96 protein-coding genes and 1 pseudogene (2 of these 97 cut by a window edge) are annotated in these 115,343 nt (G+C 38.7%); 31 read left to right on the top strand and 66 right to left on the bottom strand.

Features of this window, described 5'->3' with window-relative positions; all coding sequences use genetic code 11:
• Window positions 1-306, bottom strand: partial view of an MFS transporter gene (locus AOR04_RS20575; RefSeq protein ID WP_096794658.1) — the 5' end (the start) only. The gene continues 867 nt to the left of window position 1, outside the view; 306 of the gene's 1,173 nt are visible here — the first part of the coding sequence; the start codon lies at window positions 304-306; its stop codon lies beyond the left edge, outside the window.
• Window positions 307-422: 116 nt separating this feature from the next.
• Here AOR04_RS20575 and AOR04_RS20570 point away from each other — a divergent pair, with 116 nt between their 5' ends.
• On the top strand, window positions 423-1,310 hold the full coding sequence (locus tag AOR04_RS20570; RefSeq protein ID WP_096794536.1) for a LysR family transcriptional regulator: 888 nt from the start codon (window positions 423-425) through the stop codon (window positions 1,308-1,310).
• 32 nt (window positions 1,311-1,342) lie between these two features.
• Here AOR04_RS20570 and AOR04_RS20565 read toward each other — a convergent pair whose 3' ends face one another.
• Complete coding sequence (locus AOR04_RS20565) at window positions 1,343-1,639, bottom strand: hypothetical protein (RefSeq protein WP_096794535.1); 297 nt, start codon at window positions 1,637-1,639, stop codon at window positions 1,343-1,345.
• Window positions 1,640-1,822: 183 nt separating this feature from the next.
• A complete protein-coding gene (locus AOR04_RS20560; RefSeq protein WP_007378869.1) occupies window positions 1,823-2,092 on the bottom strand; it encodes a hypothetical protein in 270 nt (89 codons plus the stop codon).
• 239 nt (window positions 2,093-2,331) lie between these two features.
• On the opposite strand from AOR04_RS20560, the gene AOR04_RS20555 reads away from it, so the two are divergent.
• On the top strand, window positions 2,332-2,598 hold the full coding sequence (locus AOR04_RS20555; RefSeq protein WP_007378870.1) for a type B 50S ribosomal protein L31: 267 nt from the start codon (window positions 2,332-2,334) through the stop codon (window positions 2,596-2,598).
• Entirely contained in the window at window positions 2,598-2,732 is a 135-nt protein-coding gene (ykgO, locus tag AOR04_RS20550; protein WP_007378871.1) for a type B 50S ribosomal protein L36, read from the top strand. The genes AOR04_RS20555 and ykgO overlap by 1 nt, the downstream gene beginning before the upstream one ends.
• 63 nt (window positions 2,733-2,795) lie before the next feature.
• Here the strand turns inward: ykgO and AOR04_RS20545 are convergent, their stop codons facing one another.
• The 8 genes from AOR04_RS20545 to AOR04_RS20510 form a co-directional block, all read right to left on the bottom strand.
• Window positions 2,796-3,182: an OsmC family protein gene (locus tag AOR04_RS20545; RefSeq protein ID WP_096794534.1), complete on the bottom strand. Its 387-nt coding sequence runs from the start codon at window positions 3,180-3,182 to the stop codon at window positions 2,796-2,798.
• A 70-nt stretch (window positions 3,183-3,252) separates the two neighbouring features.
• A complete protein-coding gene (locus AOR04_RS20540) occupies window positions 3,253-3,642 on the bottom strand; it encodes a cytochrome b562 (protein WP_096794533.1) in 390 nt (129 codons plus the stop codon).
• A 135-nt stretch (window positions 3,643-3,777) separates the two neighbouring features.
• A complete protein-coding gene (locus AOR04_RS20535) occupies window positions 3,778-5,556 on the bottom strand; it encodes a sugar phosphorylase (RefSeq protein WP_033030120.1) in 1,779 nt (592 codons plus the stop codon).
• Window positions 5,557-5,595: 39 nt separating this feature from the next.
• Window positions 5,596-6,828 carry a glycosyl transferase gene (locus AOR04_RS20530; protein ID WP_096794532.1) on the bottom strand — a complete coding sequence of 411 codons (1,233 nt, stop codon included), beginning with the start codon at window positions 6,826-6,828 and terminating at the stop codon, window positions 5,596-5,598.
• A complete protein-coding gene (locus AOR04_RS20525; protein ID WP_096794531.1) occupies window positions 6,821-8,566 on the bottom strand; it encodes an HAD-IIB family hydrolase in 1,746 nt (581 codons plus the stop codon). The genes AOR04_RS20530 and AOR04_RS20525 overlap by 8 nt, the downstream gene beginning before the upstream one ends.
• A 145-nt stretch (window positions 8,567-8,711) precedes the next feature.
• A complete protein-coding gene (locus AOR04_RS20520) occupies window positions 8,712-9,950 on the bottom strand; it encodes a uracil-xanthine permease family protein (RefSeq protein ID WP_096794530.1) in 1,239 nt (412 codons plus the stop codon).
• A gap of 9 nt (window positions 9,951-9,959) precedes the next feature.
• Window positions 9,960-10,589, bottom strand: coding sequence for a uracil phosphoribosyltransferase (gene upp, locus AOR04_RS20515; RefSeq protein ID WP_007378878.1), 630 nt, complete (start codon window positions 10,587-10,589; stop codon window positions 9,960-9,962).
• Between the two features lie 146 nt (window positions 10,590-10,735).
• Window positions 10,736-11,692 (bottom strand): phosphotransferase, encoded by a 957-nt coding sequence (locus AOR04_RS20510; protein WP_096794529.1) that lies wholly within the window; start codon window positions 11,690-11,692, stop codon window positions 10,736-10,738.
• 569 nt (window positions 11,693-12,261) lie between these two features.
• Here AOR04_RS20510 and AOR04_RS20505 point away from each other — a divergent pair.
• Window positions 12,262-13,146 carry a hypothetical protein gene (locus AOR04_RS20505; RefSeq protein ID WP_096794528.1) on the top strand — a complete coding sequence of 295 codons (885 nt, stop codon included), beginning with the start codon at window positions 12,262-12,264 and terminating at the stop codon, window positions 13,144-13,146.
• 797 nt (window positions 13,147-13,943) lie between these two features.
• Here AOR04_RS20505 and AOR04_RS20495 read toward each other — a convergent pair.
• From AOR04_RS20495 to AOR04_RS20485, 3 genes are all read right to left on the bottom strand, one after another.
• On the bottom strand, window positions 13,944-14,918 hold the full coding sequence (locus AOR04_RS20495) for a transposase (protein ID WP_096794527.1): 975 nt from the start codon (window positions 14,916-14,918) through the stop codon (window positions 13,944-13,946).
• 234 nt (window positions 14,919-15,152) lie between these two features.
• A complete protein-coding gene (locus AOR04_RS20490) occupies window positions 15,153-15,383 on the bottom strand; it encodes a hypothetical protein (protein WP_157770573.1) in 231 nt (76 codons plus the stop codon).
• A gap of 120 nt (window positions 15,384-15,503) precedes the next feature.
• Window positions 15,504-16,589 (bottom strand): YecA family protein, encoded by a 1,086-nt coding sequence (locus AOR04_RS20485; protein ID WP_157770572.1) that lies wholly within the window; start codon window positions 16,587-16,589, stop codon window positions 15,504-15,506.
• 126 nt (window positions 16,590-16,715) lie between these two features.
• Between AOR04_RS20485 and AOR04_RS20480 the strand changes: the two genes are divergently transcribed.
• Entirely contained in the window at window positions 16,716-17,870 is a 1,155-nt protein-coding gene (locus tag AOR04_RS20480; RefSeq protein ID WP_033040661.1) for an IS110 family transposase, read from the top strand.
• Between the two features lie 407 nt (window positions 17,871-18,277).
• Here the strand turns inward: AOR04_RS20480 and AOR04_RS20475 are convergent, their stop codons facing one another.
• The 8 genes from AOR04_RS20475 to AOR04_RS20440 all read right to left on the bottom strand — a co-directional run bounded on the left by AOR04_RS20475 (window position 18,278) and on the right by AOR04_RS20440 (window position 23,324).
• Window positions 18,278-18,901 carry a hypothetical protein gene (locus tag AOR04_RS20475; protein ID WP_096794524.1) on the bottom strand — a complete coding sequence of 208 codons (624 nt, stop codon included), beginning with the start codon at window positions 18,899-18,901 and terminating at the stop codon, window positions 18,278-18,280.
• A gap of 117 nt (window positions 18,902-19,018) precedes the next feature.
• Entirely contained in the window at window positions 19,019-19,996 is a 978-nt protein-coding gene (gene kwaB / locus AOR04_RS20470) for an anti-phage protein KwaB (protein ID WP_096794523.1), read from the bottom strand.
• The gene (gene kwaA / locus AOR04_RS20465) at window positions 19,993-20,592 is read right to left on the bottom strand and encodes an anti-phage protein KwaA (RefSeq protein WP_232525547.1); all 600 of its coding nucleotides are present in this window, start codon (window positions 20,590-20,592) and stop codon (window positions 19,993-19,995) included. The genes kwaB and kwaA overlap by 4 nt, the downstream gene beginning before the upstream one ends.
• 87 nt (window positions 20,593-20,679) lie before the next feature.
• Window positions 20,680-21,126 (bottom strand): hypothetical protein, encoded by a 447-nt coding sequence (locus AOR04_RS20460; protein WP_096793620.1) that lies wholly within the window; start codon window positions 21,124-21,126, stop codon window positions 20,680-20,682.
• Between the two features lie 134 nt (window positions 21,127-21,260).
• A complete protein-coding gene (locus tag AOR04_RS20455) occupies window positions 21,261-21,887 on the bottom strand; it encodes a hypothetical protein (RefSeq protein ID WP_096794521.1) in 627 nt (208 codons plus the stop codon).
• Window positions 21,888-21,982: 95 nt separating this feature from the next.
• On the bottom strand, window positions 21,983-22,297 hold the full coding sequence (locus AOR04_RS20450) for a hypothetical protein (protein WP_157770571.1): 315 nt from the start codon (window positions 22,295-22,297) through the stop codon (window positions 21,983-21,985).
• A gap of 102 nt (window positions 22,298-22,399) precedes the next feature.
• Window positions 22,400-22,708: a hypothetical protein gene (locus AOR04_RS20445; RefSeq protein WP_096794519.1), complete on the bottom strand. Its 309-nt coding sequence runs from the start codon at window positions 22,706-22,708 to the stop codon at window positions 22,400-22,402.
• Between the two features lie 34 nt (window positions 22,709-22,742).
• Window positions 22,743-23,324: a hypothetical protein gene (locus tag AOR04_RS20440; protein ID WP_096794518.1), complete on the bottom strand. Its 582-nt coding sequence runs from the start codon at window positions 23,322-23,324 to the stop codon at window positions 22,743-22,745.
• 654 nt (window positions 23,325-23,978) lie between these two features.
• On the opposite strand from AOR04_RS20440, the gene AOR04_RS20435 reads away from it, so the two are divergent.
• On the top strand, window positions 23,979-24,947 hold the full coding sequence (locus AOR04_RS20435) for an integron integrase (protein ID WP_096794517.1): 969 nt from the start codon (window positions 23,979-23,981) through the stop codon (window positions 24,945-24,947).
• 181 nt (window positions 24,948-25,128) lie between these two features.
• On the opposite strand, the gene AOR04_RS20430 is transcribed toward AOR04_RS20435, so the two are convergent.
• The 5 genes from AOR04_RS20430 to AOR04_RS20410 form a co-directional block, all read right to left on the bottom strand.
• On the bottom strand, window positions 25,129-27,384 hold the full coding sequence (locus AOR04_RS20430; RefSeq protein WP_007375505.1) for an acyl-CoA dehydrogenase: 2,256 nt from the start codon (window positions 27,382-27,384) through the stop codon (window positions 25,129-25,131).
• Between the two features lie 490 nt (window positions 27,385-27,874).
• A complete protein-coding gene (locus AOR04_RS20425; protein WP_096794516.1) occupies window positions 27,875-28,903 on the bottom strand; it encodes a zinc-binding dehydrogenase in 1,029 nt (342 codons plus the stop codon).
• 10 nt (window positions 28,904-28,913) lie between these two features.
• Window positions 28,914-30,326: a TolC family protein gene (locus tag AOR04_RS20420; protein ID WP_096794515.1), complete on the bottom strand. Its 1,413-nt coding sequence runs from the start codon at window positions 30,324-30,326 to the stop codon at window positions 28,914-28,916.
• The gene (locus AOR04_RS20415; protein ID WP_096794514.1) at window positions 30,319-33,471 is read right to left on the bottom strand and encodes an efflux RND transporter permease subunit; all 3,153 of its coding nucleotides are present in this window, start codon (window positions 33,469-33,471) and stop codon (window positions 30,319-30,321) included. The genes AOR04_RS20420 and AOR04_RS20415 overlap by 8 nt, the downstream gene beginning before the upstream one ends.
• Before the next feature lie 9 nt (window positions 33,472-33,480).
• Entirely contained in the window at window positions 33,481-34,650 is a 1,170-nt protein-coding gene (locus tag AOR04_RS20410) for an efflux RND transporter periplasmic adaptor subunit (RefSeq protein ID WP_096794513.1), read from the bottom strand.
• A gap of 119 nt (window positions 34,651-34,769) precedes the next feature.
• Here AOR04_RS20410 and AOR04_RS20405 point away from each other — a divergent pair, with 119 nt between their 5' ends.
• Window positions 34,770-35,708, top strand: a complete 939-nt coding sequence (locus AOR04_RS20405; RefSeq protein WP_008134313.1) for a LysR family transcriptional regulator — start codon at window positions 34,770-34,772, stop codon at window positions 35,706-35,708.
• Window positions 35,709-35,738: 30 nt separating this feature from the next.
• Here the strand turns inward: AOR04_RS20405 and AOR04_RS20400 are convergent, their stop codons facing one another.
• The 7 genes from AOR04_RS20400 to AOR04_RS20370 form a co-directional block, all read right to left on the bottom strand.
• The gene (locus AOR04_RS20400) at window positions 35,739-36,737 is read right to left on the bottom strand and encodes a GGDEF domain-containing protein (RefSeq protein ID WP_096794512.1); all 999 of its coding nucleotides are present in this window, start codon (window positions 36,735-36,737) and stop codon (window positions 35,739-35,741) included.
• A 414-nt stretch (window positions 36,738-37,151) separates the two neighbouring features.
• Window positions 37,152-38,123 carry a GTP 3',8-cyclase MoaA gene (moaA, locus tag AOR04_RS20395; protein WP_096794511.1) on the bottom strand — a complete coding sequence of 324 codons (972 nt, stop codon included), beginning with the start codon at window positions 38,121-38,123 and terminating at the stop codon, window positions 37,152-37,154.
• Window positions 38,124-38,218: 95 nt separating this feature from the next.
• Window positions 38,219-40,510: a xanthine dehydrogenase family protein molybdopterin-binding subunit gene (locus tag AOR04_RS20390; RefSeq protein ID WP_096794510.1), complete on the bottom strand. Its 2,292-nt coding sequence runs from the start codon at window positions 40,508-40,510 to the stop codon at window positions 38,219-38,221.
• A 12-nt stretch (window positions 40,511-40,522) separates the two neighbouring features.
• Window positions 40,523-41,011, bottom strand: coding sequence for a (2Fe-2S)-binding protein (locus AOR04_RS20385; protein WP_007375515.1), 489 nt, complete (start codon window positions 41,009-41,011; stop codon window positions 40,523-40,525).
• 102 nt (window positions 41,012-41,113) lie between these two features.
• On the bottom strand, window positions 41,114-41,728 hold the full coding sequence (locus tag AOR04_RS20380) for a nucleotidyltransferase family protein (RefSeq protein ID WP_096794509.1): 615 nt from the start codon (window positions 41,726-41,728) through the stop codon (window positions 41,114-41,116).
• Window positions 41,722-42,750, bottom strand: a complete 1,029-nt coding sequence (locus tag AOR04_RS20375) for an XdhC family protein (RefSeq protein ID WP_096794508.1) — start codon at window positions 42,748-42,750, stop codon at window positions 41,722-41,724. Before AOR04_RS20375 ends, AOR04_RS20380 begins: the two co-directional genes overlap by 7 nt.
• Before the next feature lie 161 nt (window positions 42,751-42,911).
• The gene (locus AOR04_RS20370) at window positions 42,912-43,775 is read right to left on the bottom strand and encodes a DUF6279 family lipoprotein (protein WP_008134327.1); all 864 of its coding nucleotides are present in this window, start codon (window positions 43,773-43,775) and stop codon (window positions 42,912-42,914) included.
• A gap of 577 nt (window positions 43,776-44,352) precedes the next feature.
• Here AOR04_RS20370 and AOR04_RS20365 point away from each other — a divergent pair.
• Window positions 44,353-45,078, top strand: coding sequence for a tetratricopeptide repeat protein (locus AOR04_RS20365; protein WP_007375520.1), 726 nt, complete (start codon window positions 44,353-44,355; stop codon window positions 45,076-45,078).
• Between the two features lie 62 nt (window positions 45,079-45,140).
• On the opposite strand, the gene AOR04_RS20360 is transcribed toward AOR04_RS20365, so the two are convergent.
• From AOR04_RS20360 to dnaK, 11 genes are all read right to left on the bottom strand, one after another.
• A complete protein-coding gene (locus AOR04_RS20360) occupies window positions 45,141-46,559 on the bottom strand; it encodes a coniferyl aldehyde dehydrogenase (RefSeq protein ID WP_096794507.1) in 1,419 nt (472 codons plus the stop codon).
• 180 nt (window positions 46,560-46,739) lie between these two features.
• Window positions 46,740-48,209, bottom strand: coding sequence for an SLC13 family permease (locus tag AOR04_RS20355; RefSeq protein ID WP_007375522.1), 1,470 nt, complete (start codon window positions 48,207-48,209; stop codon window positions 46,740-46,742).
• 9 nt (window positions 48,210-48,218) lie between these two features.
• Window positions 48,219-49,175: a porin gene (locus AOR04_RS20350; protein ID WP_096794506.1), complete on the bottom strand. Its 957-nt coding sequence runs from the start codon at window positions 49,173-49,175 to the stop codon at window positions 48,219-48,221.
• Between the two features lie 176 nt (window positions 49,176-49,351).
• Window positions 49,352-50,716: a sigma-54-dependent transcriptional regulator gene (locus tag AOR04_RS20345; protein WP_096794505.1), complete on the bottom strand. Its 1,365-nt coding sequence runs from the start codon at window positions 50,714-50,716 to the stop codon at window positions 49,352-49,354.
• Window positions 50,709-52,439, bottom strand: a complete 1,731-nt coding sequence (locus tag AOR04_RS20340; protein ID WP_096794504.1) for a sensor histidine kinase — start codon at window positions 52,437-52,439, stop codon at window positions 50,709-50,711. The genes AOR04_RS20345 and AOR04_RS20340 overlap by 8 nt, the downstream gene beginning before the upstream one ends.
• A 375-nt stretch (window positions 52,440-52,814) precedes the next feature.
• On the bottom strand, window positions 52,815-53,078 hold the full coding sequence (locus tag AOR04_RS20335) for a CBU_0592 family membrane protein (RefSeq protein ID WP_007375526.1): 264 nt from the start codon (window positions 53,076-53,078) through the stop codon (window positions 52,815-52,817).
• Window positions 53,079-53,228: 150 nt separating this feature from the next.
• On the bottom strand, window positions 53,229-53,480 hold the full coding sequence (locus AOR04_RS21970) for a hypothetical protein (protein WP_096794503.1): 252 nt from the start codon (window positions 53,478-53,480) through the stop codon (window positions 53,229-53,231).
• 42 nt (window positions 53,481-53,522) lie between these two features.
• Window positions 53,523-53,927: a DUF1761 domain-containing protein gene (locus AOR04_RS20325; RefSeq protein WP_033029847.1), complete on the bottom strand. Its 405-nt coding sequence runs from the start codon at window positions 53,925-53,927 to the stop codon at window positions 53,523-53,525.
• Window positions 53,928-54,050: 123 nt separating this feature from the next.
• Window positions 54,051-54,512 carry a Cys-tRNA(Pro) deacylase gene (gene ybaK / locus AOR04_RS20320; protein WP_007375529.1) on the bottom strand — a complete coding sequence of 154 codons (462 nt, stop codon included), beginning with the start codon at window positions 54,510-54,512 and terminating at the stop codon, window positions 54,051-54,053.
• 99 nt (window positions 54,513-54,611) lie between these two features.
• On the bottom strand, window positions 54,612-55,751 hold the full coding sequence (dnaJ, locus tag AOR04_RS20315) for a molecular chaperone DnaJ (protein ID WP_007375530.1): 1,140 nt from the start codon (window positions 55,749-55,751) through the stop codon (window positions 54,612-54,614).
• A gap of 200 nt (window positions 55,752-55,951) precedes the next feature.
• Window positions 55,952-57,868 (bottom strand): molecular chaperone DnaK, encoded by a 1,917-nt coding sequence (gene dnaK, locus AOR04_RS20310; RefSeq protein ID WP_007375531.1) that lies wholly within the window; start codon window positions 57,866-57,868, stop codon window positions 55,952-55,954.
• A gap of 241 nt (window positions 57,869-58,109) precedes the next feature.
• Between dnaK and AOR04_RS20305 the strand changes: the two genes are divergently transcribed.
• From AOR04_RS20305 to AOR04_RS20280, 5 genes are all read left to right on the top strand, one after another.
• Window positions 58,110-58,925: a thioesterase family protein gene (locus AOR04_RS20305; RefSeq protein WP_008134340.1), complete on the top strand. Its 816-nt coding sequence runs from the start codon at window positions 58,110-58,112 to the stop codon at window positions 58,923-58,925.
• A 184-nt stretch (window positions 58,926-59,109) separates the two neighbouring features.
• Window positions 59,110-60,276 carry a paraquat-inducible protein A gene (locus AOR04_RS20300; RefSeq protein ID WP_232525546.1) on the top strand — a complete coding sequence of 389 codons (1,167 nt, stop codon included), beginning with the start codon at window positions 59,110-59,112 and terminating at the stop codon, window positions 60,274-60,276.
• The gene (gene pqiB / locus AOR04_RS20295; protein WP_096794502.1) at window positions 60,273-61,928 is read left to right on the top strand and encodes an intermembrane transport protein PqiB; all 1,656 of its coding nucleotides are present in this window, start codon (window positions 60,273-60,275) and stop codon (window positions 61,926-61,928) included. The genes AOR04_RS20300 and pqiB overlap by 4 nt, the downstream gene beginning before the upstream one ends.
• Entirely contained in the window at window positions 61,928-62,536 is a 609-nt protein-coding gene (locus AOR04_RS20290) for a PqiC family protein (protein ID WP_096794501.1), read from the top strand. The genes pqiB and AOR04_RS20290 overlap by 1 nt, the downstream gene beginning before the upstream one ends.
• A gap of 463 nt (window positions 62,537-62,999) precedes the next feature.
• The gene (locus AOR04_RS20280; RefSeq protein WP_096794500.1) at window positions 63,000-64,382 is read left to right on the top strand and encodes a Na+/H+ antiporter NhaC family protein; all 1,383 of its coding nucleotides are present in this window, start codon (window positions 63,000-63,002) and stop codon (window positions 64,380-64,382) included.
• Between the two features lie 67 nt (window positions 64,383-64,449).
• On the opposite strand, the gene AOR04_RS20275 is transcribed toward AOR04_RS20280, so the two are convergent.
• Complete coding sequence (locus AOR04_RS20275) at window positions 64,450-67,332, bottom strand: insulinase family protein (RefSeq protein ID WP_096794499.1); 2,883 nt, start codon at window positions 67,330-67,332, stop codon at window positions 64,450-64,452.
• A gap of 240 nt (window positions 67,333-67,572) precedes the next feature.
• On the opposite strand from AOR04_RS20275, the gene AOR04_RS20270 reads away from it, so the two are divergent.
• Complete coding sequence (locus AOR04_RS20270) at window positions 67,573-67,989, top strand: MAPEG family protein (RefSeq protein WP_033038149.1); 417 nt, start codon at window positions 67,573-67,575, stop codon at window positions 67,987-67,989.
• 67 nt (window positions 67,990-68,056) lie between these two features.
• Here the strand turns inward: AOR04_RS20270 and AOR04_RS20265 are convergent, their stop codons facing one another.
• Window positions 68,057-68,797: a peptidylprolyl isomerase gene (locus AOR04_RS20265; RefSeq protein ID WP_096794498.1), complete on the bottom strand. Its 741-nt coding sequence runs from the start codon at window positions 68,795-68,797 to the stop codon at window positions 68,057-68,059.
• A gap of 249 nt (window positions 68,798-69,046) precedes the next feature.
• Between AOR04_RS20265 and AOR04_RS20260 the strand changes: the two genes are divergently transcribed.
• Together AOR04_RS20260 and ushA are read left to right on the top strand one after the other, a co-directional pair.
• Window positions 69,047-69,232 (top strand): hypothetical protein, encoded by a 186-nt coding sequence (locus tag AOR04_RS20260; RefSeq protein WP_096794497.1) that lies wholly within the window; start codon window positions 69,047-69,049, stop codon window positions 69,230-69,232.
• Window positions 69,233-69,319: 87 nt separating this feature from the next.
• Window positions 69,320-70,939 (top strand): bifunctional UDP-sugar hydrolase/5'-nucleotidase UshA, encoded by a 1,620-nt coding sequence (gene ushA / locus AOR04_RS20255; RefSeq protein ID WP_096794496.1) that lies wholly within the window; start codon window positions 69,320-69,322, stop codon window positions 70,937-70,939.
• 29 nt (window positions 70,940-70,968) lie between these two features.
• On the opposite strand, the gene AOR04_RS20250 is transcribed toward ushA, so the two are convergent.
• Together AOR04_RS20250 and AOR04_RS20245 are read right to left on the bottom strand one after the other, a co-directional pair.
• Window positions 70,969-71,913, bottom strand: a complete 945-nt coding sequence (locus AOR04_RS20250) for a hypothetical protein (RefSeq protein ID WP_096794495.1) — start codon at window positions 71,911-71,913, stop codon at window positions 70,969-70,971.
• On the bottom strand, window positions 71,906-72,802 hold the full coding sequence (locus AOR04_RS20245) for a hypothetical protein (RefSeq protein WP_198403032.1): 897 nt from the start codon (window positions 72,800-72,802) through the stop codon (window positions 71,906-71,908). The genes AOR04_RS20250 and AOR04_RS20245 overlap by 8 nt, the downstream gene beginning before the upstream one ends.
• 221 nt (window positions 72,803-73,023) lie before the next feature.
• On the opposite strand from AOR04_RS20245, the gene AOR04_RS20240 reads away from it, so the two are divergent.
• The 3 genes and pseudogenes from AOR04_RS20240 (at window position 73,024) to AOR04_RS20230 (ending at window position 80,573) form a co-directional block, all read left to right on the top strand.
• Entirely contained in the window at window positions 73,024-73,878 is an 855-nt protein-coding gene (locus tag AOR04_RS20240) for a S1/P1 nuclease (protein WP_096794493.1), read from the top strand.
• 43 nt (window positions 73,879-73,921) lie between these two features.
• Window positions 73,922-77,118, top strand: a pseudogene (locus tag AOR04_RS20235) (TonB-dependent receptor).
• 335 nt (window positions 77,119-77,453) lie between these two features.
• Window positions 77,454-80,573, top strand: coding sequence for a TonB-dependent receptor (locus tag AOR04_RS20230; RefSeq protein ID WP_096794492.1), 3,120 nt, complete (start codon window positions 77,454-77,456; stop codon window positions 80,571-80,573).
• Between the two features lie 52 nt (window positions 80,574-80,625).
• On the opposite strand, the gene AOR04_RS20225 is transcribed toward AOR04_RS20230, so the two are convergent.
• Window positions 80,626-81,057 (bottom strand): MarR family winged helix-turn-helix transcriptional regulator, encoded by a 432-nt coding sequence (locus AOR04_RS20225; RefSeq protein WP_096794491.1) that lies wholly within the window; start codon window positions 81,055-81,057, stop codon window positions 80,626-80,628.
• Between the two features lie 150 nt (window positions 81,058-81,207).
• Here AOR04_RS20225 and hmgA point away from each other — a divergent pair, with 150 nt between their 5' ends.
• Both hmgA and maiA read left to right on the top strand, forming a co-directional pair.
• The gene (hmgA, locus tag AOR04_RS20220; RefSeq protein ID WP_096794490.1) at window positions 81,208-82,509 is read left to right on the top strand and encodes a homogentisate 1,2-dioxygenase; all 1,302 of its coding nucleotides are present in this window, start codon (window positions 81,208-81,210) and stop codon (window positions 82,507-82,509) included.
• 2 nt (window positions 82,510-82,511) lie between these two features.
• Window positions 82,512-83,141 carry a maleylacetoacetate isomerase gene (gene maiA, locus AOR04_RS20215; protein ID WP_096794489.1) on the top strand — a complete coding sequence of 210 codons (630 nt, stop codon included), beginning with the start codon at window positions 82,512-82,514 and terminating at the stop codon, window positions 83,139-83,141.
• A gap of 33 nt (window positions 83,142-83,174) precedes the next feature.
• Here the strand turns inward: maiA and AOR04_RS20210 are convergent, their stop codons facing one another.
• Entirely contained in the window at window positions 83,175-83,408 is a 234-nt protein-coding gene (locus AOR04_RS20210; RefSeq protein ID WP_007582405.1) for a TIGR02647 family protein, read from the bottom strand.
• Between the two features lie 122 nt (window positions 83,409-83,530).
• Between AOR04_RS20210 and AOR04_RS20205 the strand changes: the two genes are divergently transcribed.
• Together AOR04_RS20205 and AOR04_RS20200 are read left to right on the top strand one after the other, a co-directional pair.
• Window positions 83,531-83,833 (top strand): DUF1496 domain-containing protein, encoded by a 303-nt coding sequence (locus AOR04_RS20205; RefSeq protein ID WP_096794488.1) that lies wholly within the window; start codon window positions 83,531-83,533, stop codon window positions 83,831-83,833.
• A gap of 54 nt (window positions 83,834-83,887) precedes the next feature.
• Window positions 83,888-84,196: a VF530 family DNA-binding protein gene (locus tag AOR04_RS20200; RefSeq protein ID WP_010553962.1), complete on the top strand. Its 309-nt coding sequence runs from the start codon at window positions 83,888-83,890 to the stop codon at window positions 84,194-84,196.
• Between the two features lie 50 nt (window positions 84,197-84,246).
• Here AOR04_RS20200 and AOR04_RS20195 read toward each other — a convergent pair whose 3' ends face one another.
• The 8 genes from AOR04_RS20195 to AOR04_RS20160 all read right to left on the bottom strand — a co-directional run bounded on the left by AOR04_RS20195 (window position 84,247) and on the right by AOR04_RS20160 (window position 96,503).
• Window positions 84,247-85,866 carry a diacylglycerol kinase family protein gene (locus AOR04_RS20195; RefSeq protein ID WP_096794487.1) on the bottom strand — a complete coding sequence of 540 codons (1,620 nt, stop codon included), beginning with the start codon at window positions 85,864-85,866 and terminating at the stop codon, window positions 84,247-84,249.
• A gap of 560 nt (window positions 85,867-86,426) precedes the next feature.
• Window positions 86,427-87,053, bottom strand: a complete 627-nt coding sequence (locus tag AOR04_RS20190; protein ID WP_096794486.1) for a TetR/AcrR family transcriptional regulator — start codon at window positions 87,051-87,053, stop codon at window positions 86,427-86,429.
• A gap of 96 nt (window positions 87,054-87,149) precedes the next feature.
• A complete protein-coding gene (locus AOR04_RS20185; RefSeq protein WP_096794485.1) occupies window positions 87,150-88,568 on the bottom strand; it encodes an efflux transporter outer membrane subunit in 1,419 nt (472 codons plus the stop codon).
• Entirely contained in the window at window positions 88,565-91,699 is a 3,135-nt protein-coding gene (locus AOR04_RS20180; RefSeq protein ID WP_096794484.1) for an efflux RND transporter permease subunit, read from the bottom strand. The genes AOR04_RS20185 and AOR04_RS20180 overlap by 4 nt, the downstream gene beginning before the upstream one ends.
• A gap of 12 nt (window positions 91,700-91,711) precedes the next feature.
• On the bottom strand, window positions 91,712-92,881 hold the full coding sequence (locus AOR04_RS20175) for an efflux RND transporter periplasmic adaptor subunit (RefSeq protein WP_007375558.1): 1,170 nt from the start codon (window positions 92,879-92,881) through the stop codon (window positions 91,712-91,714).
• 308 nt (window positions 92,882-93,189) lie between these two features.
• Window positions 93,190-94,470 carry a hemolysin family protein gene (locus tag AOR04_RS20170; RefSeq protein ID WP_008134367.1) on the bottom strand — a complete coding sequence of 427 codons (1,281 nt, stop codon included), beginning with the start codon at window positions 94,468-94,470 and terminating at the stop codon, window positions 93,190-93,192.
• Between the two features lie 154 nt (window positions 94,471-94,624).
• Window positions 94,625-95,305 carry a substrate-binding periplasmic protein gene (locus tag AOR04_RS20165; RefSeq protein ID WP_096794483.1) on the bottom strand — a complete coding sequence of 227 codons (681 nt, stop codon included), beginning with the start codon at window positions 95,303-95,305 and terminating at the stop codon, window positions 94,625-94,627.
• Between the two features lie 88 nt (window positions 95,306-95,393).
• The gene (locus AOR04_RS20160; protein WP_096794482.1) at window positions 95,394-96,503 is read right to left on the bottom strand and encodes an arginase family protein; all 1,110 of its coding nucleotides are present in this window, start codon (window positions 96,501-96,503) and stop codon (window positions 95,394-95,396) included.
• A 465-nt stretch (window positions 96,504-96,968) separates the two neighbouring features.
• Between AOR04_RS20160 and udp the strand changes: the two genes are divergently transcribed.
• Complete coding sequence (gene udp / locus AOR04_RS20155; protein WP_096794481.1) at window positions 96,969-97,724, top strand: uridine phosphorylase; 756 nt, start codon at window positions 96,969-96,971, stop codon at window positions 97,722-97,724.
• Window positions 97,725-97,792: 68 nt separating this feature from the next.
• Here udp and cdd read toward each other — a convergent pair whose 3' ends face one another.
• Window positions 97,793-98,746 (bottom strand): cytidine deaminase, encoded by a 954-nt coding sequence (cdd, locus tag AOR04_RS20150; RefSeq protein ID WP_096794480.1) that lies wholly within the window; start codon window positions 98,744-98,746, stop codon window positions 97,793-97,795.
• Between the two features lie 136 nt (window positions 98,747-98,882).
• Window positions 98,883-101,528, bottom strand: a complete 2,646-nt coding sequence (gene ppc, locus AOR04_RS20145; protein WP_096794479.1) for a phosphoenolpyruvate carboxylase — start codon at window positions 101,526-101,528, stop codon at window positions 98,883-98,885.
• Window positions 101,529-101,648: 120 nt separating this feature from the next.
• Between ppc and AOR04_RS20140 the strand changes: the two genes are divergently transcribed.
• The 6 genes from AOR04_RS20140 to AOR04_RS20115 all read left to right on the top strand — a co-directional run bounded on the left by AOR04_RS20140 (window position 101,649) and on the right by AOR04_RS20115 (window position 107,182).
• Window positions 101,649-102,047, top strand: coding sequence for a thiol-disulfide oxidoreductase DCC family protein (locus AOR04_RS20140; RefSeq protein WP_096794478.1), 399 nt, complete (start codon window positions 101,649-101,651; stop codon window positions 102,045-102,047).
• Window positions 102,044-102,766, top strand: a complete 723-nt coding sequence (locus tag AOR04_RS20135; RefSeq protein ID WP_096794477.1) for an SDR family NAD(P)-dependent oxidoreductase — start codon at window positions 102,044-102,046, stop codon at window positions 102,764-102,766. The genes AOR04_RS20140 and AOR04_RS20135 overlap by 4 nt, the downstream gene beginning before the upstream one ends.
• Window positions 102,767-102,775: 9 nt before the next feature.
• Window positions 102,776-103,384, top strand: coding sequence for a flavin reductase family protein (locus tag AOR04_RS20130; protein ID WP_024611541.1), 609 nt, complete (start codon window positions 102,776-102,778; stop codon window positions 103,382-103,384).
• 103 nt (window positions 103,385-103,487) lie between these two features.
• Window positions 103,488-104,708 carry a M24 family metallopeptidase gene (locus AOR04_RS20125; protein WP_096794476.1) on the top strand — a complete coding sequence of 407 codons (1,221 nt, stop codon included), beginning with the start codon at window positions 103,488-103,490 and terminating at the stop codon, window positions 104,706-104,708.
• Window positions 104,709-104,822: 114 nt separating this feature from the next.
• Window positions 104,823-105,482, top strand: coding sequence for a DsbA family oxidoreductase (locus AOR04_RS20120; RefSeq protein WP_096794475.1), 660 nt, complete (start codon window positions 104,823-104,825; stop codon window positions 105,480-105,482).
• Between the two features lie 665 nt (window positions 105,483-106,147).
• Entirely contained in the window at window positions 106,148-107,182 is a 1,035-nt protein-coding gene (locus tag AOR04_RS20115; RefSeq protein WP_096794376.1) for an IS110 family transposase, read from the top strand.
• A 904-nt stretch (window positions 107,183-108,086) separates the two neighbouring features.
• On the opposite strand, the gene AOR04_RS20110 is transcribed toward AOR04_RS20115, so the two are convergent.
• The 3 genes from AOR04_RS20110 to AOR04_RS20095 all read right to left on the bottom strand — a co-directional run bounded on the left by AOR04_RS20110 (window position 108,087) and on the right by AOR04_RS20095 (window position 111,977).
• Window positions 108,087-108,857, bottom strand: a complete 771-nt coding sequence (locus AOR04_RS20110) for a sel1 repeat family protein (protein ID WP_096794474.1) — start codon at window positions 108,855-108,857, stop codon at window positions 108,087-108,089.
• Between the two features lie 348 nt (window positions 108,858-109,205).
• Window positions 109,206-110,374 (bottom strand): IS3 family transposase gene (locus AOR04_RS20105; protein ID WP_442960156.1). Its coding sequence is split into 2 segments (ribosomal slippage): window positions 109,206-110,128 and window positions 110,128-110,374, totalling 1,170 coding nucleotides; the frame shifts between segments, so codons are not numbered across the junction.
• 844 nt (window positions 110,375-111,218) lie between these two features.
• Window positions 111,219-111,977 (bottom strand): hypothetical protein, encoded by a 759-nt coding sequence (locus AOR04_RS20095; protein ID WP_096794473.1) that lies wholly within the window; start codon window positions 111,975-111,977, stop codon window positions 111,219-111,221.
• Window positions 111,978-112,277: 300 nt separating this feature from the next.
• Between AOR04_RS20095 and cysB the strand changes: the two genes are divergently transcribed.
• The gene (gene cysB / locus AOR04_RS20090) at window positions 112,278-113,255 is read left to right on the top strand and encodes an HTH-type transcriptional regulator CysB (RefSeq protein WP_007375573.1); all 978 of its coding nucleotides are present in this window, start codon (window positions 112,278-112,280) and stop codon (window positions 113,253-113,255) included.
• A 185-nt stretch (window positions 113,256-113,440) separates the two neighbouring features.
• Here cysB and AOR04_RS20085 read toward each other — a convergent pair whose 3' ends face one another.
• Complete coding sequence (locus AOR04_RS20085) at window positions 113,441-113,719, bottom strand: peptidylprolyl isomerase (protein WP_008171402.1); 279 nt, start codon at window positions 113,717-113,719, stop codon at window positions 113,441-113,443.
• Between the two features lie 237 nt (window positions 113,720-113,956).
• Window positions 113,957-115,343, bottom strand: partial view of an FAD-binding oxidoreductase gene (locus AOR04_RS20080; RefSeq protein ID WP_096794472.1) — the 3' portion only. Its footprint extends 326 nt past the window's final position; the window shows 1,387 of its 1,713 coding nt (coding positions 327-1,713); the start codon falls outside the window, past its right edge; its stop codon occupies window positions 113,957-113,959.

Below are 115,343 nucleotides of genomic sequence, written 5' to 3'. Positions count from 1 at the left end.
CCCCGTTAAAATGCGCGCAAGTATTAATGTTTCGTAACTTGGCGCTTGCCATGCAAGTAAGTTACCTAAAACAAATAAGCCCATTAAGCTTATTAGTACCACTTTACGATTCCAGCGACCCGTTAAAGCTGTCAGCACCGGCGCACCAATGGCAACGCCAACCGCATATAAACTTACAAGCAAACCTGCTGAAGGTAGGCTTACGCCTAAGTCGTTTGCAATGGTGGGTACTAATCCCACTATTACAAACTCAGTTGTTCCTATTGCAAATGCGCTTAAGGTAAGCGCCCACAAAGCCAATGGCATAGTTATAACCTCATTAATATATGAAGAATATAGTTTGGCTAAAATATCGTTTGCAAAAAATAGCATTAGTGACAAAATACTTTTGTTAATAATGCAAAGGTGATGTTGGTATACTTATGGCGGTTCATTCAAAAACTGAAGATTTAGAAACGTTTATAACGGTAGTAGATTGCGGAAGCTTTTCGGGGGCGGCTAATTTGCTCGATCAACAAGTGGCTAAAGTGTCGCGAGCTGTATCACGCCTTGAAAATACACTGCAATGTACTTTGCTAAACAGAACAACACGCCGATTAGAACTTACCGAAGAAGGCCATACTTTTATAAAATATGCGCGCGAAGGATTAAATACGCTTTATACCGGTGAAGAAGCCATAAAGCTTTTAAAACAAGCGCCAAGTGGCAAGCTGCGAATAGATGCGGCAAGCCCTTTTGTATTGCACCAACTTACGCCTTTAATTGGCGAATTTGCTAAGCAATACCCGCACATAACGCTTGATATAACCTCGCACGATAGCATTATTGATTTACTTGAACATAAAACCGACCTAGCCATACGCATTGGTGATTTAAAGGACTCAAACCTACATGCTCGTAAGTTAGGCCATAGTAAACTGCGTATAGTCGCAAGCCCTGAGTATTTAAAAAGTAACCCTAAAATTAATGCTATAAATGATTTAACCAGCCATAAATTAATTGGTTTTACCGACTCACCTAAACTTAATAGCTGGCCGTTAATTCAACCTTTAAAACTAAGCTATTCGCTGAGCGCGAGTAGCGGAGAGACAGTACGACAATTATGTTTAGTAGGGCAAGGCATTGCTTTACTTTCGGATTTTATGATTGGAAATGACATAAATGAAAAGCGACTTATTGAATTACTACCCAATGCGGTTATGAGGCCAAATAATCGTGAAATTATACAAGCGGTTTATTATAAAAACAGCGCAGTTTCGTCTCGTATTGTCGCTTTTTTAGATTTTATAAAACCAAAACTAACTTTGTGATCTTTTAAAATAGAAATAATAAAGGTAATAAATTAATCATCGAGTGTTATTTGATAACCAACATAAATAACCATGGCTCTCATCCTCATCTCTCTCCATGATATAAACTGCGTTTGCCTAGTTATGTACGCTTCCCAATCGTTACTAGGAAATAAATTAAATTGTTTTTCATCCGTTATTTCAAAACCGCCTCCGGCCAATAAACTATCAAAATCATTATACTTTGTATGTGAGCTAATAAAGTCAGGTGTCATTAGTTTATTAAGCGGTATTTGATTATCTTTCACTATTGTTTTTATATTATTTACTAACTTATCAATGTCTGCCACTGTTGACTCCTGTTAACTGACTAATTTTAACAAACATTTCTTAAAAACTTGAAATTATTAAACTAATTTAGCTCGGTATAACCAAACTTTAATCAGAGAGTAAATTTATATTAGTCTAATAACGCTTTAATCATAAAGTTAAATTATTCGTATTTAGAGTAAAACTAAGCATCTAAAACAATATTAGTTTTGATGCTCATATTGACCTCGATAAATTTCAAAAACTTTTAATACCGTATGCTGTTCTTTAGATAAATTATCAAACCAATCGTCAAACAATTCATCATTGTCTTGCTCACTGAGTGCCATATATTGTGCCAATAACTCAACAATGTCGTTGTGGTTACAACTTAAAGGATTAAGTTGATGTGCTAAGGCACTATGGTCACGCTCTCTTAGGGTATCCATCACCCCTTGATCTATTTTTTCTTGTTGTTGTACTGCGTCGCTCATACATTACCTCTGTGATCAACTGTAAATGCGGTTTTAACGTTTTTATTAGCTTAAATATAGTTATAACAGCCTAAACGCTAATAGCCAGCATTTTTAATCTAAGTGCTTATTTTTTGATTTATTTGCACAAATAGCCATCAAACTGGTGCTTTTCACTGCTTTTAAAACTATTTGCAAAGCACAAAAAAATGCGTTAAATTAAATGATATATTATCACATATCATTTATTGAGGCGCATTATGAAACCAAATATTCACCCTGACTACCAAGTAGTTGCTTTTCACGACACCGCTGCCGACTCTTATTTTATTATCGGTTCAACAATTAAAACCAACCGCACTGTTGAGGTAGACGGTAAAACTTATCCGTATGTGCCTATTGATGTGTCGAGTGATTCACACCCTTTCTATACAGGTAAGCAAAAAACCGTAACCACAGATGGTCGTGTTGCACAGTTTAATCGTCGATTTAAAGGTGTTTCAACGAGTAAAAAAGAGGAAAAATAATGAAGGTACTTAGCTCACTCAAAAGTGCAAAACAGCGCGCTGGTTGTCAAATAGTTAAACGCAAAGGCCGTGTATTTGTTATCTGTAAAAGCAACCCTCGCTTTAAAGCCGTTCAAGGGATGAAAAAGAAGTAATCTCAGCGGGGTATTAATACATAATTAGGTAGCTTATTTAAGCTACCTAATTTTAGGACGTTACTATTTTACAATGACTGAAAATTCAGGCACGGCCTGAATTACTTTTTTAACAGTACACGTATTAACAGCAGCTATAAGGGCTTTTTTATATTTTTCAGGAAAACCCTCTGGTAGGTTAATTTCAATAGCAAATAACTTTTTACCATTGTCATCAACGTTTTCATTGTTTTGTGTTAGCGTCATTCCTTGTGTAGAAATATCACGTTGTTCACAAAATTTTCGTGCGTAAAACCCTGCGCATAGCACCATGCTCACTAAAAAATAGTCAAAAGGTTCAGGGTGTTCGGCACTCCCACCCGCAGCAATACTTTGATCGCTTATCACTTCTAAATCGCCAAATTTTGCACTTTGCTTTTGGCCTTCTAACATTGAAACTGAAATTTCCATTGTTATTCCTTATATAACCTAAATGTTGGTTAAAATATTGACTAATACATAATTTTAGTTTGAGCCTAGATTACGAACCAAACAATAATTCAAAAAAGCCTGGTGGCTCATGTAGTTTGTGATATTTTTTACGTAAATCATCTATATTTTTTAATGATGCTTTCGCCTCTGCGAGCCCTTGTTCATTAGCCGCATTTTTAGCAAGCTCAGCCTGAGTAATTACTTTATCAAGGCCTTGTAATGACTGTTCGGGCTCTTTATAAAATTTGGCTGTTTTACTTACTTTTACCAGCTTAATAAACTTATCGATTGCGATATTAAATTCTTTTAGATCAGTTGCTTGTACTGCTTGTTTATAAGCAAGCCCTGTGTTTTTCATGTTTATTTCGAGATCAACAGGCTGATCAGCAAATGCTAATGAGCTAAATAACAATGTGAAAAATATATAAAAAGACTTCATGAACAACCTTACTAAGTTAAAAACATACAGATTGTATCAAGGATAGAAAAGAAAGTAACTCGGGTAGTGAAATGGCTTAAAACTAACTGTAAAGCCCCTTTACAGTTAGTTTTATATTTAAATCGTTAAAAATATTTACTGCAGGTTGCTCAACCACACGCTTTGATATGGCTCGAGTTCAATATTTAACTGCCCTTCTTCTATTGTGTTTACTGCAACTAAATCGAACCATTGCTGCGTATTAATTAGGTTTAAATCGGCTAGTATTAAGGTTTGTGCTTTATCGCTTATATTATAAACACAAAATATACTTTGCTTTCGATCGATGCTTTGTCGCCAAAAACCAAATAATCCCCCCGCTAAATGCAGCGTAAACTGCGTGGCATTAGGATGAAACGCACTTTGCTTTTTACGTACACCCAATAACGCTTTAATACCGTTAAATACTTTATGATGATGGCTGTATTTTTCACCAATCGCTGCTAACAATTTTGACTCTTGCCAACGATGACGATTAATGGCTCTGTTGTGTTGAGAGTTTTCAAAACGCTCGTAATCGTTTGTTGTGCCAAGTAAACTATGGATATAAAGCCCTGGTATTCCCTCAAGTGCAAACATAATTGCGTGTGCACACATAAACCGTTCAAGGCCAAATTTGTCTGGGCCGTTATGTGTTCCTTGTAGCGCATCGAATAATGCAATGTTTAGCTCATACGGGGTATGTGTGCCGTCATTACTGGTACGCATTGAAACACGCCCACCAAATTGCATCGTTGTGCTTACGAGTGAAGCCACTTCGCTAGGTTCTAATAAACCCTCAATTGGCCTAAGCCCAATTCCGTCATGCGATGCTATAAAGTTAAAGTAGGCTGTGCCGTTTTGCGCCGGCGGCATACTCATCATCCAGTGTTTAAGTGCTGTGCTATCACCACTTAACAAAGTGTGTAGCAATAATGGTGGCAGTGCAAAGTTGTAAATCGCATGCGCTTCATTGGCGTTACCAAAATACGATAGGTTTTCTTGATTTGGGATATTGGTTTCGGTAATTATGACCACACTTGGCTCTACATGCTCAATAAGCGTGCGCATTAGCCTTACGGCTTCATGTGTTTGTGGTAAGTTAATACAATTTGTATTTAGTTGCTTCCATAAAAAAGCAACTGCATCGAGTCTAAATAAGCGCACACCGTTGTCTAAATAATGCCGAATTATACCCACAAACTCTTTAAGTACATCAGGATTGCCAAAATCAAAATCAACCTGATCGTGACTAAACGTGCACCATACGTGCTTTTCGCCGCTTGGCGTTGTTACGGTATTCAATAACGATGAGGTACGCGGGCGTACAACTTGGCTTAAATCATCAGTTAAGCTTGCCGTTTTAAAGTAATCTTTACCTGGGTGTAAATCGTTTAAAAAATTCTCAAACCATACGCTTCTGCTTGAGCAATGGTTAATTACTAAATCAGCCATTAGCTTTACATCTTTGGCTATGTTTTGAATATCCCCCCAATCCCCTAGCGATTCGTTAACTTGCACGTAGTTCATTACTGCAAAGCCTTCGTCTGAGCTGTACGGGTAAAATGGTAATATATGCAGCGCATTAAGTTGCATATCGCATTGATCTTTTATAAATCGGTGTAGTGTTTTGAGCGGAGCTTCCATTGGGCTTGATACCGCAAAATCACTATTATCATGCTTAATAATTGAATCGCCATAAGCTATCAATACTATATCTTGTTCATCCCACCTGTTTGTATGCGGTGTCGGGTCGCGCAGTGGACTGCTGCCTAAAATAATCTTAATCAATTGCTGAGCAAGCTCAGCAATTGATAAGGGCAGTTCAACATCCTCATAAATTATTCGAAGATGTTGCTCTACCCGCTGTAAAAATAGTTCGTTAACTGTGCTCACATGCGCCCCTTTTATTTTTTAGTTACTTAACCTGAACATTTATTTTTTAGGTTGGCTATATTCTTTGTTATCTAACTCCACTGCTTCTTTTAAGCGCTCAAATACATCTGGCATTGCTGACACAACACGGTTCCAACTTGGTACAAATGGCGCTTCCATTGGGTTATCTAAAAATTGTTGCCCTGCATTCATAATATTTTGTGCAAACATTTCTACTGCTTTTTCTTCTTGATGCACATCAAGCGTTAAGCCATTCATTATTGCATCATTATGGTAGGTTTCTATAAAATCTAAACCAATACGGTAATACGTTGCTTTGAGTGAGCGAATAGTTTCACTGGTAAAAGTAACGCCTTGTGTTGCTAGCTTTCTAAATAAAGCTTTGGTTATATCAATCGACATCTTAGATAACCCAGCACTTTGATCATCAAGTGATAGTACTTGGTGTTTGTGATCGTAGTTATCGGCGATATCTACTTGGCACAAACGATTATGTGAATAATTACGATACATTTCACTTAGTACGCCAATTTCTAATCCCCAATCACTTGGGATGCGAATGTCGTTTAATACATCACGTCTGAACGAAAACTCACCTGCTAATGGGTATCTAAATGAGTCCATGTATTCCAAATAGTCGCGGTTACCTAATATAGTTTTGAATGAACGCAGTAGTGGCGTTACTAATAAGCGTGATACACGGCCGTTAATTTTTCCGTTTGCTGTACGCGGGTAAAAGCCTTTACAAAATTCATAGTTAAAACGCGGATGCGCAACGGGGTAAATTAAGCGAGCAAGTAGGCTTCTGTCGTAGGTTAAAATATCGCAATCATGCAGCGCGATAGATTCTACTTCTGCTGTTGCTAGCTTATAACCCATGCAGTACCAAACATTTCGGCCTTTTCCAAGCTCTCTTGGCGCTACGCCTAGCTCTTGTAATTCTTTATCAAGAGCTTGTAAGCGCGGGCCGTCGTTCCAAAGTACTTTGTGGTTTTGATTTAACTCTTTAAAAAAACCAAGTGCGTGGCGATACTGTGCTTCGTCAGCTCTATCTAGGCCAATAGTAATTTGCGATAAATACGGTACTTCACGCAACTCGCTAACTATATTTTGCAGTGCAGGGCCTTCTAACTCGCTAAATAACGATGGTAATATAAGCCCCATTGGACGCTGCTTACTAAACCCGATTAATTCTTTTTCTAGCTCTTCAATTGGTCGGTCAGCTATATTGTGTAATGTAGTAATTACGCCATTTTGGTAAAAATCAGCCATGAGATGTTTGCTCCTCAGTAATACTTAAAATACTGTTAATACAAGGTAGTGATGTTATTTCTTCAATCCAACCTAATGGTGCTGGCGATTGTGAATAGCGTGCCTTGTTATGTGACAATTTAACCGGTTTTTTGCTCGCCGGATTTGCAATAATAATGGCAATATTGGCTTGCTCTAACATTTGCTTATCGTTATCGCTATCGCCCAATGCTATGACTGTGAGAGGCTTTCTAAAGTGATGGGTAAACTGCTTAACTAACCACTGCTGTGCAGCGCTTTTGTCTGTATTTTTGGCAATATGAATAAAGCGCCCTCCTACTTTTATGTCGTAACCAAGCGCTTTAACATCTTCGACAAAGGTATTTAGTAAGTCATCATTGCCATACCAATAAAGTGGATCTGAGTAGTCTCTCGTTTGCGCACGCCTTGCTTGTTCGTCACTCAACCCTGTTAACTCAGAGATTTGTTCACCGGTTAAGTTGCTAAATAATTTATAATGCGCTTTGTATTTAGAATCGAGCGACTCTAAATCACTTAATAAACGCGACAAAGGCTTAGCTAATGCAAAACACCAATAAGCGCCAACTTTTTTACAACCAATCGGTTTAAGTTCAAAGTAGTGATCGGGTATATAAACTGCAGCGCCATTTTCAACAATAAAAGGCTGTTGGATGTTTAATTCGTTTTTAATTTCAACCACTTCGCAAAATGTTTTACTGGTATTAAACACCACTGGGATATGTGCGTTTTGTAACTGTTGCAATAACACACTCACATTACTGGTGTTGTAATCGCTATGATCGAGTAAAGTGCCATCTAAATCGGTAAAAATAATTGGCTGAAGGGTGTCATCGCTAATTAAATGCATCCCACTTATATCGCGATTAGCATCAAGCTCAATCAGTGCGTTTGCTTTACTGCTCAAAGTATTTAAATTTTCGCGTGTAATACGCTCAAAGTGAGAAATAAACCACACTAACTGCGCATTAGTCATCGTGCCTGATCCTGCACCTTCTTTAGCAATTAGTTTTTGCTCTTGCTCTTGTCTCCATGTAAATACATCACTAAAGCTTGGCGCTTTAAGCATTACGGTGTAATCAATTTTATTAAAGATTGCTTTATACTCATTGGCTAAACAACTGTTTATACAACGACGCCACACGCCCTCCTTATCATGAAGCTGCTCCAACTCATTAAGCGGTTCACTCAATGAAAATAATGGTTGCGGCTCACTGCCTACACACCATCCTTCTAAAATAACAATATCGACAGGCGTTGAATTAGCTAACCATTCATTTTGAGAAACGCAATCATCAATGTGTTTATTAAAGCGTGGTAATGGCACATTTATATCACCTGCTAATAGCTGCGAAATAGTGCGATTCATCAACTCCGTGTCATGAGTACCTGGTACACCACGAGTTGCAAATAGTGGATGAACATCCTCAGCAAGTTGTTTACGCGCTTGCTTAGCTAAATAAAAATCGTCAATAGATAATGCGACACTGTTAAGGGAGGTGTTTTTAGAAAACCACGTAACTAAAAAATCAGCGAGTGTTGTTTTCCCTGATCCTTGGCATCCATTTATGGCAACAAAAATAGGAGTATTTGTTTTTTTAGATTCGAGGATGTCATGCGCGAGTGGAACAAAGTATTGCTCACTCAAATATTGATACTTTAAAGGCAGTTGGTGCTTTGCTAAAAACGGGGTTATATCCACAATATTGGCCTCTGACATAGTAACTCCTTGCATACAATACGTTCTGAAGGAGTAAATGCAGATACTAGACCAATATTTTTTTTGTATATTTTTTAATAGGTTAAAAAAATAGCGCATTTAAAATGCGCTATTATGGTGCAAACTAATTAGTTAATGTTCAAAATTAAGCCTCTACAGGCTCTGCTTTAGGTAATATTAAGTTAAGTACGATACCTAAGATGGCGCATAAACTTACGCCCTCCAAACTAAATTGGCTACCACCAACATGCATTCCTCCAATACCGCACACTAAAATAAGGGCAACAATGCTTAAGTTGCGCGGCGCAGTTAAATCATCTCCCGACTTAACCAGTGTATTTAGGCCAACAACGGCAATAGAACCAAAAAGTAGAATCATAATACCGCCCATTACAGGTACCGGTATTGTTTGCAGCCCAGCCCCCATTTTAGCGATAAACGCTAAAGCAATAGCAATAATGGCCGTCCACATCATTACTTTTGGATTAAAGTTTTTGGTAAGCATTACTGCCCCCGTTACTTCTGAGTAAGTAGTGTTAGGCGGGCCACCAAATAATGACGCGGCTGATGTAGCTAAGCCGTCACCAAACAAAGTACGGTGCAAGCCAGGCTTTTTCAAAAAGTCTTTGTTGGTTACTTGGCTAATCGCCATCATATCGCCAATGTGTTCAATGGCTGGCGCAATAGCCACTGGCACCATAAACAAAATAGCTTGCCATTTAAATTCTGGCCATGTGAAGTTAGGCACAGCGAACCATTGTGCATTACTTACTGCGTCAAATTGCACAACACCTAAAATAAGCGATAAGCCATAACCCGCTACAACCCCTGCCAGAATAGGAATAAGTTTAAATACCCCCCTTCCCCATACTGCAAAAACAAGCGTTACTAATAACGAAAACATCGAAATAAAAATAGCGTTATTGTAATCAATAATTTGAAGACTGCCGTCGCCACTTTTACCCATCGCCATATTTACAGCAACAGGTGCAAGGGCTAAACCAATAACCATAATTACGGGGCCTACAACCACAGGTGGTAAAATTTTATGAAGCGTTGCTACGCCTTTAAATTTTACTAATAAGCTCAACAGCATATATGCAAAACCTGCCGCCATTAAGCCCCCCATTGTCGCGGGCACACCCCACATTTGCACGGCAGCAATAATAGGTGCAATAAAAGCAAATGAAGAGGCTAAAAATATAGGCACTTGACCTTTAGTCACTATCTGAAACAGCAAAGTACCAATGCCTGCGGTAAACAATGCCACACTCGGATCGAGCCCTGTTAATAGCGGCACAAGCACCAATGCACCAAATGCTACAAACAGCATTTGTGCACCCGTTAAAATGGTTTTTATAGAAAATGTGGCGTTATTTTGCACTGAACACTCCTAAACTGTACCGAATATTTTGTCGCCCGCATCACCTAAACCGGGCACTATGTATCCTTTTTCGTTCAGGTGGCTGTCTACTGATGCAGTAAATATTTCTACGTCTGGGTGAGCCTCAAGTGTTTTTGCAACGCCCTCCGGTGCTGCTACAAGTATAATAACTTTAATTTCTTTACAGCCTGCTTTTTTAAGCATGTCGATAGTGGCAATCATTGAGCCACCGGTTGCAAGCATTGGGTCAATTACTAGGCTCAAACGCTCGTCAATATTACCTACTAACTTTTCAAAATAAGGGATTGGCTCTAGCGTTTCTTCGTTACGTTGAAGACCTACAACACTAACCTTAGCGGCTGGTAGTAATTGCATTACACCGTCCATCATACCAAGGCCTGCACGTAAAATAGGCACTACTGTAATTTTTTTACCTTTAATGTGCTGCACATTTAATTTATTGCCGTCCCAACTGGTAATTTCGTTATCTTCAAGTGGAAGGTTTTTAGTAGCTTCGTAGGTTAATAATGTGCCTACTTCAGAGCACAGTTCACGAAAGCTTTTAGTGCTAATGCCATATGCGCGCATTAAACCAAGTTTATGTTGAACAAGAGGATGAGTAATAACGTGAATAGCCATGATAAAAACCTACAGAGACAATAATTAGCGGTATTTTATATTAAAAAAGGTCATTTGACCTGTAATTTTAAAGGGATTTTCATATGCTGTGCAAAAATCTATTGCTTTGCTTGATATTTATGCAAGTGGCTAACACAGTCTGTTTATTAAATATTAGCTGCTAACCAGTTATTTACTTGCTTAAGCATATAGCTATTTATTTTTTGATGTTCAGGACTCCAGCCAACTAAAAACCGATAAAAGTCAGCCCATGCCGCAGGCCATAAAACGAGCCAATCGTCAGCTATTTTACCTGCTGGTGCTGTAGGGTGATAAATATTAATAGCAGCCTTTAAATTATCAAAATAGTACACAAGGTAATCCTCAGCCCATTCGTGTAATTGTGCATCACTTAAGCAACTGGTCATAAAATACATTACATCAATTATCCCACTACCTGCACCTATATACTGAAAATCATAACCGAGTATTTTATCGCGCTCATTTGCTGCAAAGTTAGCAAGTTTTGCATCGCCATGAATCAGCGTTTTATACGCACAACTTTGTAGTTCCTCATCTATTTTATGTGCAAAATTTTTAATATCGGACTTTTCATTCGCGTTTGTTTTTAATTTATTAAACTCATCTGGCCGCGTACTTAAATGCCAATAATTGCCTTGCCGCCACAAGCCGTCAACAGGTTTGTTTAGGTTAAATGCATGAAAGTACGCAAGCCACTTTAATATAGCTTTTATATGTTCGCTTTTCGCTTGAGTAAACCCATGCTTGGTAAAGTTTTTAAACACCAGCGCGTATTCATCATCTTTATTAATTGCGCTTATACATTCAATACTTTGCGCATGTACTGGTAAATGCTGGCTATAAAGCTTATAAAAAGTGTATTCAACGCTATAGGAATGCTGTTTTCTTTTAAGTGCAAATTCGCTTTGTTTAATTTTTGGATGGTTTATATAGCTAGGTATTTTAATCGCTTTAATAACACATGCCTCATCATCAAGCTGGCACTGCACAATACTGCCACAGCCACTCCAAAGGGATGTTAACGTATCGCCAATTTCAATGTGCTTAAAATGAGGTTGTAATAAAGGAATGTAAAATGCCATGGTAATATTAAATAATTAAATTTTTTGTAGTTTAACATTAGTGGGCGTTTTTAATAAAACTACTTAATAAAAACCGAACGGTTTAACAAAAATATACATTTCTTTTTGACTGACACCCATCTTAATTTATCTATACAACTTGTTTCTAAAAATGCAAAATTTAGGATGGGCGTCTGGCTTATTTATCTTTGTTTTTTAGCAAGCTTGTGACGCATCATTACTGGGAAATGGGATACATGATAATTAACAAAAGCAAAAACTTAGATGTTTATACATCGGCTCGTCTTGACTTCAAGGGAGCGTCCATATGTGTCATGTTAATTTGTTTTATTAATATTTAGTCAAAGTTAGACATAGCCAAAGTATAACTTGTATAAAGCAATGCAGCGTCTGCTCGGATAACGTGTTCTAGTAACGCCTGTGCTCCTAATTATACTGATGGGCATTGACATAAACTATAAGCCTGACTTAATATCAACTGGCTAAAAATCAAGCAGGAAAGAAGTAAGTTTATTCTACAGGATGCTTACCTCTTTTTTCTAAAGAAACATAAAGCAAAGGAATCGCAAATGAAAGCCGATGGACATATAAAGATATCTGTAGAAGCAATTACTCAAATGCAAAAAAACTGTCAAGTGGAAAGGAAACTCTGTAGCCTTCCAATATTCGTAAATGGGACTTATCAGTGGAGCAACCCCGAAGTTTCAAATCGAGCTGATTTTATCTCTGCATTTATTGCCTACATGGTCAACCTTAGAGCATATAATTTTAACGCTTTCGATCCTAGAAAAAATCTTGCAAGACGAATCGCAGCGGTTGATTTTGATGAAAGTTGGACACATGAAGCTCCAACTGGCCAGCGTTATCACTTCATGAAATCTTCTAATGAAACCGAATATGACTCATACATTAATGGCTGTGTGTTCATTAAGGAGAAGATGGATCGATGGGTGATTGAGTGTAAGCAAAAAGTTAATATTTTAAAACAGCATCAAAATGATAATGAAAATGTAACTTTTCAAACTAGGAGGTACGGGGTAAAACATTTAGCTTTGGCTTTACACGCATTACAAGATTCATTTTCTCCAGCCCATACAGTAAGAAGTGAAAAAGCTATATATCAAATCAAATGCAGAAAAGAAGCTATGATCAGTGGTGTTGATGCTGCAGAAGCTAACCACCCCCATCCAATCATTAAAATATTTGATTATGATAAGCAGAAACATGGTTCACCAATAGACACAATTACTCCACACTCCAAAGGTGATATACACTCAGGGTCTTTGAATACTAATTCAGGTAAACTAGCTGTAAAAGCAACACAAGAGTTGATTATTTTGGGGTTACAATCGGTTTCTCAAAATAAAGATTCACTAGCTGGTTGGGGAGCATATAAAGCAAAGTGGTTAGCACAAAAAAACCTACCTAGTACGGAAAATTATAAATGTTCATAAGTAAAAGTAAATTAAAACGGATATTGTTTAATAAGATTTCTGGATCTATCTATTGGTTACTCGTATGGCCTTATATTAGTATGATTTTTCAATCCAATTCGCATTATCCTGCCTACCTTAAACCTATAGGTGTGTTTTTTGTTTCTTCAGATTCATCAGCGCCTGAAGGATACTATACAAGTATGTCCTATTTTATCAGTGACATTTTTCCTGCTATATTTTTCTGGGGGATATGGGCGGGAATAGTTATTATATTACCAGCAGCTAAATTTAAAAAAGATTAAAATTATCGCCATTTTAAACTACAGCTAAACTATGAAGCTACTTTAATCAGTTAAAATAGACAGCCACTATAATTAAACAAACAAAACGTTGCCATTAAATTTGTAGGTTAAGAATTTATCTTTTACTACTCGGTTACTTACATTTCATCCATAAAAAAATTAGCACGCTGAAACCTAAATTCGGCCCATGAAAATAACTGCATGGTGCAGTTGTGATTTATTACTGAATAGTTTTACTGAGTAGTTTAAGTTTTATGCCAATAGCTTTTCGCAGTTACTGATATTCGCTCGCCGCTTTCGCTTGAGTTAAACTAGACAGCCACTATAATTAAACAAACAAAACGTTGCCATTAAATTTAATTTGTTGGTTAAGAATTTATCTTTTACTACTCGGTTACTTACATTTCATCCATAAAAAAATTAGCACGCTGAAACCTAAATTCGGCCCATGAAAATAACTGCATGGTGCAGTTGTGATTTATTACTGAATAGTTTTACTGAGTAGTTTAAGTTTTATGCCAATAGCTTTTCGCAGTTACTGATATTCGCTCGCCGCTTTCGCTTTAAGTTTTCACAATAACTTTCTTGTGAGGCTGGCCTGCCTACTGCGCCATGAAATACGCGCGTAAATTGGGTTGTAAGCTTTAACCAGTTTTCGGGGGAAATATTAACTCTTTCGAGTAAGGGTAAGTGTGTACTTTTAATATAACCGCGTTTATCCTCTCGTATACAACGCCCTGTTAATTCAACAAGTTCAAGGTACGATTTAAGCTCAAACGGGAGTCCTTTTGGCATTATCTGACGTGGCATTCCTGCAAAGCGCAGTAGTTGTTTTGGTTGTTTGCCTTCTTTTGCGTATGTTAGTCGTTGTTTAACGCTGGTGTGGTCTGATTCCTCAGGCGTTTTAGCCATTTTAGCTCTAATTGGGTTTAAATCGACATACGCCATACAAGCGGCAAGTGCTGCTTCATCTAGTAATGCTTGTGATGTAAATCTGCCTTCCCAGAACCGTCCTGTGCAGTTATCTTCTTTATTTGCTCTGCGTGCAATGTTTTCATTTAACAACCGCATAAACCAGCTAATACTTGATAGGCGCTCGCGGTAGTCGTTTACTGTTTGATTGAAAAAGATAAGTTCGGCTTTACTTAGCTTTTCACCCTGTATGTATTTTTGCGTAAGTACAGTACCTTTACAGATCTTATGCCAGCGAATGATAATCGCTTTATCGTTTAATCGATTCGCTTTTTTATCATCAACATACAGTACTAAGTGGGTGTGATTACTCATAACAGCGTAAGCACATACATCAATACAAAATACCTTCGCTAATTCAAGCAGCTTATCTTTAACCCACCCTCGTCGATGCTCGTAAGATTGACCAGTAAAACGGTCTTCGCCACATAAAAATGCACGGCGCACGCAACGCGAAATACAGTGGTAGTATTTTGTATCAACCAAACTTACTTGTCGTTTTCTTGCAATTGCCATAAGACACCCTGCTTGTTTTTTGTACTAATTAAAGGCTAGCCTTTAATTTTGAAAAGTGCAAAATTTAGGATGGATGTCTAGTTTATTTGCGACGCGAAATACAGTGGTAGTATTTTGTATCAACCAAACTTACTTGTCGTTTTCTTGCAATTGCCATAAGACACCCTGCTTGTTTTTTGTACTAATTAAAGGCTAGCCTTTAATTTTGAAAAGTGCAAAATTTAGGATGGATGTCTAGTTTATTTGCGATGATGTAATACATTTATTATTAAAATAAACCCTAAACTTTAGTTCTTGTAATTTAGCCCAGCTAGTAAGTTCTGAAGCGAACTCATTAATTTGCGTTTCTTTTAAAGGCAGCTCATCAAGCCAGAATAAAACAACATGTTGCTCGTGAGCTGAGTCCTCACTTTGGCAATTAAATTCAAAATTCCCCTTTTTGCACTTCAGTTCATGACTGTACATGTGCACATTTTTCCTAAACCTAAATGCCCAACTCATTTAAACACCTAACGCAAAGCTTTGGGGCGGCTGGAGCGAAGCGTAAGCCGTCCCAGCCACGATAGTGGCGACAATAGCGCCTTGTTAGTTGCGAACAACACGATCAACCTTCCAATTTGTATACTCATAATTACTAAATTCTACCGGTTCACCATATTGAATAGACCTTCTTGCCATAGACTCGATTAATATTTTTTTATTATGTTCAAGTCCATTAAACCAGCTCATAGAAAAGTATGCGTTCTCTATATAGCTAAAAATCAATTCAACCAATTTACTCGGAAGATCATTATGACTAATACTGATTAAAGAATCAGCGAATTCACCGCATTTCGTAAAACTTTTAGGCCATGAAAAAACTAAGGCATAACCATCTTTTGTATTCAAAGTATTGACTGCAATATTCTCTACAAATTTGACACCCGGCGCCAAAGTTTGGATACGCCTACCGCTGATAGTAAAGTCAGGTGAAAAACAACCTGAAACTGCAATGTCTAAGTCACCTGTAAAATAAACAGTTAGGCTTTCAAAATCATCATAAGCTTGAGACTGGTGGCTGTTTACATAAGTATTTAATGTTTCTTTAAAATCATCGATTCCTTTAAAAAAACCTTGTTTCATTGAGTACAAGTTTCTCTGTAATTCAACTTGAGCCTCCACTGGCATACCTCGATCAACATGTTGGCTCATGAAAGGTAACCCTTTAACTACGCTGATTTTTTTGAAGTATTCTAAGGCTACAGCTCTATAGCCTGCGATAAAACTTTGACTTTTTGATCCGTTATATAACTCATCTTCAATGGGGCTAAACATTGCTTTATCGTGTTTCGCACAGAAACCCTTGAAAGTAGATGCCTTTTGCCAACCTAATTTCAGTACTAGATCTTTTCCATTCTGGTCAGTTCTGAAGCAATAAACATGATTTGATTCATCGGAGATGGATTTCAACGATCCTTTCTTTTGAATTGTATGAGCGTCAATAATTTTACTACTGCAAGAATCATCAGATGCATCAGGATGCATACACTCTTTATGAAATGTCTTTGATCTTAGCTCAGCAATGAGTCGATTGATTGAGAGCGCTTCTTCAGTAGATCTATTCAAATGGCACTTTTTATATTTCTGACCAGATCCACACCAACACGGCTCATTTCTGCCTATTTTGCTCATATGTTCCTTGTTGCAACTAGACATAATGACTCCCACACGGTGTTAGCCTCCGCTTTTCGTGGGTTAGCTTAATTCAAAGCCAGAGCCATAATTAGTTTGTCAATTAACTAAACAGCAGAGGCTAACATGAATAAACATAGCATACTTTTTATCGGTCTTGATACACATAAAGAATTCAATGAAGTCGCCTATATTGAAGAACATAGAGGTGCGAAACCCGTTCATCTTGGCCGAGTTTCGTCTTCCAAAGTGGCTGTTCAAAAGCTTGTTCGTCAGTTTGAATCCAAATACCCTGGCGCAACACTTCATTTTGTTTATGAAGCTGGCCCATGTGGTTATTGGATTTACAGATTAATTACCAGTCTCGGCCATTGCTGTTATGTGGTTGCACCCTCTCTTATTCCCAAAAAGCCAGGTGAGAAGATTAAAACCGATAAACGTGATGCCCTTAAGCTCGCTAAATTACTTAAATCTGAAGATTTAACACCTATTTATGTTCCCGAGCCTGAAGATGAAGCCGTACGTGATTTATCTCGCGCACGCGAAGTGGCAATGAAGGATTTAAAAGATGCTAAATATCAATTAAAGGCACTGCTGCTTCGCAATAATATTAATTACAGAGGCACTGCAAATTGGTCACAAAAACATTTACGTTGGCTCACTGAGCTTGTGTTGCCACATCCCGCGCAGCACATCGTCTTACAAGAGTTTTTACACACAATTAATGAACGAATAAGCCGACTTGAACGGCTAGACAATGAACTAACACACCATGTTCACCAGTGGCGTTATTATCCTGTAGTAAAAGCAATACAAGCTATGCGTGGCGTTCGTTTGTTGGTCGCCACCGGCGTTGTTGCTGAGCTTGGCGATTTATCGCGCTTCGACCACCCCCGCAAATTAATGAGTTATCTTGGTCTTGTACCTAGTGAGCACTCGAGTGGTGGCAAACGCCATATTGGCGCCATCACAAAATGCGGAAACGGCCGAGCGAGGCGCCTTCTCGTTGAAGGCGCACACACTTATCGGTATGCGGCAAATATATCGACAGATATGCAAAAACGACAAGAGGGTTTACCAAAGGACATTATTGATATTGCGTGGAAAGCACAACTTAGGCTCTGCAAGCGCTATAAAAAAATGATAGCCAAAGGGAAACATTACAACCTGGTTGTCACCGCCATTGCTCGAGAAATGATTGCATACATATGGGCAATTGCAAAAGAAGTGGTGCTAACGCCAGTAAATACAAAACTTAGATTGGCAAGAGTACCTGCATGATAAACGAATTAGAGTTAATGCATAGGATCAAGCATCGGGAGTGGCACAACCACCGACGGCGTTAGGATGGCAATGTAGCTAACGCTTCATTGAACCACGAACATAGACTGAAGACAGGTGCCACGACGAAATAAGTAAGGTCTGCTCTGTTACTAGAAATAGTAATAACCAACGAATATCAGCAAGATAACCGACGACATTACTTGCTTCATCCTATGTATTAACTCGCTCTAATTCGAGCTAAAGTAATTATGGCTTAAAAAAGTTAGGCAGGGATCAGTGCGTTTAACTTGACAGTGGGAGTCATACCAACGCCTCATTAAGAGGCAATAAAATAGTTGGTTAAAATAAGCGAGGCACGAGCAAAAACCAACTGTTTTTTGTCCTGCTTTAATGACTTGTTAGTTTTACTTAAACTGCATAGCCATTTCTTGTGCTTGTTCATAACTATTACAGTTAAAATCAGCAACTTTAGTAAAAACAATCCAAGTAGTTTTTTGTTCAAAATCATGGTTTGGAAAACGCTCCATGTAACTACTACCTAAGGCTTTTTTAGTATTAGGGATTTCAAAAATTTCAGAATCCCCGATTATTTCAGATTGTAGAGCTACTTTTTTTTGATAGTTATAGATATCTAACTCGTTTAATTCTTCCTGTTCCCAAATTTCTGATATTAAGCTCAAATTTCCATTTAAGAGTTCTTTCAACTCATTTTTCATTAACTCTGAAGTTATTTGAATAGCCTGAGCAGACTCTTTGGGAAGTTTAGGTTTACTTTCAAGTTTATTGAGCAACTCAGCAAGAGAAACTGGCTGTTTAGGGTAATCTGTAGCAGGCTTTCCAATCACGCACCAATAATCATCGTTATAACTACTGTGACAAAACACAATCATAAGAATTGAGGATGAATAACAAATAGATGATTCATCCCTAAAGGTTTTAGGTGGTTTGCTCTCAAAACCAAATTGCTTTAAGAATTTAAAGCTACTCTGAATATTGTTTATAAATTTTCGGCTAGATTGAAACACCATACTTCCTTGTAAAACTAACGCTTTGCTAAGCGGCAATAAAATAGCTGGCTAAAATTAGCGAGGAACGAGCAAAAGCCAGCTGTTTTTTGTCCGTTTAAGCAACTTGTTAGAGCACCATTACGCCGCATTTTCAGCAGCTTCTTCTTCAATATTGTCCTTTGCTACACTCTCATAATATTTCTTAGTTAATTCAGATTGTAAGAAATCGTCGTTTAATAGTTTAAGAAATAAATTTTGAGATTTTTTAGTTTTCAAATCAAACTGAGAGCCATCGCTACTATATTTAAACTTACCTTTTAACGCAGGGTGAGTATTTGTAAAAGATAATATTTCACGATTAGGTATTACTGATAAAACAGGTGATTGACTAGCCGATTTAACCAGCTTTCTTGAAAAAGTTATATCATCAAGGCGAGATTCAAATACACCACAATCCATTACTAAATCAGATGATTTAATATTCTCTACACCCTGTGTAGCAATGTTTTTAATGGCATCATGGAAACCGAAAAATCTCTCTAATGCCTTAATGTCGAGGATGTAATATTTACCATTCAATTTGATAAACTGAAACTTGGGATCAATTTTAAGAATATCTTGATCTAGTTTCTGAAATCTATTTGAGCCTCGCATTTTAGTAAGGCTAAAGCCGCTATCTTTTTGTAATAATGTTATTGGGTAGTGGTGTTTATAAATGGCAAGTTGAACGTCTTGATTACCAATTAAAATAAGCACTCCTTCAAGTTGTTTTAATGAGTCATCACTAAATGAAAAAGGGTCAAACTTTTCACTTTCAATTATTTTTTTTAAATTCGACAGTTCATCAGGAATATCATCTAAATCATACTCGTATAAAGCATTTTTTCTGTCATCTGCACTTGATATTGGAATCAGTGAAAGATCATCATTAAGGAGAATATTATTACTCAATGACTCCGTAAACATTTCTGCCAATTTAGTCTGATCTTCTTCATTAATATCAACAGACTTAACACACATGCCTTCATCGCCATCTAACAGAAAGAAAAATTCAGCAGAACATCCTTTCGCTGTTATAACCGATGAAATTTCTTCCTTTAAGTTTTCAATAGTCATTCGACTTTCCTCGCAAAATATACTTTGTTATCTAAATCTAATGTTTTTAATTGATCAAGTTCACTTAACCTATCTTTTGTAATTACAACAATATTTTCTTTTATGCCGGTTCTTGTCTTAACCGTCACTTTGTATAATCTAAAACCTAAAACGGCCAGAGTCGGGTTGGCATAAAACTTATCTGTTTTTACATAAATAATACCGATGACAATTAATAAAAAGGCTAGAGCTATCAAATACCTTGTACTTGTCAGGTTAAAACAGATTAAAGGAATTATATAAGTAGTTAGAAATGTAAGATGCTCGTAATTCAGGTCTTCAATATCTGTAATTTCAACGGGTAATTTCTTACTACCTGAAACTCTATAATCAAAGCGATAATAAAAAATAACCCCGAATAAAACCAACAGCAAAGAAATAGCAGGAACTATATTCTTTTTAATAACGTCCCAAACTCCAATGAATTGGCAGTTATCACCAAAGCACATAGGAATATCTACAGTGATCACAATGATTAAGAAAAACAGGAACCAAAGTGACATTATGTATAATTCGAATTTGTCCCAAATCTCGCCAAACTTCATATGTTCATCCATGCTTGATTACTGGTGCTCTAACGCCCCAATAAGGGGCTAAAATTGTTTGCTAAAATGTGTAGCGAAGCGAAACCGAGCAAACTGTTTTTAGTCCCGCTTAATTGACTTGTTATGCGTATTTTCAACCAATTCATTTAGAGACGATAGCTCACTATCAAAATGACTTTTCTCATTTTTAGGTATTACTCCGCCGCAGTAATATGTATCAAGTTTACCTTTAACATCGTAAGCATAAACTAAATAAGTTTGTGATTCATTAAACCAATACCCGTTACAACTTGCTCTATTAGCTACGGTATCTAGAGTGACCTTTTTGTTATTACCTTTCCATGATTGGATAACAGAAAAATCCACTAGAATATGATCTTCATTGAAAGGTGATTTAGTTCCTTTTATAGTGATAGATGAAACTTTTCCAATAAATACATATTTTGCATTCGCTAATTTATCATTTACTTCGCCAAGTCTACAGTCACAAGCTAATGCAATATTGGTAAAAATTAGAAGAGAAATTAATGTAGATAATTTTAACATCCGGATGATCCTATACGCATAACACCCGCATAACGGGCAGAAACACGTAGGCTACAATACCAAGCGAAGCGCAGGGAGCCTACGTGTTTTTGTCCCTAGCGAGCGCAGCGAGTGTTAATGCGTTTGTTATGTTTTTACGACACTAAATTAGAAATAACTTTATTATTTTTAGAGCTTTCAATTGTATCTAAGAGCTCAATTTTGCTCGACTCCATATTGTACCAAAAGCAAGACGTCATAATTGGGAGTTTACTATGCTTTTGTATTAAGTCGCCTAGATCTTGGTCGGAGTACATACTTAATAAATTGGAAAAAGCATCAATAGCTAAAGCACAATATTCGTTACTGGAGTTATCGGGGAATAGGAGTTTTAGCTCAATATTTTTATCGACGTAAAATATTGATGAAGATATTGAAAAAGAGCCTGAAAAGTAATTTTCTTTATATACGCCACCAGATGTAACTCTGCGAATTTTTAAAGAGGCATCTTTTTGAAGAAATTTAGGTACTATTTTTTCGCTAATGGCCTTTTTTAGAATTTTGTAATGGTCTTTTCCCGCCTCTTTTAAAAATTCGTCAAAATACGGCTTTAAAATATAGAGACCAAAAGCTGTTGGTATTAACCAATCTAAAGAGGCGTACGGTGTATTTCGCCGCTCTTTTTCTGAAACGGCGAACTTTGAAGCTTTAAGCTCTTCATAAAAATCTAGCAGCTCAGCTTCTGGAATTAGTTCGCTTCTGCTCGCACTTAATTCATACATACTTAATGGTTACTCGTTCCATGATAAAAACATAACGTCTTGCACAGTGGAAAACGACGAGCGCCAGCGAGTTGGTTTTCCAATGCTGCAACTTGTTATGTGTTTTTAACTTGTTGATAGCTATCATGGAAACCTTTAACTTTATTGATGATATCTTTATCTGGTAGCTGATGGTGTATTGACTGACCCCATTTACCAAGTAATGTTGACTCTTTTAAATGTTCTTTAACGCCAGTATTTTCAATTAAATCTTTTGCTTCTTGCTCTACAGTCGCTGACTCATATAAAAATATGTCTCTAGCATCAGCTTTAATATGAAAGGTTTCTCCCAATTGAGAAAGTTCTTTAGCTAGATCAAAACCTATATTACTGATTTCAATTTTATTCATTTCTACGTTCTCATAAGACACATAACGCCCGCATAAACGGACAAAAATTGTTGGCTAAGATTGTTGAGGAACGAAACAAAGCCAACTGTTTTTGTTCCGATTTAATGCACTTGTTATAAGGCTTTACAAGTCATAGAAGCCTGCTGATAATATATCAAAGTTTTCTACTCCGATTCCGATACTGATGACTACACCATTTTTACTCCACGATAAATCATAGCGTTGCTCGTTCTTAATGATTTCTAAATCAAGAACAGTTAATAAGGAGCCATTGCTGTCAAAATACTTAATTTCATATTTACCATCAAACTTTGTACTTTGACCACCAATAGCCAAACCTGTTCCGTGACCATAATCAGCATGAATCCAGACAGCTTTTAACTCACCAACACTATTTCCTTTAGAATATTGGACTGAACCTATATTTGACATTTAAAACTCCAAACACGAATTGCCTTATAACGCCTCAAGAAGGGGCGCCGTTTACGGCGTCCCTCTTGCTTGATTTGTTATGCATTGTTTCAGACTGTTCGGTTTCAATTATAGTATCGGTAGTTTGCTGTTTTTTTATAACCTTGGCGTAAGCGTCAATTACTTTTGATAGTCCTTTTTCCTTGCCAGCGTAAGTTGGATATTTATTGGCAGCAAAATACGCATAATCTAGAGTTGTCTTACTTTGAACTGCTTTATCGACAATAAGATCAAGCATTTCTGCTCTGCTTGCATATGTAGGCATTTCCAACGCAGCCATCAATGCAATGTTGAAGTCATCGACATCAAGCGCAGCTACGACTACCTTTTTTAAGCCTTTCTGTTGAGCGGCATATGTAGGCATTCCATCGGCGGCCTTAAACATGGCAGCCAGCCAATTTCTTTCCCTGGAATAAACAGGAATATCCAGTGTTAGTTCAATCTCATCCGCACGCTGCTCAAACTCATTACTAGGTGAGCCTGTACCAGATGTGTCATTGCTACCAGAGAAGTAAGATGCTCCTGCAAAAACAGCCCCAACTATTGTAGCTATTGCAGCCAAGTTATTGAGCTTCAAATATATCTCCTAAGATACATAACGCCGTTATAACCCGCCGGAACGGAGTTGATTTGTTTGCGCTAGCGTAGCGGTTTAGCGCAAACGAAGCAACGCAGTGCAGGTCGGGTTGATAACATTGTTAGCTGACCGTGTAATACATATATTTAGCCACACGCCAAAATACTAAACTTGATACTTAACCGCCTCAAGCGGCACAAAAACCTTAACGACAACGCACAAAACCAAATGACCTTTTACTATACTCCGCACCTCAGCGCGCGCAACTTAACTTTACCGCTGCGTATTTCTTTTGTACTTTAACATATTGCCTGATTTTTATATTTCCGCCTCAGTGGTGCATGGCGACAGATTTATAACATTTGGCTTCTTTAGAAGTACAACACCTATTCTGTAACATCTTTCTTTTCATGGTTTTTTGCTTTTAAAGCTAACAATTTAATAGTGCGCTCATCGCGCATATATCTGCCAATGTCACGCTCATGTATTCAATAATTCTTTTTTAACAAATAACTTAACACATTGCTACATATAATTTTTTATTAGCACTCAAACTCTCAATAAAAGAGAAAATGCGCTCGTCGCTCATTTTCTTGAATATGGGAGCAGCACAACTATACTGTATATAAATACAGCGTTATTATTGGTGGTAATATGAAAACACGTTCTCCATTTTTAAATTATATAGCTGAATATATGCTAGTTCGTCAATATTCATTACGCACCGTAGATACCTACCTAAGATGGATTGCATCTTATATCCATTTTCATAATAAACGCCATCCCGCCTCAATGGGGGACAATGAAGTCGAACGCTACTTAGAACATTTAGTGTTAAAGCAAAACGTTGCACCACGTACGCAAGCCACCGCACTCAATTCATTGTCATTTTTATACAAGCACATAATAAAAAAAGAACTCTCATTAAATTTAAATTTTGCCCGTAGTAAAAAACAAGCAAAGCTCCCTGTAGTGATGACCCCAGAGGAAGTTAAAATGTTGATGGCTCATTTAAATAAGCGCTATTATTTAATTGCAGCCCTTATGTATGGAAGTGGCTTAAGAGTAATGGAAGCGGTGCAATTAAGAGTAAAAGATATTGATTTTGATTATAAATGCATTCAAGTATGGAATGGAAAAGGTAATAAACACCGCATTGTTACGCTGGCCACAGAGCTAATTCCTATGCTGAGAAATCAAATTTTGAACGTTGATGACTATTTAAAACTGGATTTAAATAATACGGAATATTCTGGCGTATGGATGCCATATGCTTTAACAAAAAAATATCCAAGTGCCGCAAAATCGCTTGCGTGGCAGTATTTATTTCCTTCTCATATATTAAGTTCAGATCCTCAAAGTGGTGAAATAAGGCGACATCATTTTCATCACTCTTGTATTAGAAAAGAGGTTAAAAAAGCCGTCCAAAAATCAGGGTTAACAAAAATAATAACACCTCATACATTAAGGCACTCTTTTGCTACTCATCTACTGCAAAATGGCGCCGATATAAGAACTGTTCAAGCTCAGCTTGGCCATTCTGATGTTAAAACTACACAAATTTATACCCATGTACTACAACAAGGTGCTAACGGGGTTATCAGCCCTTTTTCAAGATTATAAGCGTCTCTTTTTAGTCCTCTACACATACATACTCGCTTACAAATCAATACCGCTATCTATTTCCATTTTAAAAACATAAAAAAGCCCCGCTTGTTTTTACACAAGCGGGGCTCCACACTAATTTTTTACTCAAGAATAAAAGCGCCGATACTGCGGGCGCTTTGCATCATTGAATTTAATTTTACTGATTAACTACGCTTTTAAGCGGGTTAATCGGCTGTGCGTTATCGTCTAGTATGTTCATATCAAAATCGAACTCATCTACACGAATCGCTTTTTCACGTTTAATGTTGTAATCAATTAACTGAACGTGTTCAGCTTGGGTAATTACGTTCGCCGCTAGTGCGTTATCAAGCGTAATGTTAAAACGTGCACCTGGTTTAATTACTTTAGCACGTAGTGCTTTTTTAACTTTAGCCAGCTCGCCAAGTGATGCCATTTTAGCTTTGTAAGCTTGCTCATTAATATGATGACCATCGCCCTCAACTGGCTTAACTAAATGCGTAATTTGCGCTTTAAATGCGGTATCTAGCTGAGCTTGCTTAGCTAGTTCGCGGATTAAATCATCGCTAATTTTTGGCATTTTAGTTGAGTAGTTCATTGTAATGAAACGAATAAACTTACGTGTACCACTTGCAGGGAAGTTATCTAAAAACTTATGCAATGCTTCTTCAGCACTTTGTAGTGCAAAACGCGTTGCGTAATGGAAATACGGTGCAGCTTGTTCACGGTCACTACTTGATACTTTTTGCTCGTAATATTTAATTGATGCCATAGCTGCATATAAGAAGCTCATTACATCGCCTAAACGTGCCGATAGCATTTCTGCTTGTTTTAACTTACCGCCAAGTACAAGTAACGAAAAGTCTGCGTACACTGCAAGTTTTGCAGATAACTTATGTACTGCTTTTTCGTAGTCGCGTACTTCTGGTAATTCAGAGTTTGCACTTGCTGTAAATGGTAAAACACCAAGGCGGAAAGCACGTAAGCTGTTTGCTGTGCTGTAGCCAATTGTTTTACGTAAAATACCGTTAAATTCTTTATCTGCGCCTTTGTCTTCGCTATGAATTGACTCAACCATAGATTGTAAATATGGGTGACAACGCATAACACCTTGACCAAAAATCATTAGGTTACGAGTAAGAATGTTCGCGCCTTCTACCGTAATGGCAATCGGCTGAGCAACATAACCACTTGCTAAGGTATTTTGTGGACCGTTTTGAATCGCTTTTCCTGCTTGAATATCCATTGCTGAATCAAGTACGTCGCGACCAAGCTCTGTCATGTGGTATTTAGCGATTGCGGTTACTACTGATGGCTTTAAGCCCATGCCTAAGCCTTCAGTTGTAAGTACGCGCATTGCTTCTTGTAGGTATGTTTTACCTGCAATGTCAGCTAGTTTTTCTTGAATACCTTCAAATTGGCCAATCGCTAAACCAAACTGTTCACGCACTGCTGCGTATTCAGACGCTGATTTAAATGCAACTTGTGCTGTACTAACACCTAGCGCAGGTAATGAAATACCACGGCCGGCACCTAAACAGCTAACCAGCATTTGCCAACCACGGCCGATGTTTTTTTGCCCGCCAATAACAAAGTCCATTGGTACAAATACTTTGTTACCACGTGTAGTACCGTTGTAAAAACGAATGCCCATAGGGTCGTGGCGATTACCAAGCTCAACACCTGGGTGCTCTTTTGGAATAAGTGCACAGGTAATACCTAAGTTTTCTTTACCACCTAATAAACCATCAGGGTCAACTACTTTAAATGCTAAACCAAGTACGGTAGCAATAGGTGCTAGTGTAATGTAGCGCTTGTCCCAAGTAATTTCTAAACCAAGCACTTCTTCGCCGTTGTACATACCTTTAGTTACTTTACCAACATCAGGAATACCGCCTGCATCAGAACCCGCTTCTGGGCTTGTTAATGCAAAACATGGAATATCTGTACCATTTGCTAGGCGTGGTAGGTAATGTGCTTGCTGTTCTTGCGTACCAAAGTGAAGTAGTAACTCACCTGGGCCTAACGAGTTTGGAACCATGACGGTTACCGCAACTGCTGAACTTTTAGTCGCAATTGTGCCAACAATGGTTGAGTTTGCATAAGGGCTAAACTCTAAACCACCAAACGACTTAGGAATGATAAGCGAGAAAAAACGCTCTTTCTTCAAAAATTCTAAGATGTCATTTGGTAAATGAATGCCGTTTTGAATCACTGAATCGTCAATCATGCCCAGTAGTTCTTTTACTGGACCGTCTAAGAATGCTTGCTCGTCTGCGCTTAATGTAGCTGCAGGTACGTCGCGCAATGCGCTGAAATCAGGTTTACCTTGATAGATAGACCCTTCAAGCCATACATCACCCGCGTCTAGCGCTTCTTGTTCTGTGATAGAAATACTTGGTAATACTTTTTTTAGTTTTGTACGTAAACTCATGATTGAACTCATCCGACCAGCTAAATAATACCTACATTACGTCATAAAAAATCGTTTAGATCAATTACTCTATTCAATTAATTAACAGTTTTTTCAATTTATTTTCTTTACCTGAACGTAAACTGTTGAAACACAAAGGCTTACAGTTGTACGCTGAAAACAACTGTTTTTATTAAAATGACGAATAAAACAGCTAATAAACCTGAACTCTGGATAATAAATCTATCTCTAGCAGCTATTTTCAGTGCTAACTGCGTTGAATTTACTTGCAATAGGCCAGCTATTGACGCGTAAATTCGCCTTGTTTTCATTGAAAATCTCTGGCTAGAGAAAATAAATTTAAATATCACCATGATTCAATATGTTAGTAAACCTCTTAACCAGAGTTCAGGTTAATAAATAAAAATACGATTTGGTGGGATGCAAAATACATAAAATAGGCATAAAAAAACGCAGCATAAAATGCTGCGTTTTTTAAAGTGACGTATGCTTATGGTGCTACATGAACAACTTGTTTACCCGTAAAGCCACCCGCTAATTGCTTATTAAGCGCATCAGACACAGCCTGTGCATTAAACTCAACTGCGGTGAGTGCAGGCGTTTTAATATCGCCATTACACGCGCCTTCTAGCAATAAGTTACCCATAAAGCTTAAACGCTGTTGTGCACATAAACTATTAGCAAGCCATGCACCACCAAGCGATACCACGCTAATATTGGGCGCTCTGCGATACATTAGGTCCTGATCAAAGCATGGCAATGGATTTAGGCATGCAATTTTGCCGCAAAAACGCATTAACTCAATATTACGAGCTGTTGACTCACCACCAATTGTATCTATAACGGCATCAAAACCTTGTGGGCCGAGCTCTCTGCGAATTTTGTCACACAACTTTTTATCGTTGTAATCAAAAACCACCTCAGCACCTAACTGCTTAACCAGTTTATGGTTTCTTTTCGATGCAGTTGCAAAAACGTTTGCCCCCCGCTGCTTAGCATACTGAATAGCAAACTGCCCTACGGCCCCCGCACCACCTTCGATAAGTACAGTGTCGCCTTCGTTAATACTTAATTTGTCTATGCTTATAAGTGCAGCCATACCGGCACAAGGCAAAATAGCGGCCACCGCAGGGCTTAACCCTACTGGTAATACCGATACTGCGTAGTTAGGTACTTTTGTGTATTCACTCAATACACCTTGACCACCCACACTGGCATGCCACATGACCCGCTCACCCACGCTAGGAAAAACGCCTTTATTTGCTTTTACCACCACTCCCACGGCGTCAAGACCTAAAACATGGGGGTATTGCCAATTACAAAAACCCGATTTGGCAAATTGCCCATCAACAGGATTTAAGCCAACGTATTCAACTTTAATAAGCAATTCGTTGTCTGCACACTCTGGGACAGGCAATTGAACGTCAGCCAAGCTAATTTCTTCGTTTGGCTCTGGTAATACAATAGCGCGCATAGTGTGCGGTATAGTGTATTCATGTGTAACATCAGTATTAGGCATCAATATAACTCTACTTCTTAGTGTTGCTTAAAGCATAACTCCATCGCCCGTTAAATGACTGATAGGCATTAACTTTAGCGAGTAGCGATGAAATTTTTGAATCGACAGCGTTCTCTTGCGCTATTAAAACATCCTGACGCGCATCTAACAACTCAAGATAAGGAATTTGCCCTTCTTCGTACATTGCCTGTGCTTGTAAAAATGCTTTATTAGCAAAGTCATAACGCTCATCGGCAAAGCGTTTTTGCTGTGCTTGATTGACCAACAATTGCAGTGAAAGTTCACTTTCACTTAGTGCACTTAACACCACTTGTTGATAATCGCTGTAAGCGGCCTCACTTAAAAACTGCTGCGCGTCACGCTGCGCTAAAAGCGCAGGATAACTTAAAATAGACCACTGTAACTGCGGCGCTACTTGCCACTGTTGTTGTGTATCACTAAAGCCATTACTACCTAAACTAAGTACTCCAGCAAAACCACTTAAACTTATATCTGGCAATAACGCTTTGCTTGCGGCAACACTTAAACTGTTAGCTTGGCTAAAGTCATAAAGCGCACGACTAATATCGGGTCTTAGCGCAATTGCATTATTTGGCTCATTAAGAGACACCTTAAACTCATGCTCTAAAATAGCTTGTTCATTACTTAATTCAACGTTTTGCGTTAAACGCCCAGTAAGCACGGCAAGCGTTGACAGGTCGCGATATTTTGCATATTCAAAAGCAGGAACAAGTGCTTGCTGCTGTCTAAGCTGCGCCATAGTACGATTTAAATCAAGTTCGCTTGCAACACCTTCATCAACGCGAGCTTGTAGTACGTCTATACTTTGTTCAAGCGCTTCTATTTGCAGCGCTACAATGTGTTGTTTTTCAACATTACCCTGATAGCTTACAAACCCTTTAACAACCGACGAGACTACTTCAATCTGAAGTAAACGTACTTGCTCTGCTTGGCTCATAGCCGATGCATTTGCCGCATCAACCAATGCTGTAATGCGCCCAAACAAATCAAGTTGCCAGTCGAGCGCTAAATTAGCAGTTGATTGGCGGCTATTTACATCGCCTAGGCCACTGCGCTGAGCACTAATTTCAGCACCACCTTGCGGCAGGTATTGTGCTTTTTGCTCACCTAATCGTGCGAGCGCACTTTTAAGCGTTAATTGGCTAGTTTTTAAATCGTAGTTATTTGCAAGTGCCTGAGTTACCAGCTGATTCAATTGGCTTGATTCAAGCCCTTTCCACCAGCTTGTTTCGTCAGCGCCAGTAAGCTGCTCAGCAACGGCTGCTTTTGCAACAAACTCATTAATTGCGTTTTGCTCACTGAGCGTATCTATTTTGCTCGCACAGCCTGATAAAAACGCAGCCACCAATACAGTACTTATTGTTAAGCGTGTTTTTAGCGTTTTATTTGCTAACTTATTCATGTGGTAACTCCTGCGCTTTTTCTTTTTTATTTACTACAAGCATATAAAATACCGGTGTAAACAATAAGCCAAACACGGTTACACCAATCATGCCTGAGAACACGGCATTACCCATTGCATGGCGCATTTCGGCTCCTGCGCCGGTTGCCAATACAAGCGGTATAACACCAGCTGTAAACGCAATTGAGGTCATTAATATTGGGCGCAGGCGCATACGACACGCCGCTAATATGGCATCAAAATGTGATAATCCAGTCTCATTTTGATCTTTCGCAAATTCAATCATAAGAATCGCATTTTTGGATGCCAAGGCAACTAATACGATTAATGCTATTTGCGTAAATATATTGTTGTCTGAACCTACAAACCACACACCAAGTAACGCTGAAAATATGGTCATTGGCACGATTAAAATAATAGCCAATGGTAAACGCAAGCTTTCATACTGAGCAGCAAGTACCATAAATACCAGTAGCACTACCAGTGGGAATACATACACCATGGTATTACCCGCAAGTACTTGTTGGTAAGTAACCTCAGTCCACTCGTATTCAATACCACTTGGCAAGTTATCAGCAAGGATTGCTTCAATCGCCAGCTGTGCTTGATCTGAGCTGTAACCCGGCGCTGGGCTGCCGTTAAGTTCTGCACTTGGGTAGCCGTTGTAATGCATTACACGGTCAGGACCAATTGTTGGTGTAACCGTTAATACTGAACCTAATGGCACCATGTTACCCGCGCGGTTTCTTACTTTTAAATTAAGGATTTGGTCAGGGTCTAAACGGTAATCAGCATCTGCTTGCGCATTTACCTGGTACGTACGACCAAACAAGTTAAAGTCATTTACATACACCGAACCCAAGTAAATTTGTAATGCATTAAATACTTCATCAAGTGGAATACCCTGAATTAGTGCTTGTTCGCGGTCTACATCTATATCCATTTGTGGTACTTGAATACGAAAACTTGAGTAAAGCCCCATTAACGCAGGATCTTGCTGTGCTTTACCAATAACCGTTTGCAGGCTATTAAATAACGCTTCGAATCCTTTGTTTGATCTGTCTTCAATTTGCAACTTAAAGCCACCTGTTGTGCCTAAACCTTGAATTGGCGGTGGTGGGAATACCGCGACAAATGCTTCATCAATTGCGGCAAACCGTTGGTTTAGCTGCGCGGCAATAGCCATTGCAGATTTACTTGGATCGGCGCGGTCTTCAAACGCATCTAAAGGTGTAAAAACAATACCGCTGTTAGGGCTATTGGTAAAACCATTTACCGACAAACCAGGAAAAGCAACCGTATGCGCAACACCCGGAACATCTAAGGCAATTTGCTGCATTTGTCTTAATACATCTTCAGTGCGGTCAAGGCTTGCTGCGTCTGGTAACTGAGCAATCGCCACTAAGTATTGCTTATCTTGTTGTGGAATAAAGCCACCAGGTACGGTATCAAACAGTTTAATTGTACCGCCAACCAGTGCAACATAGGCCACCATAGCAATTAGGCTTAGGCGAATTAGCTTTTTAACCAATTTTTCGTAGCCCTTTGCGCCACGGTCAAATATGCGGTTGAATGGTTTAAATAACCAACGACCAAATAATTTATTTAGTAAACGTGTAAATGCATCTGGTTTTGCATCGTGCGATTTTAATAACAGCGCTGCTAATGCAGGTGAAAGTGTTAATGAATTAAACGCTGAGATAATAGTCGAAATTGTAATTGTAAGTGCAAATTGCTTATAAAACTGACCAGACAAACCTGTAATAAAGGCGGTTGGAATAAATACTGCACTTAATACCAATGCAATAGCAATAATAGGGCCAGTTACTTCGTTCATAGCAACGCGGGTGGCTTCAAGTGGTGATAAACCTTGCTCAATATTACGTTCAACGTTTTCTACAACTACAATCGCATCATCTACAACAATACCGATGGCAAGTACTAAGCCAAATAACGATAAGGTATTAATCGACACACCCAACCACTGCATAACAGCAAACGTACCAATAAGTGAAATAGGCACAGCAATAAGCGGGATAATAGACGCACGCCATGTTTGTAAAAATACAATAACTACAATTACAACCAGTACAATGGCTTCAAGTAACGTTGCAATTACTGCGTCAATCGAGCCGCGTACAAATACAGTAGGATCGTAAACAATGTCGTATTTAACCCCTTCTGGAAAATCTTTTGATAAACGCGCCATGGTTTCGCGCACTTGATCCGAAAGCTCAATAGCATTAGAACCTGGGCGCTGATATATAGGCATTGCGAGCGCTGGTTGAGTGTCTAACTCTGCGCGCAGTGAGTAAGTATTTTGCCCTAATTCAACACGTGCAATATCAGATAAACGTGTTAACTGACCTTCATCGCCTACTTTAATAATTACTTGTTCAAACTCTTCAATACTATTTAAACGCCCTTTCACGTTTAATAGTATTTGGAATTGGCTGTCGTTTGATACCGGCTGAGCACCTAAGCTACCTGCGGCCACTTGTTGGTTTTGCGAACGAAGCGCAGTTACAACATCGGTTGCTGTTAGCTCACGTGCTGCTAATGCATCTGGGTTTAACCATACCCGCATTGAGTATTTGCCCGGACCAAATAAGCGAATGTCGCCTACACCAGGTAGTCGTGCAATTTCGTCTTTAACATACAAATCGGCATAGTTAGATAAATACGCGGTATCGTGTGTTTTTTCTGGCGAATATAAATGCACCACCATGGTTAGATCCGGTGATGACTTTTCGGCTACCACGCCTAAACGTTGTACTTCTTCTGGCAAACGCGGCAATGCACTGTTTACACGGTTTTGTACTTGTACTTGAGCACGGTCTAAATCGGTACCCAATGCAAATGTTACCGTTAGGGTCATACGCCCATCGCTGGTTGCTTGTGAAAACATGTACAACATGTTTTCAGTGCCGTTTATTTCTTGCTCCAGTGGTGTTGCCACTGTTTGAGCAATAACCGTTGGGTTAGCACCGGGGTAACTTGCTGTTACAACTACTGTTGGTGGAACAACTTCTGGATATTCACTTACCGGTAGCTGAAATAAAGAAATGCCACCTGCAATTAAAATAACTAAAGACAACATAGCCGCAAATATCGGCCGTTGAATAAAAAAGTGTGAAAATTTCATCAATAAACCTTATTGCTTAGCCACTAAGCGTGATTCGTCATTAGAGAGTGTGAATGCAACATCACTGCTGTCTATTGTCACTGTGTTTGGTGCAATTGGCATACCAGGGCCTACGCGAGCAGGACCATTTACGGCAATCACATCACCTTCAGACAAACCCGATGTTACTGCGCGAAGCGAACCATAACGCTCACCCACAGTGACTAATTTGTACTGCAATACGTTGTTTTCGCCAACGGTTAATACAAAGCGATTTTTTAAATCAGTGCCGATTGCTCTGTCTGGCACAATAATTTGTTCACTAATTGAATTAGCCGCTAATTTAATACGCGCAAATGACCCTGAACGAAGTTGGTTATTATCTTCGTCAAATACAGCGCGCACACGCAAAGTACCCGTAGAGGCATTAATTTGGTTATCAATAAAGTTGATATACCCTTTGTATGCAAAGTCGTGTTGCCCTACTTTTTGCATAACAACAGGCTGGCGGCTAGCGGCTGTTACATTACTAAAAGCACTATTCCAAGTGCGTTCATCAATATCAAAGTATGCATACATTTTTTCGTTAGAAACAATGCTTGTTAATACACTTTGACCCGCAATAATATTATTACCTCTAGTAATGTTTGCACGCGAAATAACACCATCAATTGGCGATACAATTGAAGTGAATTCTAAATCTAGTTCGGCTGATGTAAGCTGTGCTTGCAAAGCAACAAGCTGTGCTTCACGTTGGCGTAAAACAGATGTACGAGATTCAGCCTGCTCAGTAGAGATTGCTTTACGCTGTGTTAAACGTACCGCGCGTTTAGCTTCACTTTTTGCTTGTTCTAATGCAGCTTGTGCACTGTTGATTTGTGCTTCAAGGCTTGCTACCACAGCCGCAAATGGGCGGTCATCTAACTTAAATAATAGGTCGCCCTTTTTAACATTGTCGCCTTCATTAAATGCAATGTGATCAATAACACCTGACACACGCGGCATTAATGCCACTTCTTGAGGAGACTCTAAACGCGTTGTATAGGTGTGCCAATTCTGTACTGGTTTAACAAGTACCGTTGCAACATCAATTGGTTGAAGATGTTGCGCCTGAGCTGAAGGTGGTGTGCTTTCGTCAGCACAACCCGCAAGTGTTAATAATGCGCCAGCGAGTGCAGCAGCAATTAAATGTTTTTTCATGAAGACGCTCCTTTTATAATTAGTGTTGCATAGTACGTATTAAGCTTGCGGACAAAAAGCATAGATTTTTAAATTCATTAGTGCCAAAATGGCATCAATAAATTAATTAGGATGTAATAATGGATACGACAAGTCGGCTTTTGATGTTGCTTGAGGTGGTAGAACAAGGCTCTTTTGCCAAAGCGGCTGAAATTCGTAACATTGACCGTTCTGTTATTTCTAAGCAAATTAGTCGCTTAGAAGATGAACTCGGCGTTAGGCTACTTAATCGCACGACTCGCTCATTTTCACTCACTGCTGCAGGCGCAGAAATGATAAAAAAAGCCGCTGAGCTAAGAGAGCTGCTTGGTGAAACAGTGCGCATGGCTGAAAACTACCATTTAGAGCCCCGAGGCGTATTAAAAATCACATCATCAACCTTGATCGGACGCCGTTACTTGCAACCGGTACTGAATAATTTTCAAAAACGCTTTCCTCAGGTTGAGGTAGAACTTCGCTTAGATGATAGGCTCGTTGATATTGTGTCCGAAGGCTTTGATTTAGCATTTAGAGTTGGCGAGCCAAAAGATTCATCGCTTATTGCTCGTAAAATTGCGCGTAACCGACTATTGATTGTCGCAGCACCTGAGTTTATAGAGACTTATGGGATGCCTAAAACAATGGAAGATTTAGCCGATTTGCCCGCAGCAAGCTATGCTAGCAATTCTATAAGGGTTGAAGGAGTCGATTACTACAATAGTAAAGGTGAGCCTTGTGAGCAAAAAATAAAGAGCGTATATCGTGCAAACGATGCGGAAGTACTCCTAATGAAAGCAATTTCAGGCACGGCCTATTTTGTAGCACCCGCATTTATAATTGGCAATGAAATCACAGATGGTAAATTAATTCCGCTCTTAACGGATATAAAATTGATGGAATACAGTGCTATGTATGCTGTTTACCCACATCGTGACTTACCTGTGCGAACGCGATTGTTTTTTGATGCGGTCCGAGAGTACTTAGGAAAAGATAAACCAATTTGGGAAAATGGCATTCCTAACTTTGAACAAATGTATTAAACCAAGTTGAGTAGAGTTTTCTTCAATACGTTAACCATATACTTTATTGCGCCCAAGGCGTTTTGCTTTATAGAGTTCTTTATCTGCTAAGTTCACAAATTCAAGAAGAGTTTGACCATTTTTGTATTCAGTTACCCCAATACTGATGGTTAAATTAATCACTTTACCGTCGATGTCTATATTAGTGGTTTCAACTATCGATCTTAGCTTTTCTGCAGCGGCAAACGCATCATCAGCGTTTTTGAATGAGCTAAGAAGTGCAAACTCCTCGCCTCCGACTCTAAATACATACCCTTTAGCGAGAGTCACTCTTAACAATGCAGCAATTTCTACGAGTACTTTATCGCCAACATCGTGACCATATTTATCATTCACTTGTTTGAAAAAATCTAAATCTAATAAAAACAAAAAAAGTTGAGATTTATCTTGTAGTTCCACTTCAAAATAATGGCTCATTGAAAGTCGATTGCCTGCTCCTGTTAATGGATCAAGTAATGCTAAGTTTTTTAATCGTTTAGAAGAATGTGCCCTACTCACTTCAAAAATATGTGATACTGCCCATATACTTATGTACGTGAGTGATAAATTTAAGCTTAGATTAAATGTGGTAAAGGGGAGCAATGGCGACTTTTCGAATAAGATAATACTTTGCAGACTAAGTAAGGACGCTGATAAAATTACCCCTGGGTATTTACCAAGCAGAAGATAATATAAAATGGGGAGCGCAAATGACCAAATGAATACACCATTTTTAGGCGTTGCTATGTAAGTTCCAAACACCACTATTAATGTAATAAGCCCGCACATTACAATCGATTGCCAAGCTTGAAGCGCTTGTTTACCTAAGCGAATAAAAGTGTACAAACAATATAAAGAAAAACATATTTCTAAATAACCAAGTGTATAAAAGTTGTTTACTGTTAAATTAAAGGCAGAAAAGATTGCAGATAAGCTGCCAAAGCAGAAGCACATCCACCTAAGTACATTCCATCTCAGAACTTTAGTACTATTAAGAGCTGCGATATCCATTCATAAAACTTAATAATGAAATAAAAATCCAGTTTAACGTGAAAAATAGAGATAACAAGCTTTACAAATATAAAATTCTGAGTATTAGTACTGTTTTTAGTAAGTTAAGCTAGGGCGTGTTGACCTTTGGTGGGTGAATTTGCAGCAGTATGTTTGGTTTTTAGGCAAGGCAGAGCCTATGTAGTGTGGTTATTCCCCATCAATAGGCGATACCGCAACATAAATACCAAACACGCGCAGCCAGTTGGCTCATCCTAAGAGCGATTTATTCCTTGTTGCATACATAGATGTAACAAGGAAAGTAACGCAGAAACTGTTACCAAATTCGCAAACTTCACGCCGCGATTAAATCGCCCTTCAATTGTAATAAAAAAACACTTTATTGCTGCGGGCTTATTTATACTTAAAAATCAGCTAGCCACCCAACATCGATAAATTAGTCGTAATACCCGTATTACCTTGTTGCAATAAGTGGGATGGCTTTTTAGTTTTAATATAGCGCGATAACAATGCGATTAACGCTTCGTTTGAATCGCTGTTCATATGCTCTCTTAGAGAGATGCCCTCTTCAGAGAATAAACACAAATGTAAATTACCTAACGAAGACACCCTTAATCTATTGCAGGTACTACAAAAGTCGTTGCTATAGGGCATTATTAAGCCAATATTGCCTTGATAATCTGGGTGCGAAAACTCTTGCGCGGGGCCCGCTGAAGCATCTTGAATGATACGTTGCCACCCTTTTTGCAATAACTTGGTTTTTATTGATTCACCTGAGAGATGGTTTGCATCAAAAAAATCTTTATTATCGTTTGTCTGCATCAATTCAATAAAACGAATAGTGACAGGTCGGTGTTTAAGCCAACTTAAAAAGGTGTCTAGCTCTGAGGCGTTATATTGTCTCATCAGTACACTATTTATTTTTACTGACGAAATACCGCTATCAACCGCTGCATCTATACCACGCATCACAGACGCAAATTTATCGTGCCCTGTAATTGAGTTGAACATACGTGGATCAAAGCTATCAATACTCACATTAATGGCACTTAAGCCGGCATTTACCCAATCATTAATGTTTTTTTGTAAAGAAAAACCATTTGTGGTCGCGGCGATTTGACTTATACCGGTTGTGTCTTTTGCTGCGCGGATGACATCTATAAAGTCTTTTCGAAGCGTTGGCTCCCCGCCGGTAATACGTACCTTTTTAATACCATGATGAGCAAATGCTTTAATTGTATTACTTATTTCGTTAAGCGAAAGAAAGTCTCGGTCGTGGTCACATTGATAACCATTTGGTAAACAATAAACACACTTAAAATTACACACGTCGGTAATTGATAAACGTAAGTAACTAAATTCTCGTCCTGCTGGATCGACTAACATAACTAAACCTTGGGTATAACTTAAGTATATTTATTACATGTTAAAGAGGTCGCATTAAAATACAAACCTCTTACACATATACTGCTTTTACTGTTTTATGTTGACAAGCCCTTTTTAAGCTCATCTGGTTTCATAGGTAGGTTTCGTAAACGAACGCCAACCGCATTAAACACGGCATTACCAATCGCGGGGGCGATACCAATAACGCCCGGCTCACCTAAACCAACCGGAAACTCGTCACTTTTTATAAATTCAATATCCATATCCGGTACATCTTTCATTCTAAGTGGTAAGTAAGTATTAAAGTTGGTCGCTGAAACCTGTCCGTTTTGATACGTATTTGATTCATGCAACGCAAGGCTCGTTCCCCAAAGTGCAGACCCCTCTAATTGCGCTAACGCGCCATCAGGATGAACTATTAAACCTGCATCAACAACAATATACAGCTTTTTAAGGGTAATTTTTCCATTACCACGATTTACATGCACATGTGCCGCTGTAGCAATCCATGCAGGCATTGTACGTTCTTGCCCTGAGCTCGCTGAAAAGCCGATACCTTCACTTTCACCTAACTTAATATTGGCTACTTTTTCAGATACTTTTGTAAGTACGTTATGCAAGCGTGCTGCCCCGCCGATACTCTCTGGTGCTTTACCTGCTTGCTTGCCTTTTGCATCTAGCATTTCAAGGCGAAAAGCAACAGGATCTTTCCCCTGTTTGTGTGCAACCTCGTCAATGAACGATTCAAGGCTCCACGCAATCCAACCAGGCCCAACCGAGCGTAACCATCCTGGAATGAATGTGCTTTGTACAAGCTCATTATTAATGGCTCTTGCGCGATGGCTGTTCATGCTATACCAATGATCGGCACCCGATGCAGAAAACGCGTCAAACTTGCCTTTTCCATCAACACCTGGGGATAAAAACCCCGGTGCCATTGCCTTGGTTGGCCAACCCGCAGCAAAAGCATGTTCTAAGCCCGTGAAAACGCCGTTTTTATCAAACGATGCCGTCATTTTTGCAACAGAAGCTGAGCGTGATTGGTCAAATAAGCTGTCATCAGCGCGAGTAAATACAAGTTTTACAGGTTTGCCTACTGCTTTAGCTGTAAGGGCTGCGGGTACAGTCCAATCACCAAATAATCTACGACCAAAGCCACCACCTAAATAATAAGGGCGAATAATGACTTTCTCTTGCGCTACTTCAAGTGCTTTAGCTATCGCAGGTAGTGTTAGCGACTGCCATTGATTACCGGTATGGATAATCCAATTTCCATCTTTATACTGAGCAAGGGCATTTAAAGGCTCTAATTGGTAATGGCTAGCGGTCGCTGTGGTATACATTGATTCAAGTAATTCTTTGGCATCGTTTTGCGTTTTCTTAATATTGCCTTCATCAACAAATAAAGTGCCTGAATCGGTTTGCTCACACAAACGTATACCCTCTTTTTGAATATCAGACTCAGTTACGTTTGCTGCGTTACCTTTTTTATACTTAACCTTTAGTACATCAACCGCTTTAATGGCACTGGGGTAGTTATCAGCAAGTACAACAACCCACCCTTCTACCGTATTACTTGGGTCGGTTAAAATCTCATAACCTTTGTACCCTTTAATAGCTTTTGCTGCTGTGTCATCAACACTTATCACTTTACTGCCAAACCGTGTTGGCGGAATTACTGGACGAGCATAGAGCATCCCCTCAACTTCTACGTCAATACCATACACAGCAGTACCATTGGTTTTAGCTGGTATATCAAGCGCTTTAAAATCTTGTTTAAGCCCTGTTAAATGGCGTTTATTGGCAGGTTTTAGTGGTAAAGTAGCAACTTCTTCACTTGTAAAAGTACGATTAAACTCATCTTTTTTAACTAAATCAGCATAACTAACAGATTTATCGCCAGAGATTATATACCCTTTTTCAGCGTGGCATGTATCCACAGCCACACCCAGCATTTTTGCGCCTGCTTCTATTAGCGCAATTCTACCAGCGGCACCTGCTTGGGAGAGTGGTTTAAAGCTTTGAAAAACCGACCACGAACCGCCAGTTACCATATAACCCCATTTTTCATGGGTATCTACATACGTAATTGATACTTTTTCCCAATCACATTCCAGCTCATCTGCAACTATACGCGCTAATGCAGTGCCTATATGTTGACCCATTTCAGCCTTTGCAATGCTTACTTCGACGCCACCTTCGGTGTTCATTGTCCACCAAATTGTAGGAGAGAATGCTTGCTGAGCTATTGATTCTTTAGCGCTTAGCGAGCCCGAAAAAAATGCTGGAGCAAACGCCATAACCAAACCTGCGCTTGCAGTACCAATCATGAACGAACGGCGGTTTAAATTAACGGTTTCACTATTTTTTTGAAATAATTTTTTCATTATTAGCTCCAGTTAAGCGTCTTGTGCGTTTGGATCAAAAATATTGACAACACTTTGTGACTCATCAGCCGCTCGTTGAATCGCTGTTTTAATGCGTTTGTATGCCATACAACGGCAATAGTTGCCGTTCATATAGTTGGCTATTTCGTCTTCAGAGGGATTTGGGTTCGTTGCCAGTAATGTAGCTGCTTGCATTATCTGGCCCGATTGGCAGTAACCACATTGTGGGACTTGTTCGTCAACCCATGCCTTTTGCAGTGGGTGTTCGTTATTTAATCCTTCGATGGTAGTAATTTTTTTGCCCGCAATAGCGCCTACAGGCAACAAGCACGAACGCGTAGCTTGTCCATCTAAGTGCACAGTACACGCACCACACATCCCAATACCACAACCAAATTTTGTCCCTTTTAGTCCAATTTCATCACGAATAACCCATAACAACGGTGTATCTTCACTTGCGTGTGATTCAATCACCTTGCCATTAATTGTAAACGTCACCATAGCTTGCCCCTTGATTAAGCTTTTATAGTAACTCTTTAAGTTATTCGTATAGCTTAAAGAGTTACTATAACTATTAAAAAATGTAATTACTGACCTTACTCATTACTTTTGCCGTGAAAATACTTTACAGCGTTTTTCTATAAACTCATGGAGTTGCGCTTCAGTGTCTATATCCAAACTCGCACATTTTAAATTAACAGTATTAACTTCTTCATCATTGCAACGCAGTAGATGCTGCGCACCTTTATCTGTAGTTAAGTCGCTAAGCTTCGATAGATCAACGTTAGGAAATATCGCAGGCACGCCTAAACGCTCGCCGTAATTAGCACACCAACGAGCAGGATGCTTTTTAAAATTTGCAACTAATTCACTCAAATGTTCTGTAGTAAGCTCAACCTGATCAGCAAGCATAAATAAAATACCATCTGGCTGCTGATTTTTTAAAATAGCTTTTGTGGCTGTCGCAATAGAATCACCTAAACCTTTATCCCATTTTTTATTTTCAATCAGCTTAATATTTTTATTATTTTCGAGCGTGTTTTTTACTTCTTTATGCCATGCACCAGTGACGACAAATACAGGTGAGCTATCAAGTGCTTGTATAACATCAACCGCACGTTCAATCATCGTTTGGCCTGCGCCAATATCGGCAGTTAACTTACAACCATTGAACCGTGATGACTGCCCCGCCGCTAATATCACCTTAGCGATTAACACTTTTCATTTCCCCAGTTACTCAATGAGGTGGCATTTTTATTTGAAAACACGGCGTGTATTTCGCTAATGAGTGAAAGTGCAATGCTCTCTGGTGAGTCGCCGCCTAGATTTAAGCCTACAGGACCAAATACAGGTGACTTTACTTTCTCTAGCGAAGTATTCGCCTGCGTTAGCACTTGCGCACGTCTATGTTTAGGGCCAAGTAAACCTATGTATTTAAATGCTATATCAGCGAGTACGCAAAGCACACTAGCATCAAGCTCAACACTGTGGGCCATTAAAACAGCGGCATCCACTTTGTTTTCTATACAATACTCACGTAATTGATTTGGCTTAGAACGTAAAATAGCATCAGCATTTGTAAAGTACTGCCTTTTAGCATTTGCTGGACGCGTATCCCATACGGTTACACTCCAACCAAGTTGTTTAGCAAGTGTATAAACAGGCACCGCGTCTGCCCCACCTCCTACAATAAGTATATGAGGCGCAGGGTAAATAGAAATATCTAAAAACGTTGCATCATTAATTTCAATCAGTTGAGCTTTTCGATTAATTGATAAACCTTGTTGCTCTGCGTTTAGAGCAAATTCCCCACAGCCACTAGGTATAATAGGGTTCACTTGTTGAAGGTAGTGCCCCGCTATATTGTCGTTAAGTGCTTTTCTCATATGTTCAAGCTGCAAATACTCGTTAGCCTTATGAATTGGCTGAAGTAAAATATGCACTATACCGCCACATCCAATACCTAACTGAAATGTTAAATCATCTTCATCTGTTGCATCGTAACTTATCGTTTTACTAGTTAACGTGCTCATTACTTGCTTAGCATGTCGCTGTATGTCAGCCTCTAGGCAACCACCAGAGAGCATACCTAAACGCTGCCCTAAACTCGAAATAAGCATCATTGCGCCTAGCTTACGATAACTAGAACCTTCTATTTGATACAAAGTGGCTAAAACCCACTCTTGTTTATCTTTGAGAGGCTCCCAGCTATTTAATATATTTTTTAAATCAGTAACCATACACTTTTACCTTAAAAAATCATCGTGTGTGCCGATGATTACTGCCACTTTACGTGACAATTTTTAGATTCGTTTAAACAACTACAAAAATTGAACAGCAACCTTACTTTGCCGTAACCTTATGTAACACTTTTATAGCAAAGTGATTGATTATTAATGTTTTAGCCCTCAATAATATCATCCAATGTGTCGATTAGCTCATCAAAACGTTCATTTACATTTTCGCGTTGTTTATCACTTAAAGTGGTATTTAACTCATTTAATAAATTTACATATAAACTAAGGTTTTCATCATTAATTTTAAGCAGCTCTGGGCTCATATATAATTCACGTTCTTTTATAACCGTGCTTAATTGCTCAATAAACTCAGATTGCGTTAAATTTTCACTTTCAAATACTTGCTTAGCAGCATTTAAACGCTGTTGTTTGTATTCGAGCCACAGCTCACTTGAGTCCTGATGTTTATCGTTGGTCAGTTTAATTAGTATTTTTTGCTCAGCATTAAGTTTTCCGAGCCATTGCTCGTAATATTCTAATTGTTCTTCTAAACGATCTTTTTTACGTGCTATAAAAGTTTGCTCGTTAAGTTCATCGCGTTCTTCATCAATTTTTTCTTGAATATTATTTATGAATGTTTTGCGCTGTAAAGGCGTTAAATTTTCACCTAATTCAGCCAAAGGCAAATAAGCGAATTCAAGTAAATTTCGCCAATGTTTTTTTGCAAAAACAACGTGTTCTTTAAGCTGAACGGGTTTTAAACCTTCGTTAAACAAGGTTTTTATATTTTGTATATCTTGTTTGTATGCTGGTAACTGCGTTGACCTATGCCAATGCTGTGTTGTTTCGATAATTTTTTTTAGTTGCTTGTTTTGTTGTTTATTTAAATCAACATAATCATCAACCCAAAACGATGAAAGCCAGCTTAAATTATTATAAGTAAATGAGGCAGAGCAACTGCATAAAAACAACATGCTAATAGCGACGCCTACATGTTTGAATTTTTTCATTTTAGTGTTGTTTAGCATCCCATTCCTTTTTTAACTTATATTGTTATTAAATAAATTCATTTGATAATAATTATCATTTACTATTGACTTGCATTCTATTACAAGTGATAATCGTTCGCATAAACACAGTGTAACGACCTCAGTGCCTAAGGAAGAAGTTACAGCAAGGATGCTGATATTTAATTAAGAAGACTGTGCCGCTTCGTGTTTGCTACTTACTCGACCCAAGTAGTCAGCACTCAAGATCACAATTACTTGCTACATTGCTCATATTAGTGACGGTTGATATGACTCAAAAAAGCCCTAACGGGCTTTTTTTATTTCTTTAAATTTTCTGCAATATCTGTATCTTACACACCACTTATAAATTTACTTCATGCAAAAAAACTCTGTTTTGAGCTATACATTACATATTCAGCCAAACTAGAAGCACTGTATCTTGCGTTTATATAAAAGCTGGCGTAAAACATAACAGTAGACACTTCTTTTTGCACTCACATTTAAACGTTACAACAGTCTATTTAGCGCATTAATTTGTAATAAAATGACGTTTGACTAATACATATTGCAACGATTACTAATTGGAGACATGAATATGTCACAGTTTAATTTAAAAACTTTAATACTTGCTAGCGTGTTGCTTACAAGCCCTTTTGCCCATGCAGGGCTCGAAGATGGCATTAAAGCAGCTAATGAAGGTTACTTTGAAGAAGCCCTGAAAGAGTTTGAATACCTTGCTGATAAAGGTTATGCACCTGGAATATATGAACTCGCGAAGTTATATGAAGGGGGTTACGGTGTAATTCGCGATTATCGTAAAGCCGCTCAACTTTATCAAGAAGGTGTTAAGAAAAACCATGTAGACTCTATGTTTGCATTAGCGGTGTTATATGATGAAGGCAAGGGCGTTAAGTTAGATAAACAAATGGCGTTAAACTTATTTGAAAAAGCAGCCAATAAAAATTTACCCGCTGCGCAGTTTAATCTTGGTGTTATGTACGCGAATGGTGATGGCGTTAGCCACGATTTTGAACTTGCAAAAAAATGGTACGAAAAAGCAGCCGCTAATAATTACTCACTAGCGCAATTTAACTTAGCACTCATGTATTTTGAAGGTTTAGGCATGCCAAAAGACTTAGAAAAGTCATACATTTGGAATACTATTGCTGAATACAACGGTAATATGCAAGCAAGCCATAGCCGAAAGCTCGATGAACGAAAAATGCTACCTAAAGAAGTTGAGGAAGCTAAAGAAAAAGCGGACGCTATTTATACCAAAATTTTAGCTGGTACATATGCAGGTGAAGGCCGATTGTTCTAATCTTTATATTCACTAAAGCTGAACTATTACCATAGTTCAGCTTTTTTCATCTGAAGCCACACCTACTTAATATAAAGCCACTTTAAAAGCTTTATAAGCACGTTACTTTGCTTGAGTAACATACCAACTCGCGGATTAAATGAACCTGAAACTAGCGTATTTTTAGCATGGCTAAAGGTTAAAAATCCTTCTTTACCATGGTAATGCCCCATACCTGAGTGCCCAACACCACCAAATGGTACATCATCTGCTGTAACTTGCACTAGCGTGTCATTAACAGCAACTGTACCGCTGAGTGTTTGCTTAATAATATAGTCTTGAGCTGGTTTATCTTGCCCTAAAATATAAAGTGCTAATGGATGGTGATGTTGTTTAATGTAATCAATAGCATCGTCAAGTTTGTTATAACTCATTATTGGTAATATAGGGCCAAATAATTCATCCTGCATGAGCTGCATTTCATCGCTTACCTGTGTAACAATGTGCAGCCCCATGCGGTGTTTTTCTGCATCTTGCTGGTTTTGCTCAAGCGGTTTTACAATCGTTGCACCGAGTTCTTGTGCTTGCGCTAAATAACCCGTTAAACGCTTGTAATGTGCATCGCTAATAATCGATGTTAAGTTTTTACCTTCAACACCCTCTTTAAAATGCTTTTTATAAAGCTCACATAATTGCTGAATGAGCTGATGCTCAAGTGCTTGTGGTACCAATACATAATCGGGTGCGACACATATTTGCCCAGCGTTAGCCATTTTCCCAAATAGTAACGTTTGCGCTGCTTTTTTAATATCAGCCTGCTCGGTAATAACAACGGGTGACTTCCCCCCAAGTTCAAGTGTTACTGGTGTTAAGTTATGACTCGCTGAGGCCATCACCAATTTACCCACCGCAGTTGAGCCCGTAAACAATAAGTGAGCAAATGGCAACGATGAAAACTCACTTGCAACCTCACTGCCGCCCTGAATTACTTTGCAGTGCTCTTGTATTTCGTCGCTAAATAATTTTTCAAGTACCACATTTGTGTGTGGTGTAAATTCGCTCAGTTTTAACATCACTCTATTACCTGCGGCAATCGCTGTTACAACAGGTACTATGGCTAATTGAATAGGGTAATTCCACGGTGCAATAACGCCAACAACCCCTTTAGGCTGATAAGTTACACTGACTTTTGAAGGCCATAAACTTAAACCTACCGCACGATTACTTGGTTTAGACCAGTTAGGCAATTTTTTTATTATATGCGCAAGTGTTTGTACTGTAGGCAGAATGTCGCCAAGTAAAGTGTCAAATGCCGTTCGGTAGCCAAAATCTTTTGAAACTGCATCTACAAGCTCTTCTTCAAGTTCAACAATTCGTAATCGGAGATTTTTTAGCAACGTAATACGTTTATTAATTGGTAAATAAGGCGTACTTAGAAAGGCATCTTGTAACCCATCAAACTGTGTGGTTAAAGAAACTGTATTAGAAGTGTCAGTGGTCAAAGTAGGTTACTCAATTTTCAAAGTTACTGCAGATAATAACCCTGAACTGTTTTTCGAGCAATCACACTAATTTAGCTATAATAGCCAAACAAGTAAGCATTAAGAGTCGTTTTGCCCAGCACTGAGATGATAAGCAAAACGACTCATATCGAGATAGCTATAAGCTAAGTTTAAGTTTGTTTAAAAATTAAATACTTTTGCTGCAATAGTCATCGTCACTAATGTAATTAAAATTATCGCAATAATATTAAGCATAAACCCTGCTTTTATCATATCTCGTATTTGTATTTTTCCCGAACCAAAAACAATTGCATTTGGTGGTGTTGCCACTGGCATCATAAACGCACAGCTACATGCAATAGCTGCTGGAATAACCCAAACTAAAGGCGATCCGAAAATACTCTCCGCAACAGGGCCTAAAAGAGGTAAAAAACCAGCGGCAGTAGCCGTGTTACTGGTTATTTCGGTTAAAAATGTAATTAACGCAACAACCACCAATACAGCCATAACCAGAGGTATTGCGCTTGCACCTTCAATTAAATGCGCAATGTATTGTGCTAAGCCAGATGATTTTATTTGCGAAGCGAGTGATAACCCTCCTCCAAATAATAATAGTACTCCCCATGGTACTTTCGATGCACTCACCCAATCTAAAATTCGTTCATCACTGCCTTTATTGGCTGGTAAAACAAATAATAACAATGCAGCCGCTATTGCTATTGCTGTATCTGAAATTTTAAGTCCAGAAAAATCAGCGAGTAAAGGTCTAAAAACCCAACAAAGAGCGGCTAATACAAACACATAAAACACCCCTTTTTCAGCACGCTGCAAAGGACCAAGGGTCGTCAGTTCTTTTATAAAAACAGATTTACTGTCGTGTAAATGTTCTGTTTTTTCATCAACCTTGTAGCTGAATTTTGTGAGCCAAACCCAACATACTATCAACATAACAATTGCTAACGGAACACCAACAAGCATCCATTGACCAAACCCTATTTCGATTTGATAGCTTTCTGACAAATAGGCCGCCATTAAGGCATTCGGCGGTGTACCTATTAGTGTTGCAATTCCTCCAATGCTCGCACCATATGCAATAGATAACAAAAGTGCTTTAGCAAATCCATCATCCTCTGAGTTTGATTCGCTCACTAAGTGTATGATTGAAAGTGCAATTGGTAGCATCATTACTGTCGTTGCAGTATTTGACATCCACATAGATAAAAATGCTGTCACCAACATCATAGCTAAAATCTGTAAACTCGGCTTTTTACCCGCATAAAGCATCGTCGTTAACGCGATCCGTTTATGTAGCCCCCAACGTTCCATCGCGATGGAGATCAAAAAACCACCTAAAAATAAAAATATTAAGGGGTGCGCATAAGGCGCTGCGGTACTTTTTATAGGTGCTATATCAGCAATCGGCGATATAACAAGTGGCAATAATGATGTTGCAGGTATTGGCACAACTTCACTAACCCACCACGATGCCATCCAAAAAGCTAACCCTGCGGTTTTAAATGCAAGACCAGACATACCACTAGGAGGGTCTATCAAGCACGTTAATAGCATTACAGCAGGGCCAAGCCATAATATAATTTTTTGCGTTAATGTATTTTTCACTGGCTCGTTTTTTATAATTTTCTGAGTCATAATTTGCCCTTAAAATTTGTACTTGAGACCAAGTGCGACACTATTATCCGCATTTTCTTGGAGATCTAAATCGGTATACAAAAGATACGCTGTGGTTTGCTTGTCAAAAACATAGTCAAATCCAGTACTCCACTGAATCGCTTTTGACTCTTGACGAATTGCAGAGTCATCTTTAGCAAATTGTAATTTTGGAACCCATTTATCAATTGTATAACTTGCACTTAATACATAACCGTTGCCTGACTTAGTCTCATCAACTGATTCCGAATGTTGGTACAGTGCACCTAGCTGTAATTTCTCAAATTTATACACGCCCACGATTCGGCTAGCTGTAATATTGTTCAAAGAATCAACCCTACTTAATGAGACGTAATAAGGTGTATTATTTAAATTACGGTCACCGTAGATTAGCGTCGCTGCAAACCCTGCTTTGTTATTTTTATTATCGTCTTTTGGAGCATAGGTAAACGAAAACTGAGCATTAGACCAATATTGAGATGTGTATGTAAGCGTATCACCAAGCCGATCTTGCCCAGCAATTACCTGCGCCATATCACCTTGGGTTTCATTGAAGTTATCTAATTTTCCTTCGGAGTATTTAAAGCGCGTATCGTTTCTACCTATAACGATTTCACCAAACGCCCCTTTTAGACCCAAATAAGTATTACGTGCTGTAAACGGCTCTTCTGTATCATCCTCTTCAAAGCCTTTCACCTGTACTTCGTATTTAAAAACTGCACTTAAGTATTCATTTAATTTATGCTGACCTTTTATACCAATACGAGAAAAAGGCGCTTCAATTTGCGTACCTTCTTTGGCGTAGCGCATAATACCAGTGTCGGTATTTGCGATTTGAACTTCTGCTTTACCGTAAACGGTATAATCAGCGGCTAAAGTAATACTGGGCAATATTGCTAAACTACTCAGGGGTATAAGCAAAGTAGATAGGTGTGTTGTTTTTATCATTGTGCGTCCTAATTATTAGAATCAACTTATTGTCAGCTCTAATAAGGCAAATTTACTGCCAATGATATAAAAACCTTTTTTTTCATAACCTTAAAAAAAATTGCTGTTATTATTTATACAAGCGTGTGCGGTTAACCGCACACTTAGAAATGCATGTTGTCACTAAATCCGCACAACTATTCCGTAAACATATCTCGATTAAGATTATATTTACTCATTTTATCGTAAAGTGTTTTACGCGCAATTTGCAGTGTTTCCATGGTATTTTTGATGCTTCCATGATTTTGCTCAAGCGCATATTCAATCAGTGATTGCTCATAAAAAGCCACTTTTTCTGATAAGCTCAAATCAGGAGATAATCCACCAAACTGCTGCGTATTAACCTCGGTAAAGGCAAGTTCGGCGCCAAGTAATACCGCACGTTCGGCTTGGTTTCTGAGCTCTCTTACATTACCAGGCCAATCATAAGCAACTAAGCGCTGTTGTATTTCGCTGTTCAGGGGTGCTGGAGGCTTGTGATAGCGCGTTGCAGCAATGGAACTAAAATGCTTAAACAATAAAAGTATATCTGCTTTTCGCTCTCGTAAAGGCGGAATATTTACTTTAACTAAGCTCAACCTGTAATATAAATCAGCTCTAAACTCGCCTTTTTCAACTAATGACAGTAAGTCTACTTTAGTCGCTGCAACAATTCTTATATCTAAATCAATGGCTTTGTTATCACCTACAGGGGTTACTTTTCGCTCTTCTAAAACGCGCAGTAATTTAACTTGCAGCGACATTGGGGTACTTTCTATTTCATCTAAAAAGACCGTACCGCCTTGTGCATATTCAAACTTACCTTTACGGCTTTGCGTAGCACCCGTGTATGCTCCACTTGCTGCGCCAAACAGTTCACTTTCTATTAATTGCTCTGGTACAGCCCCACAGTTAATCGCCACAAAGTTACAACTCGAACGAATACTCTGATCATGTAAGTAGCGTGCTACGAGCTCTTTTCCTGTGCCGGTTTCACCTTCAATCATTATATCTGTTGGCGTATCTATTACTGTATTTAATAAATGCATCATATGTTGCATTTTGGGCGTATCCCCCAATATACGTACACCCGGCGCAGATGCTTTTTGCACAACCACTTTTAATGCGCGATTTTCCATAACAAGACTGCGCTTATCACATGCTCTGGCAATACAATCAAGTAAGTGTTCGTTCAGCGGTTTTTCGAATAAATCGTATGCCCCTAATTGCATTGCTTTTACCGCAATGGACACGTCGGCATAGCCTGTTAAAAATATCACAGGAAGCTCACTGTCAAAGGCTGTGATTTGCTCGAGTAAAGTTAAACCGTTCATTGTGGGCATATTAATATCGCTAAGCACAATTCCATTATACCGTCGGCTAAGCTTACTAAGGGCCGTACTTGCGTCGTTAAAACACTCTACGGTATAACCTTCTAGTGTGAGTAGTTGTTTTAGCGAATCTCTGATCATCGCTTCATCATCAATCACTATAATGTGTTTACACAACAAACTATCAATCATGCTTATCCCCCTGCTTACTTGAAAGACTAATAATAAATTCAGCCCCACCTTGCAATCTATTGTGTGCGCTTAAAGAGCCATTAAATGAATCAATAATCTGTTTTGATATTGATAACCCTAAACCGAGACCTTTGCTATCTTTAGTGCTGTAAAAGGGCTCAAATAAATGACTAAATACATGTTGTTCAATACCCGAACCGGTGTCTAAAATAGAGAATTTAACGCGTTCTTCAAAACACTCCAAATTGAAGGTCAAATTACGTTCAACAGCACCATTCATAGCTTGGCTGGCATTGGTAATTAAATTAACCAGCACTTGTTCAAACTTAAGAGCATCAACCCAGACGATGACTGCTTCATCAAATTGCGGGGGCTCTACCTGCACATTGTCTTGCTTTAACTGCGCGCTAGAAATCATTAATGCATTATTAACAAGCGCAGCAAGCGGGTATGGTCTTAATTGCATCCCTGATGGTTTACTAAAGTGTTTCAGCTGCCCCACAATTTTATGCACTCGCTCGACTAGCCCTTCAATAATAACCAAACTTTGACTTAAGGCTTCGTAATTACCTTTTGCTAATAGCCGCTTAGCACTTGCTAGGTATGTATTAATTGCACTAAGAGGTTGGTTTATTTCATGATTTATACCAGCACTCAGCTGCCCTATAGTAGCCAGTTTAGCTGATTGCACTAAAGCCGTTTGTACCTTTTCAAGCGTTTGGGTACGCTCTATTACTTTTTGCTCAAGACTATGCCTTGAATAAAGTAATTTTTTATATCCAGCAAAACGAGCTAATAAGCTATACCCTATAATAATTATAAAACTGTAGATAATAATAACCCAAAATAAGCGCGATATTTGTGCGCTATCGACCTTTGATACATCGACAAGAATATGCATTGTGGCATTAAAGTTATTGAGTTTCATTGAGGACGAAACATATCGCTGTTTATCAATTTTAAATTGCGTCGTACCTTGGCTCTGAGACTGATACTGCTTTATGTATATAGGTTGATGATCCAGATAAGAACGGCTAGATTTAATCTCCTGCTTTGCAGTAATTCCAAGCTGAGTAAAGCTATTCAAACGCCACTGTTCAATATCAGACATGGCAATAACGTGATCGGGAAGTTGTAAATAAAAATGGCTCCCTTTCGACGTATTTAGTAACTCTCTATCATTTTCGAACTTACTTACATTAACTTTTAAAACCACTACTCCAATGGCTTTATTATCACTATAAACTGCTTGTGAAAAATATATGCCTCGTTTATTTGAACGTATACCAAGTGCAAAATAGGCCACTTTATCATCTGTAAAAGCACGTTTAAAATAGGGTCTAAAAGCATAGTTACTGCCCAAAAAAGTGTAATCAGTCTGCCAATTACTACTTGCAATAACATCACCTTGCGTATCCAACACAAAGATGTCAGACGCACCGCTGGCTTGCTGAATATCAGCTAGATAATTATTAATTGCGCTATAATGTTGTGGTGTTCCTGATACAAAACTTATCATCAACTCATTATAAGTTAATAACTCTGGGATCGCAGAAAAGCGTGCAAGTTCAGTATCAATATAATTATTTAATTGAGTAACTTGACGTTCAGCCTGAAGGTTTGCTTGCTCAATATCATGAGTTCGTCCGAGAAAAAATGATATCAACAAAATAAATATGGGTAATATACAAGTAATAATGATTCTTTTAGAAAGAGAAAACATACTGACCCACAAAATAACCTGATGAATTTAAAGAACCTAGTTTAACTGCTTATTAGCCATAGCGATATAAACTTTTGTTAACAAAAATCAGAGCGAGTAAAAACAAAAAATCACCGCAAACAAAAATATTCACGGTGATTTTTATTATACCAATTCACTTCATTAAGTTATCTATTTTGAGGTAGTAAACATTGCCGATAACAAGGTAAAAATTCGTTATTTCGTTGTTCCCAGCAATAACTTCTGCATTGCTTTATCTACTGCATCCATGGCGTTGTAAATCAGAAGTTTTGACTTCTGTTAGCCTCAGGTTTTATCCCTTAAATTGATAACGTATTATTGCAGATTGATATAGAGCATCATCTATTCGCTAAATTAGCTTGCAGTTACAGCTCTTCGATTTTTAACATATTTGTATAAACCAATTAATGACGCTGCAATCCAGAATATTTCGATTACAAAACTGGCTAAGTTAAAGTTATAACAAAGGCTGATCAACAATAAAATGGCCCCCGTTAAATTCATCATATTGTACATTAAGCTAGTTGGAGATGTTTTACCTAGCTGCAGTAAAAAGAATGAGCCAACGACTAAAAAAGTACCTGTCATACCTATGATGTCAAATAAGAGTGCTATCACGAAACTATCCTTTATCCATTTTTAAATAACCCAAAAAACTGGCCCGATCCGTGGGGAGGGTATTTTTTCATTCATTGAAACAGCAAAACCGGGCGATTCTATCAAGATGATAAATTCTAACAAGGGCATATGTCCGCATAAGCAATATGCTTATTTAAATGTAACTTTACCACCAATAATTTTATAAGCGGGTATCCCTCTTATCACAGTAGGCCTTGCAAAAGGACGATTACAGTTAGGGCAAATACAGGGCTCTTTTGTGAAATTTTGGCTAATACGTTCTATAAAACATTTAACAAGCGCTCCTTTACCGCCCTTTCGATACTTAAATAAGGGGGTTTTGCAAGCAGAACAAAAAATATCAACCGTTTTTGTTGGCCCTTTTTTATTTGGTTTAGCCATAATTAGTCATTAATTCAAAGTAATACCTAAAGTGTAACAAGACTAAGGCCAAATACCCAAAATTAGGCCCATTAAAGAAAATTGTAAAATATGAAAACTACCATTAATTAAAAACAGCTTCATCGGCCGTTGCTCAAAAATATAACTAAGCCCAAGTGAACTACTAACCCAAAATACACCGATAATAAATCCAGTTCCTACACTTTCACCAACGTTAGGGTTTTCACCTAGAAACAATGCAAGCAAAAAAGTGGCTATAAAAGATAATAAAAAGCTCCCTCCAAAAATTAATTTTGGATCTGCTGATTGCAAATCTAGCTCTGTTAAACCACAACTTTCAAGCCAAGCTTGTTTAAACATTTTATTTGAATACCAAATGCCGCCAAGCATAAAGCAAGAGAGCGCGGCAATTAATACCGCAAAATAATCAACATCAGAAAAATTCATATACTGCCATAACTTATGCATGATGGGTTATTTGACTGTAGTTAATAATTATTAAAGCGGCAAACTCATAATCTGGAAACTAGGGCCTTATATGGACTCCCCGTAAATGTCAAAAAGAAAAAGTTAAAATATCCCCAGTTTTGCACCAGTTAATGTAATAAGATCGGTTGTCATTAATTTCACTTCTAAACCGCGTTTTCCTGCACTTACATATACGTGCTCAAACTGTGATGCACTACCATGAATGTAGGTAGCGAGGCGTTTTTTTTGTCCCAGTGGACTTACCCCTCCTAAAATATACCCCGTACTGGCTTGTACTTTTTGTGCAGCCGCCATTGCCACCTTTTTAGATGAAGCTAATTTTGCCAATTGCTTTAAATGAATTTGTTGAGAAACAGGTGTTACTGCAACAATTAATTCGCCTTCATGTGTTTCAAGCACTAATGTTTTAAATACTTGATGGCTATTAAGCTTTAACTTTTCAACTGCTTCAAGCCCATAGTGACTATTGCTAGCGTCATGCTCGTAACTTAAGACATCAAACGGGATTTTTGATTTTTTCAATAGATCGATTGCAGGTGTCATAATACTTAATCATTTTTTATTAACAGTAACAAAAATAAAATTTAAAGCAAAAAAAACGACGCTAAATAGCGCCGTTTCATTATTTATAATAATTTAAATTTACTTAGTTAAATCATCAAAAAACTTTTTAACACCGTCAAAAAAACCTTGCTCTTTAGGACGGTTTTTAGAGCTATCTGTGCCCATACTTTCATCTAATTCAGTCAGTAATTCACGTTGACGCTCGTTAAGATTTACTGGCGTTTCGATTACCACTTTACAAATTAGATCGCCTTGGGCACCACTGCGTACAGACTTAACACCTTTACCACGCATACGGAACATTTTTCCCGTTTGCGTTTCAGACGGTATTTTAAGTTTTGCACGACCATCAAGTGTCGGCACCTGAATTTCGCCACCTAAGCCTGCTGTAGTAAAGCTGATTGGTACTTCACAATATAAGTTATTCGCTTCACGTACAAATATTTCATGCTCGCGAACCGATACCTGCACGTACAAGTCGCCAGATGGCGCGCCGTGCATTCCGGCTTCGCCTTCACCCGTTAAGCGGATACGGTCACCGGTATCAACGCCAGCTGGAATCTTAACTGAAAGCGTTTTGGTTTTTTCTACGCGGCCTTGACCATGACACTTGTTACAAGGATCTGAAATAATCTGACCTTGTCCTTGACACGTTGGACATGTTTGCTGCACAGCAAAGAAACCTTGGCGCATTTGCACTTGGCCAGCACCATGACATGTAGTACATGTTTTAGGTTTAGAACCCGCTTTAGCACCACTGCCGTCACATGGCTCACAACCCACCCATGTTGGTACTTTAATTTCAACTTCTTTACCACGAACCGCTTCTTCTAAGCTTAAGTCCATGTTGTAACGTAAGTCAGAGCCACGTTGCTGACGAGATTGACGTCGACCACCGCCACCACCAAAAATATCGCCAAATACGTCGCCAAATACATCACCGAAATCACCTTGGCCGCCGCCGAAACCACCATGGCCACCACCGCCGCCTTGCTCAAATGCCGCATGACCATGTTGGTCATACATTTGGCGTTTTTGCGCATCGGTTAAAATTTCGTAGGCTTCTTTAACCTCTTTAAACTTTGTTTCGAGATCTTTATCGCCTGCGGTACGATCTGGATGATATTTCATCGCTAAGCGTTTATACGCTTTTTTTATGTCTCGCTCACTCGCATCTTTGCTTACGCCGAGGGCTTCGTAATAATCGCGTTTTGACATATCTATCACACTACTCTTTTCTATTTGCAGCGTAAGCTGCTGGATAAACCGATAAATCGCATCGATTTATCATTGAATTTGAACCTTAAACACATGCAAAAGGCGCGACAAGCTATTGCTCGCGCGCCTCAATTGTTCATCCTAACCTAAACACTCAACTGAGTTAAGTGTTTTTGGCTAGCGAGAAGCGTTAGCAACAATTATTTGTCGTCTTTCACTTCTTCGAACTCTGCATCAACAACGTCGTCATCTTGCTTAGCTGATTGCTGTTGCTCGCCTGCATCTGCTGAACCTTGCTGCGCTTTCGCTTGAGCAATTTCCATCAGTTTTTGAGACTTTTCAGCAAGCGCTTGAGTTTTAGCTTCAATCTCTTCTTTATTGTCGCTCTTAATAGCCGCTTCTAAATCTACAACAGCCGCTTCAATCGCTTCTTTGTCTTCATTTGGTAATGCATCGCCAGCTTCTTCAATTTGCTTGCGAGTACCATGAACTAAAGCATCAGCTTGGTTACGAGCAGCTACAAGTTCTTCAAACTTTTTATCGTCCTCAGCATGTGCTTCTGCATCACGAACCATTTTTTCAACTTCTTCATCGCTTAAGCCTGAAGATGCTTGAATTGTGATTTTTTGCTCTTTACCTGTATCTTTATCTTTCGCAGATACATGTAAGATACCATCGGCATCAACATCGAATGTTACTTCGATTTGCGGTGTACCACGTTGTGCTGGGCGAATACCTTCTAGGTTAAATTGACCTAGAGATTTATTGTCGCTTGAACGTTTACGCTCACCTTGTAACACGTGAATTGTTACAGCAGATTGGTTATCTTCAGCGGTTGAGAATGTTTGCGATTTCTTAGTAGGAATCGTCGTATTTTTCTCAATCAATGCAGTCATTACTGAACCCATTGTCTCAATACCTAGAGATAATGGAGAAACGTCTAGTAATAGTACATCTTTAACGTCACCAGCAAGTACACCACCTTGAATCGCTGCGCCTACTGCAACTGCTTCATCAGGGTTTACGTCTTTACGTGGTTCTTTACCGAAGAAATCAGCAACTGTTTTTTGTACTAAAGGCATACGTGTTTGGCCACCAACAAGAATAATATCGTTGATGTCGCTTACTGATAAATCAGCATCAGCAAGTGCACGTTTAAGTGGCTCTAGAGACTTAGTTACTAAATCTTCAACTAGTGATTCAAGCTTAGCACGTGTTAGTTTCACGTTCATGTGCTTAGGACCAGATGCATCAGCAGTTACATACGGAAGATTTACTTCAGTAGATTGTGCAGATGAAAGTTCAATTTTTGCTTTTTCAGCAGCTTCTTTAACACGTTGCATTGCAAGAGGATCAGCTTTTAAGTCTAAGCCTTGATCTTTCTTGAATTCAGCTACTAGGTAGTTGATTACACGGTTATCGAAATCTTCACCACCTAAGTGAGTGTCGCCGTTTGTAGCAAGTACTTCAAAAGTGTGCTCGCCTTCAACTTCATCAATTTCAATGATTGATAAATCGAAAGTACCACCACCTAAGTCATATACTGCAACGATGTTTTCGCCACGGTTTTTATCCATACCGTAAGCCAGTGCCGCAGCAGTTGGCTCATTGATAATACGTTTAACTTCTAGACCCGCAATACGACCAGCATCTTTCGTTGCTTGACGTTGTGAATCGTTAAAGTATGCAGGTACTGTGATTACAGCTTCAGTTACTTCTTCACCTAAAAAGTCTTCAGCCGTTTTCTTCATTTTTTTCAGTACTTCAGCAGAAATTTGTGGTGCAGCGCGTTTTTCGCCACCCGCTTCTACCCATGCATCGCCGTTATCTGCTTTAATGATTTTAAACGGCATGATGCCGATATCGCGTTGTACTTCTTCGTCTTCAAAACGACGACCAATTAAACGCTTGATTGCAAATAATGTGTTTGTCGGGTTAGTAACCGCTTGACGCTTAGCAGATTGGCCTACTAATGTTTCGCCGTCTTGCGTGTAAGCAATAATAGACGGGGTTGTGCGATCGCCTTCCGCGTTTTCAATAACACGTGCTTTGCCACCATCAAGTACTGCAACACAAGAGTTTGTAGTACCTAAATCGATTCCAATAATTTTACCCATGAAACTTCTCCAACTTCAATATTCGTTAATACGTTCGATGACTTAGTAAATAGGGATGCGCCAAACTTATTTCAACTGTAAAAATGAAAAAAAATTCATTTTTTATGATTTATTTACAAAATAACCCTAATAATTGTAAGGAATGATGATTTTTACACCGCCAGAGGCGCTTTTAATTACTGGTCTGACTAGTTTGGTTGTGTTATAAATTTATTAAATCGCACTTTAAAAGGACATCTTCATGCATTTTGAACAATTACTTCTCCAAGCTGAAAAAATTGGAAGTTCAGATAATACCGAACAATTAACTAGCACAATGCAATTTCCAGAAAACTGGTGCCAAGGCAGAACTGCTTTTGGTGGGCTATCAGCCGCACTGTTGTATCAAGCAATCAGAGGTAAGGTTGCAAGTGATCGTCGTCTACTTTCTCTTAGCACTAATTTTGTAGGACCATTGCTTGCCGATACTCCCTTTTCTTTATCAGTAGAAATACTACGACAAGGTAAAAGTAGTACACAAGTACTTGCCAAAGCCATTCAAAATGAACAAGTGTGCGTTATCGTACAAGCATGTTTTGCTAAAAGTAGAGAGTCGGGTGTTAATGTGCCCGTTTCGAAATCTTTAGGGTTAAAACCGGTAGACGAGCGCTATACACTCCCTTTTGTTAAAGGCCAGATGCCTGAGTTTTTTCAGCATGTTGATTTATGCCCACAACAAGGCGCTATGCCATTTAGCAGCGCAGAAACTTCTCACTTAGGGGGCTGGATGCGCTTTAAGCACACCCCAGAGCAAATAACAGAAGCGCACGTTATTGCATTAACAGATGCATGGCCACCTACGTTATTACAAATGTTTAAACAACCCGCTCCAGCTAGTAGCATGTCTTGGTACTTAGAGTTTGTGCAAGAACCAAACTTAACACCTGGCGAATGGCTTGGCTTTGAAGCAATCACTCATCATTCAAAAGATGGTTATGGTTTAGAAGATGGCTGTATTTGGTCACAATCAGGGGAGTTAATAGCCCTTACACGCCAAACGGTGGCGTTATTTGACTAAAAACCCTAAAGCCAAACAATATTAAAATGTTTGGCTTTTAAAGGCTTATTCACTGTTCGCGTTGTATTAATGCATTAAATATTGCAAAATTGGACAAACATTCTTCTTGCTTGGTATTAAATTGCAAACTGTCTGCCCCTGCTGCGATCTGATCATAGACATACCTCGCATAATCGCGAAACAAATGGCGATATGCCCACATTGTCATCATAAACTTTGCGAAGCCGATGTGAATCACGACAGCCGTATTGTTGCACTGAGTTTTAGCGCTTTGTTAATGTTGCTAAGCAGCATGTTTTACCCTTTCATTTCATTTAGCAGTAGCGGCATTACTCAAACAATTACTCTACCCGATGCCGCACGAATTTTATTTAATTACGATAGCGAACTACTCGGCTTATTTATTGATCTTAGTATTATTGCCCTGCCTATGGGTTTACTCCTTATTTTGATCCCTCTGCACTTAGGGGTATTAAAAACATTGCCCGAAGGCATAGCAAGGCGGTTATTGAAATTCACGCTTGCGTTAGAGCCTTGGATTATGTCAGAAATATTTTTAATCGGTGTGCTGGTCAGTATGGTTAAAATTATGTCGCTGGCTGATATTAGCTTTGGGGCAAGTTTCTGGGCTTATGTAGGGTTTGTTATTTTATATATAGCAGCACTTGTTCACTTAAATCGCCCGCGTTTATGGGCTCAAATTAAGCCTGTAAAAATACTCGAAGGCGCTGATAACGCAAAACGCGCAATTGATGAAAATATTAAAGCCTGCCATGTATGTCACCAACTATGCACCGGTGATATCTGCCAACGTTGCCACACTAAAACACACGTCAGAAACCCTTATAGTGTACAAAAAGCAACTGCATGGTTAATAACCTCTGTTATTTGCTATATTCCTGCTAATGCTTTACCAATAATGCATACCACTAGTTTAGGTGATGAATCCCCCTCTACATTAATTGGTGGTGTAATTACACTTTGGAAGAGTGGTTCCTATCCCATTGCTGCCATTATATTTTTAGCCAGTGTGGTTGTACCGCTTGCTAAAGCGTTTGTGCTGAGCTTTTTATGTATTATGGTTACAAAGCCTGCAAATCGGCATACAAAAAGTTATACTCGAATTTATCAACTGACTGAGTTTATTGGAAAATGGTCCATGATAGATGTATTTGTCGTTGCTATTTTAGTTGCCTTGGTACAGCTTGGTAATTTAATGTCGGTAACTCCAGGTCTTGGCATTGTATTTTTTACAGTTATGGTATTATGCCAAATGATGGCTGCCCATGCCTTTGACCCACGACTGTTGTGGGATTCACCTAAAAATAAGATATCAGAGAATAAAGCATGACCGAAACTGCTGAAATAACAAAAGAACCGAAGATTTCCGCCATCTGGATCATTCCGGCAATTGCGCTTTTAGTGGGCATGTGGATGCTATATCAATATCAAGCAAATAAAGGCCCTACTATTTTTATCGAGATGCCACAGGCCGAAGGTATTATTGCAGGTAAAACGGAAATAAAAGTACGCAGTGTAAAAATAGGTCAAATCGATCATATTCGTTTATCTGACACACAAGACAGCGTTATTGCTCGTGCACAAATAGATAAAAATTACAATGACTTATTAACCGATGATGCAAAAATTTGGGTCGTTAAACCTCGCATTGATGAAACAGGTATTAGTGGTATGAGTACTCTTTTATCAGGTGTTTATTTAGAGTTTTCTCCAGGAGAAAGTAAAGAACTAAAAGAAAGGTTTACGCTCCAAGATGAACCCGCACTTATCGGTAAAGACGTTAAAGGCGGTCGCTTTAAACTCCTTAGTTATAATGCTGAAGTACTAGATGTAAGTACCGGTATATTTTTCAAAAATTACAAAATAGGTCAGATAGAAACCGCTACTTTTGATTGGGAAAACCAAGCAATGAAGTATGGCGTGTTTATTAAAGAACCTTATCAAAACCTCATCACTATGAATTCTATTTTTTGGGTGAACGCGGGTATTGAAATTGACCTCTCTGCAGACGGTATTAATATAAATACTGGCTCTTTAAGCAAACTTTTAAAAGGCGGTGTTTCTGTTGGGTTACCTGAGCAACAGGCACCGGGTGAAATAGCACAAGATGGGCATAGCTTTTCATTAAGCCAAAGCTATAAAGAAGCGTTAGAAGAGCGCTTTTACGACTTTGATTACTACCTAATTGAATTCGAACAATCCGTTAGAGGGTTGCGCACAGGAGCGCCTGTAGAATATAGGGGTATGCGTGTAGGGACTGTTGTAGAAGCCCCTGCTAATGTAATTGTTAACGGTAAGCCCGCTCACTTTAGAAACCACAATACGGCCGTTCCGGTACTTATAAAAGTAGAATACGGACGCTTGTATCATGACAGTGCTTCAGCTAAAGAATATTGGCAAGGTAGTTTAAAAGGCTGGATTGAAAGTGGGATGCGCGCTTCATTAAAGCCCGGCAATTTATTAACGGGTGCGGTGTATGTTGATTTTGATATATATCCCGACGCACCCGCAGCGCATTTAGGCAAACTTGTTCAATATGATGTTTTTCCAAGTATTTCCAGCGGTATAACCGTATTGGCAGATCAAGTATCTGATGTACTCAATAAAGTTAATGACTTAAAAATTGAAGATAGCTTAGCGCAAATGCAAGCGACATTTACTGACTATCGAGCGCTTGCTAATGAAATGCGAGAGCTACTGAGCCAAAAAGACACACAAAATTTACCGGGTGACTTTAACCGTAATTTTGAGAAAATGACAAAAAGTATGGTGCAATTTGAAGTAACCATGCGTCAATTCGACAAAACAATGGCCAGTTACCAAGCCGGTTCTGAACTTCATCATCAAATACAGCAAACATTAAAAGAATTTAAACGTTTAAGTGAAGGGTTACAACCGCTTACTCGTGGTTTGAACGAACAACCTAATATGCTAATTTTTGATAAATCATTACCCGCAGATCCAAAACCAAGGAAGCAATAATGAGATCGTTATTTTTAACTGCAAGTTTATTATTACTATTGTCAGGTTGTAGTTCATCAATACAAACTGCGACACAGTATTACCAGTTTGAACAGCCAATAGGCGCTTCGTCTCGCAACATTGCGGATACAGATGCGCAACTAAGAATACAAACTGTTGTACTCAGAGGCGCTTTAAATAATTTGGGCATTGCTATGAAAATAGATAGCAACCAAATTCATGCTGCAAATTACAACCTGTGGGGTGAATCGCCAGATGTAATGCTTACTGCCACAGCCCAGCAAACACTTTTTAATGCTATGCCCAACTGGATGGTAATAAAAGGCTTACCGGTCATTACTGAACTTGATCAACAAACATTTTATGAACTTGAATACGAGATTCACCACTTTAATGGCGATATGCAAGGTAACGCCGATATTTCGGGGCTCTGGCGCTTGTACTATACACATCCAGAAACCGGACGACGTCTTGTAAGTATTCATAATTTTTCAAACCTAGTGCCTATTGATGATGATGGCTATGACGGCCTGGTTTCGACACTTGAAGCAACATGGCTAAATATAAACCTAAATGTTGCAAAACAAATAGAACAAGCAAGACTTTAATCATTAAGTGACAATATAATCACGGCGGTTTTATCATCAATTACCGTCGAATCTTACTTTTTGCTGCTTCTTCAATAATTTTTTAAGTTGATGAATGGCATCTCTTTACCTCAAGGAATTAGCGCTACAAAGCACTCAATTAAACCGCCTCTAATAAAACTTTATCAAACATGTAAATTTTTGTTGACTGAAATTAAAAAGCAGATTATTTTTGCGCCGATGTTTTTACAGGCACAACAATAGCGGTTTGCACTCCTCGCACCGTCTGGCGCCAAAGCCAACGCGTTTCACTTAAGCCGCTATTTAACATAACTGTTTAAGTGTCCCTCCCACGCGTACAAAAGCAGTGACTTGGAAAATGATTTAACAACAAACTTATCATCTTCTTTGTTTTTGTATAAGCAGTTTAAAAATTAATACTATTTTAATTTTTATACATGCTTTTAATTTTGTGAATACTTAAATGCTTGAACCTTCTGCGTTAAGTTTACTGCCACCGTTGGTGGTAGTTGTATTGGCTGTTGTATTACGCCGCCCTATTTTATCTTTACTTATTGGTGCTTTAGTTGGTTTAGTTATAGCCGACCCTGCACAGGTACTTACTAACTTTGCGAGTACATCGCTAAAAGTGATGACAGACGAAACCATCGGCTGGCTAATACTTGTATGTGGTGGTTTTGGCGCACTTATCGCACTATTAGTGCGTACAGGTGGTGCATCGGCTTTTGGCAAGCTAGCTCTTAAGTACACCAAAGGTAAGCGTTCATCTTTGTTTATGACCTTTTGTCTAGGTGTGGTTATTTTTATTGATGACTACTTAAATGCGCTTACTGTGGGTGAAACCATGAAACGCATTACCGATAAATTTAAAGTGAGCCGTGAGATGCTTGCTTACGTTGTTGACTCAACTGCTGCACCAATTTGTGTGCTTGTCCCTTTATCTACCTGGGCGGTATTTTTTAGTGGCTTATTGGTAGATAACGGTATTGCTGAGGAAGGCAAAGGGATTGCTGTTTATATTCAAGCTATTCCGTACATGTTTTACGCGTGGTTTGCAGTGCTTGTTGTTTTACTTGTTGTGCTGGGTGTTATTCCTGCGATTGGTCCAATGAAAAAAGCAGAGCAAATGGCTCAAATTGAGCAAGCTCAAGTTGAGCCAGCCCAATACAATGACGTTCAAACAGCGGATGAATATGCAGTAAAAGCCGTAGAAGAAAACTTTGAAGATGCTGATCCTAAAGGTAAATTACGTAACTTTTTGGTGCCGATTATTTTACTGGTTGCATTTACTGTTTACTTTGAAATAGACGTATACAAAGGCTTATTAGCAACAATGGCGGTCACTCTCCCGTTTTATGCTCTACAAAAATTAATGAGTGTAAGTGAAATGATTGAACGCATGCTTGATGGCTTTAAAAGTATGATCCCCGCGATTGGTACTGTTATAGCTGCGTTTATATTTAAAGATGTATGCGACTTAATTGGTTTGCCTCAGTTTGTTATTGGCAGCTTAAGCCCTTATATGACCGCTGCATACTTACCTGCCGTGGTATTTATTTCAATGGCTATTTTAGCGTTTGCAACTGGGTCTAGCTGGGGTATTTTTGCTGTATCAATTCCGATTGTTATGCCACTGGCAAATGCGGTTGATGCAAACATACCACTGGTCATTGGTGCGCTATTATCGGCTTCCTCTTTTGGTAGCCAAGCGTGTTTTTACTCAGATTCAACCGTACTCGCAGCGCAAGGCTCTGGTTGTAATTTAATGAGCCATGCCGTTACACAATTGCCTTACACGCTAATTGCTGCGGCATTAGCTGTTATAGGCTTTTTGATAATGGCTTAAATTTGCTTAAATAAAAACCCCAATGTAGTGATACATTGGAGTTTATTTTTAGCTACATAAATAAAGCTTACTTTTGTAGCTTTATGCCATTGTAATAGGCATCAAGCGTTGTGATTTTAGTTTGATTTGGTAAATCGGCAAAGTCACTTTCTATAAACTTAGTACCACGTAATTGCACATTTAAACGTGCGGCATTAGGATTAAGCATTGTTTGCTTGTAGTAATCTTTTATATCTGCAAGCGTTACTTTTTCAACTTCATCAATCAGCTTTTGCTTAGAATCAAAGGTAAAGTTTTCACGGTACCAATCGTTTATAAGTGGGCTCATTTCGTCATTTAAGTTTTTAGGCTGCTCTTTAAGTGATACAAGTGTAGAGTTTTTAAGCTGCTCAAAAGTCTCTTCGCTCATGTTATCAAGTTCAACTGCGTATTCTTTTTTAAACTTATCAAAACGAGCTTGTATTTCTTTTGGTCCTTTAACCGGTGTTTGAATATACAAACCAATTGCTGAGTAATCTTCAATTGGGCGAGCTAACGCACCTACTGCGTATGCAAGTTGCTCCTCTGTACGCATTTTATCAAACGCAACTGTTCTAAAATGACTTTGTAATACAGCCGCTTCTGCTTTTTGTTTATAACCCGCAACAGGATGAACGGTCATATCGACCACCGCTACATCGGCTACATCAATATCTTTTTGCAATACCAGCGTTTCGCCAGGTTGTGGCAACCATGCTTTGCTTCGCGCAAATTCACTGCGCTTATGATTACTTGGTAATGTTGCACTTAACTCTTTTGCTATCGCGTCTATATCTTGCTGATTGTAGTTACCGTAACTAAATACGCGTAAATCGTTTTGTGCAAACGTAGCTGTTTTTAATTGTGCTAAGTCGGCAACACTCAGTGAGTCAGCGGCTTTGATAAGCGCATCTGTATCAAAACCACCTGTACGCGTTAGTTTTGAATACTCGCCAAATGCTTGTGCATACGGAAACTGCTTTTGTTGATTTAGTAAATTACGTTTAAAGCGATCAACTGCTTGGCTAAATGCTTGTGCTGTTTCATCGGCTTTAAATCCGGTTAAAGCTTGTTTAAGCAATACATCTTGCTTATCTGTAAAACCACTCATAGATAAAACAAGACCATTACTAGGTGCTAAGCTTACGCTCATACCGGCGATTGCTGCTTCGGTACTTAACTGACTTTGTTGAATATTATATAAATCAGCCCAAACAGAATAAAGGACTTCTGCTTTAATATCGTTCAAACCTGGTTGAGTATTTATATAAACTTCAACAAGCCCTTTTGGCTGCTCTGCAAATTTTTGACTTGCTTGGCGCCATACTTTTACACCATTTTTATCGTAAGCAAGTTCTGGGTGTTTTTGCTCTTTAAATGCTTGAGTTTTTATTGCGAAATTTTCAGGCAATAAATTGTTTACTGTTGGTAGTGCTAGCTTAAATTCGCTTGGTTTTTTCCAGCTGGCAATTTCATCATCGCTAATGTCACTGATGCGGTATTTACCGTCGTAAAAGTGTAGTTGTGAATCTGTCTCTTCTTGCTGCGATACATACCAAATACGAAGGGTATCGGCATTCAACTGCTCAAGCACATTGTTCACAGCGTCAGCGTCAAACTTTGCATAATAATAAGGTGCATTAATAGCGTGATTTAACGGATAGTCTTGCATGCTTTGCGTAAGCGAGCTTACATAATTAAACTCATCACCTTTTTCTAAAAACTTAAACTGGTTATTAAGTGATGTACGAATTTCGTTGAAGTACTTGCTATCAACGCCTTCTTTTTTAATTAAATCGATGTACTGCATAATAGTCGCAACTATTTCGTCACGATTTTTCATGCCTTCATCTGTAAGCTCTACATTTACATTTAACGAACCGTAGTTGCCATATTGATTTGGTGCAGCTGAAGCTGAAAGCTGAGACACCCACCCTTTATCACGAAGAAGTTGCGCTGGGCTGCCCGGCATTTCATTACTTAGTAAATACGCTACAAAACGGTTTGGTTTAAGTGCAAATTCGCTATTATTATTAGCAATGGTGAAATCAAGCTGCAGCTGTTTTACATCTTCATTTGGTGCATAAAACACGCGTTTTCCGCCAGCGTTATCAAAATCAAGCTTTGCAGTCACTGTAGGTTTTTCGATGTTTTTATTTTTTATATCAGCAAAGTATTTTTGCGCTTTTTGTTCCATTTCAGCAATAGGTAAATTAGAAATAAGCGCAACTTTCATAATATTTGAAGAGTAGTATTTATTATAAAAATCAACCGTTTCTTTATGCAGCGAGCTGCTTTCTTTATCGCCAAGCGTTTCAAGGTTCCCGATTAAAAAACGATTAGCGGGGTGATCGCCCATCATTTTACGCGCGAGTTTAAACTGACCAAAAAAGTCCATTTCGCGGCGCATTGACCACTCTGCGTTCACTGCATTTTTTTCTTTGTCTGTGTATTCTGGGTATAGCTTTGGCGCTTTGAAAAAATCGGCAAAACGATCTAATCCTTCATCAAACGCGTCGTTATTAATTTTAAACATGTAATTGGTAATATCGAGCCACGTATACGCGTTGTGCGCGCCACCATTTTTGGTCATAAAATCAGAATACCCTTTTGTATCTGGGTAACGATCTGTGCCTAAAAACAGCATGTGCTCTAAATAATGCGCCATACCTTGCTGCGACATCGGGTCGTGCAGTAAACCAACACCAACGCTTAGTGCCGCTGCTGATTTTTCAGCACCCGGATCAGACACTAAAATAACTTCAATGTCGTTTGCCAGCTTAAGTGTTTTATATTCGCGGTTATCGTTAGGACTTACGACTAACGTATCTGATAGTAAAGAGGCCTGAGGCGCCCCTGAAACCGAAGCCGTATTTGAACAACCACTTAAAATTGCAAGTGCGATGGCACTAAAACCAATAATCTTTTTCATTTTTGTTTTCCATTAAAAAGTATTGCGCAAAATAGCGTGCGCCAATTCAAAGCAATATAGTTAAGCTAAACTAACATTTTCAATTAATAACTTTCTACAAAATAACGCTATTTTGTGTAACACATTGTGAAAAATGACTTCATAATCGAATATTAGATTGGGAATCTGCCAACCTTACAAGATTAAAAATCATTCAATATCAAAAGATACACAAACTCTAAATAATAATAAGGAAAAATAATGGAAAAAATCATCATACTTGCCATGTTCACACAAGTTACACTTTCACTGGTTGTTATGCTCATTATGGGTAAAAGGCGCTTTGCAGCAGCTAAAAATAAACAACTAGATTTAAGGGATTTTAAAACAATGCAGTTAGATAAGGCTGGCGACACTATTAGGGTTGCAGATAGGAACTTTTCGAATCAGTTTGAAATACCTGTACTTTTTTACGCGGGATGTTTACTTGCACTACAACTAAATAGCGCCAGTACACTTGTGGCTATATTGGCCTGTTTATTTGTAGCAACACGAATTGTGCATAGTGTTATTCATTTAGGTAAAAATAACGTACGCGCACGTTTTAACGTGTTTTTACTGGGTTGTATTTGTGTGTTTTCAATTTGGCTTGCGATGGTTTGGCGAGTATTATTTTAAATAGCAAAGTTTAATAATAGTAATGTGGACGACTGGTTTACGCCATCCACATTACCGTTAATTTTAATTATTTAGCACGTTTTAAACGAGGTAACGCAAGTAAAAAAGCACCTAAAAGCCAAATTAACCCGCCGCCAGAGCTACTACCTGAATCTGTTGATGTGTCAGCGTCAATTAACGTATTTGCAGTGACTGTTAGCCCTGCTGAAGAATTCGGGTCATCATCCATTACAGTTACGCTTTGAATAGTCACTAAATTAGCACTGCTAATCGTTACGTCATTGCTTGAACATTGTTCAGCAGTAATATCAACAACTGGAGTTTCACCACAGTGCACCAAAGCTGCAATTTTATCTAAAGTAGATTGACTCGCTGCAGTAATTTGTCCGAACACAGTAAAACCACCATTTTGCGTATCAAGTGCAGCACTGTTATCGGTGATATTGAAAAACCACTGGCTTGTCGCGCTATTAGCATCACCTGATAATTTAGCCATAGCAATTGTACCCTTAACATTAGAAAAAACCGGCTCATTTATTACAGTAGGCTTTGTCGTAATCGCATCTAATGAATCAGAAAATGTAAATCCACCACCTTGAATAACGAAATTACTGACAGAGCGGTGAATCACTGTTTCGTTATATGAATCATCTTGAACATAACTTAAAAAATTTTCGACTGTTTTAGGTGTTTGTTGATCAAAAAGATTAATTTCTATCACACCTTGGCTCGTGTTCATTTCGACAATAGTAGCGGTGCTAGTAAAACTTGCTGCAGCGAGTACTGAGCCAAGTAAAAGTTTTTTCATGTTACATTCCTGTTGTTATATTTTTTAGATAAGTAGTTAATACGTTAACACATTAATACCATAGGCGATTTAAATCGATTCTAAAGTGCGAGCTGATACAAATTAGACCGTGTTGATAACAAATTAATTACATACATCATTATTTATATGCTTTTTAGCTATATAAATTTAATTATTTACAAATAAATCATCTAAAAAGCGTGACTACTTTTTGTTACTTTAAAAAAACACAAACAACAGGATCTAACAATGCCACACACTAAACAAACGATTTGCGACTTTGGTTTACACAAAGGTGAACCATACACAAAACTACCGGCGAGCTTTTTAACATGGATGATAGGTACTAATCACAGCAAGCGGGAATATGCGAATACCGAATTAAGGCGTCGTGAACGTGCTGCAACAAATCAATTAACTACACCTTCTAAATAAAATGTAAATAAGTACGTTTTTTTAGGATTAAACTAGTTTAAACTACCCGCTCAATAAATTAAGTAGACCTTAATCCATAGGTATTTTATGCGTATTATTATTTTATTCTCAATTATTCTTAGTGTACTTGGTTGCACTTCATCATCAACTAGTAGTCCCTCAACTCAATACTTAACTGTTCTACATACAAATGATAACCATGGACGTTTTTGGCACAATGAAAAAGGCGAATACGGCATGGCTGCACGTAAAACGCTTATTGATTCGCTTCGAGCTGAAGCGAACAAACAAGGTCATGCCGTTTTACTACTCTCTGGTGGTGATATTAATACGGGCATTCCTGAGTCAGATTTACAAAAAGCAGAACCTGACTTTAAAGGAATGTCGCTGATTGGTTACGATGCAATGGCATTAGGTAATCACGAATTCGATAACCCTATTGATGTTTTGAAGCAACAACAAAAATGGGTGAACTTCCCTTTTTTATCAGCCAATATATTTGAAAAAGAGTCAGGCGAGCACGCTTTTGATGGCTACAAAATATTCAAAAAGAATGGATTAACTATTGCTGTTATTGGTTTAACAACAACCGACACAGCCAAAATTGGTAATCCTCAGTATATTGGGCACTTAGAGTTTAAAGACCCTGTTGACGTTACAGCAAAACTAGCTAAAGAAATAAAAGCTAAGTATAACCCTGACATTACAATCGCCCTGACTCATATGGGTCATTATGTTGATGCTAGCTTTGGTATTAACGCACCCGGTGATGTAACACTCGCTCGCTCACTTCCTGCAAACACCCTTGATATGATCATTGGTGGCCACTCTCAAGAACCTGTATGTATGAGCGATACAAATGTAAATGACGATAGCTTTAAACCAGGTCTTGCCTGTAAACCAGACCAACAAAACGGTACTTACATTATGCAAGCCCATGAATGGGGTAAGTATGTTGGTAAAGCTGAGTTTAAGCTTGAAAACGGAAAATTAACGTTACTAGACTACAAACTGATGCCAGTTAATTTGTATGTAGATAAAGTACAAGCTGATGGCTCAACTAAAGAAGTATTAGCAAACGAGTACATTAAACCAGACTCAAAACTTGAATCTTATTTAGCGGTATACCAAGCTAAAGGCGCTAAACAAATTGAAGGTACCATTGGTGAAGTAGATGCTCGCTTAGAAGGTGACAGAAACAAAGTTCGCTACCAACAAACAAATCTTGCACGCGTAATTATTCAAGCTCAAATGGGTGTAGTGGGTGCAGACTTTGGACTAATAAGTGGTGGTGGTATTCGCAGCTCAATAGAGGCTGGTGAAGTGAGCTATAAAGATATTTTAAAAGTACATCCTTTTAAAAATCGTATTACTTACATGGATTGGCAAGGCAGTGATTTATGGGACTATTTAAATACAGTAACGAGCTTCCCACCGGATGCTGGCGCTTATTTGCAATACCATAAACTATCGTTTGAGCGTAAAAATGGACAGTTAGTTAATGTGCTTATTAATGGCCAGCCTTTTAATAAACATAATACGTATAGAATGAGTCTAAATAGCTATAACGCATCAGGCGGTGATGGCTACCCTGCGCTTACAAATAAAAAGGGGTTTGTTAGTACAGATGAAACAGATGCCCAAGCCCTTCAAGACTTTATATCAAAAAACAGCCCTCTTAAAACGGCTGAGTTTGCTCCTAAGTAAATAAAGATAATAAGAGGAAAGTAGCCAAGCTACTTTCCTCTTATTTCGATATTGCCTTTTCTAATATTTGCCAGCCCATAACTATGTAAACGAGAGCGAGAGCCCTCACCATACGCTTTTGGTGGATAATATAACTCTTTCTCTTCAGGGCATTCGTTAAGTACTTCATCTAGTGCCGCACGTATTTCACTCAACGTTTTTTCAAGACTATTATTAAAGTTAGGCCTTTTTCTAACCGTATGGCCGAGTTCGACCAACCTATAAAAATACTTGTTAGCAAGCTCTAGCAGCTCCTCTGGCACATCTTTATTATGACTAAGCGCTACATCATCGTTCTTTGTACAATACTCTACAAGTGCTAAATAAAAGCACAATGGCTTATTGGCTAAACACATTTTTTGTTCTGTATTACAACTACTTGATAATGTTTTATCGTTAAGGTCAACAATAAGTATCAGCGGCGTAGGCTCTGCAATTGATTGATGCTGTGCATTATTAAACCGCTTATTGCTTTGTTTAATAAACGCAAACTTTACCCAAAAACTAACCAACACACTTAATACTAAAAATATAAAATAGTAAATAAAATGGCTCAATGTAAAGTGGGTTTGTTGGACGTTAAATACAACTAATACGAGCCCATTATTAGTGCTCAAACTACGTATTATTTGGTGTGGGTTTACAGGTGTTACCATTTCGCTTTTTGGTGCAATAGCAACAACTTTGAGCTCGTTCGAATTAATGTAGCTATTTAAAGTTTTAATGTAGCTGTTAACTGCATCTTTATTACCTGAATGCTTTAGCAGCTCATTTGATAAATCGAGTAATGGTAAGTCGAGTGCTATTTGTCTTTCTATCTGCGTAATTTTTTGTTTAGCTACTTGCTGGCTTTTTTGAGTTACAGAAATATAAAAGACAGACGATAAAATAAAAAACAAACTTATAATAACAAGTAATTGCTTATACTTACTCATCACCAGCCTCCTCTTTTAAGCTTACTAAGCTGGCGCCACAGCGCCAAAATGGCTGGACGTTTTGATAGTAATGCAAACTTTGATCTTTAGACATATCAAGCAAATTTTCCTGCACTGCGCATAATAAATCAGTGTTGTTTTGCTGCATTTTTAAATACCATCTTGTTCCAGAAATATTATTACTCAATGGCGTAATATAGTTTTTTGAAAAACGTTTTTCGTCGCTCTCTTTCCAAAACGAGGCAATAATATCTACTTTTCCGTCGGCGAGTAAATCACGTAATTCGTTATGAGAGCTAGCATAAGTGATTTTCAAATTAGCTAAATTTATATCCAACTCTTTAAACGTCTGCTTTGGTAAAATATGCCCAGAGCGGCTGGTCGGATAATCAAGCAAACCTATGCGCTTATCTAAAAAGTATTGTTTTGTGATTCGAGGTTTTTCTTTAGAAGATATAAAAAAGGCCGTGTAGTCAGAAAAGCCAACAACAGGCTGGTAGTTATAGGTCGACTCTGCTTTAAAGGCTGCCATAATATTATTTTTAGCCAAAATTAAATCAGCAATACCTTTACCAACAAACTCAAAGCTGTCTGCCGTTCTATACCCCCAATATCCTTTTACAGTGCCGTACTGCTTAGACACTACGTTATCAGAACACAAGTTTTGTGTTAATAACTTGGCTATTTTTTTTGATTGCGTAAAAACAATCAATTGGCTTTTATTACTTGTTGCTGTTGTTTGACACTCTGTTGAGGTTTCGATCATAACTGGGAAATGCAAATCATCGTTATACACACTCACTTGTCCACAAACCCACGTAACGACCAATAAAATAAACAAAAATGTAACAATTAACGTTTTATGTAACACGATATTTTTCAAATTCAACGCAGTGCCACTCAAAAATAAATCATATATTGTATTTGAACAACTTTACTTACTTATTACAACAAGTAATTTTACCTGTTAATTATAAGTCATTGATTTTAATCACAAGTGAATAAGAAAGTATGAATTTTAATAAGTCCTTCCTATCAACATTAAAAGTGAGGACAATTGACCGCATTAGCTTATAGCAACCCCATGAAATATTCATTTAGGAAGTTCTAATGCATAACAATATAAAATACTCGATATCTTCTGCACTTTTGATTAGTGCAATATTCACAAGCACGGATTCACATGCTTGGGGTCAAAATGGCCATCGTATTGTAGGGAAGATTGCAGAATCTCATATAAGCGAAACAACAAAAACGGCAATACAACCCTACCTTGATGGTGAGTCACTTGCGCAAATATCAACGTGGCCTGATGAAATGCGCTCTGCTCCTGGCGAGTTTTGGCAAAAACAATCAGCTCGTTGGCATTATATTAATGCAGCACCAGGAAAATCTTTCAGCTTCAATCACGATCACACTAAAAACAAAGAATCTGTAAGTAATATCCTAGAAGGCATTCACTATTCAATGCAAACGCTCACTGATAAAAATAGCACCTTGAATGCTAAACAGTTCAGTTTACGTTTTTTAGTACATTTGGTGGGTGACAGTCACCAACCATTTCATGCTGGTCGAAGTGAAGACAGAGGTGGTAACCGTATCAAAGTTTCATTTTTTAACGAAGAAACAAACCTTCACAGCCTTTGGGATACTAAGTTAATCGAAAACCAAAACTTGTCTTACACCGAATTTGCACAATTTATTGATACAAACAATAAAGAACTAATTGCTGAGTATTTACAAAGCTCACCTAAAACTTGGGTTGAAGAATCTCATAATTTAGCAACAAAAATTTATAAGTACACCAACGACGAAGTTGGGTACAGCTACATATATAACAACACTCCGATTATAAAAACGCGCTTACAACAAGCGGGTATTCGACTAGCTGGATTACTAAATGCCTTATTTGACCCTTCTGCAAAAGAGTTAGAAACGGCACTAAAAATGACAACTGACAAATAAACTGTATTAAATTTATATAACCTACACACGGGAAATCAACATTATGACTAAGCTTCGCCTTTCGAAATTAACTGGAGCGGTAATTTTAGCTCTAGGTGTTTCTACAAGCGCAATGGCTGCTGATACTTCATCTGCAATGCGTGGTAAAATTACGACGCCTTCAGGTGGCAGTGCTGCAAACGTTAAAATCAAAGTAGTTCACCAACCAACGGGAACTATTAGCGAGCTCACTACAAACGAAAGTGGTACGTTTATCGCTAATGGTTTACGTGTAGGTGGTCCTTACATGGTTATCATCGATTCTGATAAATTTAACGATACGACTGTTGAAAATATCTATCTAAATCTGGGTGAAACATACCGCTTAAGCTCGCAGCTTGCTCCACGAAACATCGAAAAGATTGAAGTGTCTGGTTATAAGATTGTTCAGCAATCAGGTGGCTCTAGCAGTACATTTGGCTCTGACACTATTGAGAATATGCCAAGCTTTAACCGCGACATTAAAGATATTGCGCGTTTAAATCCACTCGCCAGCATTAATGGTAGTGGTGAGCTAACGTTTGCAGGTAGTAACCCGCGTACCAACGGCTTAACTGTTGACGGTATTGGTCAAAATGATGACTTTGGTTTAAGTTACGGTGGCTACCCTACTTCGCAACCACCTGTAGCACTTGATGCAATTGAGCAAATTTCTGTTGATGTATCTCCGTTCTCAGCCTCTAAAGGTAACTTTGGGGGAGGTACCATTAATGCAGTAACAAAATCAGGTACTAATGAGTTTAAATTTTCTGGCTTTTATGAAATATCTACGCCAGATATTGCAGGTGATGTAGATAGTATTTCTCAAGTATATGCTGATGGTAGCCCAGTTTTAGATGAAGATGGACACCGTACATACGTTATTGATCAGGTAGAACCAATTCAAACTGAGAAACGTTATGGCTTTAATGTTGGCGGCCCATTAATCGACGATACTTTGTTAACTACAACAAATGGACAAGTGAACTTGATTTAGATTACGGTTTTGAAGGCTCTGGTGCAACGAATGAATATGATGTAACAGAAGAAAGCTACAACCAATTTATTAATATTTTAAATAATGAATACGGCTTAACCGATTCTCTAGGTGGTGACCCTAAAGATACAAACGAATCATTGCTTGTTAAATTAAGTTGGAATATTAATGATGATCATCGTTTAGATTTCACTTACCAATGGCAAGACGATAAAGACGAAACAAATGTCGGCACTGGCGGTAGTACAGTAAGCTTAGCGTCAAGCCGTTATACTTACGCTACTAAATTCAATAATTTTGCGACAAAATTATATTCAGACTGGAATGAAAACTTCTCAACTGAAATTGGTATCGCTTACAAAGATGTATCATCAAGAAGCTTAACTAACTCTGATATTGGCTTTGTGAAAGTTGAAGAATACTTCCGTGGTCCAGCTTATGAGTTTGGTACAGATGAATTCCGCCATGCAAATAGCTCATCGACTGAAAACTTAACGCTTACTTTCGATGCCACTTACTTAATGGATGAGCACGAAATTAACTTTGGTATGCAGTATGAATCGCTAAATTTATATAACTTATTTGCATCTAACTCATTAGGTTCTTGGGAATTTGATGACTTCGAAGGTTTTGCAAACCGTGAAGTGGGTAACTTTAGAGGTACATACGACTTTTCTTACAGTAACGCGTACACAAATAACCCAAATGACACTGCATACGATGCGACACGTAACCAATTAGCACTTTATATCGAAGACACTTTTTATGTTGGTGATGATTTAGAAGTAACAGCTGGCGTTCGTTATGAGCGTTTATCATCAGACGATAAACCAACTTTAAACGAAAACTTTTTAAATACTTACGGCTTTAGCAATCAAGAGAATCTTGATGGTTTAGATATAATTTTACCGCGTATTGGCTTTAAATATTATGCAACTGAAGCATTAACCATTAATGGTGGTATAGGTCGATTCCAAGGTGGTATTCCAAACGTTTGGTACAATAACTCTTTCCAAAATGACGGTATTACATTTGTTGAAGCACCTCAAAGCGCTATTAATGATTATTACGCCAATAACCAAGCCGATATTACGCAAGTACCTGACGCTATTAAAACCACGTTAGTCCAAGGTGCCGGTAGCACAAACTATGTTGACCCTGATTTTGAGCTTCCATCGAGCATAAGAGCTCAAGTTGGTTTTGAATACGAGTTTGACTCAGAACTACTTGGCGAAGGCTTCAAATGGCAGGCTGAAATTGCTTACCATAAAAAAGAAAACGAAGCTGTATGGCATAACACTGCTTTAAACCCAATTGGTGTTGCTGCTGATGGTGAGCGTGTAATTAACGAAAGTATTTATACTGGCGACCTTGCTGATAACTTTGATATTGCAATGACTAATTCATCTGACGATGGACGTTCAATCATTATCTCTACCGGCATTGCAAAAGAATTTGAAAATGGCCTGTATGTTTCTGCAAGTTATGCACACCAAGACGTAACTGAGGCCTCATCGGGTTCATCTTCTCGTGCTCAAAGTAACTACCAATACAATATTACACGTAACCGCAATGAAGACTTTGCAGATCGTGGTTCATACGAAGTAGAGCACAGCTTTAAAATAAACCTAGCGTATAACACTGAATTTTTCAGTGGCTATGCAACTAAGTTTAACGTGTATTTTGAACGCCGCTCTGGCCGTCCATTTAGCTACACTATGGGCATGTATCAAGATAGTGACTTAGGTGACACACGCGACTTTTACTCAAGCTCTGCTTACCTAGCTTACATTCCAACTGGCGCTAATGATCCAAATGTAAATTGGGATGAGTCTGGTTTATCTTGGAATGAATTAGAAACGCTTCTAAATCGTGCTGGTATCTCAGAACGTGGTGAAATTTTAGGCCGTAACTCAGGTACTCAACCTTGGGTTACTACGATGGATGTAAGTATCAAACAAGAAATCCCAGGTTTTGCTGAAGGTCACAGCGGTGAGGTTTACTTCATGGTTGATAACTTCGCAAACTTACTAAACAGTGATTGGGGTGTTGAAAAACGCTTAGGTTTCTCTGACCAAGCTGTTTATGATTTTGGTGGGTTAGATGATGAAGGTCGTTATATAATTGATGGCAAATTTAATGGTGCTGACGTTCGTAACTACAGTCAATACCAAACTAGCTCATCAGCTTGGCAGGCTAAAGTTGGTATTAGCTACAAGTTTTAAGTCTTAATAGGTAAGTAATAACACATTTAGTTATTTGTTAACAAAACCCATTGCAAAATTGTAATGGGTTTTTTGTTTTTCATACCCCAATTTCACATGTTTGTCATAAAGCCCACGTAATATATACCCCGATATAGAGTTATTGCTCGAAAAAACACTCAAATAGACAAAAATAGTACTATTTATTAAAAATATATTGCAGTTGTATTTTATTTGTAACGAATAAATGAGGTACACTAGTAACGGATTTTGAATAAATGAACTTCGACTGTTTATTTTTCAAAATTTAAAATAAAAATATAAAAATTTAATTATTAACTACACGGGAAAATTAAATGAAAACTCAATTACGCAAAACAGCTCTTTCACTTGCTATTGCAGCATGTGTTGGTGTAAGTGGCGCTGCAATGGCTAACGAAACGACCTCTGCAATTAAAGGTCAAGTAATGGGGCCTAATGGCAACCCAGCAGCCGGCACTAAAGTAACAATTTTACACGTGCCTTCTGGATCAGTAAAAACAACTGAAGTAAATGACGCTGGTTATTTCACAGCCAAAGGCCTACGTGTTGGCGGTCCTTATAAAGTAATTGTTGATTCTGATGTATATGCAGACCAAGAATTCAATAACATTATTCTTAATATTGGTAACGACTACCCAGTAAACGTTTCTCTTGAGTCACAATCAAGCATGGAACAAATTGTAGTTTCTGGCGCGCCAATTAGCTCTATGTCTGGTGGTACTGGTCCGGCGTCTACTTTCACACTTACAGATCTTGAGAATCAACCAGCTATTAACCGTGATTTGAAAGATATCATTCGCGTTGATCCACGAGTAGCAATAGATGATAGTCGCGGCACAATTAACTGTGGTGGCGGCAATCCAAAATTTAATAGCTTGACGCTAGATGGCGTTCGAATGAACGACAACTTTGGTTTAAGCTCAAATGGTTACCCTACTATTCGTGCCCCTTTCTCTTTTGATTCAATTGAACAAGTAGCTGTAGAACTTGCACCATTTGATGTTCAGTACGGCGGTTTTACATCGTGTAACATCAACGCAGTAACCAAGTCTGGCGGCAACGAAATTCATGGCGGCGTATTCTTCGATTACACTAATGACTCAATGAAAGGTGATACAATTGAAGGCGAAGACGTTGATAATGGTAGCTACAATGAAAAACGCTACGGTTTTAATGTTGGCTTACCACTAATTAAAGATTCATTATTTTTATATACTTCATATGAAAAACTAGAAGGCGTAGCACAATTTAACTATGATCCTTTAGGTTCAAGTGTTTCTGCAAGTGATTTAGCACGTATTCAACAGATTTCACAAGATGTATATGGCTACGATGCAGGTACGACTCCTTCGAGTGCACCTGTAGAAGATGAAAAAATACTAATTAAATTAGATTGGAACATTAACGACTCGCATCGTGCTAACTTAATTTATAACTATAATGATGGCTTTACATTATCTCAATCTGATACTGGCTCAACTCGTCTTTCATTAGACAGTCATTTTTATGAGCAAGGCGCAGAATTTACTTCAATCATCGGTTCACTATATTCGGATTGGAATGACGACTTTACAACTGAAATCCGTTTAGGTAAATCAGAACTAGATGCACGTGTTGAATCACTTGATGCTGCAAGCAGTTTTGGTGAATTCCAAGTAAACACATTGGATGGAGGTCGAGTATATTTAGGACCAGATGATTCTCGTCAATCAAATGATTTGGATTATGATACAACTACATTTAAACTTGCTGGTACGTACTACCTTGATCAACACACGATAACGGCTGGTTACGAGTATGAAGAGCTAGAAGTATTCAACCAATTCGTTCAACACACGCAAGGTGAATGGAGTTTTGCTAGTATTGATGATTACGAAGCCGGAATTGCAAGTGCAATTTTCTATAATAATGCCGCAGGTACAAATAATGCTGCAGATGCAGGTGCTAGCTTTTCATATGCTCAACATACTTTTTATGTTCAAGATGAATACAGCTTCTCAGACATTGATGCATCACTAACGTTTGGTCTGCGTTACGACAATTATACCAGCGATGACAAGCCTACATTAAATGAAAACTATACTGCACGTTATGGTTTCAGTAACCAATCAACATTTGATGGTATAGATTTAGTTCAACCTCGTATTGGCTTTGAATGGTATGCAACTGATGCACTTGAAGTTCGCGCAGGTTTAGGCTTATTCTCAGGTGGTAATCCAAATGTGTGGTTATCTAACTCATATTCAAACGACGGCATCACTAATATTAGTGCAAATCAGTTTGGTGCTATTGATTTATTTGCTACACCAAATGTCAATGGTGGCAAACCAGGTTTTGATGTACCACAGTCACAGTTTGACAAAGTAGCTAACACAGTAATTGGTTCTGGAGATAGTTTTACGAACGCAGTAGCTTCTGATTTTGAAATCCCATCAGAATGGAAATACTCAGTAGGTGCTACATATACAACGGAAGACGAATATGTAATCTCATTAGATTACCTTTACACTAAAAAGCGTGATGCAGCGACATTAATAGACCAAGCCCTTACTGACAGTGGTACTACTACTTTTGATGGCCGTCCTATTTTAAAGTCTATCGAAGATCGTGACGGTGATTTACTTTTAACTAATGTTAATGGCGACAGTGGTGAAACTTCTATCATCTCTGCAGCTGTAAGCAAAGCATTCGATAACGGCATTAAAGTACAACTATCGTATGCTTATACAGATGCTGATGATGTTAACCCAATGACAAGTTCTACAGCGAGCTCTAACTACGGTAACTTAGCAACGTCTAACCCGTTAGATCCTGGTGTATCTTCATCAGATTATGAAATACCTCATCGCTTTACATTAAATCTTGCATACACGCATGAATTTTTCGATGGGTATAGTACTCGCTTTAATTTATTCGGCGAAGCATACAAAGGCCTACCTTACAGCTTCACATTTAATGGTAACGATGAAGATACATTTGGTGATTTTAATTCAAATGATTCTCGCCAACTACTTTATGTACCATTAGTAAATGATCCTAACGTTGTTTATAACATGTCAGCAGACGAGATTAATGAATTTAATGATTTCATTGCATCTGAAGGCTTAAAACGTGGTGAAATTACGGGCCGTAACGCGCAAAATTCTGATTGGTTTGTTAAATTTAACTTTAAACTAACTCAAGAAGTACCTGGCTTTATGGATGGTCATAAAGGCGAAGCATTCTTTGTTATCGATAACTTAACTAATATGTTAAATGATGACTGGGGTGTACTTAAGAAAGGTCCATTCGTTGGCGCTCGTATGATTTCAACAGACATTGATGACCAAGGCCGTTACGTTTATTCAAACTTTAACGGTAATAATGCAAACACCACAACTCAACGTGATGCATCTCTTTGGGAAATGCGTGTAGGTGTTCGTTACACTTTCTAATTTAACTTATTAAATTAGTTAATATTTTAAAAGCCCACTTTGGTGGGCTTTTTTATGCCTTTAATTTGTTATTTAACTTTTCAAAAATACTCACTAACACTTCGCATTCTTCGTTGGTTAAAGTGCTCAGTAATTGTTTTTCCCAATTCAGTGCATCGGGCGCTATATTTTCATATAAGCTTTGCCCTGCTTTGCTCAGTACAAGTAAGGCCGCGCGTTTGTCTTGCTTATTTAGCTCACTTCTCACTAAACCTTTATCTATTAAAACTTTTACCGCGCGCGACACTGTCGACTTGTCCATATTTGCTTGCGTGCATAAATCCTTTGCGTTGCTTTGGCCATATTGCGCTAAGTTAGCAAGTATTCGCCACTGGGGAATATTTAAACCGTATTTAGCTTGATAAACCTCGGCAAAGTCGTTACTTACACGTGTTGCTATATTGGTTAATTGATAAGGTAAGAACGTTGCTAGATCAATTTTCATTTTTGGTAATCCCTGCTTTATTAGGTTTACTTTGGTGTTCATTAATATTTACGCAGGTGCGTAGTTGCACATTTGATATTAGTCTCACTTGAGAGTATCTTAACTGAAATAAAAAGAATATTAAACCAACCTCTCTCACAGGAGTCAGTAATGGCGACACAATTAAGTTATATGACCGGTTTTGGTAATGAATTTGAAACACAAGCGCTACCCGATGCACTGCCAATAGGACAATTTAGCCCACAAAAGGTCAAATACGATTTATACACCGAGCAATTTAGTTCGACTGCATTTACGGCTCCTCGCGCTTCAAATCGTCGCACTTGGTTTTACCGCCTTCGTCCATCTGTAGTGCAAGGTGATTACCAAGCAATTGATAACGGCCTAATAAGAACAGCCCCAATCACTGAAGCCGTAACACCACCAACAATGCTACGTTGGAATCCTATTGATATGCCTTCACAGCCTACTGACTTTATTGATGGCTTGGTAACTATGGCAGCTAATGGCAGTGCTAATGGGCAATCGGGTATTGGCATTCATGTATATGTCGCTAATCAGTCAATGCAAGGACGTTACTTTTGCAATGCCGATGGCGAAATGTTGTTTGTCCCTCAGCAAGGTGAGTTATTAATTCACACCGAGTGCGGTAAGTTAAGCATTAAACCAGGTGAAATTGCTGTAATTCCCAGAGGAATTAAGTTCTCTGTTGATTTAATTGACGATACAGCCCGTGGTTATATTTGTGAAAATTATGGCCATGCTCTTGAGCTTGCCGAGCGAGGACCTGTTGGTGCAAACGGTTATGCCAACGACAGAGACTTTCAATACCCCGTTGCTGCCTTTGAAGATAAAGAAGGTGACTTTGAGCTTGTTTCTAAATTTAACGGTAATTTATTTAGCTGTGAAATTAAGCACTCTCCTTTTGATGTGGTTGCATGGACAGGTAACAGCTCCCCCTATAAATACGACTTATCGCGTTTTAATGTGATGAATACAGTAAGTTTTGATCATCCCGACCCATCTATATTCACTGTGCTAACCTCTCCTTCTGCTACTGAGGGTATGGCAAATGTCGATTTTGTGATATTTCCACCGCGTTGGATGGTAGCCGAAAATACATTTCGCCCGCCTTATTATCACCGCAATATTATGAGTGAATTTATGGGCTTGATTGAAGGTGTGTATGATGCAAAAGAGCATGGTTTTGTACCTGGTGGCGCAAGTTTACACAATTGTATGTCGCCACATGGACCTGAAGCCGACGTATTTGAAAAAGCCTCAAACGCTGAGCTTACACCACAAAAATACGAAAACACATTGGCCTTTATGTTTGAGTCGCGCTATATAATTTCACCGACAAAATATGCATTAGAAGGTAAAGAGCGCCAACTAAACTACACCGATTGCTGGCGTACTATTAAAAAACAATTTACAGGTTCACAGGATTAATTATGAAATTATACAGCTACTTTCGCTCATCAGCGGCTTATAGAGTGCGTATAGCGCTTAACTTAAAAGCAATCGATCATGAACTTGCTATTGTTAACCTTTTAAAATCGGAGCAGCTTGGGGAAGAATACTTAGCGACTAATCCGCAAGGGTTACTACCTGCACTTGAAACCGATAATGGTGTTTTAGCACAATCGCTTGCAATACTGGAATGGCTAGATGAAACTTATCCGCAATCGCCATTAATTACAGGGACTGCGTGGCAAAAGTCGCAAATAAGAAACTTAAGCTTTGCCATTGCTTGCGATATTCATCCTGTTAATAATTTACGCGTGCTGAAGTATTTATCGAACGAATTAGGTGTTGATGATGAGGCTAAAAATAAGTGGTATCGACATTGGATAGAAGTTGGTTTTGAAAAAATAGAACTGATGCTAAACGAAAATGATGACTACTGCTTTAGTGACCAACCAACACTTGCTGACATTTGTTTAGTGCCGCAAGTATTTAATGCAATTCGTTTTAACGTAGATATGAGCGCTTATCCAAAAATTGCAGCCATTTACGAACACTGTAATAAATTAGCTGCATTTAATGATGCTGCACCGCAAAATCAACCCGATGCAAATTAAGCTAGTTCAGTAACTAACCAGAGTTCAGGTTAGCTAGCTTTGTAGCGCACTATGAATAACCGTAATGTGCTCAATTAAATCTAAGCCCAGATCAGTTAAATATCCGCCATCTGGGCTATCTATAATCCCTTTTTCAAATAAACGTTGCGCTGCGCTAAGTAAGCTTGGCTCTGCGTCTGAATGTAATTTAATACCTTGCATTTTACTGTCGCGAGGGAATTTTGCTAATAGTGTGAATTCTTCGATCATTGTTTGATTAAATTGCATTGTGTGCACCTTATTATTGTTCTGTGAATAACTAAGTTTATAATTAAATCACTTTGTGTACTTTACACTAGCACGTTTTTTAGCTTAATGTATTATTTTTACCCCCTATTTAAAGGCCTCTAATGCGTAACTTTTTAATTCTATGTTTTTGTTTTAGCAGCTTATCGTATTCAATACTTAGTGAAGCAACAACGCTTAAAACCCATTCAATTATTGATGCAAACCAGTTTGTAAATGAAGAATCAAACTGTTGGTATGACAACAAACGCTATAGCGAAGGGGCGTTAATACAAATTCACTCATTTACACTTTTGTGCGGTGCTAAAACACCCCAGCACAGTAACAGCCAACTCATTTGGCTTAAAATAGATAAACAAGGTAATGCTATTTACCCAACAGCTCCTAAAAAAATCACTGTGAATTAGCGCTAAAAGCTGATTTGAGCTACAATACACGCAGTTTAAATAAGTAGTATGGCTATGGATAATCAACCTAAAAACCCTTTACATGGGGTAACGTTAGAACAAATACTTGTTGAGTTAGAACAGCGACTTGGCTGGAGAACACTTGGCGAGCAAGTAAAAATCAAATGCTTTACTGATCAACCGAGCATTAAATCGAGTTTAAAGTTTTTGCGTAAAACGCCTTGGGCTCGCGATAAAGTGGAAGCACTTTATATTCACACTATAAATAACAAACCTATTCGTAGACCAAAAAGTGCACCAAGAGAAACATCTTCTCAAGCGCCGGATACTACAGGTTTTGTTTGGCCATCAATTAAAAAATGATATAAAAAAGGAGCTAATTTAGCTCCTTTTTTGATTGTAGCAAGCGCGATTTATTGCTCTTTGCAAATCACATTTAATGAGGCTGGTTCAATAGTAATAACCAGTTTTTGAGCTGTTTTAACCTCACCGTCAAGTACGTACTTAAGCTCTCCTTCGCCTGTAACCTCGACCCTTTTAGCATTTGTATGGTGCGAATTTATTGCTAAATGTGTTTGCGTTAAACTACTAAACATCAATTCTGCAATACTTAGTACTGTAGTTGAATCTTCATTATTTGGTGTTAACCAATTTACATCGAGTAGTCCGTCACTATGATCAGGTTGCCCGCCACCTTGCGCCAATAACGTTGTAAAAGGCGCAGCATTAGCCACAATAAAGCTATTGGTGCAAATTTCTTGAGGTTCATTGTCATCAAGCTTTACGTTAAGTAACAATGATTTTTGCTCGTTAAAGGCTTGAAAAAAGCCGTTCAAATAAGCAAGTTGCCCTGATTTATTTTTGGATTTTCTATCTGCTTTTTCAATCATTGACTGCTCAAAGCCAATACCCGCAAGCAACAATACCAATTCATTATTGCAATAAGCAGTATCTATTAGGCTTGTTTGACCATCTATAATTAAATCACAAGCTTGTTCTACAGGAATAAATTTAGAGCTAATACCCATTAATACATGGGCTAGTGCATTCGCTGTACCCATTGGGATGATACCTAGTTTACATCGTGTATTTACAAGTATGCTTGCAACTTCTGCTACGGTACCATCGCCACCACACGCTATTATAATATCTGGATTTTGCGCAATTGCCTGTTTAGCAAGCTCAATACCATTAACCTCTTTTGAAGTAGTAAGTACTTTCAAATCGTAATAAGCCGATAGCCGCGCAACAATTAAATGCTCTTTTTCTTGCCATAATCGTGTACCCGATACAGGGTTTGCAATTAAAACGGCTTTGTTTTTAATCAGCAGTTCGCCTTTTTTATGGCGTTTAGCTAGATGACGAAGCTGATGCTTATTTAAGTTTGCGGTTTCGCGGGTTTCTTTTATTTGTGCAAGCACTTCATGTACATCTGCATTTTTATTTTGACTCAATAAATAAGCCGCCATAACAAAAACTGAACGCCCACGCCCTAAAGCGCAATGTACAACAACGCGATGATTTTCTTTAATATGGTGATGTATCCAATTAATAGCCTGATTTAACTGCGAATGGGTAGGAATACTATGATCGAGTACCGGAATATTTAAGTAATCAATACTTTCTTGCGTAGAGCTCCATTCGAGGCCGTCAAATTCACACGTTACATCTAAAATAGCCGTGATCCCGTTACTTTTTAATGTATCTATATCTGAGGGGAATAATCGGCAAGCTAAAAATAGATTTTCGTTTATTTGTTGAATGGGCGGTACTTTATCGCGCTTACGTGACCAAGCATTATAGATTTGTACACCAAGCAGAAATGGCACAAACGCCCAGCGTATATAAAAAGGGATCACCCCATTTTCACGTTTTCTAAATATTTTTGCAGTATTAAAAATATATGCGGTACTCACTAATAAAAGTGACAGTGCAGTCCAATAAAAAATAATAGCAAAATAAACAGAGTCCACTTCCCAACCAATAAAAATAAGCAGTAGTGCTAAAAGTGAATAACCAATTGCAGCCCACATAATTTCTCCTTGTTATAAATAATCCCGTTTTTTAATCTTAATTTAAACGGCTGTATAAATTCTTGTGCAAGTATCACGCCATATAAAAAACACTTAAAACTCAAAAATATATCTTAACCAACTGATATTTAAAATAATAAAATACACTCCCTCAAGTATCCTCATTCTTTGTGCACTTTTTACAGACATGTGAATAAATTATACCTACATGTTTAGTTTCAATATCTTAACGGTTGTTGCTTGTATTAACGTATAACTCAGCCAGTATAAATAACTTGAACTCTGGAAAATAAATGGTTAGAGAAAAATAAATATGGTTCAATACGTTAGTAATTCTCTTAACCAAAGTTCAAGTTGAATAGCAATTTTTGCCTCCAAATCACCATTTCAAACGTTTACTCAATGATAATAAGAAAACAGGACCACTGTGGATAACGGTAACCAACGCCCTCTTTTTAGCGCAAAAGAGCAAGGAGATACTGATGGACAAATTTGTGGGCTAAAATAAAAAAGCTAGCCAAGGTATTGGCTAGCTTACTTTTAGTTATCTATTTTTAACGTTACTGGGCTTTATCAAATGGCATCAGTAATGTTTTCATCGCAGGGCGAAGCGCTATTAATACCGTTTCTTCGGTTAGTTCAGGGTAAAGTAACTTTCTGAGTAATAACCCTGCCATCATCGAAAAAATAACATTAATTCGGCTTTCAAGTTCAAGCTCATCAATGTCTTTGAGCGCACTTCGCTCGCTTGTTAAAAGCTGCCTCATGCGCCCTCTTGCTTGAATATCAGTTTCGCGCAAAAGAGTAGCGACTTTCATATTACGACCTGCTTCTGCCATCATGTCTAAATCAATAACACACGAGCCCGTATCCATGTGTCGTTGCACACCAATATTTAAGCCATCTAAAAGAGCTGCTAAAACATCACCGGGGTGATCTTCAAACTTTTGAAAGATAGAGAACATTTCTTCCATATCTTTTTCAATAATGCTTTCTATAATGGCTTCTTTGCTTTCAAAGTAATTATAAATATGGCCTGCACTCATCCCTGCCGTTTTAGATATTTCTGCCATACCTGCACCGTGGTAACCTTTTCGGCGAAAACACTCTGCAGCAGCCGCTAATATTTGCTCACGCCTAGCCAGTGCTATCGCGGGATCAGTTTGCCTTTTTGCTTTAGGCTTCATGTTCAACTCCACTACCAAGTTATAAGCTCAGTAAAGCAAGAGCTATAAATAGTCTCGCCATATAAATTGTAATGCGGCTTTAAAAAGCCGCATATATTATTTCTCTTCCTGAGTTATTTCACTGGTTACGTTCCATCCGCCACCAAGCGCTTTGTACAAGTTAATTTGACTCGCAAGATACGCTTGTTGACCCGCAATTAACTGCTGTTGTGCGCCGTACCATGTACGCTGAGCATCAAGTACTTGCAAGTAGCTATCTGCACCTTTTTCGTAACGCATTTTTGATAAATCAAACGTGATTTGTCGGCTACTTATAAGCATATCAAGTGCACTTAATTGCTCTTGGTAGCCCTCTCTATCGGCAAGTGCATCAGCAACTTCGCGAAATGCATTTTGAATTTTTTGCTGATACGTTGCTACCGCAATTTCTTGATCTGCTTTTGCTACATCAAGATTTGCTTGGTTACGTCCCATATTAAAAATAGGTAAGCTAATTGACGGCACAAAACTCCATGTACCCGAGCCTGAATCAAACAAGCCACTTAAATCACTTGAAGCAGAGCCGGCATTGGCTGTTAAGCTAATGCTTGGATAAAACGCCGCACGTGCAATACCAATATTGGCATTTGCAGCAAGCATTAAATGCTCAGCGGCTTTAATATCAGGGCGCTGCGATAACAAGTCAGACGGTAAACCAACGGGTACTTCTGGCATGCTGATCAAGTTAGTCAAGTCTTTATCTGGCAGTAAATCAGCTGAAACAGATTTACCCACTAATAAATCTAGGGCACTTTTATCACGCTTTAACAAACGCTTGTACGTTGCTATGTCTACTTTTGCTGTAGCAACTGTACTTCTAAGCTGCTCAAGGGTAATTGAAGAAGTTGCACCTAAATCAAAGCTTTTTTGCGTAAGCGATAATGACTCTTGCTGAGAGGTGAGCGTTTCTTTTGCAAGCTCTAGCAGTTGTAAATCCGTCGCGTAATTGAGCCATGCATTTGCCAACTCTGAAATTAACGACACTTGCGTGCTGTATTGGCTAAGCTCTGTAGAGTATAAATTTTGCAGGGCTTGCGCTGATTGGTTACGCACTTTGCCCCAAATATCTAACTCGTAGGAGGTAATACCCACTGTTGCACTGTACTGCGAGCTAATAGTAGCATCGCCAGTCCCCGCTAAATCAGCAGGTAAGCGCTGACGCGTACCTGATGCATTTAAATCAAGAGACGGATACAAAGCAGAGTCTTCAATTTGATACAAACCACGCACACGCTGCACATTAAGCACTGCAATTTGCATGTCTTTATTATGCTCAAGACTTTGGCTAATTAACGTTTGTAGTTTTTCATCATTAAAAAACTGCTGCCAATTTAATTGCTGCGCAGCGCTTTGCGCAGTACCTGATGCATAAGCATCAGATACTGGTAGCACAAGGTCTTTTTGCTCTGGCGCTAATTGACAACCGCTTAGCACCAATAAAGCAATTGCACTTAGGCTGAATGTTTTAATGCTCATTCTGCGCTCTCCTTTGTTGTTTCGTTAGTTTTACCAGGAAATATACGGCGAACTAACACAAAGAATAACGGTACAAATACAACAACTAATATTGATGATGCGAGTGTGCCGCCAATAATCGAAATACCTAACGCATTTTGCGCACCAGAACCCGCACTTGAGGCTATTGCTAGTGGTAAAACACCACAAATAAAGGCCATCGAAGTCATGAGTATTGGGCGCAAACGTAAGCGTACAGCTGCAATAGCAGCATCAACTAAACCAAGCCCTTCTTCCATTTTATGAATCGCAAACTCAACAATAAGTATCGCATTTTTAGATGCCAAACCAATGGTAGTCAACAAGCCTACCTGCAAGTAAATATCGTTAGATAAGCCACCAGCGAGTGCCGCCATAATCGCACCAAATATACCCAGTGGTACAATCATCATTACCGCAAATGGTACCGACCAACTTTCATAAAGCGCGGCTAAACATAAAAATACAAACAACAGCGATAAGCCATATAATAAGGGTGCTTGACCACTACTTGAGCGCTCTTGGAATGAAATACCGGTCCACTCAGACGAAATACCATTAGGCAGCTGTTTAACTAATCGCTCCATTTCATCCATTGCTTGTCCCGTGCTGTAACCAGGCGCTGCACTACCTTGAATTTCCATTGCTGAAAAACCATTGTAACGCTCTAAGCGTGGTGAACCGTATGTCCAAAACGAGCTAGCAAAAGCTGAAAAAGGCACCATGTCGCCATTATCATTGCGCACATACCACTTGTTTAGATCCTCAGGCACCATACGCGATTGCGCATCACCTTGTAGGTATACTTTCTTCACGCGACCACGGTCTATAAAGTCATTTACATAACTACTACCCCAAGCGGTGGCAAGCGTGCTGTTTATATCACCTTGTGAAACACCAAGTGCTTCAGCTTTAGCTAAATCTACATCAAGTTGAAGTTCTGGCATGTCTTCTTGTCCATTTGGACGTACGCCCGCTAAAATTGGGCTTTGGCTCGCCATACCTAATAATTGGTTTCTTGCCGCTAATAAATCATCATGTCCAAGGCCAACACGGTCTTGTAAAAAGAGAGTAAAGCCATTGGCCGTACCCAGCTCAACAATTGCCGGCGGTGGAAATGCAAAAACAAAGGCTTCTTTTATTGTTGAAAAGTAGCCCATTGCTTTACCTGCAACCGCTTTAACAGATAAATCATCTCGCTGACGCTCATCCCAATGCTTAAAGTTAACAAACGCAATCGCTGAGTTTTGGCCAGAACCTGCAAAACTAAAACCAGTCACGGTAAAAATACCGTTTACTGCTTCGGATTGATCATTTAAGAAATGGTTTTCTACTTTTTTAACAACCTCAAGTGTTTCTTGTGTTGTAGAGCCTGCCGGTAATGACACTTGGTTAAACAAAATACCTTGGTCTTCGTCAGGCAAAAATGCCGTTGGTAAGCTTGAGAATACATAAACCATGCCGCCCACAATCACGCCATAAATAAGCAGATAGCGCTTAGAGTGCGTAAGCATACGGCCCACAAAACTTTGTGCACCTGAGTTTGTTTTATCAAAACCACGGTTAAAGCCTGTAAAAAATCGGCCAAATAACGTGTTATTGTTATGTACATGGCTTGGTTTTAAAAGCGTTGCACACAATGCAGGTGTTAAAATTAGGGCCACTAAAACCGATAACCCCATCGCAGATACCAGTGTTATAGAAAATTGACGATAAATAATCCCAGTAGAGCCGCTAAAGAACGCCATTGGTATAAATACCGCAGAAAGTACCATGGCAATACCGACCAACGCGCCTTTAATTTCATCCATAGATTTACGCGTAGCTTCAAGTGCCGATAGCTTCTCTTCGGTCATTAAGCGCTCAACGTTTTCGACTACAACAATCGCATCATCCACAAGTAAGCCTATGGCAAGCACCATCGCGAACATGGTTAACGTATTGATTGAATAACCAAATGCGTACAAAATACCAAACGTACCAAGCAATACCACAGGCACGGCAATGGTCGGAATAAGCGTTGCTCGGAAGTTTTGTAAAAACAAATACATGACGACAAACACTAAAATAACCGCTTCAATAAGCGTATGAACTACTTTTTCAATTGATAAAGATACAAATGGTGTAGTGTCATAGGGTACAACTACGTCTAACCCTTCAGGAAAATAAGGTTTTAACTCTTCAATTGCGGCTTTAACGCCTGCTGCTGCATCAAGTGCATTCGCGCCACTGGCCAATTTAATACCTAAACCCGAAGCAGGTTGTCCATCGTAGCGTGCTACAACACGGTAGCTTTCGCCACCCAACTCTACACGTGCAACATCCTCAAGGCGGACAAAAGAGCCATCAGGATTTGTTTTTACTAAAATATTCTCAAACTGCTCGGCCGTTTGTAAACGACTTTGCGCTGTCACCGTTGCATTAAGTTGCTGCCCAGCAACTGCTGGCATCCCTCCTAATTGGCCCGCAGATACTTGTGCATTTTGCGCGCTAATTGAGGCGCTAATATCCGCTGGCGTTAGTTTGTAATTTTGCAGTTTTGAAGGGTCTAACCAAATTCGCATAGCGTATTGTGAGCCAAATAATTGCACTTCACCTATACCTTCAACACGTGAAACAATATCTTGCACGTTTGATGATACATAATCACCAATATCGATGTTAGTCATACTGCCATCTTTAGACACAAAACCTAATACCATCAAAAAGTTACGAGCAGACTTTGCAACAACGACACCTTGCCTTTGTACTTCTTCAGGTAAAAGTGGTGTTGCAGTCGCTAATTTATTTTGCACTTGAACTTGTGCAATATCAGGGTCTGTTTCGGCACTAAATGAAAGAGTAAGCGTTGCTGAACCGCTCGATTCAGACGTTGATGACATATAAAGTAAGCCATCAAGCCCCTTCATTTTTTGCTCTATAACTTGCGTAACCGTATCTTCAAGCGTACGTGCAGATGCACCAGGGTACGTTGCCGTAATACTAATTGCTGGCGGTGCAATTGACGGATACTGTGCAATTGGCAAGCTTTGTATAGCCAAAATACCTGCTAGCATCACTACTATTGCCAGTACCCATGCAAAAATGGGCCTGTCGATAAAAAATCGTGACATTACAACTCTCCGTTATTGCGCTTTATCAGCTTTTGTAGATGACTGAATTTCAGAAGGACTCACTGGCGCACCCGGGCGAATTTTTTGTAAGCCTTCTACAATTAATTTATCGCCATCACTTAGGCCATCAGTAACAAGCCAATCTGAACCAACGGTTCTATCCACTTTTAACACGCGACTTTCTACTTTATTGTCTTTACTGACAACCATTGCTGTTGGCTCGCCTTTGTTGTTACGGCTTACACCCCGTTGCGGTACTAAAATCGCATCCGCTTTAACGCCTTCAACAATAGATGCACGTGCATACATGCCTGGTAATAATAGCTTTTCAGGGTTAGGGAATTTAGCGCGCAAAGTTACAGAGCCGGTACTTGGGTCAACAGTCACTTCTGAGAACTGCAACGTTCCTTTGTGAGAATACGCCGAGCCATCTTCCATTATTAATTCAACATCTGTTTGGCTGTTTGCATCAATACCTAAACGGCCAGATGCAATCGCTTTTTTAAGTTGCGTCAACTCATTGCTCGATTGTGTTAAATCAATATAAATTGGGTCTAATTGAGTCACCGTTGCAAGTGCTGTACTTTGATTTGCACTTACTAGTGCACCCACTGTTACGCTTGATTTACTAATTTGGCCACTAATAGGGGAAGACACATGGCTGTAATCAAGGTTAATTTGCGCTGATTTTAACTGGGCTTTAGCCGTTAATAATTCAGCATTTGCTTGTTTGTACGCAGCATCCGCTTCGTCAAAATCTTGTTGACTCACTGCTTTGATTTTTAAGAGTTCGCCGTAACGTGATGCTTTTGATTTAGAGCTGGCGATGCTTGCCTCTGCGCGTGCAACGCTCGCTTCACTTGCTGCAAGGTCTGCTTCAAATGTAGCTGGGTCTATTTGATACAGTGCTTGGCCTTGCTTAACCTCTTTACCTTCGACAAATAAACGAGATTGCACAATACCACTTACTTGTGGGCGAATTTCAGCAATTTGAAATGCACTGATACGCCCAGGAAGTTCTTTTTTGAGAGTAAGCGCTTGGCTTTTTAATGTGAGTACACCCACTGGCACAGCTTGAGGAGCTGAAGCTTGTGACTGCTCAGTTGCTTGGTCACAACCAGTTAAAGCAACAGAACCTACGAGGGCGGACAATACAAATAAAGCGATGCGGGAACGCTGCATGTTAAATACCTTTTAGTTTAGAGTGAACGATCATTCTAAATTAAAACGCGCTGAGAATGAATCTTAATTAGAAGAAATTTACACAAACTTACACTCCTCAGTACAATATACGTCTTAGGTTGCATTTAATGTTAATTAGATGAAAATAGAATCAAGACTGTATGAAAATAAAACAACTGAACATACTGAAATAATATCTCATTTTAGAAACGAAGTGTTTAACAGACACAAAAAAGCCAAGCAAATACAGCTTGGCTATTTATATAAAAACTAAAGCGCACCTTATTTTAAAGGATATTAGCACTATGCTAAGTAATAACTCTTGAAACTAATAACTGCTCTACCCTAATACCCTCTACATCAACCACTTCGAATTTAAAGCCTGAAAAGGTTAAATGTTCCGCACGCTTGGGTATTCGCTTCATATTGTAAATTAAAAAGCCTGCAACGGTTTCATAGTGCATTTGCTCAGGAAACTCTTCTATGTCCAGCAGTTTTGCTAAATCGCTAATCGGAGTTAAACCATCAACTAACCAAGAGTCTTGATCGCGTTCTATAATTAATTCATCGCCTTGGTGAGTTATTAAATCCCCCATAAAGCCTTTCATTAAGTCTTTTACCGTAACGATACCGACCGATAAAGCGTATTCATTAACAACAACGGCAAACGGTTTGGCTGCACTTTTAAAGGCATTTAATGCTTCTGATAGGCTTAATGTCTCGGGTAAATAAAAAACATCTTTATCAATCAACTCATCATTTATATTGGCTGCTTCACCTTTTAATACTTGTCGTAAAATATCTTTTGATTCAACAGAGCCATGTAACTTATCTAAGCTCCCTGACACCACTAAAAAGTGATTATGAGGATGATCAATAATTTTAGTCGCAATATCATGACTCGATTCGTTTAAATCAAAATAGACAATTTGGTCGCGTGGCGTCATTACACTTGATAAAAACCGCGCTTCTAAATCAAACACATTGCCTATTAATTCATACTCTTGCTTTTGCAAGCTTCCGTATGCAGCACCTGCATCCATCATCGCAACAATATCTTCAGTTGTTACATTGTCTTCCCGCTCTGCAGGTACTTTAAATAAGCGCAGTACAAAGTTAGTTACACCATTAAAAAACATCACTAACGGGGTTAAGGCAAAGGTCACCCAACGCATTATAGTCACCACTCTCACAGCGACTGCTTCTGGCATGATCATCGCTAAGCGTTTGGGCATTAAATCGGCGAACAATATAAACAAAGACGTAATAGTAAAAAACGAAAATAAAAAGCTAATTTTCTCTACATGTGCGCCTTGATAAAATAGTACCAACACGCTTTCAACATAAGGAGATAAAGCCTGCTCGCCCACAATACCACCCAATATCGCAATCGCGTTGAGTGCTATTTGGATCATGGCAAAAAAAGCCCCTGGATTTTCTTGTAGCTTTAATACCGCTGCTGCTTTTATATTTCCTTCATCTGCCATTACTCGCAGTTTTATTTTACGCGACGCCGCAATTGCTATTTCTGACATAGCAAACAACGCACTGATCAAGATCAATAAGCTAATCCCGATTAAATCACCCATTTAACGCTCCAAAAAAGTTAGTGCTTTTGAAACAAAAGCAGCTGATTATAGTCGGTTTTTTAAACGCAGCAATTTAAATTTAAAAAATATATTAAAGTAATTATATTTCATGGTGTTATATTAATAAAACCACTTATTTTACTGTTCTAATATTTTAAAATGCAGCTTTTAATTGCGTAACTAAGGCAGGATCCATATTAATATTGCAAGCAAAGTACAAAGGGGATTGTGTTGTATTCAAACTCAGAACAGGTTCAAGTAATTTAAGCCTTGGCTCAGCTTGAATTCGATAGTCAAATTGCTTTTTACTAAGCACAACAAAATCTAGAATATCGTCGCGAGTACTAATAAGTTTATCTATTTTGTCTAGGCTATCTATAAGTAATAAATGCTTACTTTCGCTAAAGCCACGCTCTAACAAATAATGATGACTAAAGTTATCACGCAGTACTGCTATTTTATACTTTTTGGCATCATTGAGAGTATTTAACTTTATACCTCTGGACTTAAGCCCATATATAGCAGAGTCAAAGCTTTCTAGCTCGCCTATCCAAGTAAACTTATTCTCTCTATTAGGGAGTCGCACTATCGAAAATATACAGGTGTTTTTATCACGTAATGTTGCGTTGTACGATATGGCCCAACTATAGGCAAACATAGTGTAATTTATACCTGTACCTTCTAGCGCTTTATGAACTTTATCGACAGAGCGGCCAATGAGTTTGTTATCTTCATTGATGTACTGAAAGTCCGGAAATACTTCCGTTACGATTGTAATTTCAGTGGCGTTAACCTTAATACAGATAACGCACAGTAAAAAGATAAACCACTTCATTTAACTGAGCCCCATGATAAGTATATTAATAAATATAGCTGAGGCTCTGCGAACTGCTAGTTTTTAGTAGTGTATAAGCACGACCAATTTACTTGTTCATTGCGTTGATTAAAAAGGCCGATATTTTAGCGCCTTCTTTGAGCGTTGTTTCAGAACTAGACTGGCCAACAAGCGAACTGTCGGTGAATGGCGCTATTTCCATCATATCAGCCCCCGTAATTGGAAACTCATCCGCAATGGCTGATAAAATATCAAGCGCATGCTGTGGTGTTAAACCATTATGTTCTGGCGTACCTGTGGCAGATGCAAACTCGGCATCAAGCGCATCAATATCAAAGCTTACATATACTTCATCAACGTTATCGGCTTTTAACTGAGCAATAGCGTCGGCAGCAACCGCTGCTGAGCCGCGCTCAATGATTTCATGTGCCCAATGTTGCTTAACGCCAAAGGTACTTTCCCAGTGCGCTTTAGGCTTGCCACTTGAGCGTATACCAAATTGTATTAAATGATGCGGTGCCGGTAAAAACTCTAATATATGTGTACACCACGAGCCAAAACATAAATCAATACCTAAGCGCTCCACAAGTAAATCGGTATGCGCGTCAAAATGAATAATAGCCGTGCGCTTACCTTGCTCACGTTTTGCTTTTAAGTACGCTTTAGTAAGTGGGTAACTAATTGAGTGATCGCCACCAATACCAAATAATCCTTTATCTTTAAACGTTGCGTAAAAACTGTCGCAGACATCTTCAGTGATTGATAACGGGCTTACGTAATAGTCGTTATCTTCATCACCATATAAGGCTTTTTGGCAATTAGAAATGGTTGCATCATTTAGGTATTTGTCATGAAGTAAATGTGGAATTACACGAACATCACCTAAATCAAACGAATGACACTGCGGTTGCTGATCAATTAAAGCTGAGCGCACAAACAATGGCCCCCAGTTTGCGCCGCGTAAAATCCCACCGCCACAGTCTGAACTAATACCTAACATAACGGCTTTATGTGGTGAGCTTGGTAATTCGTTTAAAGACTCGCGCCACAAGTTATCAACGTTTTCAGTTTGTCCGTAAAGTTTATTACGCAGTGCGGCTTTGCGCTCTTTTGCAGTATTTACTGTGTATACGCCATCGCCCGGTGCGCACAAACAGTGCTCAACTTTGTTTTTAAATGCTTCAAATTGTGTGCTCATAATAAACTCCTTCGGTTTTTATTCTGTACGTAGCTAATTAGTTTTGATTACTTTTGATTAGTTATGCAAAATCACTAAAAGTGCCTAAACTTCAAATAAATGTCACTTTGCTAAACAAGTCAGTGCTTAATATCAGTAAACACGTTAGTTTTCACGTGTTCACTACAATATTAAGCCATTGAATTTATTTGATATTAATGAAAATTTGTAATCATCCATTTAATCGTAGTTACGCGCTTGGGTGATACTTATTATGTCTGCTTGAACATGTCAACAGCGTAACAAGGCTACGTATATTAGTACTTGATTGAATATTCATAGTTGATGAATAAATCAAATTAGCCCTTAAAATTATTAAGACTTAATTGAAGGAGTTAAGATAAAACGGACAATCGTCCTGTACTTAATAAACGTTTCTAGCAATGATGCTAGATTGACAACAATTTATTATAAAAAGGCTTAGCTATGGAAAAGGTATTTCACTTAGGACTATGTATTGACGATCTTAAAAGTGCAAAACTTGCGATTGTACCGGGCGATCCAGATCGTGCAGCACGTATTTCTCAATTCCTAGACAACCCAACCTGCCTAGCTCAAACTCGTGAGTTTCATGTTTACTTAGGCCAACTAAACGGCCACTCTGTGGTTGTTTGTTCTACGGGTATTGGTGGCCCATCTACGTCGATTGCAGTAGAAGAATTAGCACAACTTGGCGTGCGTAAATTTTTACGTATTGGTACAACCGGTGCAATTCAGCCACACATTAACGAAGGCGAAATTTTAATTAGCCAAGCGTCTGTACGTTTAGACGGTGCAAGCCAACATTTTGCACCACTTAGCTACCCTGCTGTATCTGACTTTTATGCAACACAAGCTATGGTACAAGCATGTAAAAACTTAAATATCGATTTCCACATTGGTATTACGGCATCAAGCGATACATTCTACCCAGGACAAGAGCGTTACGATACGCATTCTGGTTACGTTCCTAAATCACTACAAGGTAGCTGCGAAGAGTGGCAAAAACTGGGCGTAATGAACTACGAAATGGAATCGGCAACATTATTTACTATGTGTGCAGCCCTTGGTTTACAAGCAGCATGTGTAGCAGGCGTACTTGTTAACCGTACTCGCCAAGAAATACCAAATGTAGACCACGGTGAAATTGAGCGTAAATCTGTAGCAGTCGTATTAGAAGCAGCTAAAGTATTACTTGATTAATACCAAGTAAACTCAATAGATAAAATTGTAAAGCACAGCTCTGGCTGTGCTTTATTGTTTTTAAGAGGTTATTTTAGCTGAGCGCTAATTACTTCTATTGCCGGTAGATTTTTAAAACTTGCAAGTACAGCACGTGCTACACCCGCTTGGTTTTCATGGCCTGCGGTTTCTAAAAGTGTAATTGATTTTACTGTACTTTCGTTAAAGCTAAGCCCAGCTAAAAAGAACTGACTTAGTGCACTTTGTAGTGGCGATAAACTTGGACTGTAAGCTGCATTTTCGGCGTAACTTCCGTAAAAATCACCATCACTAAATGTACTTATTTTTACGGCGCTAAAGTTTTGGCTGTAAGGCACGTACGCATTAAGTGCAAAACGCGCAAGGGTTTCATCAAGGCCATCAAAGCCATCAAAGCCATCAAAGCCATCAAAGCTAAAATTACCTTGCTGTGGTTTTGGGTTAAATAAGCTAAATTCGTTACCTAAATCGGTAGGTCCAAATGAATGCGGCAGTAATTCAGCAAGTTTAAATTGCTGATCAGGAAGTAAAATATCAAACTCTTTCGCATCAGCTAGTTCGTTCATAAACTGGCGACAATACCCACAAGGCGCATCGCTAATCGCAATTTTAACTATTTTTTTAGCGCCGTTTAACCATGCGTTATTTATAGCCGATTGCTCTGCATGAACCACTAAACTCAATGCTTGATGATCAAACTCTACATTTGCACCAAAGTAAAAGTTTACCTCACCGTTTTCATCAAGTGCTTTAACAATTGCGCCTACATGAAAATCTGACACTGGCGCAACGGCATACTCAGAAGCTAAAGGTACTAAACCTTGTAGTAATGCATCATCAGACACATTGAGTTGAGCGCATAACGCTTTAATATTACTAGAATTTAATATGCCACGTTGTGATTTTAATTGACTACGTAATGACGCTGTTTGCGCTACGTTTAATGTGATGTGCGAATTTGTAAGTGCTGTATCTTGCTGTACAGTAAAAGTTGCTGAAGCCATAACATTTTTTAATTATTCAATGGCTAAGTAGTTTAAAAGGTTAGGGTGTTAAATACCAGCCTATTTAACGCAAAAAAAGGGAGCACATCGCGTGCTCCCTTTTAATACCAATAGGTATACCTAACAAAATAAAGTGTTAGCCGGTATTACGCATACCTGCAGCTATACCTGTCATAGTGATCATTAACGCATTATCAATGTCACCTTCGTTTCGTTTTTCCTCTGAGCGAGCACGGCGTAAAAGCTCAACCTGTAGTAAGTTAAGTGGATCGGTATACGGATTACGTAAACTAATCGACTCCTTAATCCAAGGTTGTTCGGCTAGCAGGCTTTTTTGTGGGCTAAGTGATTGCACCAAGCTAATAGCTTCTTGAAGCTCTTTACGAAGTGTTACACCCAATGGTTTGTACATATCTTCCACCAGCGCATTGTCGTAATGCTCACTCAACCAGCAATCGGCTTTACTGAATACCATTTCTAGCATTTCTAAGCGCGATCTAAAGAACGGCCACTGTAAGCTCATTTCGGTTAGAGTTTCTGCGCCGTACTTATTAAGCGCAGCCTTTAAGCCTGTTAACGCACCTAACCATGCCGGAAGCATTAAACGGTTTTGACTCCACGCAAAAATCCATGGAATAGCACGCAGGCTTTCAACACCGCCATTAGGATTACGTTTTGCAGGACGCGAGCCAAGCGGCAACTTAGACAGCTCAAGCTCAGGTGTTGCCATTCTAAAGTAAGGTACAAAGTTTTCATCGTGGCGAACTACATTACGGTAGTGTTCACACGACTCCTCACTTATTAGCTTCATTACTTCGCGCCACTGCGGTTTTGGCTCCGGCGGCGGTAATAAGTTACTTTGTAGTACCGCGCCTGCGTAAATATTTAAGCTTTGCAGTGCTACATCGGGTAAACCAAATTTAAAGCGGATCATCTCGCCTTGCTCGGTTACACGCAACCCCCCTTTTAACGAACCTGGCGGTTGTGAATGCAGCGCTTGTGCGGCAGGTGCACCGCCACGCCCTACTGTGCCACCACGTCCGTGGAATAAAATAAGTTCAATACCACGCTCATCAGCAAGTTGTACTAGTTTGTCCATTGCTTCGTACTGGGCCCAACCAGCTGCCATCATGCCGGCATCTTTAGCAGAATCAGAGTAACCAATCATTACATTTTGGGTGTTTTTAATGTGCCCGCGATACCAAACATTATCAAGTAATGTAGTAATTACATCACTGCCTGCGTTTAAATCGTCGAGTGTTTCAAACAACGGTGCTACTGGTAAATCAAAGCTACAGCCGCTTTCTTTTAGCAATAATTGTACTGCTAAAATGTCTGATGCTGTTCGCGCCATCGAAATAATATACAAGCCAAATGTTTGTTCGTCTTGCTTAGCAATAACATCAAAGGTGTCTAGCACTTCTTGAACATCAGGGCTTGGTTGCCAATGTTTTGGAATAAGCGGTCTGCGAGAGTTAAGCTCAGTAAGTAAAAAAGCTTGTTTGTCTTGCTCTTGCCATTGGTTGTAGTCGCCTAAACCTAAATAACGAGTCAGCTCTGAAAACACATCGCTGTGGCGAGACGAATCTTGGCGCACATCGAGTTTAGCTAAACGCAAGCCAAAGCTATTAATACGGTACAGTAAATCAAGCAATAAGCCATCAGCAACGACTTTCATATTACACTTTAATAACGAGCGATAGCAGACCTCTACAGGGTGTTTAAGCTGATTAATATCGGTAATTAAATCTTGTGAATCGCTACGCTTATTTTTAATTTTAGCGCCAAGATGAGCTACTGTTTCTGCAACTTGGTTTTTAAGCTTTTTGATCACCGCTCTGTATGGTTCAAAGTCTTGACCTGCCAACTCAATAAGCTCATCACTGGCATCTGACATAGAGAGTTCAGCGCATAACGTTTTTAAATCTTGAATATATAAGTTAAGCGCCATCCAACGACCATGGTCAAGCACTTCTGCTGTAACCTGCGATGTTACAAATGGATTTCCATCACGGTCTCCACCCATCCAAGATGTGAACTCAATCGGGCTGTAATCTTTTGGTAGCTCTAAACTTAATTGCTCTTTAACATTGGCTGAAAATTCACGTAAAAAGCGCGGAACAGCGTGCCATAGACTGTTTTCGATTACCGCATAACCCCATTTAGCTTCATCAACTGGCGTTGGGCGAGAGCGACGAATGTCGTCGGTATGCCAAGCCTGGCTAATAAGCTGTTCAATACGATTTAAAATAGCATCTCGCTCTAGCGGTAAGTTATCTTTTCGCTCAAGCGACGCTAAGCAATCACTTAGTTCAACATGTTTATTAATAATAGTACGGCGCGTCACCTCGGTTGGGTGAGCGGTTAATACTAAGTTTATGTGGAGTTTTGAGAGTGTTTCGGCCAAATGATTACTATCTAGCTGGCCTTGTTCTGCTTTTGTAACTAACGTTTTTAATGTTTGAGTGAGAGGGTTTTGTTGACCAAGGCCAACGTCATTAAAACGCGAAACGGTATGAAATTGTTCTGCTACATTAGCAAGGTTTAAAAAATGATTAAATGAACGGGCAACCGGCAAAAGCTCTTCATCACTAAGCGCATGTAAAACATCTATTAGCGCTTGTCTGTCGTCTTCATTACCACTGCGAGATGATTTAGATAAAGCCCGAATTTCTTCTACTTTATCTAAAATAGCTTGGCCTTGAGCATCTTTAATTGTTTGTCCTAGAAGTTGCCCTAGTAAATTTACATTACCTCGCAAGGCGGCGTATTGTTCACTCATTTATCATTCTCCTTTATTTCGTAGGGCACTATTAATATCATCATGTAGGGATATTTAATAGATCCATTTGCAATGTCTTGTCGTAAAAAAATATATATAAAATAATCACAAAGCAATTACATGATCATTTTTTACGATGGTAACTGCCCCCTTTGCAGCACCGAAATGCAGCAACTAAAACACGCTGATTCTAAAAATCTAATTACGCTTGAAGATCTTAACGCGAGCGACTTTAGTGAGCGCTACTCGTATATTGATAAAGACCAAGCAATGACTTATCTGCAAGCTCAAAAGCTATCAGGTGAAATGATTTACGGGCTTGATGTAACGTACGAAGCATGGAAAATAGTGGGTAAACACGGCTGGTTGAAAATTTTTCGCTTGCCAATAATTCGCTTCTTCGCTGACTGCGGATACCTGTTATTTGCTAAGTATCGGCACCCCATCAGTCGCTTTTTAATGCCAAATACTCAGTGCAGTAACGGCCAATGTGGACTAAAAGCAAAAGGTGATAAATGAAAACCATTGTTTTATTCGGCGCAAGCAGTGCCATAGCAAATGCATATATAGAACATTTACAAATAAACACGCCTACTCATCAGATCGTTTGTATTAGTTCAAAAAGTATTGAATCTGGTTCAAGTGTTGTCCACCTGCATACTGACTACACAAAACAAAGTTTAGCGAGCGTTACTAATTACCTAAAAGCGCAAAATGCCGATATACAACAAGTTATTATATTCAATGGTACACTGCACAACGAAACCCATATGCCCGAAAAAAAGCTGGAGGATTTAGACGCTGAGTATTTTAGCCAACTTCTAAATTCAAACACCCTAACTCCCCTACTTTGCTTGCAGAGTATTTTGCCGCTTTTAACACATAAAACGCAGTGTACTATTACAGCATTAAGTGCGCGCGTAGGCAGCATAAACGACAACAAATTAGGTGGTTGGTATACTTACCGCGCATCTAAAGCGGCGCTTAACATGCTATTTAAAACGGCGGCTATAGAGCTTGCTCGTCGTGCTAAAAATACCAAACTCATTTTGTTTCATCCTGGCACTACCGATACAGCACTTTCAAAGCCCTTTCAAAAAAATGTACCTGAAGGTAAATTATTTACACCTGAATTTGTAGCTGGTCAACTTTTTGAATTAACAAACAATAACCCTGATTTAAAACTAAACGGTGAACCTGCTTACTTAGATTGGCAAGGCTCAACCATACCGTGGTAAGGATTTTTAATGCATTTTACTAAAGCGCGTATAGACGCACTTGAAAAACATACCCGTACACACTTAATCAACTCGCTTTCGGGTTTTAAAAGCGCTAATTTAATTGGCACGCAAGATTTACTCGGCAATACCAACTTATCGATTGTAAGCTCCGTTATTCACCTTGGGGCTAACCCACCGTTGGTAGCGATGATAATACGCCCTCATAGTGTGCCGCGTCATACGTTTGAAAATATTTTACAAACGGGCACCTACACAATTAACCAAGTGAATAAGTCAATTTACAAGCAAGCTCATCAAACCTCAGCTCGTTACGATAAAGAAGAGTCTGAGTTTGATGCTACAGGCTTAACACCTGAATACTTAAACGACTTTGCAGCACCTTTTGTAAAAGAAAGCCGCCTAAAATACTCGGTTAAATTTGTAGAAAACCAACATTTAGCCATCAATGGAACTGAGCTAGTTATTGGCGAAATTATGGATGTTTTTGTTGATAAAGAAGCACTGCAAAGTGATGGCTTCCTAGATTTACAAGCAATAGAAACAGTTGCAGTAACCGGCCTTGATAGCTATCACACAAGTAACAAACTAACTCGCTTACCTTATGCTAAAAAGTGAATGTTATGCGCTTAAAGCTGCAAGTAATTGCAGCCTCTTATCGCATAACATTGAATTTTACCTTGGTATTAATCACACTAGCTAAAAATCCAAGGAGAAAAACATGACCACTATAGGTATAGGTACACAATCAAGCGAGCAAGCGTTGGCAAGCTTAAGTAATATGACGCTAACGCTGACCCCTATTGCTGCTGACGAACATTTAGAGCGTATAGCAAAGGCGCAAGCGTATATGCTAGCTAACAACATAGATGCAATTTATTTAAACGCTGGCACCAACCTAACCTACTTTACAGGTATGAAATGGTATGCGAGCGAGCGCATGGTTGGCGCAATATTACCCGCCCTTGGTGAAGTACAATACATTGCACCTTATTTCGAAATTGGTTCATTAAACGGGTTTAAAGTTATAGATGGGCCTATTCACGGGTGGCAAGAGCACGAAAACCCATATGCACTTTTTGTCGAAGTATTAAAAAAGTTAAACATTAATGCAAACGCAACCATTGGCATTGATGAAAGCGCGCAATTTTTTATATTCGACGGCATTAATAAAGCGCAAACGGGTTTAACACTCATAAATGCACAACCCGTAACTGCGCATTGCCGCATGCATAAATCAGTTCACGAGCTTAGCTTAATGCAGCGTGCAATGGATATGACCTTAGCCGTACATCAAGCCACAGCAAGCATGCTTTACGAGGGAATAACCACCACCGAAGTAGAAGCCTTTATCAAGCAAGCCCACCAAAAAGTAGGCGCACCAGGTAACTATTTTTGTATTGTATTGTTTGGTGTTGCAACGTCTTTTCCGCACGGTGTTAAAGATGCCCAAATACTTAAAAAAGGCGATATGGTATTAATAGATACCGGCTGTAAAGTACACGATTACCTATCAGATATAACCCGTACCTATGTATTTGGCGAACCAACTATACGCCAACGAATGTTTTGGGATCATGAAAAAGCAGCCCAAATGGCGGCATTTAACGCAGCCAAAATTGGTGCTACGTGCGAAGACGTTGACGCGGGCGCACGTAACTATTTAGCAGCGCAAGGGCTAGGCCCGCAGTACCAAACACCGGGTTGCCCGCATCGAACGGGTCACGGTATTGGGCTAGATATTCACGAATGGCCATACTTAGTTGGCGGTGATAAAACCCTACTTGCCCCAGGCATGTGCTTTAGTAACGAGCCAATGTTAGTTATACCCGATGAATTTGGCGTGCGTTTAGAAGATCATTTTTACATGACCGACAACGGCCCTCATTGGTTTACACAACCAAGTTATAGCATTGACGACCCATTTGGGCTTAACGCTTAAAACTGAATACCTTCAAGAGCAGCTGTTTAGCTGCTCTTTTTAGTTTGGTATTGATAAAGTGCAGTTCATCCCAATATCCCCTGTTATACCAAAGCAATCCTCAAAAGGATAAATATGAAAAACTTTAAAATTGATATCGTTTCAGACGTAATGTGCCCTTGGTGTGTAGTGGGTTATAAAAACCTAGAAACTGCATTAGAGCAACTCAAAGACGAAATGAGCGCAGATATTACGTGGCATCCTTTTGAACTAAACCCAGATATGCCAATTGAAGGTCAAGACTTAAACGAACATTTAATGCAAAAGTACAACTTAAGTGAAGAGCAAGGCGACGAAAATCGTAAAAACATGTTCGAAGCCGGTCAGCGTGCTGGGTTTACCTTTAATTTTGATGGCAAACGCATCATGATCAACAGCTTTGATTTGCATCGTTTATTAATGTGGGCAGGTGAAGAAGGTAAGCAAACCGAATTAAAACTTGCCTTTTTTGAAGCGCACTTCACTGATTTAAAATACTTAAATCAAGAAGAAGCACTACTCGACGTTGTTGAAAAAGTAGGTCTTGATAAAGAAACTGCGCGCGGTATTCTACATTCAGACAAATACGTACAAGACGTACGCCAAGAGCAAGACAACTTTAAACAAATGGGTATTACGTCAGTACCTACATTTATCATAAACGATAAGTATGCACTTACTGGCGGACAGCCAAGCGACTCATTCATTCAAGCACTAAAACAAATTAGTGAAGAAGAAGCCAAGCAAGACGCTTAACGAGTAAATTGTTGCTTAACACTTAAAAAAGGCTGCACATTGCAGCTTTTTTATTACGTATAAGTAAGCGAACAATAATCACCTTACTATAAATTTATTAGATATTTTATCGTCAACATACAGCACTAAATGCGTGTGGTTATTCGTAACATCATAAGTGATTTATCTCTAACACAGCCTCTAGGATTCTCATAAATGATCTTTACAGTATAAAAATAAGGATGGGTATCTGTAGTGGTCAACTAATTTCGGCTGATGGGCAGAACGCCCAGGCAACGCTATTTTCGTCTGCGTAAAAATTTAAGTTGAACCCGCCTAATATTGGCAACTAGCTTGGCAACTAGCTTGGCAACTAGCTTGGCAACTAGCTTGGCAACTAGCTTGGCAACTAGCTTGGCAACTAGCTTGGCAGAGAAGGTACCACCCATCATATATATTTAAAAACGTAGGTCGGATAAGCAAAGCGCCATCCGACACAGTAACTCATTTGAGTCTCGACGAACATAAACAGCTAATTTATATAGCAAAATTAAGTAGAGCTGGCCCCTTAATTGAACAAGCAAAGATCTCCCAATTAAGATGGGTGATGAGATGGACGCTCCCCAAAACGGCGTCAATGCGCCAAACTGGTTATAACTCACATTCAGTTAAAGGGAACGTCCACCATGAAAATTAGCACATTATCAATTGATTTGGCAAAAAATGTATTCCAAGTCGCTGGCTTCAATTCTAACCATAAAAGAGAATGCAATAAACGCTTAAACAGACCTAAACTCAACGCATTCTTGGCAAATACCCCACCGTGCCGCGTCGTTATGGAAGCCTGTTATTCTTCCCACTACTGGGGAAGAGTATTTTCGTCTTACGGTCATACCGTTGACCTTATTCCTGCACAACACGTTACCCCCTTTGTTCGCGGTAATAAAAACGACAGTAACGATGCACTTGCTATCTATGAAGCAAGCTTACGCCCTCATATTAAATTCGTTCCTATTAAAACCGAAGCTCAGCAAGAAATACTCATGTTCCATAAGATACGTGAGCGACTTCTGCAAAACAGGATTGCTGCAACCAACCAGTTACGCGGTTTATTGGTCGATTTTGGGTATGTATTTCCTGTCGGTATTAAGGCGTTTGAGCAAGGGATAATTGCCTTAGAAAGTGATTCTGAGCTTCGCCCTCAGCTGCGCATAATGGTGAGTGATATTTACACCGAATACAAAACCCTTGTTAAACGCATTAAAGCTATTGAAGCGATGCTTACTGCACACGTTGAACGGGATACAAACGCTAAAATACTTCACTCTATCCCTGGCGTGGGTGTACTCAATGCCTCAGCCTATGCAGCATCAATCGGGAACGGTCAGGCATTTAAGAGCGCAAAAGAACTCGGTGTGTGGCTAGGATTAACACCTAAACAATACGCATCAGGCGATAAAAGTAAAATGTCTGGTATTACTAAACGCGGCAACAGTTACCTACGAAAACAACTTATTCACGGTGCTCGCGCCCTTATCGCCAGAAGCCACCATAAAACAGATGCGCTAAGCCAGTGGATAAACCAGTTGCGCGAGAAAAAACACTTTAATTGTTTGGTGGTCGCCACCGCACACAGATTGGCGCGGCTGATGTGGGTATTGCTGACCAAGCAAGCCCTCTATTCACCTCAGTATGTGCAAAATACACGCAAGGATGCTTAATTATGCGTATTTTACACGCCAATCACACCCGAGTTTACGACTTAAGACAGCCTGGTTATGACATAGGTTTTAAAACCTGAGTGGGTGTTTGGGCACTTAAGTCGTAACATACGCTTATCCTGTATGTACTTCACTTATAATGAAACAAAAAGCGCACGCTAACCAAGGTTAACCAGATAAAGACACGAGATTAAATCTCGTTTGGGTGAATATTTTTTAGGTCCCTTGGTACGAAGCTCATTAGGAGCATGGCGCATGATAATCATGACACCATAGCTCGAATATATGTCAGTACCTTTGCTTTTTAGCAAGCTTGTGACGCATCATTACTGCGAAATGGAATACATGATAATGAATAAAAGCACCAACTTAGATGTTTATACATCGGCTCGTCTTGACTTCAAGGGAGCGTCCATATATGTCACGTTAATTTCTTATCACGTTAATTTTTTTCGAACCCGCCTAATATTCAATATTGGCAACTAGCTTAGCAGAGAAGGTACCACCCATCATATATATTTAAAAACGTAGGTCGGATAAGCAAAGCGCCATCCGACACAGTAACTTATTTGAGTCTCGACGAACATAAACAGCTAATTTATATAGCAAAATTCAGTGGTGCTGGCCCCTTAATTGAACAAGAAAAGCTCTCCCAATTAAGATGGGGGTCACGTTAATTTTTTTCAAGATGGGTGTCACGTTAATTTTTTTCTTGTTTAATTATCATCTATACTCGGCCACTAGTGCGATACCCAGGCACTTTGTTCGCATTAATGCGTACAAGTATCCCAGAACTAATGCTGGTAATATTTGTGATTTCCTCACTAACACTACCTTTACCAACAGCAACAATTGAACCAGTAAAAATAACTATTATAACAAAAAAGCAAAAAGAGACCTGGACCTATTCATTTTCATTAAGTATTTTTATTGCATATTCATGTCCATTTTCAGCCGCTTTTTTTAAATAATAATCCGCATAAATACTATTTTTTAACGGAGAGTCTCGCAGGCCGTATACTCCAAAAAAAAGATAATATAAGTTCTTATACATATCATTTGAAAAACCTTGCTTATCAGCTCTGTTTGATAGATAAGAAACCATTTTAAATAGTGATTCTGAATCATTCTTTTTCATTGCTTCATCTAAAGTCAATTGACCGAATAATATAGCAGCCTCATCATCACCCACATCAGATGCTTTACGTAAGGAATTTTTTAGAAAAGCAATATCACCATATTTTCCAAGTTGATATGCATAATATAAATTTACACTAGAATCTAAAATACCTTCCTCAAAAGATAACTCTAGTAGCTTGGTACCTTTATATACATCTTCTGCTTTTTCACTTGTAATTAAAAAACTACCCAGAATATGCTTTGCTCTTATATTCCCTAAATCCGATGAAATTGAAAGCATTTTTCTAGCTTCTTTATAATCTGGATTTTGGTTGTATGCTCCCAAATATAAAATGTAACCAGACAGAAAATACGCAGTGCTGTCATTCTGCAATATCCCTTGTTCTAGTATATTAGAAACATCTTTCCATTCGAGTTCCTGTTGTGCGTCAATATCATCCTTTATCAACTCTAAAGTAACATTCTCACTACAATTACCCTTTGCTTGATGGCAAAAAAATACTACTAACAATATAAAAAATAAAAACTTACTCAATTAATCCCCCAGCGGTCCCTTAGACTGATTATAAAACGACTCTATGAAAGTACTGCTTATTACGTTAAAATTTTCTACTACAGGATAACTATAATTCATATAGCCTTCAGCAGTTCCAATGATAGCTGAAGCTTCAACTCCAACGTACCCCATACAAGAAATTAGGATGACAGCCATCTTAATTTAACCACAAAACTGTGCCACTAAATTTAATCTTTTTGGCAAAGATTTCATCTTTTTTACTCCGTTCTTCGCTAAGAAAATTAGGATGGATGTTAACGTTATTTTTTTATCGTCAACATACAGTAATAAGGAGGTGACGTGGTCAACTAAATTCAGTCACCCTAGTTAAGAAACCATATCTAATGTTTCGATTCGTTCTTCAAAGTCATTTGGGCTTTGATAATTTAAGTACGAATGTAAGCGACGACTGTTGTACCGCATACAGATGTAATTCATTACATCCTGTTGAGCCTCATAACGCGTTGGGTAGTTTTTCCAATGCACGCGCTCTTGCTTCAAACTACCGAAGAAGCTTTCTGCAACAGCATTATCCCAGCAACAGCCTTTCTTACTCATGCTACCAATGAAGTCATTTGACTTGAGCAATTTACGATATTGGTGGCTTGCATATTGAACCCCTTGATCTGAATGGATAATTAACCCTGTTTTGGGCTGGCGTTGCCACATCGCCATAGTCAGTGCGTCACAGACAAGCTGCGCTTTCATTCGTGAGCCCATGCTCCAACCAACGACTTTGCGCGAATATAAATCAATCACTACCGCCAGATACAACCAACCTTCTGCAGTCCAAACATAAGTAATATCTTGTACCCAGGCTTGATCAGCTGCTTCAACGTTGAAGTTTTGCTCAAGTACATTGGGATAAATAGGCTTATTATGCTCACTATTCGTTGTCACTTTGTATCTCTTTTTATAACGCACCCAGACATTTGCCTCTTTCATTAGCTGTGCTGTTTTGTGACGACTCACCGGAAAACCGAGTGCATTTAAGACTTTCTGAATACGCCTTTCACCGTAAGTATTATCACTGAAGTGCGCTATGTCCTTGACACAATCAATCATTTCTTGATGTGTTGGATCCTCTGATTTAGTTGAGAATCGCTTTTGATAACTATAGTAATTGTTACTTTTTACACCCAGTATTCGGCACATTGTCGCCACAGGCCAGGTCTTCTTGTATTGGGTTATGAACGAATATTTCACTTCGTTTCTTTGGCAAAGAAGACCGTCGCTTTTTTTAATATTTCACGCTCCATTTCTAGGCGTTTCACTTGCGCTTTTAGCTCTCTGATCTCTTCTTGCTCAGGGGTTAAATTACCGTTCCCTCTAAAAGCATGCCCATCATCATTTTCAGCTTCTTTTATCCAGCGACCAAGCATGTTGGGATTTACCCCTAAATTTCTAGAGGCTTCTGCTTGTGAGTAGTTTTGCTCAACAACTAATGCGATAGCATCAAGTTTAAATTCTTTGGAATACTTTTTACGTTTTGTCATTATCGATCTCCAGTTAAGTTGATTATCTCTTAACTGGGGTAGTCGAATCCATTAAACCACGTCAAGGTGTTATTATTCACAGTAGTATAAAGGACTTAACTTAAACCCACCCTCTTCGATTCCCGTAAATAATTTTCACCACATAAAATTATGCAGGGTGTCATCATTATTTTTTAGTAACTCTGCTTTTCAAAAAGATTGCGACGCACCATTACAGTGATATTAAATAAGATGAAAAGCATTAATTTTTTATGTTTATAAACTAACTCGTTTTGACTAAAAGGGAACGCCTATATGTGTCTTTGTTATTTCCTTTATTTATACTTATCAATAAAATAACCTAATTTATATGCGACTAAAAATGTAACTATCAGTATAGCCAAGGATATACTCAACCTTTTGAAGGCAATTAACTTCAGTTCAATAGGATTAAGTAAAGCAGCTAATAAATTGCCGAGCACACTTAAAAATGATAGTAAGAATAAAAATAAAAGAACGAAACCAATAATTTTTTCAATCATTTAATTACCATATATAGATTCTTGGCTAAGTAATAGTTGCTTCAAAAACCAAAGTAGACTGCCACATTAATTGGACTAACAAAACTGCGCCACTAAATTTACTTTTTTGGCTAAAGTTTATTTTTCATTCCATTTTTCGCTAAGGAAATTAGGATGGGTGTTAGATTTATCATTCGAGTACCGATTACCTGTAACAACACGACAAGCTGATCAAGCATTTTAGTTGAGGGGTAGGCTGAAATAAAAATATACAAAGCCAGAAAGTTTCTGGCTTTCAAATAACAATTTAAAATGAAAGGATGCTTATCGCTGATAACACATATTTACCATTTCTTTTTAGGAGCAAATAATATATCCAAGTCGTCCTGCTCTTGTTCGTTTTTCTTTTTAAGCGCATTAGCATTCGATGCCCGAAGCTCTACACTAATTGCCTCTAGATAACCTTCCACTTCTTGGCGTTTAGCTGAAACATATTCGTCAGAATAAGTAACCCCGTTAAGAGTAACTTGGGCTTTTTCAAAATATTGCCTAGCAGAACCTACCATGTTTGCCGAACGTGCTGATAAACCGCGTTTTATTTGGCTTTCTATATTGATACGAAGTTGAAGCTTTTCTAATCGTTTATCTTCAACCGTAAACACTTGGCTATCAACTCGCCCTTTATTGTGTTCTGAGCGTAACACTATACGTAATTTTTTTATACCTTGGATAAGACTTACAAGCTGTTTGTCGTTACTTGGTAAAGACAGCGAGTCATTATTATTGCCTTGAACAGGTTGCGTAAGATGCTCTTTTGCTTCACTTAACCTGTTTTTAAGCGCCTTTGAACCAGTGGAATTTGCCACCATAGTTTTCAGCGCTTCATAAACACGGCGTTGTAGTACGCGAATAATAGATTCGGACAAAGGTATGTTGGCACTATTCGCAAGTGCTTCTTCAGTCTCTTCTATTATCGCCTTTTGCTTTGTAAGCTCTTTGCGACGTTCGCCTTCTTGTTTCTCTTTGTGTTGCTGTACAGCACTTACCCAAAGCGCAATCACAATAAGTGCGACTATGAGCACAATAATAATTGAAACGATCATAGTGTAATTCTCGGATTCATATCTAATTTTTTAATCTTACATTAAATATATACTAACAGGGTAGCTTTGCGCTGCTTAACTTATAAATATGCTAAAAAAGCATTACAAGGAGGGCCTATTATAAGATTATCTCGGATAATCATTGCTATCTGAAGCATATTTATTGTGCTAGCCTTAGATCCCAAACAGATAAATGTGTATGCCTAAAACTCAAGGTGAATTTTAAAATTAAAAAACGCTTGGGTTTAACACGTATTACCTTTATAAATTATATGAATAACAACGTTAAAATATGCAGCTATGAAATTACAACAACTCAGATATATCGTAGAAGTACAAAATCATAAATTAAATGTTTCAGCAACTGCTGAAAGTTTATTTACCTCTCAACCTGGTATTTCTAAACAAGTACGTATGTTAGAAGATGAGTTGGGTGTACAAATTTTTGGCCGCAGTGGTAAACATTTAACCCATGTGACGGGCGCTGGCGAAGAAATAATTAATATTTCCCGAGAAATACTTTCCAAAGTAGAAGGCATAAAAGCGGTTGCAAATGAGCATACATTACCAGATCAAGGTAAGCTTAATATTGCAACAACTCACACGCAAGCCCGCTACGCTCTCCCAAGTGTTATTCAAGGGTTTATGAAGAAATATCCTGCGGTTTCACTCCATATGCACCAAGGTACACCACAACAAATATCAGACGCAGCTGCTCGTGGCGACGCAGATTTTGCAATTGCGACTGAGGCACTTCATCTTTATTCAGATTTGGTTATGTTGCCATGCTATCACTGGAATCGCAGTATTGTTGTTGCAAAAGACCATCCTCTTGCGAAAAAAGTAAATAATTTAACTGTTGCCGACATAGCGCAATATCCGCTCATTACTTACGTATTTGGCTTTACGGGTCGCTCAGAACTAGATAAAGCATTTAGTGCACATGGTCTTGAGCCCCATATTGTATTTACAGCAACCGATGCTGATGTAATTAAAACCTATGTTCGTCTAGGGTTAGGGGTCGGTGTAGTCGCTTCAATGGCAATAGATCAAATAAGTGATACCGATTTAGTCTGTATTGATGCGAGCCATTTATTTGAGGCAAGTACCACTAAAATTGGATTTAGAAAAGGCAGTTTTTTACGCACTTATATGTATGACTTCATTGAGCGTTTTGCACCACACCTAACAAAAGAACGTGTTGAACGAGCAAGTTTATTGCGTAACCAAGATGATGTCGATAAATTATTTGCAGATATCGAATTACCAGTTAAGTAATCAATAATTTAATTAGTTAAAAACCGCGTAGATATAAAATGCGGTTTTTTTTAATACTTTATAATAGTAAACAACCCAAAATTTTAGGTTAGCGCGTGTTTATCATCAAAGGTTAAATTTACAGCGATGTGGTCATTTCCCATATACAAGCAATCACAACGCGCAAATACCAAAAAATCATTTTATTACGTGCGATAAAGTACTTTAATTACATGCCAGCCAAATTTTGTTTTAACTAGATGAGGCTCTAAAATTGCGCCTTTAAACGCAATTTTGTCAAACTGTGGGACCATTTGGCCGCGTCCAAATTCGCCTAAATCCCCGCCTTTTTTACCCGATGGGCATGACGAATACTTTTTAGCTAAGGTTTGAAACTTTGCACCTTTGCCCAACTGCTTAATAATATCTTCTGCAATCTCTTTGTGCTTAACCAAAATGTGAAGTGCGTGTGCTGTATTTGCCATGAAAAAAGCCTTTTCTACCGTTAGCTAAAATTAAACGCGGCGATTTTAACACAACCCCATACACCTAGCATCTACTTATACCATAGCTATAGTTACCACACGCCTTGCAAAGATTTATAGATTTTAACTAGAATCTTATATCCGATTAAAAATGCCATTTTTACTTTTTAATAAAATAAAAATGACATTTTAGCTAACTTAGATTTTTATGGCTTAAAAAAGCTTAATACGATCAAATTAAATAATCGTTTTACGTGACCTCAGGTGGTTAGCAGGATCATGCGAATACCTTTCTTTTACCTTCATAAGATCCTCATAACAGCCAAGAAAATAGTCTTTTGTAGGAATTGCACTGTCTTTAAAGCTAATAAATGCGCCTTCAGTCCCTTCAATTTGGGTCTCTCGGCTTACCTCAATCCAATCCATTGCTCTATTAATGTAATTGTAGACTTCATTATTTTGACCTTGTTCTTTTAACTCAACAGACTCATTCCACCATGTTTGGTACTGAATAGTGTACTGCGATTTTGAATAAGGAAATGAAACGCGGGCGTTTGCTTCTTTTTCGCTTATTTCATTATAAAAAGGACCTGCAATTGCACCAAGTGTAACGTAGCTGAATAAACCTAAATCACTACTCTTAGCATTAATCAGATCTGACGTTAAACTTTGAATTAACTGCTCTTTTCCGTTTTTTGTTAAACCGCTACCTTTTACAACCTTAGAGGTTAATTTATGGGGTGCTGGTGCATCAAAATCAGGCGTAAATGGCGTGCCATCGGCATTAGCTAAACTACCTAAACGCTTTTGCTTTTTTAATACATCGAAAAGGGAGTTTCGTGACCAATTTCCCATTAATGCACTATTATAGTTCGCTTTAGTATCTGTACCTTGATGTATTGGCGTACTATTTGGAAAGTGGTTTGAGACAAATTGTTCTAACGCTTGCCAACTTCCCTGCCAATAGCCGTACATGGTACTTGGGTGGCACAAAGGCTTGTTTTGACTGTTAGCCGCAATAGCATTAATTTTTAAATTAGTGCCTACCAGCTTGTCGGTACTTGCATTATTTATAACGTCTTCCCATTGCGATAAAAGCTCAAGCGTAGACAAAGCATGTTCGTCATTAGTATTCCAGTTTATTACAAAGCGATGGATCTCGTCTGGGATCTCAAATGCTTTTACTTTAAAGTGGGTAACAATACCGTAGCTTAATGCCCCGCCACCACGTAGTGCCCATAATAGTTTTTTATGGGATGGGTCGTTTGCATCAACAATATCGTCCTCAGCATTTACTTCGATAACTTCACCGTTGCCTAATACAACCGTAGCCCCCACCAGCGATTCACAACACATTCCTTTACTGCGAGTCCATGGCCCCCAGCCTCCGCCTTGAATGAAACCCGCCAAACCGACTGTTGCGCATGTACCATGCGGTATTGTCAATGGCGGGTTATTGTCAGCAAGCTTTGGTACCACCTGAAAAAAGCGATAACCGGAGCCTATATTTGCAATATAGTCACCGTTCACTTTCTTAACGTTAAACTCTTTTAATCGGCTCAAATCTAATAAAATCACATCGGTGCCCGTACACTCCCCTTCGTGATCGTGCCCACCAGAACGA

This window comes from Pseudoalteromonas sp. 1_2015MBL_MicDiv (assembly GCF_002407505.1).
Taxonomy (GTDB): domain Bacteria; phylum Pseudomonadota; class Gammaproteobacteria; order Enterobacterales; family Alteromonadaceae; genus Pseudoalteromonas; species Pseudoalteromonas fuliginea.
This window is presented reverse-complemented; position numbering and strand designations above follow the sequence as displayed.

What these genes read in the sequence shown, in the direction of transcription:
- AOR04_RS20570 (WP_096794536.1), top strand. Translation starts at nt 423, where the DNA reads ATGGCGGTTCATTCAAAAACTGAAGATTTAGAAACGTTTATAACGGTA.
- AOR04_RS20560 (WP_007378869.1), bottom strand. Translation starts at nt 2,092, where the DNA reads ATGAGCGACGCAGTACAACAACAAGAAAAAATAGATCAAGGGGTGATG.
- AOR04_RS20555 (WP_007378870.1), top strand. Translation starts at nt 2,332, where the DNA reads ATGAAACCAAATATTCACCCTGACTACCAAGTAGTTGCTTTTCACGAC.
- ykgO (WP_007378871.1), top strand. Translation starts at nt 2,598, where the DNA reads ATGAAGGTACTTAGCTCACTCAAAAGTGCAAAACAGCGCGCTGGTTGT.
- AOR04_RS20545 (WP_096794534.1), bottom strand. Translation starts at nt 3,182, where the DNA reads ATGGAAATTTCAGTTTCAATGTTAGAAGGCCAAAAGCAAAGTGCAAAA.
- AOR04_RS20540 (WP_096794533.1), bottom strand. Translation starts at nt 3,642, where the DNA reads ATGAAGTCTTTTTATATATTTTTCACATTGTTATTTAGCTCATTAGCA.
- AOR04_RS20530 (WP_096794532.1), bottom strand. Translation starts at nt 6,828, where the DNA reads ATGGCTGATTTTTACCAAAATGGCGTAATTACTACATTACACAATATA.
- AOR04_RS20525 (WP_096794531.1), bottom strand. Translation starts at nt 8,566, where the DNA reads ATGTCAGAGGCCAATATTGTGGATATAACCCCGTTTTTAGCAAAGCAC.
- upp (WP_007378878.1), bottom strand. Translation starts at nt 10,589, where the DNA reads ATGGCTATTCACGTTATTACTCATCCTCTTGTTCAACATAAACTTGGT.
- AOR04_RS20510 (WP_096794529.1), bottom strand. Translation starts at nt 11,692, where the DNA reads ATGGCATTTTACATTCCTTTATTACAACCTCATTTTAAGCACATTGAA.
- AOR04_RS20505 (WP_096794528.1), top strand. Translation starts at nt 12,262, where the DNA reads ATGAAAGCCGATGGACATATAAAGATATCTGTAGAAGCAATTACTCAA.
- AOR04_RS20495 (WP_096794527.1), bottom strand. Translation starts at nt 14,918, where the DNA reads ATGGCAATTGCAAGAAAACGACAAGTAAGTTTGGTTGATACAAAATAC.
- AOR04_RS20490 (WP_157770573.1), bottom strand. Translation starts at nt 15,383, where the DNA reads ATGTACAGTCATGAACTGAAGTGCAAAAAGGGGAATTTTGAATTTAAT.
- AOR04_RS20485 (WP_157770572.1), bottom strand. Translation starts at nt 16,589, where the DNA reads ATGAGCAAAATAGGCAGAAATGAGCCGTGTTGGTGTGGATCTGGTCAG.
- AOR04_RS20480 (WP_033040661.1), top strand. Translation starts at nt 16,716, where the DNA reads ATGAATAAACATAGCATACTTTTTATCGGTCTTGATACACATAAAGAA.
- AOR04_RS20475 (WP_096794524.1), bottom strand. Translation starts at nt 18,901, where the DNA reads ATGGTGTTTCAATCTAGCCGAAAATTTATAAACAATATTCAGAGTAGC.
- kwaB (WP_096794523.1), bottom strand. Translation starts at nt 19,996, where the DNA reads ATGACTATTGAAAACTTAAAGGAAGAAATTTCATCGGTTATAACAGCG.
- kwaA (WP_232525547.1), bottom strand. Translation starts at nt 20,592, where the DNA reads ATGGATGAACATATGAAGTTTGGCGAGATTTGGGACAAATTCGAATTA.
- AOR04_RS20460 (WP_096793620.1), bottom strand. Translation starts at nt 21,126, where the DNA reads ATGTTAAAATTATCTACATTAATTTCTCTTCTAATTTTTACCAATATT.
- AOR04_RS20455 (WP_096794521.1), bottom strand. Translation starts at nt 21,887, where the DNA reads ATGTATGAATTAAGTGCGAGCAGAAGCGAACTAATTCCAGAAGCTGAG.
- AOR04_RS20445 (WP_096794519.1), bottom strand. Translation starts at nt 22,708, where the DNA reads ATGTCAAATATAGGTTCAGTCCAATATTCTAAAGGAAATAGTGTTGGT.
- AOR04_RS20435 (WP_096794517.1), top strand. Translation starts at nt 23,979, where the DNA reads ATGAAAACACGTTCTCCATTTTTAAATTATATAGCTGAATATATGCTA.
- AOR04_RS20430 (WP_007375505.1), bottom strand. Translation starts at nt 27,384, where the DNA reads ATGAGTTTACGTACAAAACTAAAAAAAGTATTACCAAGTATTTCTATC.
- AOR04_RS20425 (WP_096794516.1), bottom strand. Translation starts at nt 28,903, where the DNA reads ATGCCTAATACTGATGTTACACATGAATACACTATACCGCACACTATG.
- AOR04_RS20420 (WP_096794515.1), bottom strand. Translation starts at nt 30,326, where the DNA reads ATGAATAAGTTAGCAAATAAAACGCTAAAAACACGCTTAACAATAAGT.
- AOR04_RS20415 (WP_096794514.1), bottom strand. Translation starts at nt 33,471, where the DNA reads ATGAAATTTTCACACTTTTTTATTCAACGGCCGATATTTGCGGCTATG.
- AOR04_RS20410 (WP_096794513.1), bottom strand. Translation starts at nt 34,650, where the DNA reads ATGAAAAAACATTTAATTGCTGCTGCACTCGCTGGCGCATTATTAACA.
- AOR04_RS20405 (WP_008134313.1), top strand. Translation starts at nt 34,770, where the DNA reads ATGGATACGACAAGTCGGCTTTTGATGTTGCTTGAGGTGGTAGAACAA.
- AOR04_RS20400 (WP_096794512.1), bottom strand. Translation starts at nt 36,737, where the DNA reads ATGGATATCGCAGCTCTTAATAGTACTAAAGTTCTGAGATGGAATGTA.
- moaA (WP_096794511.1), bottom strand. Translation starts at nt 38,123, where the DNA reads ATGTTAGTCGATCCAGCAGGACGAGAATTTAGTTACTTACGTTTATCA.
- AOR04_RS20390 (WP_096794510.1), bottom strand. Translation starts at nt 40,510, where the DNA reads ATGAAAAAATTATTTCAAAAAAATAGTGAAACCGTTAATTTAAACCGC.
- AOR04_RS20385 (WP_007375515.1), bottom strand. Translation starts at nt 41,011, where the DNA reads ATGGTGACGTTTACAATTAATGGCAAGGTGATTGAATCACACGCAAGT.
- AOR04_RS20375 (WP_096794508.1), bottom strand. Translation starts at nt 42,750, where the DNA reads ATGGTTACTGATTTAAAAAATATATTAAATAGCTGGGAGCCTCTCAAA.
- AOR04_RS20370 (WP_008134327.1), bottom strand. Translation starts at nt 43,775, where the DNA reads ATGCTAAACAACACTAAAATGAAAAAATTCAAACATGTAGGCGTCGCT.
- AOR04_RS20365 (WP_007375520.1), top strand. Translation starts at nt 44,353, where the DNA reads ATGTCACAGTTTAATTTAAAAACTTTAATACTTGCTAGCGTGTTGCTT.
- AOR04_RS20355 (WP_007375522.1), bottom strand. Translation starts at nt 48,209, where the DNA reads ATGACTCAGAAAATTATAAAAAACGAGCCAGTGAAAAATACATTAACG.
- AOR04_RS20350 (WP_096794506.1), bottom strand. Translation starts at nt 49,175, where the DNA reads ATGATAAAAACAACACACCTATCTACTTTGCTTATACCCCTGAGTAGT.
- AOR04_RS20345 (WP_096794505.1), bottom strand. Translation starts at nt 50,716, where the DNA reads ATGATTGATAGTTTGTTGTGTAAACACATTATAGTGATTGATGATGAA.
- AOR04_RS20340 (WP_096794504.1), bottom strand. Translation starts at nt 52,439, where the DNA reads ATGTTTTCTCTTTCTAAAAGAATCATTATTACTTGTATATTACCCATA.
- AOR04_RS21970 (WP_096794503.1), bottom strand. Translation starts at nt 53,480, where the DNA reads ATGGCTAAACCAAATAAAAAAGGGCCAACAAAAACGGTTGATATTTTT.
- AOR04_RS20325 (WP_033029847.1), bottom strand. Translation starts at nt 53,927, where the DNA reads ATGAATTTTTCTGATGTTGATTATTTTGCGGTATTAATTGCCGCGCTC.
- ybaK (WP_007375529.1), bottom strand. Translation starts at nt 54,512, where the DNA reads ATGACACCTGCAATCGATCTATTGAAAAAATCAAAAATCCCGTTTGAT.
- dnaJ (WP_007375530.1), bottom strand. Translation starts at nt 55,751, where the DNA reads ATGTCAAAACGCGATTATTACGAAGCCCTCGGCGTAAGCAAAGATGCG.
- dnaK (WP_007375531.1), bottom strand. Translation starts at nt 57,868, where the DNA reads ATGGGTAAAATTATTGGAATCGATTTAGGTACTACAAACTCTTGTGTT.
- AOR04_RS20305 (WP_008134340.1), top strand. Translation starts at nt 58,110, where the DNA reads ATGCATTTTGAACAATTACTTCTCCAAGCTGAAAAAATTGGAAGTTCA.
- AOR04_RS20300 (WP_232525546.1), top strand. Translation starts at nt 59,110, where the DNA reads ATGGCGATATGCCCACATTGTCATCATAAACTTTGCGAAGCCGATGTG.
- pqiB (WP_096794502.1), top strand. Translation starts at nt 60,273, where the DNA reads ATGACCGAAACTGCTGAAATAACAAAAGAACCGAAGATTTCCGCCATC.
- AOR04_RS20290 (WP_096794501.1), top strand. Translation starts at nt 61,928, where the DNA reads ATGAGATCGTTATTTTTAACTGCAAGTTTATTATTACTATTGTCAGGT.
- AOR04_RS20280 (WP_096794500.1), top strand. Translation starts at nt 63,000, where the DNA reads ATGCTTGAACCTTCTGCGTTAAGTTTACTGCCACCGTTGGTGGTAGTT.
- AOR04_RS20275 (WP_096794499.1), bottom strand. Translation starts at nt 67,332, where the DNA reads ATGAAAAAGATTATTGGTTTTAGTGCCATCGCACTTGCAATTTTAAGT.
- AOR04_RS20270 (WP_033038149.1), top strand. Translation starts at nt 67,573, where the DNA reads ATGGAAAAAATCATCATACTTGCCATGTTCACACAAGTTACACTTTCA.
- AOR04_RS20265 (WP_096794498.1), bottom strand. Translation starts at nt 68,797, where the DNA reads ATGAAAAAACTTTTACTTGGCTCAGTACTCGCTGCAGCAAGTTTTACT.
- AOR04_RS20260 (WP_096794497.1), top strand. Translation starts at nt 69,047, where the DNA reads ATGCCACACACTAAACAAACGATTTGCGACTTTGGTTTACACAAAGGT.
- ushA (WP_096794496.1), top strand. Translation starts at nt 69,320, where the DNA reads ATGCGTATTATTATTTTATTCTCAATTATTCTTAGTGTACTTGGTTGC.
- AOR04_RS20250 (WP_096794495.1), bottom strand. Translation starts at nt 71,913, where the DNA reads ATGAGTAAGTATAAGCAATTACTTGTTATTATAAGTTTGTTTTTTATT.
- AOR04_RS20240 (WP_096794493.1), top strand. Translation starts at nt 73,024, where the DNA reads ATGCATAACAATATAAAATACTCGATATCTTCTGCACTTTTGATTAGT.
- AOR04_RS20230 (WP_096794492.1), top strand. Translation starts at nt 77,454, where the DNA reads ATGAAAACTCAATTACGCAAAACAGCTCTTTCACTTGCTATTGCAGCA.
- AOR04_RS20225 (WP_096794491.1), bottom strand. Translation starts at nt 81,057, where the DNA reads ATGAAAATTGATCTAGCAACGTTCTTACCTTATCAATTAACCAATATA.
- hmgA (WP_096794490.1), top strand. Translation starts at nt 81,208, where the DNA reads ATGGCGACACAATTAAGTTATATGACCGGTTTTGGTAATGAATTTGAA.
- maiA (WP_096794489.1), top strand. Translation starts at nt 82,512, where the DNA reads ATGAAATTATACAGCTACTTTCGCTCATCAGCGGCTTATAGAGTGCGT.
- AOR04_RS20210 (WP_007582405.1), bottom strand. Translation starts at nt 83,408, where the DNA reads ATGCAATTTAATCAAACAATGATCGAAGAATTCACACTATTAGCAAAA.
- AOR04_RS20205 (WP_096794488.1), top strand. Translation starts at nt 83,531, where the DNA reads ATGCGTAACTTTTTAATTCTATGTTTTTGTTTTAGCAGCTTATCGTAT.
- AOR04_RS20200 (WP_010553962.1), top strand. Translation starts at nt 83,888, where the DNA reads ATGGATAATCAACCTAAAAACCCTTTACATGGGGTAACGTTAGAACAA.
- AOR04_RS20195 (WP_096794487.1), bottom strand. Translation starts at nt 85,866, where the DNA reads ATGTGGGCTGCAATTGGTTATTCACTTTTAGCACTACTGCTTATTTTT.
- AOR04_RS20190 (WP_096794486.1), bottom strand. Translation starts at nt 87,053, where the DNA reads ATGAAGCCTAAAGCAAAAAGGCAAACTGATCCCGCGATAGCACTGGCT.
- AOR04_RS20185 (WP_096794485.1), bottom strand. Translation starts at nt 88,568, where the DNA reads ATGAGCATTAAAACATTCAGCCTAAGTGCAATTGCTTTATTGGTGCTA.
- AOR04_RS20180 (WP_096794484.1), bottom strand. Translation starts at nt 91,699, where the DNA reads ATGTCACGATTTTTTATCGACAGGCCCATTTTTGCATGGGTACTGGCA.
- AOR04_RS20175 (WP_007375558.1), bottom strand. Translation starts at nt 92,881, where the DNA reads ATGCAGCGTTCCCGCATCGCTTTATTTGTATTGTCCGCCCTCGTAGGT.
- AOR04_RS20170 (WP_008134367.1), bottom strand. Translation starts at nt 94,470, where the DNA reads ATGGGTGATTTAATCGGGATTAGCTTATTGATCTTGATCAGTGCGTTG.
- AOR04_RS20165 (WP_096794483.1), bottom strand. Translation starts at nt 95,305, where the DNA reads ATGAAGTGGTTTATCTTTTTACTGTGCGTTATCTGTATTAAGGTTAAC.
- AOR04_RS20160 (WP_096794482.1), bottom strand. Translation starts at nt 96,503, where the DNA reads ATGAGCACACAATTTGAAGCATTTAAAAACAAAGTTGAGCACTGTTTG.
- udp (WP_096794481.1), top strand. Translation starts at nt 96,969, where the DNA reads ATGGAAAAGGTATTTCACTTAGGACTATGTATTGACGATCTTAAAAGT.
- cdd (WP_096794480.1), bottom strand. Translation starts at nt 98,746, where the DNA reads ATGGCTTCAGCAACTTTTACTGTACAGCAAGATACAGCACTTACAAAT.
- ppc (WP_096794479.1), bottom strand. Translation starts at nt 101,528, where the DNA reads ATGAGTGAACAATACGCCGCCTTGCGAGGTAATGTAAATTTACTAGGG.
- AOR04_RS20140 (WP_096794478.1), top strand. Translation starts at nt 101,649, where the DNA reads ATGATCATTTTTTACGATGGTAACTGCCCCCTTTGCAGCACCGAAATG.
- AOR04_RS20135 (WP_096794477.1), top strand. Translation starts at nt 102,044, where the DNA reads ATGAAAACCATTGTTTTATTCGGCGCAAGCAGTGCCATAGCAAATGCA.
- AOR04_RS20130 (WP_024611541.1), top strand. Translation starts at nt 102,776, where the DNA reads ATGCATTTTACTAAAGCGCGTATAGACGCACTTGAAAAACATACCCGT.
- AOR04_RS20125 (WP_096794476.1), top strand. Translation starts at nt 103,488, where the DNA reads ATGACCACTATAGGTATAGGTACACAATCAAGCGAGCAAGCGTTGGCA.
- AOR04_RS20120 (WP_096794475.1), top strand. Translation starts at nt 104,823, where the DNA reads ATGAAAAACTTTAAAATTGATATCGTTTCAGACGTAATGTGCCCTTGG.
- AOR04_RS20115 (WP_096794376.1), top strand. Translation starts at nt 106,148, where the DNA reads ATGAAAATTAGCACATTATCAATTGATTTGGCAAAAAATGTATTCCAA.
- AOR04_RS20095 (WP_096794473.1), bottom strand. Translation starts at nt 111,977, where the DNA reads ATGATCGTTTCAATTATTATTGTGCTCATAGTCGCACTTATTGTGATT.
- cysB (WP_007375573.1), top strand. Translation starts at nt 112,278, where the DNA reads ATGAAATTACAACAACTCAGATATATCGTAGAAGTACAAAATCATAAA.
- AOR04_RS20085 (WP_008171402.1), bottom strand. Translation starts at nt 113,719, where the DNA reads ATGGCAAATACAGCACACGCACTTCACATTTTGGTTAAGCACAAAGAG.